Here is a 115,343-nt window from a genome sequence, read left to right on the forward strand (position 1 = left end):
CGACAGTGGCCGGAACGCCTGCTCGGCGTCGGCCAGCACCACCTCGACCAGCCGCTTGACCAGCTCGGTCTCGATCGTGGTGTAGGGCCGGCCCTCGATGCGCAACTGGCTGGTGCCGCGACGGCCGCCGAGCAGCACGTCGATCATCGAGTAGATCAGATTGGAATCGACCGTCGCCATGCCGAAGTTTTCCCACTCCTCGGCCTTGAACACCGAGAGCACGGCCGGTAGCGGGATCGAGTTCATGTAGTCGCCGAAGCGCACCGAGGTGATGCGGTCGAGCGAGACTTCGACGTTGTCGGAGGTGAAATTGCGCAAGGATGTCGTCAGCAACCGCACCAGGCGGTCGAAGACGATTTCGAGCATCGGCAGACGCTCGTAGGAGACCATCGCCGAATCGATGATCGCGCGGATGCCGGAATGGTCGTCGAGTGTGACGTCACCGACGGTGAAGCCGAGGAGATTGTCGATCTCCTCCTGCGACAGCACCCGCTCGCCGGAATTCTTGCCGCTGCCAAGATCGCGGCTGCCGTCCTCGACCATAGCCGCCCATTGCAGGGCCATGGTCTCCGATAGTTCGTTTTCGGCAGCAGCCTTCGCGGCCTCCGCGGGATCCTCGGAATCGAGCGACGCCTCCCATTGGGCGGCAATCGCATCCTGGTCCATCTGCTCGTTGCCGGCCATGAAGCTAGCCCATTACCTTCCGCAGCATCCTCACTGGACCACGACTTCCTTGAACAGCACCGCGCTGACCTGGGTCGGCGCGACCGCCGCGTTGACGCGCTTGGTCAGCTCTTCCTTGAGGCGGAAGATGCCGGCGGAGCCGTTGAGGTCGGAGGGGCGCAGTTCGCGCACATAGGTCTGGAAGATGTCGGTGACGCGCGGCATCGTCGGCTTGATCGCCTCGATCTGCTTCTCTTCCTTCAGCTCCAGCACGATCTTGAGCCGCAGATATTGCACGCGCTCTCCCGGAGCGCCGGCGAGATTGACCATCATGTCGGGGACGTCGACGAAGGCCGGGGGCTTGGGCGGCGGCGCCGCCTCGGCGTGATGCTCGTCCTCGCCATGCCGGAAGAAGAAGAACCAGGTCGCAGCCCCGCCACCGAGGACGGCGAGCAGGCCGACGGCCATGATGATGAGCTTCAGCTTGTTCTTCGGCGGTGCGGCTTCTGCGCCCTCAGTGGCTGCGCCGCCTTCCGCTTCATTCTCTGCCATGGTCGCCCGGCTCATCTCTCAAAGGAATCGAAAGAGCGAAGCCTCCTGGCAGACAGTGACGCGATACAAATGCCCCAGCGCGATGCGCTCCTCTTACGCGCAAACGCTACGGTAATAATGGTTAACGGAATCTTTCGATTGGGCCTCTGCTAGGAAAAATCTGCCGGGCAAACATGGCTAACAGAACCTTTCTGCCGCCCGGCGGCGCGCCTGAAAAACCTGCAAATCATTGTAATATATAATGTTCCTGAATTGGCACGGCTTTCGCTGAGAGAGGGCCGGGACCGGAAGGTTTGGGAGAACCTGACAGTCTCGTTCACGGGTCCGCCAAGGCGCTTGGGAGAGCGAGATGGCAGGCCCCCTCAGGGGAGATTTCCGATGCAGAACGCGCTTCTGATCGGCCTGTCGCGGCAGATGACGTTGGAACGGCAGATGGATGTCATCGCCAACAACGTCGCCAATGCCAACACCAACGGCTTCAAGGCCGACCATTCGCTGTTCGAGGAGTACCTCAGCTCCAACGCGCGCGAGGACAATTTCATCGGTTCGGACCGCCGCGTCTCCTATGTGCAGGACCGCGGCACCTTCCGCGACGTCGGCCAGGGGCCGATGGAGCCGACCCAAAATCCGCTCGACATGGCGATCTCTGGCAACGCGTTCTTCGCGGTGCAGGCCAACGGCGCCGAGCGCTACACCCGCGACGGCAAGTTCACGCTCAGCAGCACCGGCCAGCTCGTCACCTCCGACGGCAACCTCGTGCTCGGCACCGGCGGCCCGATCACGTTCCAGCCGACCGACCACGACATCAACATCGCGCCCGACGGCACCATCACCGTGCTCGAGGGCACCGCCAAGACCGACTCGATCCGCGGCAAGATCCGCATGGTGTCGTTCGACGATCCGGCCAAGCTGAGCAAGCTCGGCGCCAACCTCTACAGCGCGGGATCGGCGACCCAGCAGGCCGACACCAAGTCCACCGTGCAGCAGGGCTACATCGAGAAGTCGAACGTGAATGCGGTCGGCGAGATGAGCCGCATGGTCGAGGTCATGCGCAGCTACACCGCCATCGCCAACCTGCTCCAGCAGCAGAGCGACCTCCACAAATCGGCGATCGAGAAGCTCGCCGACGTTCCGGCCTGATTAGGAGAGTACTGGCATGCAGGCGCTTCACACCGCAGCGACCGGAATGGCGGCACAGGAACTCAATGTTCAGGTGATCTCCAACAACATCGCCAACCTCCGCACCACCGGCTTCAAGAAGCAGACCGCGGCGTTTCAGGATCTGATCTACGAGCACGTTCGCCGCGTCGGCGCGCAGGCCTCGGACCAGGGCACCATCCTGCCGGTCGGCGTCGACATCGGTGGCGGCGTCAAGACCGTCGGCACGCCGCGCAGCATGACGCAAGGAACGCTGTCGCAGACCGGCAACGACCTCGACCTCGCGATCTCGGGCGAAGGCTTCTTCAAGATCCTGATGCCCGACGGCACCTATCAGTACACCCGCGACGGCACCTTCCAGATGGACAATCAGGGCCGCGTCGTCACCGCGCAAGGCAACCCGGTGCAGCCGACCATCACCATCCCGCAAAACGCCTCGGGCATCACGGTGAGCGAGCAGGGCCAGGTCTCGGTGACGCTGCCGGGCTCGTCGACCTCCTCGATCGTCGGCACGATCAACGTGACCCGCTTCATCAACAAGGCGGGGCTGCAGCCGGTCGGCAGCAATCAGTTCACCGAGACGCCCTCCTCCGGTCCGCCGCAGGACGGCACTGCGAATGCCGAGGGTTACGGCAAGATCACCCAAGGCAGCCTCGAACAGGCCAATGTCGATGTCGTCTCGGAGATGAGCGACCTGATCGCCGCGCAGCGCGCCTACGAGATGAACGCGAAGGTCATCAGCGCCGCAGACCAGATGATGCAATCGACCACGGCGCTGTTCCGCTGAGGTGATGACGATGATCCGCACCACAATCGCCACCATCTCCACCCTGCTGATGCTGGCGCTGCCGGCGCAGGCCGCCGACGACGCCATCGCGGCGCCGACGCTGCGCGCCAGCGTCACCGTCACCTCGGACGTGGTGCGGATCGGCGATCTCATCGACAATGCCGGCTCTGCCGCATTCATCCCGGTCTACCGCTCGCCCGATCTCGGCACTACGGGCGCCCTGCCGGTCGCCCAAGTGCTGAGCGTGCTCCGCGCCAAGCAGGTGATTGGCGTGATGACCGGCGACATCAGGGAGGTCCAGGTCACCCGCCTCGCGCGCACGCTCGCGAGCAAGGATCTCGAGATCGCGGTCGCCTCGGCGCTCGAGCGCCGCTTTGGCCTTGGCGAGGCCGCCAACATCACCGTGACCTTCGACCGGGGCGTCTCCGACATGCGGCTGGATGCCTCGAGCACCGGCGCGCTCCAGCCGGTGGCGACCCGCTACGACGCCCGCAGCGGCCGTTTCGACGTCGCGTTCGAGGTCAGCAACGACAGCAATTCCACGCCGACCAAGCTGCGCTTCACCGGCACCGCGGTCGAGACGGTGGAAGTGGCCGTGCTGACGCGCGACATCGACCGCGCCGACCTGCTAAAATCCTCCGACATCTCGCTGGAGCGCCGGCCCAAGGCGGAAGTCACCGGCGAGCCCGCCTCGCGCGAGCGCACCATCGGCATGCAGCTGCGCCGGCCGATGCGCGCGGGCACGCCGATCCGCGTCGCCGACATCGTCAAGCCCGACTTCGTGCAGCGCGACCAGAGCGTCACCGTCATCTACCAGGTCCCCGGCATCTATCTCACCACCCGCGGCAAGGCGATCGAGAGCGGCGCCGAGGGCGACACCGTGACCGTCCTCAATCTCCAGACCAAGCGCACCCTGACCGGTGTGGTCACCGGCCGCGGCCAGGTGACGGTCCAGGGCGCGAGCCAATCCGCGCCGATGGCGCCTGCGGTCGAGCAGACCTCCTCGCTGAAGCGGGATGAAGCGCCCGCACCCGTCGACACCGCGGCTCTCGTCCGGAACCTGGTCCAGGCCCCTGCAGCACAGGCTCAAGTCGCCCAAGTCCAGATCCCGCAAGTCCAGATCCCGCAAGTCCAGATCCCGCAAGCCCGCATCTCGCAAGCTCCAGCCAAGTCAGAGTAAGTCATGTCCTCGTTCAGTTCGGCTTCCCGTCTTCGTCGCATCGCGGTCTCTGCCCTGCTGCTGGCAGCTAGCGCGCTGGGCGGCTGCTCCTCGATCGACCGTCTGTCGCAGATCGGCGAGCAGCCGAAATTGTCGGCGATCGACAATCCGACGACGCAGCCCGGCTACAAGCCGGTGCAGATGCCGATGCCGAAGCCGGAAGTCGCCTCCTACAATCCGAACTCGCTGTGGCGCAACGGCAGCCGCGCCTTCTTCAAGGATCAACGCGCCCATCAGATCGGCGACCTGCTCACCGTGACCGTGAACATCACCGACAAGGCCAACATCGCCAACGAGACCCAGCGCAGCCGCACCAACTCGGAAAATTCGGGCATTAGCGACTTCATCGGCGCGCAGACCATCACGCAGGCGCACAAGATTCTGCCCGGCCGCATCCTCACCGCCGACTCCACCGCCTCCAGCGACGGCAAGGGTTCGGTCAACCGAACGGAAGCATTGCAGACCAACGTCGCCGCGGTGGTGACCCAGGTGCTGCCGAACGGCAACCTCGTGGTCGAAGGCAAGCAGGAGATCCGCGTCAATTACGAGATCCGCGAGCTCGTGGTCGGCGGCATCGTCCGCCCCGAGGACATCCAGAGCGACAACACCATCGATTCCACCAAGATCGCGCAGGCCCGCATCGCCTATGGCGGCCGCGGCCAGATCACGGACGTGCAGCAGCCGCGCTACGGCCAGCAAGTCATGGACGTGCTGCTGCCCTTCTAAGTCTCTCCCGAGCTCCCACATCGTGTTCGCGAACCTAGGCGCGAACGACGGTGTACGACGCGGCCCTCGCTAGCTCCCCTGGCGAGGGCCGCATCTGTTTTGCGGTGGCTGTATCAGCGCATCAGGTCCGCGCAATCGTGCCGACGCCGCAGGCCCTGCACTCCGTCATTGCGAGCCAACGGTCCGCGCGAAGCGCGGCCCGATGACAGGCTCCGCGAAGCGATCCAGACTGCGACCGCGGAAAGATTCTGGATTGCTTCGCTGCGCTCGCAATGACGACGCGGAGAGCTCACGTGAACTCCGCTTCCACGGTCCCCAGCCCGTCCAGCTCCATCCGCACCTTATCGCCGGCTTTCAGCCACAGCGTCTTCACAAGACTTCCGGTGAGCACGAGCTGTCCCGCATGCAAACCCTTGCCTTCCGCGGCGAGGTGGTTGGCGAGCCAGGCAAGTGCGTTGTGGGGATGGCCGAGCACGTCGGCGCCGGTGCCGTGGCTGACCTCCTCGCCGTTGACGATGGCGCGGCCCTTGACCGCTTTCAGGTCCGGCACCGACGAGCGCGGCACCGCCTCGCCGAGCACGCAGCCGGCGGCGAAGAAATCGTCGGCGATCAGCGTCGGCGCGCCCATCGTCTCCCACTTCACATAGCGGTCGTCGACGATCTCGATCGCGGGATGATAGGCCTCGACCGCCTCGCCGACCCATTCGGCCGTGAACGGCGCCTCGCCGGCGGCGAGGTCGCGCTGCAGCCGCACCGCGATCTCGCATTCGACGCCGACGCGGACATAATCTTTGGCGGCGAGCTTCGCGCCGCTGTCATGCACACCCTTCTGGAATACGCCACCGCCGCAAGGATGCGGGATGCCGATATAGTCCTGCATCACCTGGCTGGTGCAGCCGATCTTGTAGCCGACCAGCGGCCCGACATGCGGCAGCAGCAGATCGTGCAGCGCCCGCTGGACCCGGTAGCCCTCGGCCTCGTCGGCGGGAGGACGCTCCAGCGCCGCGAGCGGCGCATGGTTCCGGCGCGCCAGCGCGATCGCCTTTGCGCCTGCGAGAATCCTGTCCATCGGCGCCGCCCTCCCACGCTACCCAATCGAGGGTAGCACTTCAGCATCCCCGCCGGGGCGTGACAAGCGCGCCCGGGCGGCCTCATCCCTTGACCAGGTCGAGCCGGAGCAGGCTTTCGGCGGTGGAGAGGATCGCCTCGTCATTGGATCGGGGCTGCCAGCCGAGCACGGTCCTCGCCTTGGCGCTGGTGGAATGCCTGACACGTCCGAGCATCGGCACCACGGCGCGCAGCAGCGGCACCCGGTTTGCGGCCAGCCGCACCAGCCAATCGGGGGCTTGGAGGCGCGGAACCCGGCGCGCCCGCGGTCCGAGTTCCCGCCGCAGCACCTTGCCGATATCGAGGATCGACATCGTCTCGCCGGAGACCGCGATGAAGCGCTCGCCTTTCGCGTCGGGCGCCGTCATCGCCCGCAGGTGCAAATCGGCGACATCGCGGACGTCGACCACGCCGAAATAAACCCGCGGCACCGCCGGCATGGCACCGTCGAGCAGCGATTTGACGATCTCGATCGAGCCGGAGAAGTCCGGCCCGAGCACGGGACCGAAAATGGCGGCGGGATTGACCACCGTCAGTTCGAGCCCACCGCCTTCGCGCGCGACGAAATCCCAGGCCGCACGCTCGGCCAGGGTCTTGGACTTGATGTAGGGCTGCACGTCGGCGCCCTCGAGATTGGTCCAGTCGGTCTCGTCGAACGGCTTTTCACGGGGAGGATGGCCATAACCGATCGCCCCCAGCGACGAGGTGATGACGACCCGCCTGACGCCGGCCTCGCGCGCGGCGCGCAGCACCCGCAGCGTGCCGTCGCGGGCCGGGATGATCATCTCGTTCTCATCCTTGGGAACGCGGGTCGACAGGGGCGAGGCGACATGGAGCACATAATCGCAGCCGGCGACCGCCTCGCGCCAACCATCATCCGCGGTCAGGTCGGCCGTGAAGAAAGACAGGCTCTCCGGCGCTGCCGCCCCGCCCTCGCGGAGCATCGCCAGCACGTCGTCCCGCCGGTCCGGCCGGCGCACCGTGGTCCGCACCGTTTGGCCGGCGGCCATCAATTGCAGGACGACATGGACGCCGACGAAGCCCGAACCGCCGGTGACCAGAACAGTGCTCATTGCCACATTCCCTTCGCTGCACAGGCCGGCGACTTGGTTCGGCATGGCCCTGCTCAAGGCCGCATCTGGTCACCATCTCAGCAGGGAACAAGTAGAATGGATTTCGAGACCGGTATGGAAAACCTGACCAGCATTTGCGACGGCGACCGCGATTGCAGCCCGGGCCCTGCTTTGCTCGCCGACTTCAAGCGCGCCATCCACGCCCTCGGCGGCAAGTGGAAGCTGGAGATCCTGTTCGCGCTGGTGAACGGCGCGGTTCGCTTCGGTGCGTTGCGGCGATCGATCGGCGGCATCACCCAGCACATGCTGACGACGCAACTGCGCCAGCTCGAGCAGGACGGGTTGGTGTCCCGCACCGTCATTACGGAAAAACCCTTAAGCGTCGAGTACGAGCTGACGGATGCGGCTTATGGCCTATTGCCGGCGTTTAAGGAAATATTGAGCTGGTCCAGGCTCTATGGCGACGCGCGTCTCGCCGCGTCGCGACAGGACTGATTGCAGATGCTTGAGGCAGCTCGATCCGCGCCGCATGCTTTGAGTCGATCTCGTTGATGCGACTCGCGAAATCTTCCCCCACCTGAAGTGAAGGCTGTTTCTCATCCGAACTCACGTGAGCTCGGAGGAAGTGACTCTAGCGCATTGATCGCGATTCACTTTTCGCGATTGCGCTCGCACGCTGACGTGCGTGGCCGCAGGCGATAGGCAAAAGCTAGTCCCGGCGCGAAACGACGCCTTGTCTCCCAAAAACAAAGAGCCGCAACTCTGCGGCTCGGGCTCTATTCGTCGCGGTAGACCTTCTCGCGTTTCTCGTGGCGCTCCTGCGCTTCCACCGAGAGCGTCGCGATGGGCCGAGCCTCGAGCCGCTTCAAAGAGATCGGCTCGCCGGTGTCCTCGCAATAGCCGTAGGTGTTGTCCTCGATGCGCTGGAGCGCGGCGTCGATCTTGGCGATCAACTTGCGCTGGCGGTCGCGGGCGCGGAGTTCGATGGCGCGGTCGGTTTCGGACGATGCCCGATCGGCGAGATCGGGGTGGTTCACGTTCTCCTCCTGCAAGGCTTGCAGGGTGAGCTTGGACTCTTTGAGTATCTCATCCTTCCAGGCGAGGAGCTTCAAACGGAAGTACTCCTTCTGCCGGTCGTTCATGAAAGGCTCTTTTTCGGTCGGTCGGTAGTTTTTCAACTTTTCCAAGGGCGGCCTATCTGTCTAAGCAACGACTCGCAACGGAAACGGGTCCGTTGAGCCGGGCCTTATATAGTGGCCTCCTGTGACAGACAATATTGTCCTGATCGCCCAGGCGCCGCTCCCAAGCCCTTGCACAGGAAGGTTTATCCTGCAGGGCCTGGAAGCGGCCCAAAGCCTAGTAGCCGACCGTGAAGCGCTGCCTCAGATGAGCGGGGCGCTCGATCTCGTCCGCGAGGGCAATGGCGTAGTCAGCGAAGGTGATCCAGCTTTTCCCGTTCGCATCTGCGAGAAGCTGATCGGTCCCGAGCCGGAACTTGCCCGTGCGCTCCCCTTCGACGAACAGCGCCGACGGCGAGATGAAGGTCCAGTTCAGGTCTTTCTCCTGCCGCAGCAGGTCGAGGAAATCGGAACCCTTTTCGGCCTCGGCCTTGTACTGGGCGGGAAAACCGGGGGTTGTGACCAGCTTAACGCCGGGAGCGACCTCAAGGCTGCCGGCGCCACCGACGACGAGGTAGCGGCCTACGCCCGACTGCTTCGCCGCGCCGATCAGCTTGAGCGGGTCGCTGGCGAGGAAGTGCACGGAACTCACGGCGACATCGTGCCCTGCCCACAGCTTGGCGAGGCCGGCCTGGTCGAGCACGTCGCCCTTGGTCGGCGTGACATTCGGCAGAACCGCGATCTTACCGGGATTGCGGGCGATGGCCGTGACCGCGTGACCGCGGCGGGACAGTTCCTTGGTGATCTCCGACCCGGCCCGGCCCGAGGCGCCGGCGACTGCGATTTTCATGGAAGGCTCCTTTGCTTCTGTGGTAACTAGAGGTGACTAGATATCGCAAAGAATGCTGGTGTTAAGAGAGCACTTTGTGCTTACCTGATTACGCCGGAGTAACCCGCCTCAGCGCGGACAATCAAACGGATCCGAGGACTCGACGATGAAGCCCGATGTCTATGCAGCGAACTGCCCCACGCGCCAGATCCTCGATCGTGTCGGCGACAAATGGGCTGTGCTGATCCTGCTGCTGCTGCGCGAGGAACCAATGCGCTTCAATCAGTTGCGGCGCACGATTGAAGGCATTTCGCAGAAGATGCTGAGCCAGGTTCTCAAATCACTCGAACGCGACGGGCTGATCAAGCGCCGCGCCATCGCAACCGTGCCTGTCACCGTGGAATATTCGATCACGCAGCTCGGCATAACGCTCGCTGCAGCCGTCGATCCGCTGCGCGATTGGGCCGAGCAGAACCTGAAAGACGTCCTCGCCGCCCAGCGCCGCTACGACGCGCAGCTGAAGGATGAAGCCGCTTAGGCGCGTGCGAAGCGACGCTCGGCTTCGCTCCAACCTCCGCCGTCATGCCCCGGCTTGACCGGGGCATCCCGTACGCCGCGGCCTATCGCTTCAATAACGACTTTCTCTGGAATATTGGGTCGCCCGGTCAAGCCGGGTGACGACAGCCTACCTGACTACGCCTGCCCGGCCTTGGCCAGCTCGACCTCGACGCGCAGCTCGATCTCGGCAAGCACGGCATCGAGACCGGCGTCCCCCGAGGACGATTTCAAATTCGCCGCCGCATCGCGCAGCCGCATCACGGTGGAGGCGTCGAGATTGCCGGAGAGAAGCCCCATCTTAAGATCGTCGAGCACGTCGAGCGCGGTCTTGCCGCGCGCGACCGAGCGCTTGCGGCGCTCGGCGGGATCCTCCTCGATGCCTTGCAGCGCGATCAGCGCGTCGATATTGGCGGCAGCCTTCGGTGCGGCGGCGCTCCGCGTCTCCTGCGCTGACGAGGTGTCGGGCAGCACGAAGGTGCCCGAGCCCGTTCGCCGGGCCTGGCTGGCCGGCGCTCCAAGCGTGGTGCCGTTCGGTCCGTAGATGCGCATCGGAAGCAATCCGGGTGATCGATCCCTCACCTTCGCTGTTTTATGGTTAACGGGCCGTAAACAGCCCGGCAAAATCTGCCGCCATGCGGCAGTTTCGCGCCTCAGGGACAACGGCCGCTGACACCGGTCGAAACAGATTTATTCAACCTATTCAGCGGCCTAGCCCATAGCCCGGGGTTGGCACAACGCTCGCAAGGAAAGCGTCGGACCAGCTCGTCATGGGAGTGTCGCAGATGGTCCTTCGATTTGAGGAGGCTTTTTGAGGGGCCTTGGGGAGCAGAAAATGCCAGGCGTTCGTTGGGTGAGGATTGTTGGGATGGCCTGCGCCGCGCTCTCGGCGCTGGCGCTGTCGCTCAGTTCGGCGGCTGCGACCTCGCGCATCAAGGACCTCGCCAACATCGAAGGCGTCCGCCAGAACCAGCTCATCGGCTACGGCCTCGTCGTCGGCCTCAACGGCACCGGCGACACGCTCAACAACATCCCCTTCACCAAGCAGTCGCTGCAAGCGATGCTCGAGCGCATGGGCGTCAACATCCGCGGCGCCACCATCCGCACCGGCAACGTCGCCGCGGTGATGGTCACGGGCAATCTGCCCGCCTTTGCCACGCAAGGAACGCGCATGGACGTCACCGTCTCAGCGCTCGGCGATGCCAAGAACCTTCAGGGCGGCACCCTCCTCGTCACCCCCCTGCTCGGCGCCGACGGCAACGTTTACGCCGTGGCACAGGGCTCGCTCGCGATCTCCGGCTTCCAGGCCGAAGGCGAAGCGGCGAAGATCGTGCGCGGCGTGCCGACGGTCGGACGCATCGCCAACGGCGCCATCATCGAGCGCGAGATCGAGTTCGCGCTCAACCGGCTGCCGAACGTGCGCCTGGCCCTGCGCAATGCCGATTTCACCACCGCCAAGCGGATCGCAGCGGCGATCAACGACTATCTCGGCGTCAAGACCGCCGAGCCGATCGATCCTTCAACGGTGCAGCTTTCGATCCCGCCGGAGTTCAAGGGCAACGTCGTCGCCTTCCTCACCGAGATCGAGCAGCTCCAGGTCGATCCTGATCTCGCGGCCAAGATCATCATCGACGAACGCAGCGGCATCATCGTGATGGGCCGCGACGTCCGCGTCGCCACGGTCGCGGTGGCGCAGGGCAACCTCACGGTCACGATCTCGGAGAGCCCGCAGGTCAGCCAGCCCAACCCGCTGTCGCGCGGCCGCACCGTGGTGGCGCCGCGCAGCAGCGTTTCCGTCACCGAGGACGGCAGGAAGCTAGCCCTCGTCAAGGACGGCGTCTCGCTCCAGCAGCTCGTCGACGGCCTCAACGGCCTCGGCATCGGTCCGCGCGATCTGATCAGCATCCTCCAGGCGATCAAGGCCGCCGGCGCGATCGAAGCCGACATCGAGGTGATGTGATGCAGACGAGCACGATCAATACCCCGCACCTCACCCCGTACTCCCCGGCCTTCTCCGTCGAGAGCCGCAACGGTCGCCCCGACTTCGAGCTCGCCGCCGCGTTGCAAAAGGTCTCGCCTCAGCAACAGGTCAAGGCGCAGAAGACCGCCACCGACTTCGAGGCGATGTTCCTCAACAGCATGTTCTCGCAGATGACCTCGGGCCTGAAGGGCGAAGGCCCGTTCGGCGACACGCCGGGCACCGGCGTGTGGCGCTCGATGCTGACCGAGCAATATTCCAAGAATTTCGCCAAGGCCGGCGGCGTCGGCGTCGCCACCGAGGTCTACCGCACCCTGATCATGCAGCAGGCGAAAACGATCCGCACGGCATAAGGTCAAACGAGATGAACCAATTCACCGCCGCACGTCAGCCGATCCAAGCGCAGCGCCCGAACGGCGCGCCCGGCAGCATTGAAGCGCGCAAGCTCGCCGAGAAGCTGATGGATGCGATGAACGCCCTGCTCGGCCTGATCGAACGCGAGACTGAGCTAGTTCGCGCCGGCAAGGTCCGCGAGGCAATGACGCTCGAGAGCAGGAAGCAGGAGCTGTCGCGCAATTATGTCGTCGCTGTCAGCGAGCTGAAGGCCAACCAGGCCCAGCTGGCGAAATCCGCGCCCGAGCTGCTCTCGACGCTGCATCGCCACCACGATGCGTTCCGCGCCATGCTCCAGGTCAATCTCACGGTGCTTGCGACGGCGCACGCGGTCTCAGAGAGCGTCGTGCGCGGCGTCAACGCCGAGATCCAGAAGCGCAACGTGCCGAACACCTATACGGCTGCAGGACGCCGCGCCGCTCCCGGGCCGCGCCACATCACGCCGCTCGCGGTCAGCCGCTCGCTCTGAGCGCGCGCAACAACAATTGACAATTTTACGAAAACCCGCGCGGCGACATCGTCGCGCGGTTAGGCACGTTTGCTTACCCGGTCTTTAATCCTGGTGTTCCATGGTTGCGCATTGAGAGGGGTTGGGATTTGACTCACGTAAGGCAACCAGGAGGCTGCCATGAGTACAGATTTCAGCATCCGGCCGGTGGGGATCCCGGCCCCCGCGCAGATCGTCCCGACGTCGAATTCGGCGGCGAACGAGGCCGTGCAAACTGATTTGCCGGTGAGCCAGACGGTCGCCGCGAGCGATACCAGCGCGGCCGCGCGCAACGATCTCCAGAACAATCAGAACATCTCGCGACAGGTCGTGTTCGACCAGGCGGCCGCCTCGTTCGTTTTTCAGGTAGTCAACGAGAAGACCGACGCAGTGGTCAACCAGTTCCCCGACGAGGCGATGCTACGCCGGCGGGCCTATTTCCATGCGGAGGATCTGAAGGCCCAGCCCTCGCGTCCGCTCAATACGGACCTCAGCGCCTGATTGGCTCAGACTGTCGGCCAAGGCCGACGACCGTCACGTCCTCACGGACGGCCGGACAGACCGGCAGCAATATTGCGGTTGATCTCGATCAGCGGGCGGAAGTGATCGAACTGCGGGCTCATCTGGAGCGCGGCAGTCTGGCTCAGCACGAACACGCTGATGTTGGCGATCTTCTGCCGGACGTCGAGCGGCTGCGGATTGGTGTCGCGCATCGCCTCGCTGAGGAAGATCGTCCAGAGCTTGCGATTGAACATCAGCGCCTGCATGGTCTGCTCGCTGAGGGGATCGGCGCTGTTGACGGCATCCTGAAGCTTGTTGGCGGCCTTCAGCAGGGTCTGCGCTTCGATGTCGCGGGGGGAGGCGGTGGTCGTTGCGACACGCGCGTAGGCCGAGGCAGCGGAATTCGACATCAATCACACCTTGGAGGTTTACCTAGCCCGTTGAACGCGCTTAAGGATTTCTTTCCCAACCCTAGGCAGCACCGCTTAAGATTTGCTTACGTGTCTGCTTGGAAGCCCTCCGGACTATTACGGTCACGGAGTCCTTCGTCATCGCGAAGCTAGATGTACACATGCGCGCTGTAAACACGCTTCGCACGATGCGCATCGATCTCGGCTAATCCTGCCTTAGCGATCTCCATAAAAACGGCGGAGCATAAGGCCCGCCGCGACGTTACGATTCAATTTCCTGCGCCACGAAACTAAAGCATGATCCGGAAAAGTGCGAAGCGGTTTTCCGGAAAGATCATGCGTAAACTACAACCTAAAGCGCGATGACGATTCATCCAAATCTCATCGGGCTTTAGCGGAGCAGCTGCAGCACGCTCTGCTGCGACTGGTTGGCCAGCGACAGCGCGGACACCGCGATCGACTGGCGGGTCGACAGCGCCTGGCTGTTGGCGGCTTCCTCGTTGGTATCGGCGAGCGTCAGGTTGGACGAGCCGGTTTGCAGCACGTTGATCAGGTTCTTCGAGAAGTCCTGACGCACCTGCACGATCGAGAGGTTCGAGCCAAGCGCGGAGCCTTCCGAGCGCAGCGTGCTCGAGGCCGCATTGAGGCTCGCCAGCACCTTGTTGGTCGCACCGTTGTCGATGAAGTCGACGCCGTTGACGAGATTGCTGAGACCGAGGCCGGCCGCGTTGAACACCACGCCGTTGATGCTGAGCGTCGAAGAGCCGGTCTCGTTGAAGACGAGCTTCAGAGTGTCGCCGTTGAGCAGGTTGACGCCGTTGAACGAAGCGTCCTGCGAGGTGGTGTCGATCTGCGCCAGGATGTTGTTGAACTGGTTGACAAGATTGGAGCGCGCCGTCTGCGCCACGGGATCCTGGATCGGCGGCTGCGCGGTGGTGAAGGCAACCGTACTGGTGATCGTGCCGCCGACGACGCCGCCGGCGGTGACCGAGCCGAGCGTCGAGGAGGCGTATTCGTTGACCGTGGTGATCGTGAGCACGCCGTTGGCGTCGATCGTCGCCGTCAGGTGGTTGGCCTGAAGCTGGTTGTTGAGCTGGTCGAGCGTCTTGACCGTCCCGTTGGTGCCGTCACCGAAGGTGACGTTCACGGGCTTGCCGCCGTTGAAGGAGGTGAAGGTCAGCGTCTTGCCGGAAATGCTGCCCGGACCCGGCGCGCGGCCCGCGGTAAAGGCGGTGCCCGTGCCGGTCGGACCGGTCAGTCCGAACGCGGACAGCGCGTTGCCCGTTCCAGTGATCGACAGATCGGCGGTCGTGCCGGTGCTGAGCTTGAGCGCACCATTGACGACCGAGGACAGCGATGAACCGCTCGCCGCGACCACGGCGCCGGCGCTGACCATGCCGGCGCCCGAGGCCAGGTCGACCGCGTTGAGCGAATCCTGGACGGTTGCGCCCTGGAGATAGACTATGGAATTGCCATTGTTGTCGGTGACGATGTTGCCGATCTTGGTCGACCCCGTCGGCGCGGCGGCAGGGACGGCCGCGTTCTTGAACGTGACCGTCTTGCCGTCGACGTTGAGCGTGGAGCCGTCCTGAACCAGCGTGCCCAGCGTCGACGGGTTGGTCAGACGCGCCTTGGTCACGTTGACATTGCCGGAGCCGGTCGCGGTGGTCAGGCCCAGCGCCTTGAGGAAGTCGGCCTTGCCGGTGATGCTGAGATCGGCGCCGGTGCCGGTGGTGAGGGTGAGCTGGCCACCGGCGATGGCGGCGTTGGTGCCCGAAGAGTTCGACAGCGTTGCGGTGCCGCCCGCGATTGCTGCGGTTTGCACACCGCTTGCAAGATCGATCGCGTCCATCACGTCCTGGACGGATGCAGCCGGGGCGGCGTTCGTTCCAAGATAAACCGTGGAATTGCCGTTGCCATCGGTGACAACGTTGTTGTTCTTGCCGGAGCCGGCGGGCACGTTGGCGATCGCAGGCGCAGCCCCGGCCCTGAAGGTGATGGTCTTGCCGTCGACAATCAGCACATCGCCGTCGGATGGCGCGCCGTTCGCCGCGATGGTGGTGGCGCTCGGCGTACCGAGCAACTTGAGATTCGGCGCAAGGCTTGCCGCGGTGCCAGCACCGTCGGGGGCGGCGTTACCGGTCAGCGCTTGCGAAATGCCACCGAGCGTGGTGCCAGTGGTGATCGGAGTCGTACCGCCGGCCGTGCCGTTGGTGACGACGTTGCCGGTCGCCGTCGCATAAGTGTAGCTCGTGGTGCCGCGCAGATCCGCCGGCGTCGCGCCGGGGATCGTGGTCGAGATGTTCGACTTGGTGGAGTAGCCGACCGTGGTCTGGAGGGCCTGGTTGGCGATGGACTTAGCGCTGTCGATCAGCTTCTGCAGCGAGGTGATGCCGGTGTTGGCCGCCTGCAGAACCTGCACACCGTTGTTGATGCCGTCGAGCAGGTTGCTGATGTCGCTCGCCCGGTTGTCCAACCCCTGCGCGGTGAAGAAGTTGGTCGGATTGTCGAGCGCCGTGTTGACCTTCTTGCCGGTCGATAGGCGCGACTGGGTGGTTGCGAGCAGGTCGGCCGTTGATTGCAGCGACAACAGGTTCTGGCGAACTGACGCCGAGAGAACGATGTTGGACATTGGCGGTCTTCCTTTTGAACCGGATACGAATCGGGCTCGCCGATCTGGAAAGCGGGCTTTTGTCGAGTTTTAGGGGCTGTCCTTTAAAGTATGGTTAACGGCGACTTAAGGGTTAGGGTTAATGCCCGGTTAGCGCCCTCCCCGCCTCGGAACGTCGGCTCCATCGAGCCCTTTCACGAACAAAAAACGGCGGGGCCGAAGCCCCGCCGCCGGTTTTAGTTCCGTGATTTCAGACGCTTATTAGCGGAGCAGCTGGAGCACGCTCTGCTGCGACTGGTTGGCCAGCGACAGCGCCGAGACCGCGATCGACTGGCGGGTCGACAGCGCCTGGCTGTTGGCCGCTTCCTCGTTGGTGTCGGCCAGCGTCAGGTTGGACGAGCCGGTCTGAAGCACGTTGATCAGGTTCTTGTTGAAGTCCTGGCGAACCTGCACGACCGAGAGGTTCGAACCGAGCGTCGAGGCTTCCGAACGCAGCGTGCTCGAGGCTGCGTTCAGCTTGGCCAGCACCCTGTTGGTCGCGGAGTTGTCGATGAAGTCGGTGCCCTGCACCAGACCAGCCAGACCCAGACCCTTCGAATTGAAGGTCACGCCGGTGATGTTCAGGCTCGACTTGCCGGTCTCGTCGAATACCAGCTTGAGCTGGTCGCCGTTCAAGAGGTTCACCCCGTTGAAGGACGAGTCGACCGAGGTCGTGTCGATCTGCGACATAATGTTGTTGTACTGGGACACCAGGTTGGAACGGGTGGCCTGGGCAACCGGGTCGACAGTCGGCGTCGTCGCGTTGCTCCAGGTCAGTGAGGTCGTGATCGTGCCCCCGATCGTGCCACCAGCGATCACAGATCCGATCGTCGAGGATGCATAGTCGTTAGTGGCCGAGATCGTGAGCAGGCCGTTGGCATCGATCGTGGCCGACAGGTTGTTGGCCTGCAGCTGCGTGTTGAGCTGATCGAGTGTCTTGACCGTGCCGCCCGTGCCGTCGCCGAAGGTGACGTTGACCGCTGTGCCGCCATTGAAGGAGGAGAAGGTCAAGGTCTTGCCCGAGACGCCGCCGGCCGAGGCGGCACGGCTCGCGGTGAAGGCGGTGCCGGTGCCGGTGGAGCCGGTCAGGCCGAGCGCGGACAATGCGTTGCCCGAACCTGTGATCGACAGGTCCACGTTCGCACCGGTCGAGAGGTTGAGCGCGCCGGCCACGATCGACGAGTTCTTGGCGCCTGCGGTCGTCTGCAGGGCACCGGAAGCACCCGCCGTCTTGACGGTCTGCACACCGGTCGCAAGATCGATGGCGTTCAGAACGTCGTTGACGGTGCCGGCCTGAAGGTAAACGGTCGAGTTGCCGTTTCCATCCGTGACCAAATTGCCGACCAGGGTGGAACCCGTTGCGACTGTGGTGGGCGTCGCCGCGTTCTTGAACGTGATCGTCTTGCCGTCCACGTTCAGCGTCGAGCCGTCCTGGATCAAAGTGCCGAGTGTGCCTGCGGCGGTTGAGCGCGCCTGGGTCACAGTGACGGTACCGCTGCCCGCCGCCCCGGTCAGGCCTAGGGCCTTCAGAAGGTCGGCCCGGCCAGTGACGCTGAGATCAGCACCGGTACCGGTCGTGAGGGTAAGAACACCACCTGCGCTAACGGAAGCCAAAGTGCCCGAGCCGGCGACGACGGCAGTACCACCGGCGTTAAGTTTCCCAGCTCCGGTCGCCAGATCGATCGCATTGAGCAGGTCCTGCACCGAGCCGGTCGGAGCCGTGGCACCCGTGTAGACGGTAGAGTTTCCGTTGCCGTCCGTAACGATGTTGCCAACCTTGCTGGAGCCTGAGGGCGCCGCGGTCGGAACGTCGGCGGACTTGAAGGTGATCGTGTGCCCATCGACCGTCAACGTCTCGCCGTCCGAAGGCGCGCCCTTGGCGGCAATGGTTGTCGCTGAGGGGGTGCCGGCGAGCGTCAGGGTCGTAGCCAGTTTGGCCGCAGTTCCTGCGCCGTCAGGCGCCGCGGATCCGACCAGCGAAGCGGACCCGCCGCCGAGCGTGGTTGTTCCGGTCGCAACGGTGGTACCGCCCGCACTACCATCGAACACCACGTTCGAGAGAGCGGTCGTGCTGGTGTAGGTCGTGGTGCCGCGCAGGTCGGAGGCTGTCGCGCCCGCAATCGTGGTCGAGACGTTCGACTTGGTCGAATAACCGACCGTGGTCTGGAGCGCCTGGTTGGCGATCGACTTGGCGGAGTCGAGCAGCTTCGACAGCGAGGTGATGCCAGTGTTGGCGGCCTGGAGCACCTGCACGCCGTTGGCGATGCCATCGAGCAAATTGTTGATGTCGCTGGCGCGGTTGTCGAGCGACTGGGCCGTAAAGAAGTTGGTGGGGTTATCCAGCGCCGTATTCACCTTCTTGCCAGTCGACAGACGCGACTGGGTGGTGGCGAGGAGGTCGGCGGTGGACTGGAGAGAGAGCAGGTTCTGGCGAACCGACGCAGAGAGAACAATACCGGACATAACTCTTACCCTTCTGGTTTACGCGTCTTCGTTCGATCGCTTCGGATCGAGTGACGGGCACAGCCTGCGCGGACATGGCTAACAAAGGGTGAAACCTGCTCGCGAGCCGTAAGCGCCGGTTCACCATAAGGCTCAGAAAGCGGGTCAAGATCGGTGACGATCAAGCTGAAACTCCTCACGTTTTTCCCGCGTTTACTCCCTGTTAACCATAACCGACAGTTACTTTTAGAGCTTTAGAGCCGCCAGAGCACCTCTCGATGCAAAAAGAAAGCGGCGGAGCCGAAGCCCCGCCGCCATGACTTGATCGCGATGTCAGCCGCTATCAGCGGAGCAGCTGCAGCACGCTCTGCTGCGACTGGTTGGCCAGCGACAGCGCGGAGACCGCGATGGACTGGCGGGTCGACAGCGCCTGGCTGTTGGCCGCTTCCTCGTTGGTGTCGGCGAGCGTCAGGTTGGACGAGCCGGTCTGCAGCACGTTGATCAGGTTCTTGTTGAAGTCCTGGCGAACCTGCACGACCGACAGGTTCGAACCGAGCGTCGAGGCTTCCGAACGCAACGTGCTCGAGGCCGTGTTCAGCTTGGTCAGCACCTTGTTGGTCGCGGCGTTGTCGATAAAGTCGGTGCCCTGCACCAGACCAGCCAGACCCAGACCCTTCGAGTTGAAGGTCACGCCGGTGATGTTCAGGCTCGACTTGCCGGTCTCGTCGAACACCAGCTTGAGCTGGTCGCCATTGAGCAGGTTGACACCGTTGAACGAGGCGTCCAGCGACGTGGTGTCGATCTGCGTCATGATGTTGTTGTACTGGTTCACCAGGTTGGAACGGGTGGCCTGGGCAACCGCATCAGCAACCGGCGCGGTCGCGTTCGACCAGGTCAGGGCCGACGTGATCGTACCACCGATCGTACCACCGGCGGTGGCAGATCCGATCGTCGAGGACGCGTAGTCGTTGGTCGCCGCGACTGTGAGCAGGCCGTTGGCGTCGATCGTGGCCGTCAGGTTGTTGGCCTGCAGCTGCGTGTTGAGCTGATCGAGCGTCTTGACCGTGCCGCCGGTGCCGTCGCCGAAGGTGACGTTGACCGCCGTGCCGCCATTGAAGGAGGAGAAGGTCAAGGTCTTGCCCGAGATGCCGCCGGCCGAGGCGGCACGGCTCGCGGTGAAGGCGGTGCCGGTGCCGGTGGAGCCGGTCAGGCCGAGCGCGGACAGCGCATTCTTGGTGCCCGTGATCGACAGATCCGCGTTCGCACCAGTCGAGAGGTTGAGCGCGCCGGCCACGATCGACGAGTTCTTGGCGCCTGCGGTCGTCTGCAGGGCACCGGAAGCACCCGCCGTCTTGACGGTCTGCACACCGGTCGCAAGATCGATGGCGTTCAGAACGTCGTTGACGGTGCCGGCCTGAAGGTAAACGGTCGAGTTGCCGTTTCCATCCGTGACCAAATTGCCGACCAGGGTGGAACCCGTTGCGACTGTGGTGGGCGTCGCCGCGTTCGAGAACGTGATCGTCTTGCCGTCCACGTTCAGCGTCGAGCCGTCCTGGATCAAAGTGCCGAGTGTGCCTGCGGCGGTTGAGCGCGCCTGGGTCACAGTGACGGTACCGCTGCCCGCCGCCCCGGTCAGGCCCAGGGCCTTCAGAAGGTCGGCCCGGCCAGTGACGCTGAGATCAGCACCGGTACCGGTCGTGAGGGTAAGAACACCACCTGCGCTAACGGAAGCCAAAGTGCCCGAGCCGGCGACGACGGCAGTACCACCGGCGTTAAGTTTCCCAGCTCCGGTCGCCAGATCGATCGCATTGAGCAGGTCCTGCACCGAGCCGGTCGGAGCCGTGGCACCCGTGTAGACGGTAGAGTTTCCGTTGCCGTCCGTAACGATGTTGCCAACCTTGCTGGAGCCTGAGGGCGCCGCGGTCGGAACGTCGGCGGACTTGAAGGTGATCGTGTGCCCATCGACCGTCAACGTCTCGCCGTCCGAAGGCGCGCCCTTGGCGGCAATGGTTGTCGCTGAGGGGGTGCCGGCGAGCGTCAGGGTCGTAGCCAGTTTGGCCGCAGTTCCTGCGCCGTCAGGCGCCGCGGATCCGACCAGCGAAGCGGACCCGCCGCCGAGCGTGGTTGTTCCGGTCGCAACGGTGGTACCGCCCGCACTACCGTCGAACACCACGTTCGAGAGAGCGGTCGTGCTGGTGTAGGTCGTGGTGCCGCGCAGGTCGGAGGCTGTCGCGCCCGCAATCGTGGTCGAGACGTTCGACTTGGTCGAATAACCGACCGTGGTCTGGAGCGCCTGGTTGGCGATCGACTTGGCGGAGTCGAGCAGCTTCTGCAGCGAGGTGATGCCGGTGTTGGCGGCCTGGAGCACCTGCACGCCGTTGGCGATGCCATCGAGCAAATTGTTGATGTCGCTGGCGCGGTTGTCGAGCGACTGGGCCGTAAAGAAGTTGGTGGGGTTATCCAGCGCCGAGTTCACCTTCTTGCCGGTCGACAGACGCGACTGGGTGGTGGCGAGGAGGTCGGCGGTGGACTGGAGGGAGAGCAGGTTCTGACGAACCGATGCGGAGAGAACGATACCGGACATACTGTTACCTTTCTGGTAGCTACGCGTCCTGCTTGACCGAGATTGATCAAACGACGGCCGGACGGTGCCTTCGAGCCTCTAACAATCCGTGAAATGAAGCCGCCGGTTTGTCCGCGTCGGGCCCCAAGCGTCGTCCCGCACGCTTGCAGCGCAGCTCTTTGCAACCACCCAAGCCATTGACATCGCTACGTTCTTCAACGCGGGCGCGAATCTTTACGACCCGTTAACCACATTCAGCAAGGATTGGACCCAAATCAGGGCCGGCAGTTGTCGTTCACTGGGACGCGCGCCGCTCGTTACAAAAGGGTTGATGGAGAACAGGCATGGCTCTCAAGGTCGAGCTCAAACCGCACGAACGCATCATCGTCGGTAACTCCGTGATCACCAACACGGACCAGCGCGCGCGTCTTCTGATCGATGGCGAGAACGTGCCGATCCTGCGCGAGCGCGACATCCTCACGCCGGAGACCGCCGACACCCCCGCCAAGCTCGTCTATCTGGCGGTCCAGCTGATGTACATCTCGCCGGATCCGCAGACCCAGCACGGCACCTATTTCAACCTCGTGCGTGACATCGTCACCGCGGTGCCGAGCTCCTGGCCGATCATCGAGGGCATCAACAACAACATCATGAGCGGCGATCTCTACCGGGCCCTCAAGGAGGCCCGCAAGCTGATCGCCTATGAAGACAAGCTGCGCGACCAGTACGAGGCCACGCATCCCAAGAACGATATCAAGAGCGACGTCAGCTCGGCCGCCTGAGCGCTTCGCGCATCTGAAAGCAAAACGCCCCGGACCAGGTCCGGGGCGTTTTGTCTTGAGCGATCTTGATGTCACTGCGACGCGAGCGGTGGTGCCTCGACCTCGATCACGCCGCCGCGCTGCGCGCCGAACTTGAGCACGGCCGCAACCAGCGCATCGATGTCGGTCTCCTCGGTGCGATGATTGACGATCGCCGCGCGGATCGCGAACCTGCCGTTCACCGTCGTGCTCGACGGTGCCGCGGCGCCGGACTCCTGGATGTCGGCGACGATGTCGCGGTTGACTGCGTCGCCTGCGCGATAGCGGAAACAGACGATGGTGAGGTTCACCGGCGCCAGCAATTCCAGCCGCGGCTCGGCCAGAATGCGCGCCTCCAGATATTTTGCCAGCGCGCAGCTTCGCGCGATCACCGCGCCGAGGCGATCGGTGCCGAACGTCTTCAGCGTGAACCAGGTCTTCAGCGCGCGGAAGCCGCGCGACAGATCGGGGCCGAGATCGCAGGGCCAGACCGTGCCGGCCGCAAGCCCCCTCGCTTCGCGGCTGAGATAGGCCGCCGGTTGCGCAAAGGCCTGCCGATGCTGCTCGCCGTCGCGCACCAGCAGGAAGCCGGCATCGTAGGGCACCTGCCCCCATTTGTGGAAATCGAGCGCGATGGAATCGGCGAGCTCGATGCCGCAGAGCAGTGGCGCGAGCTCGGGCGAGAGGATCGCGAGCGCGCCGAAGGCCCCGTCGACGTGAAACCAGATGCCTTCATCGCGGCATAGCTGCGCAACCGCCCTGAGGTCGTCGATCGCGCCGATATCGACCGTGCCGGCGGAGGCGACGACGAGGAACGGCTTGAAGCCAATTTCGCGGTCGGCGGCGATCTGCGCGCGCAGCGCGGCGACGCCGATGCGATGATCGGCGTCGACATCAATCTTGCGCAGCGCATCGGTGCCGAGCCCGGCGATGTCCATCGCCCGCGAGACGCAGCCATGCGCGGCCCGCGAAGTGTAGGCGGTGAGTAGCGCGCCGTCATTGCCGATGCCGTGCTGCCGCGCCAGCGTACCGAGCACTGCCGTGCGCGCCACCAGCACCGCCATGAGATTGGCCATCGACGTGCCCGTGACGAAGATGCCGCTCGCGCTGTCAGGAAAGGCGAACAGGCTACGCATCCAGCCGACGATCTGGCGCTCGACCTCGATCGGCATGTGGTCGCGCCCGCCGAGATTGGCGTTGAGGCCGGCCGCGAGCATCTCCGCTAGCATGCCAACTGCGGTGCCGCCGCCATGCACCCAGCCCATGAAGCCGGGATGGACGTTGCCGGTCGTATAGGGCGCGACATGCGCCGCGAATTCGCGATAGACCTCGGCGAGCTCCCTCGCCCCGCGTGGCACGTCGCTCTTCAAGGCCGCGCGGACCTCGTCGGGAATCGGCTGCCACACCGGGCGCGAGCGAATGTTGGCGATGCCGTCGATGGTCTCGTCCAGCATGCGATGAGCGAGCGCGCGGAATTCGCTCCAGTCCTGCGGATCGAGCGAGCCGTTCGTGACGGATCTCTGCGTGTTGCGGATGATCTCGTTCATGCTGCACGCTCTGCGCCGGCCTTGGCGTGCCGCGACAGCATCGCGGTGAACGCGGCAAAGATCTTGCGCATCTGCGGCGGCTTGTAGGGAAACACGGCCGGCGGATCCATGTTGTGCACGACGGCGGTGTTGTCGGCTTCGAAGACCAGCAGCTCGCCATCGCGATTCTCGGCGCAATCGACGATGAAATAGTCGAGGCCGACGCGCTTGCACATCTCGTCGAGCGCGCCGCGATGACGCGCAGCGAAAGCGTTGTCGAAGTCGAGCATGAAGGCGGCTTCTTCAGCCCGCTTCTCTTCGCTGAACGCCATGTAGGCGTTGAGATACCAGATGTCCCAGCGGTCGGCGATCGCCATGTGGCAGGCGTAAGGCTTGCCGTCGACCATGGCGAGACGATATTTGCGATAGAGCCCGTCGGGGTTCGCATAATCGACGAAACGCGCGACGAAGAAGTCCTGCTCCTGCCGCTCGGCGAGATAGGCCTTGAGCGCCGCTGCATCGTCGACCTTCACGAGCCCGACGCCGGCATGCGTGCCGCGTGGCCGCACGATCATCGGAAAGCGCAGCTCGCCCGTGATGTCCGCGCAAGCGATCTTGCCTTCGAGTAGGTCCGACAATTGCGCGCGCGTCGTGTGGACGGTAACGGGAATTTCGAGACCGGGGATATCTGCCAGCAGCCGGTACAGCTTGTCACGATCGAGATTGCCGATGAGCTCGGGGCGATTGAGCAGCGGCCGCGGCCAGCGCGGCGCCGCCTGCTCGATCACCGCGAGTGTCTCGCGGCATTCCTCGGAATCGGAAGCGACCACGATGGCGACGTCGTGATCGGGCAACGTCTCGGGCAGACCGACGCCCTTGACCACATAAAGCGTGAGCAGCTCGATGTCGGAGCCTTCGAGCAGGAATTCGATTGGGGTGTTGCCGCCCATGTCGATATCGGCCGCGAGCGCGAGCACGCGCAGGCGCGGCTTGGCGACCGCGCACGGCGTGCGAAACAATTGGTGGAAGGCGAGCACCTCGGTCTGGATCACGAGCCCGGCCTCCTTCTCGCCGAGAAGCTGGGCAATCAGCGACAGATCGAGGCCCTCGCCCGCCTCCGCCGTTCCCTCTGCGATCCTCGCCAGCAGATGCTCGCGCAAAGGATGCAGATCGCCGCCCTCGAAGGCCCGTCGCGTCAACTGCGCAAAGCCGATGCGGTCGGAATAGTTCGGCGTGGTCACGCTATCAGGCGCGGAAACAGGATGCAGCATCTTCAACCCTCGAGCACAAACTTCCCCGGCGCAGCCGTGGCGCGGTCAAGCAGCAGCTCGATCTTCACCAGAACGTGCGCGATGCGATCGAGCACATGCTGCAAATTACGTTGCGCCTGCACGGCATCCGCCGACCAGGTTTCGGTGATGAGCCGCGCGCCGACGCAGAGCCGCAACGTGGCCTGCGGCGCCTCGCCCTGCCGCTCCAGCCGGACCGGCTGGCCGATCAGGCAGCGTTGTGCGGCGACCTGCCGGTCCGCCGCGCTGCCGCTCAGTTCCTCGCCCATGTCGCGCGCCAGCGCCCGATGAACGGCACTGGTCTCGGCAAGCGGGACAGGTTTGTCGTCGCGCAGCAGCGTGAACGGAAAGATCGTGGCGTGGGCGAATTCCTCGTCATCCGCGCCGATGTTCTCGGTTGCCGCCGGAATGGCACGCAGCGACGGCGACAGCGCGAGCATGCTGTCGATGCCGATCGCAAGCTCGGCCAGCGCCCTGGCGCGGAATGCGCCGGGCACGGCGTAGTACCTGCAGATTTCGGCGAGCGCTGCTTCCCAACGCAACCACTGACCGAAATTCGGCCGGCGCTCGAAGCGAGAGCGCAGTGCCGTCCAGGCCGTCGGCCAGTCGCAACGGGCGGCATAGTCGAAAATGCCCGGCGCGATTGCGCCGATCCGGTCGATCGACCGCGACAGGCCTTTCGGCACCAGCAGCGCGCCGCTGAAGGCGGGTCCGCCGAAGAACTTCGAGCCGGTCATCAGCACCATGTAGCCGCGCTCGAGGTAGCAGCGTAGCCGGCGGCGGCCGAGCCGCGCCTGACAGGCATCGACGACCACCTGAACCTTGCGCGGCCAGCGCCGCGCGATGTCATCGAGGCAGGCAGCACTCGGCGCGCGCCAGCCGAGTTTTGACGAATCCATGATGTGCAGAAGAACGCAGCGGTCTTGCGCGAGGCTGGTCTCGATGGCGCGCATGACCGCAGCATCCGCATCCGGGCGCATCGCGACGCCGGAAGCGGCATCCAGCAGCGGCACCGCGATGCTGTCGCCGGCAAGACCGGCGACCGCAGCATCCTTGCGCACCGCAACGCCGCTCGCCGTCATCGCGCTGAAATGGTGTCCACGCGCGGTATGAAGCGTGCCGCTGCCGGTTTGATCCGCGCCGACCACGATCGTCACCGGCGAGGCGCCGAGCACCGCGTGAGCCAGGAACAGCGCGTGGAGTTGGGAGTCGGTGCCGGACGGCGAGAACACGATGTCGACGCGCGGCGAGAGCTGGAGATGGCCGCGCAGCTCCTCGCGCATGCTCTCGCAGCGCGCATCGAAGGCGATTTCGACCTCGTCGAACAGGCACCTGTGCATCAGCTCTTCGCGCGCGAGCGCCGCACGGTCATAGGCCGCTTGCGAGATCGTCGACGCGGTCGAGGACGCGAAATTCCAGATCTCCGGCTCGGGCGAGGCCGCACAGCCATAGGCGTTGAGGCGATCCCCGGGATCGAGCGCAAGGCGCGGGTCTCCGCCGGAGGACAGCAGCGTGTCCAACGACGTGAAGAGATCGCGCAAGCGATAGCGCGAGCCGCCATCGGGCGCGCGTTCCGAAGCTGACAGGCGGGATGCGCCGGTGCTCATCCCGCAGGGCTCATGCCGCGTCGGCCGCCGCCGCTGGCGCGGCTGCGAATTGCGAGGCGATGTCGCCGTGGAACACCGATGGCCCGACATGGTCGAGCGAGCTCTGGATGTCGGCCCAGATTTCCCCGCCGATGTCGGTCCAGCGCTTGCAGAAGGCAAAGTCCTCAGAGAGATACGTGCCGGTCGCGGGATCAATCATGCATTCGAACAGCGCAAACCGGTTTTGGCTCGCCGCCAGCGCATCGTGGGAATGCTCGCGGAAGAATTGCAGATTTGCGTAGGCCGGATGACGGCACATCGCCTCCAGCACGTGGCGGCGGATCATCAGGAAGCCGGTGCCGGCGTAGCGCACGCGGGTAAAGCCGTTGACGACCACGATGCGGTCGGGGTCCTCGACCTCGAGCACGTAGTCGAGGGCGGCGGCCGGCACGTCGGTGCGGCCGGCCTCGATCGCCCGCTTCGCCTTGTCCCAGTTCACCCGCTTGATCGGATAGCAGCCGGCAACGACGTCCGCCCCGCACTCGATCAGCCGGAACACCTGCTCCGGCCTGAAGCCGATGTCGGCGTCGATGAACAGGAAATGCGTCGCCTTGGGATCGTCCAGGAACATCGCGACCAGATTGGCGCGCGCGCGTGTGATCAGCGCATCGCCGTCTCGCAGGTGCACCTTGAGATCGAGATTGGACATGCCGTGCACGGCGCGCTGGAGCGCGAAGATCGAGCTGGCATAGATGCTCGAGACCTGGCCGCCGAAGCACGGCGTCGCCACCACCAGCTGCATCCTCCCCGACATCGGCCGCTCCGCCCCGCTCCAAGTCACCAAGAGGTAAAGAGGCATGGTTAACGACGCCTTAACGCTTCCTTACAGGAACTTGACGAGCGAGAGCTGAGCGAGGTTCGAGGTCACCTGGTAGGATGCCTGCAGCGCATTCTGGAGCGCCAGGATCTCGCTCGCCACCTGATCCTGCGGGGCCGATTCGGCCTGGTCGATAATGGACTGCAGCTGCGCCTTGGCCTGGGTCTGGCGCGTGGTCGCGTCCTTCATCGTGTTCTGGGCCATCGCGATGTCGGTCTGGATGTCCTCGATGCGCTGCTGCCCCGGCTGCTGGGTCAACGCCTGGGTCGTGCGCAGGCTCAGCGCTGCGACCTGCCCGCCGGAATACTGCCCGCCCGGGGTCGTCGAAAACGTGCCGAACACGGCAATCGCCTGCAACTGCCGGCGGATCGCGTCCTCGTTCGCCTGCGCGCCATACTGCACCGTGACGGAATCGTCGACCCGCGCGACCGCAGTCGAGCGCGGCGAACCCGGCCCGTCATTGCCTTGGTACCATTTGATAGTGTTGGCCGAGCCGTTCACCAGAGTGGTGGCCGAGCTCGCCGGCGAGGAGCCGACGCGCAGCGGCGGCTGCGTGGCCGTGATCGGTGACGAGGGGAAGCCGAGCGAAGTCAGCGCTGCCGCATTTGGGCTCGAGATGTTCAACGTGGCGGCGTCGTCGGTGTTGATCGTGATCACGCCGCCATGAATCGTCGACGGCTTGGAGGTGCCCGTGATCTGGTCGATCTTGCTCATCAGCGTCTGGATGCTGTCGGTCACGTTGAGCTGGTTGCCGGTCGCCCCCGAATTGACGAAGGTCAGCGTGGTGCCGTTGACGGTGATGGTGTCGCCGGCGGAAAAGCCCGGCGTGATCGAGTCCGATCCACTTGCGCCGGACAGCGCCGTCGCGCCAGTGGCGATGTTCGAAGCGGGCGGGACCACCTGATTGGTGACCGCCGCCGTTCCGGTCACCGAGCTTGCCGTGTTGAAGAAGTTGTCACCCGCGGTGACAGCGGAGGCCGCCACAAGCGAGGTGTTGGCAAGCTTTTTGATCGCCGTGTTCAGCGCCGTGTTGAGATTCGCCGCGGTATTGTTCGGGTTGACCGGGACGCTCGCATCGATGGCGAAGCTGCCGAGCGGCGTCGGCGTCGCCGACGACGCAGTCAGGTCGATCTGCTCGGTCGTGCCGTCCGGCAGCGTGAACTGGACGCTCAGCTTGTCGCCGTTGTTCGGATTGACGCCGTTGAGATCGACCGAGAACGACACCGGCGAGCCGCTCGGGCCGGTGACGGTCGCCCCAGTCAGCGTCGAGGACACCGCCTTGATCTTGAGCCCGAACGGCGACCCGGCGGCGTCCTCCGCCACCTTCACCGAGCTCGGCGTCGGCTGCGTCTGCACCAGGCGCCCCATGCCGTTGGCGCCGAGATCGGCGGCCTGGCGCTCGGCCATGACGGTCTTGAAGCCCGCCTGCGTCGTGGTGCCGTTGATGATGTCCCCGGCGTTGGCGACCGGCTGGGTGTTGTACGCGGTCCCGGAAAACAGATAGCGGTTGCCCGACTGCGTGTTCAGCACGCCGACCATCGAGCCGAACTGGGCTGCGGCCGTGTTCTGCGCCACCGTCTGTCCGTTGACGTTGAGATCCTGCGCGGTGCTGGCCGAACCCGTCTGGGTGTTGGTGCGAATGGTCGTCAGCGACTGCAGCGCGGTATTGGCGAGGTTGATGTTGACGTTCACGTTGGTGATCGTGTCGGTATAGGCGGCGATGTTGGAGAGCTGCGAGCGCCCGGCGATCGCAAATCCCTCGTTGGTGCCCATGCCGGAATAGTTCTGCGACAGCTTGCCGGTCGAGAGCTGCGTCGACAGATCGGTGAGCTGCTGGTTGATGTTGCGGATCTGCGCGCCGAGGACCGACGAGGAGTAGTTGATGCTGCTGATCGACATCTTTCAGAGCCCTGTTACTTGCTACGCTTGAGCCTGGATCAACGTATTTATCATGCTCTGCACCACCGACATGACGTGGGCGTTGGCGGCATAGGCATTCTGAAGCTGGATCAGGTTCGACATTTCCGAGTCGAGGTTGACGCTGGAGGTCGAGTTGAACTTGGCCTGGAGCGTCGAGACCACGACGCTCTGGCCCTGCTGGAGCTGGGTCGCCTGCGTCGCGGCGTTGCTCTGGATGCTCAGGAATTGCTGCAGGTAGTTCGAGACGCTGCCGGTGAAAGGCTGGTTCGCGGAGCCGAGGCCGGTCGTCGGCGAATAGGAGAACACCGCATTGGTGAGCTGCGAGTAGAGATAGTCCGAGCGCGTGGTGTCGCCAGCGGGCGTCACCGGCGAGGTGTTGTAGACCGACAGCTTGGTCGGATCGGCCACCAGCTGCGTGTTCACGGCGATGCGCCCGGCAAGGCCGGTCATCTGCGAGCCCGATGCCGTGATCGCGCCGGTGTAGAGCGCCTGCCCGCCGTCGGTGAACAGCGCCAGTTGCGGATTTCCCGAGGCCAGCGCCGACATCGTCTTGGAGGTCGAGGCCGAATTGACCTTGGCAAGGCCGGTATTGTCATCGGTGACCCGCAGCGTCGTCGCGGTCGCCGGCGGCGGCGCGGCGGAGAACGACAGATGCGAGCCTGACAGCGCGGTGTTGAGCGCGGAGGCGATCGCACCCATGCCGCCAGAGAAATTGACGCCGACCCGCACCGGGTTGGCATTGGTGGCGTTCTGGAGCGGCAGCGCCGCCGGATCGATCACGTTGACGAGCGTGATCTGGCGCTGGGTGTTGGTCGCCGTGTCCGTGTAGGTGATGTTGACCGTGTTGCCGGCTTGCGCGCCGGCAAGGTCCAGGTCGAAGCCGGCCGGCGGACCGGAGACCGCACTGCCGGCGGTGGTCTTGTCGGACAGCGCGCTCGACATCGTGGCAGCGAGCTGGTCGATCTGGGTCTGCGCCTGCACCAGCGTCTGGTCGCGCAGCTTCAGATCGGCCGCGATCTGGCCGGAGGAAACCACGTTGTTGGCGACGACGTCGAGCTGCGAGCCGTTCGGCAGCTTGATGTTGAATGCGCCGACCCCGGACTTGGCGGGATCGGTGTTGTAGAGCGAGGTCGCCGACAGCGCACCGGCGGAAGCAAAGGAGAATTGCGAGGCGAGCCCGGCCCCGACGAGCTGGATGCCGGTGGTGGTGTAGATGTTGGCCTGGTTGGAGCCGTCGGTGGTGACGCGCACGTCGACATATTTCGACAGCGTGTTGATGGCTTGGTCGCGCTGATCCATCAGCGTCGCGGCGGAGGGATCGTTGGCCGAAAGGCCCTGGAGCTTGGTGTTGATGTCGGCGACCTTCTGCATCGCCGCGTTGGCCGCCTGCGCCGAATTGCCGAGATCCTGCTCGACATTGGAGCGCAGTGACTGAATGCCCTTGGTGGTGACGTTGAGCTGCTGCGCCAGCGCCTGGGCGGCGCTCAGCGCGACGGTCTGCGCCGAGGACGCGCCCGAGCTCGTCGACAGCGCCTGGAGCGAGGAGGTGAACTTGTTGAGCGCGCTTTCGAGCGTGCCGTCGTTGCCGGGCGTACCGTAGACATTCTGAAGCTGCTTCAGAATGTTCGCCATCTGGTCGGCATAGCCGCTGCCGCCGGTCTCGGTGCGCAGCTGGTTCAGCACATAGGTGTCGAGCTCCCGGCTGACGCCGGTCGTCATCGCCGTCGAACCGAAATCGCCGGTGGTGACCTCGATCTGGTTCGGGGTCTGGACGACGTAACCCGGCGTCTGCGAGTTGGCGACGTTCGAGGAGACGATCGAGAGCGCGGCCTGGTTGGCACGCAGACCGCTCATCGCACTGGCGAGGGCTGAACTCAAACCCATGTGTACTTACCGCCTTTGGTTACGTCACGCGCCGATCAGCGCAACACGTTCAGGAGGTCCTGCACCATCGAATTGGCCGTCGTGATCACCTTGGTGTTGGCCGAATAGGCCTGCTGGGTCACGATCAGCTTGGTGAACTCGTCGGCGATGTCGGTGTTCGAGCCTTCCAGCGACGAGCCGCTGATGGTGCCCGAAGCGCCGTCGATCGCAGGCCCCGACTGCTCGGTCGCCGCATAGGCGCCGCCGTCGAGAGCCTTGAGATAGTTGGTGCCGTTGAAGTGCGACAACGAGACCTGGGCAAGGTCGAGGTTCTGGCCGTTGGAGAAGGTGCCGACCACGAGGCCGTTGTTGTTGACGGCGACCGAGCGGAGCTGACCGGCGGCGTAGCCGTTCTGGGTGATGGTGTTGATGGTCACTGCGCCGCTGGTCGAGGCATATTGCGTCAGGCCGCCCGAGGAGATGTTGAAGGCGAGCGAGCCGAGCGACTGGCCGCCGACGCTGACATTGTTGATGGTGACGCCCGAGCCGCTCGGCGAGGTCAGCGAGCCGTCGGCGGCGAAGGTGAAGGCCTGCCCGGTATTGACCCAGCCGACCGTCGTGCCGGTCGCGTTCGGATCGGTCTGGTAGAACAGGTTCCAGGTGTCGGAATGGCCGGTGCCCAGCGAGGCGCTGTCGGTCTTGGCCCAGCGCAGCTGCAGGTTCACCGGCGTGCCCGCGGCGTTGTAGGCGGTGACCGCACCGCCGCTGATCGATTCCTTGGTGAAGGTCGCGATGTCGTTGCCGATCACGCCGCCGGTGCCGGCCGTGCCGCCACCGCCGCGGTTCTTGGAGATGGACGACGTGAAGCCGAGCGCCGCGAAGGCGCTGCTGTTGTTGCTGGTCACCGTCAAGGTGGGATTGGCGATGCCGGTATTCAGGGTGATCACGCCGTTGCTGATCGAAGAACCGCTCGCACCGCTGAGCGCGTCAATCTTCTGGAGCAGGGTCGCGATGTCGTCAGTAACGTTGATCAGGTTCGGGGTCGAACTGGTGGCGCCGGAGTTCACGAAGGTGATCGTATTGGGGCCTGCCGTGCCGTTGACCTGGATCGTGTTGCCGGCCACGAAGGGCGTCGAGAGGACTTCCGGCCCGCCAGGCGTCGCGCTACCGCCGAGCACTGTAGCGCCCGTAATCGCGGGGGTGGACAGCACGTTACCACCGCGCGTCACGCTGCTGACGCCGAGCAAGCTTGCCGCGGTGCCGCTGATCGTGACGTCGGCCGTGGTGCTGGTTGTGATCTGGATGTTACCGCTGGAGTTGATACTCACGTTCGCGGCGGGAACGCCGGCTCCAGACGCGATCGCGTTGAGGACATCCGACATCAGCGAGGTGGTGGGCGACTTCAGACCAATTGTGGTGACTACAGGAGGGCCTGCAGCCGTCGAAGTGCCCGAGACGGTGTTGTCGAAGTCGATTCTCTGGCCGTTGACCGTCAGCGACTTGCCGGCCAGATTGGTGAGAAGGCTGGTGTTGAGATGCGGGGACACGGCGGAATCGAGCGACGTGCTGCCAGTTGCCGCAGCCGAAGCGCTGTCCTGCAGCGCCACGGTGCCGGTCGCAGTCGTCGCCGTATAGGCTGAGCGCAGATTGCCGGTCGCCGCTGCGCCGGAGATGGTCGCATTCGTATACGGCGGCGGCGGCGTGCCGACGATCAGCGGGCTGGCGGCGAAATCAGACGGGTTCAGCCCGCCGGCTGCCAGCAGCGTACCGCTCGCGGCAGTCGAGCTCGCCGCCGTGTTCGGCACGCTCGGCAGGTTCGCGGCGTATTGGATCGAGGTGGTCGCCTGCGCCGGGATGAAGTTGTTCTGGAATTTCAGGACGGTGGCGACGTTGCCAGTGGGGTTGCCGGTCTTGGGGTCGACCGTGGTGCCCATCAGGTAATAGCCGGCGCCGTTGACCAGATTGCCGTTGGCATTGAGCTGGAAGTCGCCGCGGCGGGTGTAGTAGGTGACGCCGCTGAACACCGGAACGTTGTCGACGACGCCGGTTGCCTTCTGGATCGAGAAGAAGCCATCGCCGGTGATCGCCATGTTGGTGGCGACGGAGGAGGACGAGATCGTGCCCTGCGTGGTGATGGTCGCTTTCGCGTTGGCCGTCACGCCGCCCGCGACCTGCTTACTCGGAACCGAGGCGTCGGGAATGAGATCGACGAAGCTGGTGCCGATGCCTTTGTAACCGGTGGTGGATGAGTTCGCGATGTTGCCTGAAATGTTCTGCAGCGCGTAGGACTGCGCCTGCAGGCCACCCACCGAGGTGTTCATTGCATCGAAGATACCCATACCTTTGTCTCCAAATCCGATCCCGGCGGCCGGTCGACCATGGCCGCAGTCGGAAGAGACAGTCGCAAGGGCTATGCCAATGCGGGTATTTTCATGAAATCAACGACTTAACGAAAAAGCCCCGATCCGATGACCGGGGCACAATTGCCGGGACCGGCAACAATTGCCGGGAGATGGGGTCATTCCGGAGCCGGTCCGCAGGACCGAATCCGGAACCTCGAGATTTCGATGCTGGCGCATCGGTCCGGAATGACTGCGCCGAGAGCTACGTCGCCGACGCCGCGGCCGGGTGGAAAACCAGCCCGAAACCGTCGATGCAGTAGCGTAGTCCCGTCGGCTTCGGACCGTCGTCGAAGACGTGACCGAGATGGCCGCCGCAACGCCGGCAGTGCACCTCGGTGCGCACCATGCCGTAGGTGCGGTCCTCGGTCTTGCCGACATTGCCTTCGATCGGCTGGTAGAAGCTCGGCCAACCCGTGCCGCTCTCGAATTTGGTGTCGGACGCGAATAGCGGCAGGTCACATCCGGCACAGGCGAAAATGCCCTTGCGGTGCTCCTTCAGCAGTGGGCTGGAGCCGGGCCGCTCGGTGCCGTGATTGCGCAGGATTTCATATTGCTGCGGCGTCAACTGCGCGCGCCATTCGGCCTCCGTCTTCTCGATCTCGAACTTTTCGGCGGCCTTCTCGCCTGCCTCGGCCGGAGATCCTCTCAGCCAGCGGAAGGCGGAAAGGCCGAACAGGCCGGCGGCAGTCGTTAGCAGGATGCGGCGGTCAAACATCTCATTCTCCGTGCGCGGGAGTCCACGCCCTGAGATACGGGCTCTCCCGACCGACGTTACACGTCCGAGCGGAATTTTTCGCGTGGCTTATTGCGAGACGCTGGTGTCCTCCGGAACCGGTTCCACGGCTTCCGGCGCAGGTTTCGGTGCCGGGGCCGGCCGAGGCCGCACGCCCGGCGACAGACGGCGTGGACCGGTGCCGGCGGCGCGGTTGGCTTCGGCCAGCCGTGCCTCGCGTTCCCGGTCCTTGACGCTGGCACGCTCGCGATAGCGCGCGAGCGACCCCGCGACGGCGGAACTCGCCCTGCCCCAGAGCCCGACCAGTTGGCCGGCGACACGACCGGTCACGCCGCCCGCCCAGACCAGCTCGAACGGCGAGAACAGCTTCCAGCGTTCATCGCCCCACAGGATGCTGCGCGCGATCAGCTGCCCGGCCATGGCCGAGGTGTTCATGCCCTGGCGGCCGAACCCGCTCGCCACCCACAGTCCCTTGCGCAACTGGCCGATCTGCGGCATGCCGTGCACGGTCTGGCCGGTGGCGCCGCCGAACATCTCGGTGATCTCGACATCGCCCAGCGCGGGGAAGATGCTGCGGATGCGCCGCCTGACGCTGCCTGCAAAGCGCTGCGGGCGCGCGGCCCAGGTGGTCTCCGGGCTCTCCCACATCAGCCGGTCGCCGTCGATGATGCGGAAATGGTCGACGCCGTCGGAATCCATCACCGCCCCCTTGAACGCGATGATCTCGTGCACGCGCTCGCCGAGCGGCGCAGTAATGCCGGCATAGCGCCAGACCGGCAGCAGCGTCTCCGACAGCCGCCGCAAGGGCGCGCCGAGATGGATGTTGCCGGCGAGCACAATGTGGGTCGCGCGCAGCCGCGCCGAAGGCGTGACGATGCGCTTGCGGAGGCCGGAATGATCGATGCTGACCACCGGCGTCTCCTCGAAGATGCGTGCCCCTGCCCGCCGCGCCAATGCCGCAAGGCCGTGCACATATTTGCGTCCATCGACCTGGAACGCCCTCGGATAGTACACGCCGTGGAAGTAACGATCGGTCTTGAGCGTCTCGCGGACGCGATCGACCAGCCAGCCCTCGACCTCGGTCTCGAAATCCTCGCTCAGCATCTGCAGCCGGCTGATCAGCCGGTCGCCGGCATCGACGTTGGAGACCTCCAGCACGCCTTCGCTGAGGCCCATGCCCGCGATATTCGCCTCGCTGGCGTTGGCGCGGACGAACTCGGCGCCCTCCTTCGACAGTGTCCACAGTTCGCGCGCGTCCTCGAAGCCGATCCGCTCGATCAAGTCGGTGAGCGGCAGGGCGAAGCCCGGCGTCACGGTGCCGAGCTGGTTGCCGGAGGCGTTCCAGCCGACATGGCGGCCCTCGAGCACCGCGACGCTGGCTCCGAGCCGGGCCGCCTCCAGCGCGATCGACAGTCCGGCCAGCCCGGCCCCGATCACGCAGATGTCGGCGTCGAGATCGAACGACAGCCGCACGCGGTCGCGAAAGCCGGCTTCCTGCTGGGACACGCTTGTGAAAGTCTCGCTCATGCAGTTTTCTTAGAGCATGATCCGGAAAAGTGTGCAGCGGTTTTCCGAAAAGATCACGTTCAAAACAACAACTTAAATCGCGATGACGATTTGTTCTATTCCTCGTCGCGCTTTAAAGACCGATCGGGCGCCTGTCACCTTGTCCTTAACGGGCGCCTGTAGATTATTCTGGACGTGGAACGATTCGGGAATGCCATGCGCCGTTTGATGCTGCTGCGTCACGCCAAAACCGAGACTGACGCGCCGAGCGGCCGTGACCAGGACCGCCGGCTCGACGACCGCGGCCACAAGGACGCCGCCCAGATAGGCGACTGGATCGCCGCGCATCCCCCCTTCCCCGAGAGCGTGCTGGTGTCGCATGCCGTCCGTGCCAGGCAGACCTGGGACATCGCCTGGGAGGCGATGAAGGACCGCGTCGCGGCGCCTGAGGTCGAGGTCCTGCCGGAACTCTACGGCGCCGATCCCGCGCAGATCCTGGAATCCATTCGCACTGCAACCGCCCCCGCCGACCCCAGGCGTTTGCTGCTGGTCGGACACAATCCCGGCATGCATGAGATCGCCCTGATGCTGACGGGCGGCGGCGATCCCGCCGGCGCCAAGGCGCTCGCGGACAATCTGCCCACCGCGGGACTTGCGATATTCGACTTTGACGTCAAGGATTGGAGCGACGTGGCGTACCGCCGCGGCAAACTGGTGCTGTTCGTCAGCCCCAAGCTGCTTCGATCGGGTTAGAGACGCGCGGGCGCCGTCTCGACCGGTCGATCCGGCTTGGTTCAAATGGAGGCGCAGATGTTCAAGTCCATCCTCGTGCCCATCGACCTCGCCGACACCGACCTTGCGAAGCCGGCGATCGCGACCGCCGCAACGCTGTCGCAGACCTGGAACGGCACGGTGCGCCTGCTCAACGTCCTGCCGATGACGCCGGTGATGTTGGCCGAATACGTGCCGGCGGATTTCGACGAGCAGCAGCGCCAGACTTCGGAGGAAGCCCTCGCCATCGTCGCGCGCGAGTCCGGCATCGAGCCGGAGCGCATCTCCAGCGTGGTACGCCAGGGCGGCATCTATCACGAGATCCTAGAGGAAGCCGTGCACATGAAGGCCGATCTGATCGTGATGACCTCGCACCGGCCGGCGATGCGCACTTATTTCCTCGGCTCCAATGCCGGGCACGTCGTGCGTTACGCGAAGTGCTCGGTTCTGGTGGTCAGGCACTGAACGCGGAGCAATGCCGTGAAGAACTGGTGGCGCAAGTGGAGCTATGAAATCCCGCTCGCGATCGGCGATGCGCTGTGGGAAATCCTGGTCGTGCAATTTGCGGCACTGCTGGACCGGCGGACCTGGCGAAAGGTGGCGGCCCTCGTCCCGGTAGCCATCCTTCTGCTGGCCTATTACCACAGCGTGCCGCTGCCTCCCGCCCTGATGCTGGTCGGGGACCTCGTCGCCTATATTGACGTCTTCTCGGTGGTGCTGATGCTCAGCGTCCTGAGCCGGGCCACCACGATCGCGTTTCTCGTGAAGCGGGCCGCTGTCCGCGCGGAGGCACTGCTTGCCCGCCTTCGCACCGGCATGCGGCGGATCGACGCCAGGCAGCGGCGCGGCGCGGGTTCGGCGCCGGCGCTTCGCCGCAAGCCCGACCAGTGCGAAGACGATCGAGCATTCGGCGGAACGTGGGACCAGGCCGCCTTCGCCTGATCCCTCTGCACCGGGCTACAAGACCTTGCGCTGCCCGCGGGCAAAACACCCAAGCGTTCGGTCAAGCCACCATCTCCAAAATATTCCGCTTCACCGAAATTCGGAAATCGCGCATATGTCGCCGCAAACCCGGCCCAAGGAAGAGGGGCGGATCGCGATCGTCACGAACGCGGGCCGGGCGGCGGTGGACGCGGGCCACATCGGCGCGACAAGTTTCGCAGGGCGGGCAGCCGTGAGCGAGAGCGTCGCGCCAACGACAGGTGTGGTTCGCGTACGGCCAAATCGTGTGGTCCTGGCGCCCGGGGTCTGTGCGCCAAGTCTTGCGGTGATGTGTGCAGTCCAACCGGACACGCGCATCAGCCATCCGCACGGCGACGGGGGCAATCGTACATCGCTCCCGGGGGAGAGCACGACGTATGCCGTTCCAACCACTGCGCAGGGAAGGCCGGTTGCTCGGCTCCACCTGTATGCCGCTGTGCAGCTTCTTGTTGCCACCTTTCGCGCAGTGGACCGGCACCCGGTCTTGCCTCGGTCTTGCCTGCGCCCTCTTCTCAATTGAGGGTGGAGTGACGAGGCAAAGCTCGGGCGAAATGCGCCGCGGGGATGCGAAGGTGTGTCTGCAGTTCAGCAACAGTCCCCGTGCCCCGGACGCAGCGCAGCGCTTTTTCAGCGGTGCGTTGCAGAGCCGGGGCCTATGCAGCAGCGCGTACGTGGCCTTTTGGGTCCGGCTCTGCGCAGCAGCGTAAGAACGCTGCAGCGCGTCCGGGACACGCGGCCTCACAGATACCGCGACAGCTCGGCCTTGAACTGCCCGTAGACGGCGTCCTCGATCTGGCTGCGGTTGATCCCGATGTCGCGCAGGGCGCGGTCGTCGAGCTCGTTCAGCGTCTTGACGGCGGAGCGGCGCTCCAAGCGGTCGAACAGCGCATAGGCGGCGTTGACGAGCGTGCCCAAAAATCCGCTCGACGAGGATGGGCGTAAACTCCGCCCGGCAGTTTGCGAGATCGTGGTCATTCTTCTTCTCCGGCCTGTTGTCCCGCGCGGCGAAGCAGGTGCCGTTGGCGCAGACGCGGTCAGCGCCTGCACCTCATTTGCCATCGGATTGCTCTCGCTTTCCTCGGCTCAATCGCGGAACTTGATGGAACTTAAATGCTCCAGTACATTCCTCGGAGCAAGTAAAACATTGCTCTCGGTGCAATAATGTCCAAGTTCGAATACGTGAAGCTTGCCGATGCCATTGCGGCCGATATCACTAACGGCACGTTAAGGCCCGGCGACCGGCTGCCGCCGCAGCGCAATTTTGCTTATGACCGTGGCATCGCCGTCTCGACCGCGAGCCGGGTTTACACGGAGCTGCTCCGCCGCGGCCTCGTGGTCGGCGAGGTCGGCCGCGGCACCTTCATCTCCGGCGACGTCAGGCGCGAGGTCGAGACCATAAGCGAGCCGCGCGATGCGCGGATCGACTTCGAGGTCAATTATCCCCTGTTGCCGCAGCAATGGGCGATGATCGCCAAGAGCCTTGCAGGGCTGGAGCGCGTCGATGCGCTCGAATCCGCGCTGCGCGTCTCGACCAGCACCGGCACCAAGAGCGCACGCAATGCCGCCGCGGCCTATCTCGCGCGCAAGGATTTTGCGCCGCAGGCCGAGCAGATCGTGTTCACCGCCAACGGCAAGCAATCGCTCGCGGCAGCGCTCGCCGCGCTCGTGCCCACCGGCGGCCGCTGCGGCGTCGAGGCGCTGACCTATCCTTACGTCAAGAGCATCGCCGCGCGGCTCGGCATCACGCTGGTCCCGATCCCGATGGACGAGCATGGCGCGCGGCCCGACGCGATCCAGAAGGCGCATCGCGAGGCGCATCTGTCGGCGCTATACCTCCAGCCCATCATCCAGAACCCGCTCGGCGTCACCATGAACGCGACGCGGCGCGCCGACATCATGCGCGTCACCGAGAAGCTCGATCTCACCATCATCGAGGACACCGTCTACGGCTTCCTCGCCGACGACACGCCGCTGGCGGCGCTCGGGCCGGACCGCTGCATCGTCATCGACAGCCTGTCCAAGAAGGTCGCGCCGGGCCTCGCGCTCGGTATCCTCGTCGCGCCGCCGCACTTGCGCGAGAGCGTGATGAGCGCGGTGCGCACCGGCGGCTGGACCGCCTCCGGTCATGCGCTGGCGGCCGGGCAGCGGCTGATGGCCGACGGCACGGTCGCCGAGCTGACGCGGCTGAAGCGCATCGACGCCACGCGCCGCCAACAGACCGCGGCAAGGCTGCTCGCCGGCTACCAGCACGCCGCCGACCCGCGCTCCTATCATCTCTGGCTGACGCTGCCGCCGCACTGGCGCTCGCAGACGTTCGTCGCCGCCGCAGCCCGGCGCGGCATCGCGCTGACGCCGTCCTCCACCTTTGCGATCGCGCATGGCCATGCGCCGAATGCGGTACGACTCGCCCTCGCCCCACCCAGCTTCGAGCAGCTCGATTCGGGCCTGCGCACGATCGTGTCGCTGCTCGGCACCAAGGAAGAGGATTTTGATTCGACGGAGTAGCGCGTTGGGGGACTAAGGTAGCAGTGCCTTCGGCACGTGATCAAAACTGTAGCTCTGCGGCTGGTTGCGGCGCACGAAGCCGCCGACCTGCCAGGCGAACAGCGCGGCAAAGCCGAGGATGAACAGCACCCCTGCGAACTCGCCGATCATGAGCGCGCGGATCAGGAGCCCCGCCATCGCGACCGTCAGCACCGCCAGAAACGCCAGCACCGCGGCATAGGTCTTGCGACCGAGTCCTGCAGTCAATTCGGCGCGGCTGCCCGCCTTCGCCATCCGCGCATGCAATTCGAGGATGAAGTCGCGAAAGCCATTGTCCTGCGGCGCCATCAGCGCGGCGGTCTGCCAGCTCGTCGAGAGGATTGCGATGCGGCCACCGCCGCGGTGGCTGACATCGGCGCGGAAGCGGTGCTGCTGCATCGAGACCGGCCGGAACGACAGGCGGATTGCACTGATCTCGTCATAGCGCCACAGGCCCGAGCGGCCGGCGATGTGCCAGGACAGGCCCTCCTGCGTCAGCTCGAAGCGATGCGCCGAGCCGATTAGCGACGCCTTGTAGGCGTAGCTCGTGGCCGCAGCCGCCTCAGCTCCCGAAACCTGCATCCCTCACTCAATCCCGTCTGCGATATGCTTGCGCGACCGCCCTCGCCCATCCTACAAGCGAGCCATGGCTGAGACGACCTTCTTTCCGCGCCGCCTGATTCTCGGCGCCGCCGTGATCTCCGGCGTGCTGCTCGCGCTCGCCGTGCACATGCTGGGCGCGCGTTACGGGCTCGACCTCGGCGGTCTTTGGCGTTCCGACACCCACGAGTTCATGCCTGCGGGCGCGGCGATCGCGTGGTGGCTGATCGCAACCGTCGGCTTCTCCGGCGGCTATTTCACGGCGAGCCTGATGCAGAGCGCCGTCGATGGCCAGATCCCGCAGCGGATGCGGCAGTTCCTGATCGCGGTCGGCGTGCTCCTGCTCGCAGGCGCAGGCCAGGCCGCCTCGGCACCGAGCCCGATCCCGACCGTCTCGGTCGTGCTCGCCGGGCTCGCCGCTCTGTGCCTCGGTGCCGTGATGGCGTTCTGCGGCGCGCATTTCTCGTTGCGCCGCAGTTGATCGTTCAGGCGGTCGCCCGCAAACGCGGACGCTCCAGCATCAACGCTACGTCCGAGGCAGGCCGCGGCTTGCTGAACAGATAACCCTGCGCCTGGGTGCAGCCTTCGCGCCGCAGGAGCTCGAGCTGGGCATCGTTCTCGACGCCCTCCGCGGTGGTGACGATGCCGAGGCTGCGGCCGAGGCCGGTCACGGCGCGGATGATCGCCATGGAATCCTGGCGCGTCGCCAGCTCCGACACGAATGAGCGGTCGATCTTGATCTTGTCGAACGGGAAGCTGCGTAAGTAGCTCAGCGACGAATAGCCCGTGCCGAAATCGTCGAGCGAGATCCGCACGCCCATGGCGCGCAGCTCGTGCAGCGTGGTCAGCGTCGCCTCGCTGTTCTGGAGCAGCACGGATTCGGTGATCTCGAGCTCGAGACGGCGCGCGCTCAGTCCCGAGGCGGCGAGCGCCGCAGTCACCGACGCGATCAGGTTCGGGTTCTTGAACTGTACCGGCGACAGGTTGACGGCGACGTCGATATCGGCGGGCCAGGCGGCCGCATCGGCGCAGGCGCCGCGCAGCACGAACTCGCCGAGCTGGACGATGAGGCCGGTCTCCTCGGCCAGCGGAATGAAGTTGACGGGCGAGATCAGTCCGCGCTGCGGATGGTTCCAGCGCAGCAGCGCCTCGAAGACGACGACGCGATCGCTGGCGACGTCGCGGATCGGCTGATAGTGCACCTCGAATTCATCGCGTTGCAGCGCCGCGCGCAGATCCATTTCCAATAGCCGCCGCGCCTGCGCACGCGCGTCCATGCCGGTCTCGAAGAAGCGATAGGTGCCGCGGCCATCGGCCTTGGCGCGGTACAGAGCGAGATCGGCGTTCTTCAAGAGCTCGTCCGGATTGTCGCTGTCCTGCGGCGACAGCGAGATGCCGATCGAGACGCCGATCACGATCTGGTGGTCGTCGATCTCGTAAGGCGCCGAGATCACCTCGACGAGGCGGCCAGCGAGCGATCTGGCCGCGGTTTCGTCGGAGCGTCCGATCTGGACCACTGCGAACTCGTCGCCACCGAGCCGCGCCACGGTGTCGTTTTCGCCGACGGTGGCCTTCAGCCTGCGGCCGACCTCCTTGAGCAGCGCGTCGCCGATGGGATGGCCGAGCGAGTCGTTGATGTCCTTGAAATGATCGAGATCGAGACAGAGCACCGCGAGCTGGTCGCCAGATTTGGTGCGCCGCAGTCCCTGCTCGAGCTGCTCGTGGAACAGCACGCGGTTGGGCAAACTGGTCAGCGCGTCATGGCGTGCCATGTGCGAGATCTTGGCCTGCGCCTCCAGCCATTCGGTGATGTCCTCGAAGGTCGCGACCCAGCCGCCGCCCTGCATCGGCTGGTTGACGACGCGGATGGAGCGGCCGAGCCGGTTGACGATCTGGCTGGTCGTGCGGCCCTCGCGCGCATCGGCGACGAGGCGCGCGAAGAACTCCTCCGCATCGCCCTGCCACTGGCCTTTGGCCTGCTCCTCCCGCAGCACGTCGACGAGGAGCCGGCCGGCGAGCGGAATGCCGGTGCGGCCGAGCATGGCGGCGTAGCGTTCGTTGAAGAGCTGGATTTTGCCGTCCGCATCGAACATGCACAAGCCCTGCGACATGTTCTCGAGCGCCGTATCCAGCACAACCTGCTGGCGTCCGAGTTCGCCCTTGGCACGACGGTCGAGCACGGCGGCCGCGAGCGCGATCGCGATGATGGCAGCCGCCGCGCTGGCGGTCAGGATCGACAAAGACGCCGGCGGGATCGAAAGACCGCTGACCGTGAGCGTCGGATCGGGCGTCAGCTCCAGCGCGCCCATGGCGGTGAAATGATGTGAGACGATGGCGACCGTCAGCAGGACCGTCGCGCCTAGGGCACCGGACACGCCGTCGCGCCGTCCCGCGACAAACAGGGCGAGCGAGCCGAAGAGGATGCCGAGCAGGATCGAGACGGTCACGGCGCCGGTTGCCCAGCCGACATGGGCTGGGATCTCGAACGCCATCATGCCGGTATAATGCATGGCCGCAACGCCACCGCCGACGACAGCTCCGCCGAGCGCAACCAGGGATCCTCGCGTTGTCGACACCGAGATGCTGAGACCGATGAAGGTGACTGCGATCGCAAAGATCAGCGACAGCACCGTCACGGGAATGTTGTAGGCGCCGCCGGCGCCGGGGCCGTAGGCCTGCATCGCGATGAAATGGGTCGCCCAGATGCCGCAGCCGGCAACGGCAGCATCGAGCGCGATCCACGCCACGCGAGCGCTCCCACGCGCCGCGCGCGCCCGGTGAAACAAGCTGATCGCCGCAGCGCTCGCGAGCAGACACACCGCGCCGCCGAGCGCAACAAGTCGCAAATCATGCTCGTCGGTAAGACAGTAAAGAACTTGATACATTGCCAGCCTCTATCGCGCTGCACTTGAAACGACAGAGGTGGACGATCGGTAACTGGCTATGTGCCTGTTTCGGGATTGGTGAACGGAAGATGTGTGGGTTCGCTCACATTGTTCATCCCCGCGCGGGCGCACCGACACCGATCAGCGCGGCGGCCAGCAGCAGGACGGCCGCGGAGATGACCAGCGCAAGGTGCAGCCCCGTCATGAATGCCCCTTCGGAGGCCACCAGCGAGCCGAACAGGGCGACGCCGAGCACGCTGCCGGTCTGCCGCGTCGCGTTCAGCACGCCCGCCGCTATTCCGGAGCGCGCCTTCTCGACGCTGCCCAGCAAGGTCGAGGTCAGCGGCGGCACCAGCAGGCCGAGCCCGCCGCTGATCGCGATCATCTGCGCAAAGATCGCGGAGTAGCTCGTCCCGGCTTCGATCCAGATCAGACCGAGGCAGCCGAACGCCGAGATGCAGGCGCCGACGACGATGGTGGGGCACGGGCCGATCCGTTCGGCAAGACGCGGCGCCAGCAGGTTGACCGGCAGCACCGCCCCCATCATCGGCACGAAGGCCAGACCCGTCCACCACGCCGACAGCCCGTTGATCCTCTGAAAGTACAGGCTGAGCACGAAGATCAGGCCATAGATCGCGACATTGACGAGCAGGCCGACGATCGTGGTCAGGGTAAACAGGCGGTGACCAAACAGCGACAGCGGCAGCATCGGCTGCGCTGCGCGGGCCTCGCGCCAGATGAAGAGCACGGCGAGAACGGCGGCTCCGACGAAAGCCGCGATCACCGCTGGATGGTTCCAGCCGAGCGCACCGCCTTCGATGATCGCCCCGGCAAGCGCCCCGAGTGCCCCGATCGCGGCAAACTGGCCGGGCAGATCGATCTCGCGCGAGGGCGCCCGCGTGGTCTCGGTCGCGTAGCGCCAGCTCAGATACAGGCCGGCGAGGCCGATCGGCAGGTTGACCAGGAAGATCGCGCGCCAGCCGACCAGTGTGATCAGCGCGCCGCCGACGAACGGGCCGGCGGTGAGCGCGAGACTTGCGCCGGCGGCCCAGACCGCGACGGCGCGGCCACGCGCGCGGTCATCCGCATAGGCATGGTTGAGCAGCGCGAGAGAATTCGGCACCAGGATCGCCGCCGCCAACCCCTGGACCAGCCGCGCGGCGATCAGGACGATGGCGTTGGGCGACAGCGCGCAGGCGAGCGAGGCCGCGGTGAAGATCGCGAACCCCGCCATGAAGATGCGCTTGGCGCCGATGCGGTCGCCAAGCGCGCCGGCTGTCAAAATGAAGGCGGCGAACGCAATGGTGTAGGCGCTGACCACCCATTGCAGCTCGGCAACGCCGCCCCCGAGCGTCCTGCCCATCGCATCGAGCGCGGTGTTGACGATGGTGACGTCGAGCTGCACCACACCATAGCCGAGGCTCATCGCCGCCAGCGTGAGCGAGGTCGCAAGATGCGCGCCGGCACGCGGCGCGCCGGCTCCGTCGTTGAAGGTTTCGTATTTGATGGTGTTAGCTCGCATGCTGCCACCTCGGTTTGCAGCCCCATGCGAAGCATACGCGTCCACCGCGTCATCATGATTCGATCATGATCGAAACATGACCTGGACTGAAATAGCGGGATGGGCAGGCGCCGCAACACGAAGGAGACGCCGCGCGGCTGCACGGCGTCTCCAGACCAAGACTAGATCGCTAGCTCGCTGCGCGCAGATTGACCTTGCTCTCGGCGAGCGTCGTCAGTTTCTTGTCGGTCGCCTTCTCCTCCTCCAGCGTCTTGGCGAGAACGCTGGCGCAGTCGTTGCGGCCAAGCTGCTTGGCCCAGGCGATCAGGCTGCCGTAGCGGACGATCTCGTAATGCTCCGCGGCCTGCGCCGCATTGATCAGCGCGGCGTCCAGCACCGCCTTGTCGGCCACTTCGCCGGCAGTCTCGTCGGCTTCCTCGATGATGCCGTCGATCGCCGGGCAGTCGATCGCCTTGACGGTGATGCCGTGCATCTTGAACACTTCCTCGAGCCGCGTGACGTGCTGCTTGGTCTCCTGGAGGTGCGTCAAAAAGCCCTGCTTCAACTGCGGATCGGTAGCCTTATCTGCCATTTTCGGCAGCGCCTTGGTGAGCTGCTGCTCGGCGTAATAGATGTCCTGGAGCTGGTGCACGAACAGGTCGTTCATGGTCTTGATGTCTTTTGTGAACAGTCCCATCGTTCCGATCCTCTCAAGGTTTTGGGAACACAGCGGCATCGGCTTGCACGAAAAAGCCGCTTATTCCGCTATGTTCGATTGCTGATGGGCCGCTAACGGGCACCCAGCATCGACGTTCCAAAAAAAGCCCGCATTGCTTGCGGTGGAACAAGGAAACGGGCGCCAAGATTTGAAACCGTGGCAAAATCCGGACGCGCGATCCAAGCCGCGCATCCGACTCATCATGCTTAACGCGCGCCGGATGTGAACCGTGTATGACAAAGGTCGCAGGTCCAAAGCAGAACCTACCTTTGTCAAGGGCTGCACAAGTCGCCGTTTTTGCCTTAAATGAGCTACATCATGCTTAGCGATCGACGCCCACAGGCCGTGATCGCGGCCGACCGGCCAATGCCTGGCCCTGTCGATCTTGCCCCCTGCCGGGAGGATGAATGCACGGACTGCTGACCGCGCTGAAACGCGGCTTCAAACGATGGATCGGCTGGCGACGGCTCGGAATTGCCGCGAGCGTCTTCATCATCGCCTTCGCGGTCACCACGCTTGTGCGTACCCTCAAAGGCATCGATACCAGCGTCATCCTGACCGCGCTGACCGAGATTCCCCGGGAAAATATCGGGCTCGCGGCGATCTGCGTCGTCTTCGCGTTCTGTACGCTGACCTTCTACGACTTTTTTGCGTTGCGAACGATCGGCAAGAAGCACGTGCCCTATCGCATCGCAGCACTCTCCAGCTTCACGTCCTATTCGATCGGCCACAACATCGGCGCCACCATGTTTACCGGCGGCGCGATCCGCTTCCGAATCTATTCGGATTACGGGCTGAATGCGATCGACGTTGCGAAAATCTGTTTCCTGTCGGGCCTGACCTTCTGGCTCGGTAACATCTTCGTGCTCTCGATCGGCATGGCGATCCATCCCGACGCCGCCTCGTACATGGATCAGCTGCCGTCCTCCATCAACCGCCTGATCGCGTTCGGCGGCCTCGCCTCGATCGGCGCCTATCTAGTCTGGCTCTGCATGGGCGAGAAGCGCCGCGAACTCGGACAGAAGGGCTGGAAGGTGGTGCTGCCGTCGGCGCCGCTGACCTTGGTGCAGATCCTGATCGGCGTGATCGATCTCGGCTTCTGCGCGCTGGCGATGTACCTCCTGGTGCCAGCCAATCCGCCGATCGACTTCCTCTCGCTTGCCGTCGTGTTCATCCTGGCGACGCTGCTGGGCTTTGCCAGCCATGCCCCCGGCTCGATCGGCGTGTTCGACGCCGCCATGCTGGTGGCGCTGCCCGAATTCGGTCGCGAACAGCTTCTGGCGACGCTGCTGGTGTTCCGCATTCTCTATTTCGTGATCCCGTTCGGCCTCGCCATCTCCATCATGGGCACCCGCGAGCTCTGGATGAACGTGGTGGAGCCCTGGCAGGAGCGGCGGCGGCTGGCGGAAGCCTGCGCGCAGGCCAATCTGCCGAAGCAAGTGACGCCGATGGAGCGCGAGCGTCTGGTGCGGCAAGCCAGCAAGCGCTGAGCCGCGCCCGCCCCCCAAAACCGGCAGACAAAGGTTGCGGGCGGGGGAGCTATGCTCTCTTATTTCCGCCTCAACTTTGCCGTTGAAGACGCGGGCCATGATCCAACCTTCCCTTCGCACCCTCTCTGCCTGCGCGCTGCTGCTTGCCGGGATTTTGACCGTTTTGCCGTCCGGGCGCGCTGCCGCGCAGGGGGCCGGCGCGATGCAAATCAATTGGGAGGTGCGCAACCGCTTCCGCCTGTTCCGCGAGGAGCGCGACTTCCTGCTCCATGTCGAGAACGCGCGTAACCGCAGCATCCTCGCCGCCGAACAATCGCTGGAGCTCCAGAGCGAGGGCCGCGGCTGGGCCCGCAACATGGTGAACCGGCTCTGCATCGACTTGCAGGGCCGGGTCAACCAGCCCTGCACCCGCGACAATGTCAAAGAGAACTACATCACCCCGATCGACCACCCCGTCACCGTGCGCCTGACCGGCGCGGTGCCGGTCGGTGCCACCTGCGCCTGGAGCTTCGACGACGGCGACGGGCCGCAACAATCGACCTTCGATTGCGCCGAGCCGGTCAATTTGCGCGTCCGCTACGGCAAACAGACGGTCGCCACCGTCGACGTCTCCTCCGGCTCCGATCCGACCCAGCGCGTCCAGACCGAGATCGCGGTCCGCGATATCTTCGTCGCCGGGCTCGGGGACAGCATCGCCTCGGGCGAAGGCAATCCGGACCGGCCGCTGGCGCTGTCGGACGAAGGCTTCTGCTTCCGCTCCTATCTCGGCACCGCCGGTGCGCAGTACTACCGGCCGAGCCGCGCCGGCTACAAAGGCGGGCGCGCCTGCGAGGCACCGGATGCGCTCGCCAACTGGCAGCACTACAGCGCGCTGTGGTTCAACGCGCCGTGCCACCGCTCGCTCTACAGCTACCAGGCCCGCACCGCGCTCGCGCTCGCGGTGCGCTACACTCACATTGCGGTGACCTTCCTGCCGCTCGCCTGCACCGGCGCCAGCATCGGCGACGGGCTCTTGGGCTCGCAGCGCGCCCGCGAATGCCCGCCAGGCAAGACCGGCGTCTGCAACACCAGCGTGAACGCGCAGGTCGCCGAATTGCGCGAAGCGCTCACCGCGGCCAAGAAGCGCCAGCCCGATCGCACGCTCGATCTCGTGCTGCTGTCGGTCGGCGCCAACGACGTCTATTTCTCCGGCCTCGTCGCCGACGTCATCGTCGACACCGCGACCGAGCGCGCGCTGTTCCGCCGCTCCGGCGTAATGGCGAGCGTCGATGATTCCCGCGACGCGCTGGCGCGCGAGCTGCCGCAGAACTTCGTTCGCCTGCGTGAGGCCTTGAAGCCGCTCGTCGGCGGCGACCTCTCGCACGTGGTCTATGTCTCCTACGCCAATCCGGCACTTGCCGATGGCGGTGTGCCCTGCCGCGGCGGTCGCGCCGGTTTCGACATCCACCCGTCCTTCAATGCCGACCCGCAGCGCCTCGCGCGCGTCTCGACCTTCGTCGACACCGAGTTCCTGCCGCAGCTGAAAGGGCTCGCCACCTGCACCCGCGGCGCGCTGTGCCGCGATCCCGAATCCGACCGCATGACCTTCGTCGATGCGCATCAGGCCGCGTTCGCCGATCACGGCTTTTGCGCGCATTCGGGCAACGATCCCGAATTCGACCGCAGCTGCTTTGCCGAGAACGGCCAGAGCTTCAACCCTGACATCGTGAGCGCAGCAAGCCAGCCGATGCTATGCGGCCGCGGCGCCTCGGAATACCGCGCCTACCTGCCCCGCGCGCGCTGGATCCGCGACGCCAACGACAGCTATTTCGCCGCGATGACCTATCCGCAAGGGTTGCCGGCGGCGAGCCAGCCGACTGACATCCACGACGCCACCTGGGGCGTCCTCTCCGCGGTCTATGGCGGCGCCGTGCATCCGAGCGCGGAAGGCCATGCAGCGATGGCGGATGCGGCACTGCCGGCGGCAAGCGCGGTGCTTGGCCTCGATGCGGTGCCGCCCAGCGTGACGAGCGGTTTCCTGCCGCTGCTGCTGCCAAGCGCACGGCAATAGCCCGCGCTGCCTCCACACCTGCGCCGTCATCGCCCGCCTTGTGCGCAATCGCGCACTGGAGCGGGCGATCCCGTACCTCCGTGACCGCAGTGATTGGATCCTTGGCGTAGCCGGGTCGCGGGGAATGACAGCGGTGGGTGTGGCACCCGCCGTTCCATCAATCCAAAAAGGGCATCGATCGATACCCCCTTCAAGTTGGACACTTTGGCGCGCGCGCCTCTAGGAGTCGCCTTGAGGAAACGTTTCGAGTTGTAAAGGAGGCGCCTGATGAGCGCAGTGGTGTCCGCAGCGGACGTGAGGAGGTCTCGCGTCAGGCTGTTCATCGTGACCATGTTGTTCCTGGTCACCACCATCAACTACGCCGACCGCGCCACGTTGTCGATCGCCGGCCCCGCGCTTTCCAAGGAGCTGCATCTCGATCCCGTCGCCATGGGCTGGATCTTCTCGGCCTTCGGCTGGTCCTATGTCATTGCCCAAGTGCCGGGCGGCTGGCTGCTCGACCGTTACGGCTCACGCCTCGTCTATGCCTTCAGCATCATCGTCTGGTCGCTGTTCACGCTGATGCAGGGCTGGGTTGGTTTCCTCAGTGCCGGCGCCGCCATCGCCGTGCTGTTCGCGCTGCGCCTGCTGGTCGGCGTCGCGGAGGCGCCATCCTTTCCCGCCAACGCCCGCATCGTCGCGGCGTGGTTTCCCGGCAACGAGCGCGGCACCGCGTCGGCGTTCTTCAACTCGGGACAATATTTCGCCACCGTGATCTTCGCGCCGCTGATGGGCTGGATCGCCCACGACTACGGCTGGCGCTACGTGTTCTTCGTGATGGGCGCGCTCGGCGTCGTCATGGGCCTCGTCTGGCTCAAGACCATCTACGGCCCGAAAGAACATCCCTCGATCAACGAGGCAGAGTTCGAGTACATCAGGGAAGGCGGCGCGCTGGTCGACCTCGATGCGCCCAAGGACGATCTGCTGCGCGGGCGTGCGCCCGAGGCCGGCTCCGGCTGGGACCATATCCGCCAGCTGCTCTCCAACCGCATGATGCTCGGCGTCTATCTCGGCCAGTATTGCATCAACACGCTGACCTATTTCTTCCTGACCTGGTTTCCGGTCTACCTCGTCAAGGAGCGCGGCCTGTCGATCCTGCAAGCCGGCTTCGTCGCGACGCTGCCCGCGTTGTGCGGCTTCATCGGCGGCGTGCTCGGCGGCATCATCTCGGATGCGATCCTGCGCAGGACCGGCTCGCTGACCATGGCGCGCAAGATCCCGATCGTCGGTGGCATGCTGCTGTCGATGTCGATCATCGCCTGCAACTATGTCGACGGACAGGCGCTGGTGGTCGGCTTCATGGCGCTCGCCTTCTTCGGCAAGGGCATCGGCGCGCTCGGCTGGGCGGTGGTCTCCGACACCTCGCCGAAGGAAGCCGGCGGCGTCTCCGGCGGCCTGTTCAACACCTTCGGCAATCTCTCCTCAATCACCACCCCGATCGTGATCGGCTACATCCTGGCCGCGACCGGCTCGTTCAACGGCGCGCTGGTGTTCGTCGGCCTCAACGCGCTGGTGGCCGCCTTCGCGTATCTGGTGATCGTCGGCAAGATCGAGCGGGTGGTGCTCAAACGTTCCTCCTGAGGGCTCCCATGGGAGCTTGACCAGGCAACTCAACGGCGGCCCTCAAAAGCCGCCGTCTTTGTTTTGGGGGTGATCGATGCTAGAAGTGCCGGAGAAACGCCTTATCCATCTAAGGCATGTATCGATGTTCGACCTTAACCAGCTCCGCTGTTTCGTCACGGTGGCGGAGGAATTGCATTTCGGCCGCGCCGCGGCGCGGCTGAACATGACCCAGCCGCCACTGTCCCGGCAGATCCAGGTGCTCGAGCACATCATCGATGCGCCGCTGCTCGAGCGTACCAGCCGCTCGGTGCGGCTGACTCCGGCGGGCCGCAGCTTCCTGCCGGAAGCGCGCCGCATCCTCAAGCTTGCCGAAAGCGCATCCCAGGTCGCCCGCCGCATCGCGCTTGGCAAGACCGGCTCGCTCAAGATTGGCTTCACCGCGGCCGCCGCTTACGGATTCCTGCCCGAGCTGGTCGCGGCCTGCCGCGCAAAACTGCCCGAAGTGGACTTCTCGCTGAAGGAGATGGTGTCGGGCGATCAATTCGAGGCGCTGACCTCGGGCCAGATCGACGCCGGCCTGCTCCGGCCGCCGATCGCGCGGCCCGAGCTCGCCAGCCGCCGCGTCGTCGCCGAGCCGCTGCTGGCTGCCATCCCGAAGAAGCATCCGCTGGCGAACGCCGACGGCATCACCATCAAGGACTTCGACGACCAGCCCTTCGTGATGTACTCGCCCTATGAGAGCCGCTACTTCCACGATCTCCTGGTGGCGCTGTTCACTCGCGCGGACGTGCTGCCGCGCTACGTCCAGCATCTCAGCCAGATTCACTCGATCCTTGCCATGGTGCGGGCCGGCCTCGGCCTTGCGATCGTGCCGGCGGCGGCCGCGAGCCTGAAGATCTCCGACGTGCGGCTGCGGCCGCTCAAGTTGCGCACCCGTGTCCCTGTCGAGCTGTTCATGGTCTGGCGCCGCGACGACGAGAATCCGCTGCTCTCGGCCCTGGTCAAAATCGCCGGCGAATTGTCCTCCGCGGAGGTGATGGAAGATTGATGCTCAATCCGCATCGGTCGATATAGGCTTTGGCTTGGACGCGCATCGAACGGTCTCCTAAACCACGGCGCATGGACGCGCGGCCTTCTGCTTGCGTCCTCCACAACACGATGCAAGGGAGCAGCGCCCATGAGCAAGATGACCCCGCAGGAGATGGCCCGGAAGATCGGATCGGGCCTCCTGTCCTTCCCCGTCACGCCGTTTAAGGCGGACTACTCCTTCGACGAGGCGACCTACCGTGCCAACATGGACTGGCTGTGCGGCTATGACGTTGCAGGCCTGTTTGCCGCCGGCGGCACCGGCGAATTCTTCTCGCTGACCCCGACCGAGGTTCCGCAAGTCGTCAAGGTCGCCGTCGACGAGACCAAGGGCCGCGTGCCCGTGCTCGCCGGAACCGGCTATGGCACTGCGATCGCCCGCGAGATCGCGATTGGCGCCGAGAAGGCTGGCGCCGACGGCCTGTTGCTGCTGCCGCCCTACCTCACCCATTCCGAGCAGGAAGGCCTTGCCGCCCATGTCGAGGCCGTCTGCGCCTCCGTGAAGATCGGCGTCATCGTCTACAACCGCGACAATGCCATCCTTCAGCCCGACACGCTCGCGCGTCTTGCCGAGCGCTGCCCGAACCTCGTCGGCTACAAGGACGGCATCGGCGATATCGAGCTGATGACGCGCGTCTACACCAAGCTTGGCGATCGCCTGACCTATGTCGGCGGCCTGCCGACCGCCGAGACCTTCGCCCTGCCCTATCTCGACATGGGCGTGACGACCTATTCCTCGGCCGTGTTCAACTTCGTGCCGGAGTTCGCCACCAATTTCTACGCCGCCGTGCGCAAGCGCGATCATGCGGCGATCCACGCCGGGCTCAAGGATTTCATCCTGCCGCTGATCGCGATCCGCAACCGCAAGAAGGGCTATGCGGTCTCGATCATCAAGGCCGGCATGAAGGTGATCGGCCGCGATTCCGGCCCGGTCCGCCCGCCGCTGACCGACCTCACCGAGCAGGAGATCGCGGAGCTGGCCGCGCTGGTGAAGAAGCTGCCCGCCGCACGATCGTCACAACAGGCTGCAGAATAACAGGCGACAACAGGGAGGAGCCTGCGATGGCCCACACGGAAATCTCCGGCGCACCGATCGTCACGGCGATGCAGGTGATCCCGGTCGCGGGCCGCGACAGCATGCTCCTCAATTTGAGCGGCGCGCATGCGCCGTTCTTCACCCGCAACATCGTCATTCTCACCGACAATGCCGGCCACACCGGCGTCGGCGAGGCGCCGGGCGGGCAGAAGATCTGGCAGACTCTCCAGGACGCCCGCGATCTCGTGATCGGCAAGACCGTCGGCGCGATGAACAACATCCTGGCCGACATCCGCACCGCCTTCGCCGATCGCGATGCCGGCGGTCGCGGCAAGCAGACCTTCGACCTCCGCGTCATGATCCACGCGGTCACGGCGGTCGAATCCGCACTGCTCGACCTGCTCGGCCAGCATCTCGGCCTGCCAGTCGCCGCCCTGCTCGGCGAAGGCCAGCAGCGCACCAGCGTCGAGACGCTCGGCTATCTCTTCTTCGTCGGCGACCGGCGCAAGAGCAAGCTCGACTATGTCACGGGCGAGACCGGCAAGGCGGAATGGTTCAACCTCCGCCACCAGGAAGCGATGACGCCCGAGGCCGTGGTTCGGCTCGCCGAAGCCACCCACGACCATTACGGCTTCGCCGATTTCAAGCTCAAGGGCGGCGTGCTTCGCGGCGAGCAGGAGATCGAGGCCGTCACCGCGATCGCAAAGCGCTTCCCCAACGCGCGCGTCACGCTGGACCCCAACGGCGCTTGGTCGCTGGACGAAGCGATCAGCCTCTGCAAGGACATGCACGCCATCCTCGCCTATGCCGAGGATCCGTGCGGCGCCGAGGCCGGCTTCTCCGGCCGCGAGATCATGGCCGAGTTCCGCCGCGCCACGGGACTGCCGACCGCAACCAACATGATCGCCACGGACTGGCGGCAGCTCTCCCATGCGCTGCGGCTTGGGGCGGTGGACATCCCGCTGGCCGATCCCCATTTCTGGACCATGCAAGGCTCGGTGCGCGTGGCCCAGACCTGCCGTGACAACGGCATGACCTGGGGCTCGCACTCCAACAATCACTTTGACATCTCGCTCGCCATGTTCACCCATGTCGGCGCCGCCGCCCCCGGCAAGGTCACCGCGATCGACACCCACTGGATCTGGCAGGACGGCCAGGCGCTCACCAGGGAGCCCCTCCAGATCAGGGGCGGCAGGATCGCGGTCCCGGACCGTCCGGGTCTCGGCATCGAGATCGACCGCACCGCCATCGAGGCCGCGCATGAACTCTACAAGAAGCATGGACTTGGCGCACGCGATGACGCTATGGCCATGCAGGATCTGATCCCCGGCTGGACCTTCGACGACAAGCGTCCCTGCCTCGTGCGTTAAAAATTATCTCGGAGGACAACATGACTGCGATCCTTAAGAACTTCATCGGCGGCGAATGGGTCGACGGGTCCGGCGTCACCAAGAACATCAACCCCTCCAACACCAACGATCTCGTCGGCGAGTACGCCAAGGCCGACAAGGCGCAGACCGAGAAGGCGATCGCCGCCGCCAAGGCCGCCTTCCCCGCCTGGGCGCAGTCGACCCCGCAGGTGCGCTACGACGCGCTGAACAAGATCTCGACCGAAATCCTCGCCCGCAAGGAAGAGCTCGGCCGCCTGCTCGCCCGCGAGGAAGGCAAGACGCTGCCCGAAGGCATCGGCGAGGTCGCGCGCGCCGGTCAGATCTTTGCGTTCTTCGCCGGCGAGGCGCTGCGCCTGATCGGCGAAAAGGGCGCCTCGGTGCGCCCCGGCCTCGACGTCGAGCTCACCCGTGAGCCGGTTGGCGTCGTCGGCATGATCACGCCCTGGAATTTCCCGATCGCGATTCCCGCCTGGAAGATCGCGCCCGCGCTCTGCTACGGCAACACGGTGGTGTTCAAGCCGGCCGAGCTGGTGCCGGGCTCGGCGCATGCGCTGTCCGAGATCATCACCCGCTCCGGCATTCCCGCCGGCGTGTTCAACCTCGTGGTCGGCTCCGGCTCGGTGGTCGGCCAGACGCTGCTCGATCATCCTGACGTCGCTGCGATCTCCTTCACCGGCTCGGTGCAGACCGGCCGCAAGATCGCGCAGGCTTGCGTGCTGTCGAACCCGATGAAGAAATTCCAGCTCGAGATGGGCGGCAAGAACCCGCTCGTCGTGCTCGACGATGCCGACCTCAAGACCGCCGTCGAAGTCGCCGTCAACGGCGCCTATTTCTCGACCGGTCAGCGCTGCACCGCCTCCTCCCGCCTGATCGTCACCGAAGGCATCCACGACCGCTTCGTCGCGGCGATGGCCGAGCGGCTGAACAGCCTCTCGGTGGACGACGCGCTCAAGGCCGGCGTGCATATCGGCCCCGTGGTCGATCAGAGCCAGCTCGACCAGGATCTGCGCTATATCAAGATCGGCCAGGACGAGGGCGCCAAGCTCGCCTTCGGCGGCGAGCTGCTCAAGCGCGAGAACCCCGGCCATTACCTCCAGCCGGCGCTGTTCACCGAAGCCAACAACAACATGCGTATCGCACGCGAAGAGATCTTCGGCCCCGTCGCCGCCGTCATTCGCGCCAAGAATTACGAGGAGGCGCTCGCCATCTCCAACGACACCGAGTTCGGCCTCGCTTCCGGCATCTGCACCACCAGCCTGAAATACGCCTCGCACTACAAGCGCAACAGCGAGTCCGGCATGGTGATGGTCAACCTGCCGACCGCCGGCGTCGACTATCACGTGCCGTTCGGCGGCCGGAAGGGCTCGAGCTACGGCGCCCGCGAGCAGGGCTCCTATGCCCGCGAGTTCTACACGACGGTGAAGACGGCTTATACCTATCCGGGTTGACGGGCTGACTTCGTAGGGTGGGTTAGCCGCTTCGTAGGGTGGGTTAGCCGCGGCTGCGCGAAGCGCGGTCCGCTGGCGTAACCCACCTCTTCTGCTTCCGCGGATTGAGACCTTGGTGGGTTACGCTACGCTAACACCCTACACTTCGGAGTCCTCATGGACCAGGACGTCGCGGCGAAAGAACAGCCCCGTTACATCAAGCTCAACGAGCGCGACAATGTCGCGATCGTGGTCAATGATTTCGGGCTCCCCGCCGGCTCCCGCTTTGCCAGCGGGCTGACGCTGCGCGCCTTCGTGCCGCAGGGGCACAAGACCGCGCTGGTCGATATCGCGCAAGACGCCCCGATCATCCGCTACGGCGAGATCATCGGCTACGCGCTCTCCCCGATCCTCGCCGGCGAATGGGTGGACGAGGCGCGCATCCGCATGCCGGAGGCCCCTGCCCTCGACAAGCTCGAGATCTCCACCGCCGTTCCCGCACCGCTGCCGCCGCTCGAAGGTTTTACCTTCGAAGGCTATCGCAATCCGGACGGCTCGGTCGGCACGAAAAACATCCTCGGCATCTCCTCTTCCGTGCAATGCGTCAAGGGCACGATGGAATATGCGGTCAAGCGCATCCGCGCCGAGCTCTTGCCGAAATATCCGAACGTCGACGACGTCGTCCCGCTGACGCATGCCTATGGCTGCGGCGTCGCCATCACCGCGCCCGACGCGGTGGTGCCGATCCGCACACTGCAGAACCTCGCGCTCAACCCGAATTTCGGCGGCGAGATTCTGGTCGTCGGCCTCGGCTGCGAGAAGCTCGCGCCCGAGCGGCTGGTGCCGGAAGGCGTCAACGACGCCATCGTGCGCATGCAGGACGAGGCCTTTGACGGCTTTGGCGCGATCGTCGATGCGATCATGACCCAGGCCGAAGCGCGCCTGAAGGTGCTCAACACCCGCAAGCGCGAGACCTGCCCGGCCTCGGACCTCGTCATCGGCCTACAATGCGGCGGCAGCGACGCCTTCTCCGGCGTCACTGCGAACCCCGCCGTCGGCTTTGCCGCGGACCTCTTGGTGCGCGCCGGCGCCACCGTGATGTTCTCGGAAGTCACCGAAGTGCGCGACGCCATCCAGCTGCTGACGCGCCGCGCCATCAACGAGGATGTCGGCCGCGCGCTGGTGCGCGAGATGGCCTGGTACGACTCCTATCTCGCCCGCGGCGGCGCCGACCGCAGCGCCAACACCACGCCCGGCAACAAGAAGGGCGGCCTCGCCAACATCGTCGAGAAGTCGCTCGGCTCGATCGTGAAGTCCGGATCAAGCGCCATCACCGGCGTGCTCTCGCCCGGCGAGAAGGCGACGCAGAAGGGCATGCTGTTCGCGGCCACGCCGGCCTCCGACTTCATCTGCGGCACGCTCCAGCTCGCCTCCGGCATGACGCTGCAAGTCTTCACCACCGGCCGCGGCACGCCCTACGGCCTTGCGGCTGCGCCCGTGATCAAGGTCGCGACCCGCAGCGAGCTCGCTCGGCGCTGGAAGGACCTGATCGATTTCGATGCGGGCAGCATCGCCACCGGCGAGAAGACCATCGAGGAATGCGGCTGGGACCTGTTCCGCCTGATCCTCGACGTCGCCTCCGGCCGCACCAAGCCGTGGTCGGACCGCTGGGGCATCCACAACGATCTCACGTTGTTCAATCCGGCGCCGGTGACCTGAGGGTCACTGGCTGCCGAGCTGATGCATGTCGCCGAACGTGACCGGCAGGCTCCGTGTGATGAGGTCCGCAATCGCCGCGCGCAGCCGTTCGCTGGAAGCCGGACCGTCGAACGTCGCGTCAACTGCGGCGCGACATCGCTGCGAACCAGCTCCTTGAACGGATCGCTGCGCAGCAGGTTGACCGGTGCAACCGCTGAATCCCGGATGGCCGCAAACGCCGCGCGGCGGTAAGTCACCGGCTGCACGCGAAAGCAACCGCTGAGCAGCTCTTGCTCCGGCACGAAGCGTGTGGATGCCCAGGATGACCCGACCTTGCGGCTCTACGTCATGCTGCCCGGCATGAAGCACCGCACGCGCGGATGGCCGTCGACATAGTGCTTCCACACCATGGTGCGGCCGATCTTGTTCGGCACGGTGATCACGGCGCCGTCGGGCACCACGACCCATTCGTCGTCGAGATGCACGCGGTAACGCCCCTTGTCGGATTCCCAATCGACATCGGCCACGACGTAGCCGTCGGCATCCGAGCAGCACTGCCCGTATTCGCTGTGCAGGCTCTCGAACCAGGGTTTCAGCGGCGAGTTGGCGTAGCGGCCGTCGTCGCGCGCCAGCGCCGGGCTCGTCAGCAGCGTGAGCAGCGTCGCGGCACATATTGTTGCAAATCGCATGTCGTCTTCCCGCGGATCATAATGGCGCCGCGAGGGACAGACGACGTCGCCCGCCGGCCACGCCTTCAGGCAGGCATGGACATTGCGACTCGTTCCCCCAGCAGCTTTGCGAGAGCTATGCAAATCCGGCGCCAACGCGCATTCCGGGGAACTACGGCCGAAAGGCGCAACGGAATGCGCCGTTCGGCGAATCTGGCCGTCGGGACAAGATCGCCGGGGCGACGCCTCTCGGGGGATGCGAAGATAGCTTACTGCTTGGGCGCCGGCGCCATCATCGCGCCACCCTTCTTCGCCGCAGGCGTGGGCGCCGGCTTGGTCGCGGCGGCCTGCGCAGGCAGATACTTCGCGACGATGGCGGGATCGACCTGGGCCAAATTGGCGTCCGGCAGGCGCTGCCAGGTCTCGTCCTTGCCGAACAGGGAAATGCCGAGGAAGCCGCGCATGGTCAGGGTCTGGCCATCGGGGCTCACCGTCATCTTGGCCTTCCAGATGTTGCCGTCGCGCGGATTGACCACGTTGCCGCCTTCATACTTCAGACCGTCGCGCTTCATGTCGCGGATGAAGGAAAGCCCGAGCACCGGCTGGTTTTTGCGATCATCGGTGCACTTGGTGCAGACCTCGTTCGGATCGTCGCCGGGCCGCGGGAAGGTTTTTGCGATCACGCCTTCGAAAATGCCGTTGTGGTCGATGAAGAGAAACCATCCCACCGGCCTGCCGTCTTCCACCTTCTGCCACAGACCCGCGGCGGTCGGCTGCTGCGCCTGCGCCGCAGCCGGGCTCGCCGCGCCGATCGACAGCGCGATCGCGAGCAGCGGGAGCAGCCGAAAGCTGGAAAAGAGATTCCGCATTATGATCACCTTGCTAAGCGGCAACTGGAATGGCCGCAGACTACGGCGATTTCGCGAACGGTTCCAGCACCAGAAACATGGGGCATGGCGTTCCTGCCCCTCGCTGTCAGTTGACACCGAGCTTCTTTTGCAGGCTGGAGGACGAGGTCGTGTACTGGAACACGAGCCGTTTCTCCGGATAGACGTAGCGATGGGCTTTTTGCGACATCAGCGCGCCCTCGTGGAAGCCGCACAGGATCAGCTTGATCTTGCCGGGATAGGTGTTGATATCGCCGATGGCGAAGATGCCGGGAACGTTGGTCTCGAACGCGGATGTCTCGACCGGCACCAGGTTATTCTCCAGTGCAATGCCCCAGTTCGCGACCGGGCCGAGCTTCATGGTCAGGCCGAAGAACGGCAGCATGGTGTCGCAGACGACCTCGGTGATGCTGTTGTCGTTGCCCTTGACGGTGGCGCCGGCGAGCTTGCCGTCCGCGCCTGAGAGCGCAGTGACCTGGCCGAGCTTCAGATCCATCTTGCCGCCGGCCACCAGCGCGCGCATCTGCTCGACGCTGTGCGGGGCGGCGCGAAACTCGTCGCGCCGGTGCAAGAGCGTGATGCGCTTTGCCAGCGGATGCAGGTTGAGCGTCCAGTCGAGCGCGGAATCGCCACCGCCGACGATCAACACGTTCTTGTCGCGGAACGTCTCCATCTTGCGCACGGCGTAGTGCACCGAGGTGCCTTCATAGGCTTCGATCCCCGGCACCGGCGGACGCTTCGGCTGGAACGAGCCGCCGCCGGCCGCGATCACCACCACCTTGCATTCGAACACCTTGCCGGCATCGGTCGTGCAGCGAAACATGGGATCGCCGATCTTCTCCACCGTCTCGACCATCTCGCCGAGATGGAAAGTCGGATGGAACGGCTTGATCTGCTCCATCAGCGCATCGGTGAGGCCCTGCCCCGAAACCTGCGGAATGCCGGGAATGTCGTAGATCGGTTTTTCCGGATAGAGCTCGGCGCACTGGCCGCCGACCTTGTCCAGGATGTCGACGAAATGCGCCTTCATGTCGAGAAGGCCGAGCTCGAAGGCGGCGAACAGACCGCACGGGCCGGCGCCAATAATCAGCACATCGGTTTTGATCACGTCGCTCATGTCGTCTCTTTATCGGTCGTTATCGGTTGGACGGCGCCCGTTGGGCAGAGGTGACCCTGCCTGTCTAGCCAACGGGGATGGATCAGGGAAGGCATAAAAGCGGGAGCGCCCCGCAGCCGCGCCCACTTGCCGGGTCAGGATAACTGGGCTGTAACGGGCTGCGATATGACGGAGATCAACCGGTGAACGCACCAAGCCGCCTCGACACGACGCCGCGCCTCGAGAACTACCCCTACCGCCTCAGTGACAATGTCCGCTTCGGCGATCTCGATCCCAACCAGCACGTCAACAACGCGGTCTACGCCACCTATTTCGAGACCGGCCGCGTCACGCTGATGAAGCTTCCCGAATACGGTCTGACCCCGCCGGGCCTCGCCTGGATCATGGTGCGGCTCGACATTCATTTCCGCGCCGAGCTGCACTGGCCGAACACGATCGAGCTCGGCCTCGGCGTGGTCAAGCTCGGGCGCACCTCAGTGACCTTCGAGCAGGTCGTGTTCTCGAACGGGAAGTGCATTGCCTCGGCGACGTCGGTCGGCGTCCTGCTCGACGAGGCGACGCGGCGGCCGGTGCCGCTGAGCGCAGAGGTGATCGAGAGGCTCAGGCCCTGGCACAAGCGCGGCATCGAGGTCGCGCCGCCGCGCGCTTGATCTGGCGAGAGACGATCAGGCTTGACGCTCCGGCGTCGCAACGACCAGCCCGTCGAGATCGTCGGAGACCTTGATCTGGCAGGACAGGCGCGAGTTTGGGCGCACGTCGAAGCCGAAGTCGAGCATGTCCTCTTCCATCGGCGTCGGGCTGCCGACCTTCTCGCGCCAGGCTTCGTCGACATAGACATGGCAGGTCGCGCAGGCACAGGCGCCGCCGCACTCGGCTTCGATGCCGGGAATGCTGTTGCGGATCGCAGCTTCCATCACGGTTGCGCCGTTCTCGATTTCCACCGTGCGGGTTTCGCCCTTGTGGTCGATAAAGTGAATCTTGGCCATGTGTGCTCGTGCTGCCGCGATGTTGGGGAAAAAGGAGTATCCGGGCTGTCCTATAACGGGTCGATCAGGGCCGCGCTATAGCGTTTTCAAGCGAAGTGGATCCCAGCTCGCGTGGAGGAAAATGCGTCCGAACAGAAGGCCAATGCGCACGGCCCCCGCAATGATGGAGGTGGAGCCTAGTGCCTGAGGATCGCCGCGATCGCGGCGCGGACCTCGGCCACAGCCTCTTTCAGCGCGGCGAAGGCGTGCGGCCGGTCGTGCCCGGTCCGGATAGCCATCTCGAGGCTGGCGGCGGCGTCAGCGACCGCAAAGGCGCCGATCCCCCTCGCCGAGCCCTTGAGCTTGTGCGCGAGCGCGCCGGTCTCAGCCGGCAACGCGGTCATCGCCGCGAGCAGGCGGACTGACTGCTCGGCGAACATCGCGAGCACTTCCTGTTCCAGCTCGGCGTCGCCGAGCGTCATCCGGGAGAGGTGGTCGAGGTCGAGCGGGCTGTCGACGGGCGCAAGCGGGGGCGAGGGCATCCAGTCCATCCGTTGCAGTTCAGGCGTCATGGCGCAGGCCCCGGCATCGCGCGATGGTTCCGCCGGTCCGGCGGTGACTTCACCTCCACCCAAGCATGAGAATGGTTAACGAAACGTTTGGGCCGTTTTGCGCAAATCCGCCCGTTTATTGACGAAAAGTTGCCGCAATTGGCCGGGTTTCGGTGGAGAATTGCATTTATTGCTAAGGCGTTACGGCGCGATCCTGTTAACGATGATTAAGATTGTCTTAATCGCGGGCATTTCATTCGCGACGCTCTGCCAATAGGATGTTGCGGAAATTAGCGGACAAGCCGTCCGGGTGGGGGACGGCTCGGGGATCCGCGCAAGCGGCATGATCCGGTCTGTGGGCTTGCGTTGCGCGCAGGGCTCGCGGGGGGCGTGTACAAGTAACGAGGGCTCGGACTGAACATGGCGAACACTCCCAAGAAGGTCAAAGACCCAACAGAAGTTGCGCTTTCTGCGATCCAGGAAGCCCTCAACATCAGCGATACTGCCGCGGACACCAGCCGCAACGCCGCGCTGCGCAACGAGACCGCGCCTCCGGTGACGCCGCCGGCGACTCCGGCGTTCGACGAGCCGGCGTTCGAGCCGCGCCCGGCCGCCAACGAGCGCGCCACCGTGTTCGATTCGATCGAGGAGCCGCGCGCCGCGCGCCGCGCCGCCAATGACGACCGCGAGACCATCGGCCAGCTGCTCCAGGCGCTTCAGAAGGGCCGCCCTGCCCGCAGCGTCTACACCTTCGCCACCATCTTCGCCGGCGTCTGGCTCGCGGCTTGCGCGGCGCTGACGGTCGGCTTCCTGCCCTCGATCCAGGCCGCCATGGGCCAGAGCGGCGGCGTGCTGGTGATCGCCGGCCTGATCGCGATGTTCTTCGCTCCGATCATGCTGTTCTATTTCCTGGCGAGCCTCGTCTGGCGCGGCCAGGAAATGCGCATGATCGCGCAGGCGATGGCGCAGGTCGCGATCCGCTTCTCCGAGCCGGAAGGCTCGGCCTCCGATTCCATGGTCACGGTCGGCCAGGCCATCCGCCGCGAGGTCGCGGCGATGGGCGACGGCATCGAGCGCGCGATCGCGCGCGCCGGCGAGCTCGAGACGCTGGTCGCCAACGAGGTCGCCGCGCTCGAGCGCGCCTACAGCGACAACGAGGTGCGCATTCGTGCCCTGCTCCAGGACATCGCGCATCAACGCGACAATCTGGTCGGCCAGGCCGAGCAGGTCCGCAGCGCCATCTCGGGCGTCCAGATCGATCTGCGCCACGACATCGCGCTGATCTCGGACGCGATTGCCTCGCGCGTCGACGAGGTCGCGAAATCCATCACCGGCGCGCTGGAAGAGCGCGGCGCCCACATCACCAGCGCCTTGAGCAATGCCGGCGACAACATGATCCTGGCGCTCGGCGAGCGCGGCGGCGACCTGCTCGACCGCCTCGAGGAAGCCAGCAACGAGACCACGCGCGCCGTGCTCGATGCCAGCGAGCGGCTGACCACCAGCCTCAACTTCAAGACCGGCCACGTCCACGACGAGTTCGTCGACCTCGCCGACCGCGTCCACGAGATGCTGAACGAACGCATCGACCGCATCACCGGCGAGTTCGAGCAGCGCTCCGCCGCGATCGTCGACGGCATCTCCGAGCGTACCGAGCAGGTGCACGACAGCCTCAAGAACTCGTCGGACTCCCTGCTGCTCGAGCTCGAGCTGCGCTCCAACGACCTCTCCGCCAAGATCGACGACGCCGGCAACCGCCTCGCCGGCCACATCATGACGAGCGGCGACAAGGCGAGCGAGGCGCTCGACGCCACAGTCAACGCCCTCGTCGCCAAGGTCGTCAGCCAGACCGAGACTGCGCACGACTCGCTGTCGCTCCAGATGAGCGCCTTCGACGAGCTGGTGAAGAACCAGGGCACCGAGCTGGTCGAGAAGTTCGCCCGCGACTCCGGCACGCTGGGCGCGCTGATCACCCGCCACATCTCCGAGTTCGACCGCACCGTGAAGACGTTCGGCGGCGAGATCGTCGAGCGCATGGGCCAGCGCACCCAGGAGATCCATGACTCGCTGAAGACCTATGTCGACAATTTCGACAGCCGCTTCACCGCCAACGGCGGCGAGATCACAGCCCTGCTCGATCAGCGGCTGATGCAGTTCGAGACCACGATCGGCGAACGCGTCAGCAATTTCGACGCCTCGCTGAACAACAAGATCGCCAGCCTCGACGGCACCATCGAAGGCCACATCAAGACCTTCGACGAGCAGCTCGGCGGCCGCGTCAGCGCGCTCGAGCAGTCGTTCGATACCCGTGCGCGGTCCGTCACCGAGAGCATCGACGGCCGTCTCAACACGCTCGCGAGTTCGCTGACCGACGGTGCCGCGCAGGCGATCCAGTCGATCGACTCGCGCCTCACCCACCTCACGACGTCGCTGACCGACGGCGCATCGCAGACCATCCAGACCATCGATACGCGCCTGACGCATCTGACGACCACCCTCACCGGCGGCGCCTCGCAGGCGCTCGAGTCCATCGACACCCGCCTCACCTATCTGACGACGGCGCTGACCAACGGCGCCTCGCAGGCCATGCAGTCGATTGACACGCGCCTCGGCCTGTTGACCTCGACGCTGACCGACGGCACCGCGCAGGCGATCGAGGCGGTCGACCGCCGCATCACCGGCGTCGCCGACCTCATCGACGACCGCAGCACGCATCTGACCGACACGGTCACCGCGCGCTTCCAGGACATCCAGCAGGCCATCGAGACCAAGGTCGGCTCGGTCTCCAACGACATCGACGTGCGCGTGGCGCAGTTCGAGGACCTGCTCGGCTCGCGCGTCGAAGCCGTCGCCGGCCGCATCGAGAGCAGCGGCCGCCAGGCCAGCGAGGACATGATCTCCCGCGCCGAGATGATCTCGACCGCGATCCGCTCGCATGTCGAGGACGCCGAACGCTCGCTCACCAACCTCGTCGTCAACACCAGCGAGACGATCCAGACCGGTGCGCGCGCCGCCCAGCAGTCGCTGCTGACGGTCTCCTCCGACGTCAACGCCCAGCTCAAGATGACCTCCGCCGAGGTCGAGCGCGCGCTGACCGCGGTCGGCACCGGAGCAGCGAACTCGATCCTGACCAGCGCCCGTGAAGCGCAGTCCTCGCTGGTCGCGGCATCCGGCGATGCGTCGAACCAGATCAAGGGGCTCGCAGCCGACGTCGAGCGCACGCTGTCGGCGGCCGGTTCCGCCACCGCAGCCTCGATCCTGGCCGGCGCTCGCGAGGTGCAGACCACTCTCGTCACGGCGTCTTCGGACGCGGCCAACCACGTCAAGACGCTCACCGCGGACGTGCAGCGCTCGCTGTCGCTGGCCGGCACCACCACGGCGGAATCGATCACGGCCGGCGCCCGCGATGCGCAGACCGCGCTGATTGCAGCCTCCACCGAGACTGCCAACCAGATCAAGGCGCTGTCCTCCGACGTGCAGCGTTCGCTTACGATGGCCGGCACCTCGACGGCCGAGATCCTCACGACCGGCGCTCGCGAGGCCCAGAACACCCTCATTGCCGGATCCTCGGATGCGGCAAATCAGGTCAAATCGCTCACAGCCGAAGTGCAGCGCTCGCTCTCGATGGCCGGCACGACCACCGCCGAAACCATCACCGCAGGCGCTCGCGAAGCGCAGAACATGCTGGTGACCGCTTCCTCCGAGGCTGCGAGCCAGGTCAAGTCGCTCGCGGCCGAAGTGCATCGTTCGCTCTCGCAGGTCGGCCAGACCACCGCCGAGACGATCACCACCAGCGCCCGCGACGCCCAGAGCACCTTGCTCGCGGTCTCCGCCGAGCAGACCAGCCAGGTCCGCTCGCTCGCGGCCGAGATGCAGCGTGCGCTGGCGACCGCCGGCGGCGCCACCATCGAAGCGCTCACCAGCGGCGTGCGCGAGGCGCAGGGCACGCTGATCTCCGCATCGACGGATGCGGCGAGCCAGATCAAGTCGCTCACCACGGACATCGAGCGCACGCTGACCGCGGTCGGCGCCGACACCGCCTCGACCATCCTCAACAGCGCGCGGGAGGCGCAGACCTCGCTGACCTCGACGTCGGCGGATGCCGCGAGCCAGATCCGCACGATCTCGACCGAGATCGAGCGGACGCTGAGCGCGGCCACCGCGAATGCGACCAACGACATCCAGACCAGCGCCCTCAACGCCCAGAACGCGCTGATCTCCGCCTCCAACGAGGCGAGCTCGCGGGTCAAGTCGAGCTCGGCGGATATCGAGCGCTCGGTGCTCGCCGCCTCGAGCAGCTTCGGCCAGGCCATGACCGGCAAGACCGACGAGATCGTCACATATGTGCAGCAGCAGGCCGACCGTTTGTCGAACATGATCGACGGCAAGCGCGGCGCGCTGGTCGAGGCGATCGGCTCGAAGGCCAGCCAGCTCACGCTCGACATCGACCGCGTCACCTCCGACGCGCTGAAGTCGATCGAGACGCGCGGCCACGCCTTCTCGCAGACCATGATGGGCAACGGCTCGGAAGTCGCCCGCACCATCAATGCGGCGAGCGAGATCGCCACCGGCGCGGTCGGCAAGTCGCTCAAGGACCTCGAACAGGCCTCACGCGCGGCGATCGACCAGTCGCGCCAGGTCTCGATCGCGGCCGTCACCGAGATGCAGGAGACCAGCAAGATCCTGCGCACCGACACGGTCGCCTTGTTCGAGCGCCTGCGCGAAGGCAACATCCTGCTCCAGGAGGTGCTGACCGGGGCGCACGACAACCTCAACTCGCTCGAGCGGGCGCTGGTGACGCGCGTCGCCGACTTCGTGTCGGCGATGAACGACGTCACCTCGCGCAATGGGGCTGCGACGCAGAACCTGGAAGAACAGCTCAACGTCTTCAACAGCAAGACGACGAAGGCGCTCCAGGATCTCGGCGAACTGTCGACCCAGTTCGACGCCCACGGCAAGGCGCTCGTCGATGCCGCGCAGGTCGTCGAGCAGAGCAACAAGAACACCACCGCCTCGCTCGCCGAGCGCAAGCAGGCGCTGGAATCGCTCGTCACCACGATCGACCTGCGCACGGCCGATCTCGACCAGCGGCTGTCGCGCTTCACCGGGCTGCTCGATGAATCGCTGGCCGCCGCCGAGGAGCGTGCCCGCGACATCGCCCGCGTCGTGGCCGAGACCGCCGGCGCAGGCTCGGCCGCGATCACCCGCCAGTTTGAGGCGGTGCGCGCGGCCTCGGAAGAGGAGCACCGGCAGACCATCGAGGCCATGCATGACATCTACCGCCAGACCACGGACGAGGCGGATGCGATGTTCAAGCAGTCGACCGAGAAGTTCACCAACCTCGTGTCCAGCATGAAGCAGATGGCGCTCGAGATGCACAACGAGCTCGAAGCCACCCGCAACGAGCTGCGCCGCGGCGTGCTGGAGATGCCGCAGGAGGCCGCCGAGAGCACTGCGCAGATGCGCAAGGTGATTGTCGACCAGATCGAGGCCCTCGCCGAGCTCAACCGCATCGTGGCCCAGCACGGCCGTGGTCTCGACGTCTCCACGGCCGGCCGCGGCTCCGTCGCGGTCCAGCGCCAGGACGAGCCAATCATGGCCGCTGCGGGCGGTCGCGGCACCGAGACGCGGATGGGCGGTACCGGCAGCGCCTCGACGCTGCCGCCGCCGGACCTCGGCATGCCCGCGCCCTCGCGCCGCACCGAAGCGTCGCCGGTCGCGCCTTCCGGCAACGACCAGGGCCGTGACGGCTGGCTGTCGGACCTCTTAAACCGCACCGACGCCAATCAGGGCGCGCCGAACGGCCGAGAGGCTTCCCGTGGTCGCGCCGCACCGGCGCCGCAGCCCCAGGCCCCGCAGAGCAGCAGCAATCCGCTGGAATCGCTCTCGCTCGACATCGGCCGGCTGATGGACCGCAACCTCGCCGCCGAGATGTGGGACCGCTACCAGCGCGGCGAGAACAAGGCCTTCACCAAGCGCCTGTACACGCCCGCCGGCCAGAAGGCCTTCGACGAGGTCGCCCGCAAGTATCGCGCCGACCGCAACTTCAAGGGCACGGTCGACCGCTACGTCGCCGAGTTCGAGCGCCTGCTCGACGAAGTCGCCCGCGACGGCCGCGGCCCACAGGAGCTGCGCAGCCACCTGACCTCGGAGACGGGCCTTGTGTACACGCTGCTCGCACATGCGGCGGGCCGGCTGGGGTAAGACGCGGATCGCAACACGAATAGAAAACGGAGGCCTCACGGCCTCCGTTTTTGTTCGGGGGTGCCGTTGCGATCATGGTGTTGAGAGCTCGGGCATCAGCCTCGCTCTCGCGCCCCGGACGCAGCGCAGCGCTACTTCAGCCATGTCACGGCAACGCACCGTGTTGCCTTCTGGGTGCTGGCTCTGCGCAGCGGCGCTACACGCTGCAGCGCGTCCGGGACACGAGGCCTGCGAACGCGGGCTACTGCCGCCGGCGCTCCGGCGCCGCTGCCGGCTTCGGCGGCTCGGGCGGCGGGGCGGCTTGCGATGAGTTGCTGGCGCCGAACAGCACGCGGGTGGGGTTGCGGTCAAAGTTGTTCACGGCGCGGCTGATGTCGCCGAGGGTGCGGCGGCCGTCCGTCATCAGCGCGCCCGAGCGCTTGTCGAAATCCTCGGCGAGCTCGCGGATCGACTTCACCGCCTGGAACAGCTCGCCGCCGTCCTTGCCGCCGGCCAGCGTGTTGAGGCCGAGCATGAGATTGTCGGCCTTGAGCATCACACCGTCGACCTTGGCCATGACGCCGTCGATCTTCTCGGAGTTGCGCGCGAGCGAGTTGGTGAAGGTCTCCAGGTTCTTCAGCGAGTTCTTCACCGTCTCCTGGTTGTCGGCGACGATCTTGTTGATGTTCTGGAGCGTGGCCCGGATCGCCTCGGTGACGTCCTGCAGCTTGTTGGGATCGGCCGTCAGCGTCGGGATGCCGTCCTCGTCGAGCGGGGGCGGCGGTGCCGCCTCGTCGCCGCCCTTGAGCGAGATCGCGGCAACGCCGGTGAGGCCCTGGAATTCGAGGCCGACCAGCGTGTCCTTGCGGATCGGCGCGTTGTTCTCGACCATGGCGAGTGCGACAACCCGCCGCGGATTGTCGAGCTTCACCGAGACAACCTCACCCACCCTGATACCGTTGAAGTTGACGCTACCGCCGTTGCGCAGGCCCGCGGCGGGGCCCTCGAACACGACGCGCAGCGGGCTGCGCTGCTTGGTGGTGTGCAGCGACTGGAACCAGAGCACGAAGCCGATCGCCGCGGCGATCACCGCCAGCGTGAACGATCCGATCAACACGTAATTCGCCCGCGTTTCCATCAGGTGCTCCGGCTACTGGACCCAGCTACTCAACCCATGACCGCGCGGGCACGCTTGCCATGGAAATACTGCCTCAGCCACGGATGCTGCGAGGCCTGCATGTCGGCCATCGACCCTGCCGCAATGATCTTACCGTTCCCTAAAACGGCGATGCGGTCACAGGCTGTGTAAAGGCTGTCGAGGTCGTGCGTTACCATGAAAACCGTCAGCCCCAAAGTGCGCTGGAGCGTCCTCACCAGCTCGTCGAAATCGCCGGCGCCGATCGGATCGAGGCCCGAGGTCGGCTCGTCCAGGAACACGAGGTCCGGGTCGAGCGACAGCGCGCGGGCGAGCGCCACGCGCTTGATCATGCCGCCCGACAATTCCGACGGAAAGCGCTCGGCGACTTCGGGCTTGAGGCCGACCATTGTGAGCTTGGCCATGGTGATCTCGTCCATCAGCCGCTGCGAGACGCGAAGATATTCGCGCATCGGAAACTGGATGTTCTGCCGCACCGTCAGCGAGGAGAACAGCGCGCCCTGCTGGAACAGCACGCCCCAGCGCCGCTCGACATTGCGCCGCTGCGAGGTGGTCGAGGAATCGAGATCGACGCCGAACACCTCGATGGAGCCTGCGACCTTCGGCACGAGGCCGATGATGGTGCGCGTCAGCACCGACTTGCCGGCGCCGGAGGGGCCGACGAAGCCCAAAATCTCGCCGCGCTTGACGTCGAGATTGAGGCCGTCGAGCACGCGGGTCGAGCCGAACTGCACCGTGATGTCGCGGACGCGGATGATGGGATTTTGAACAGCGTTTTGGATTTCTTGCGCCATCGTCACATCCCGATCGAGGCGAAGAAGATGGCGAACACGCCGTCCATGACGATGACGAAGAAGATGCCCTTCACCACCGAGGCGGTCGTGTGCTGTCCGAGCGATTCCGCGCTGCCCTGCACGGCGAGCCCTTCGACACAGGCGACGATGCCGATCACGGCGGCCATGACAGGCGCTTTCACCATGCCGACGATGAAATGATCGATCGAAATGGCGTCGCGCAACCGCAACAGGAAGGCCTCGGGATCGACGCCGCCATAGAGCCAGGCGACGAGGCCGCCGCCATAGAGCGCAGCCATGGCACCGAGGAAGGCGAGGATCGGCAATGCCAGCACCAAGGCCAGCATCCGCGGCAGCACCAAAACGTCGATCGGGTCGAAGCCCATGGTGCGCAGCGCGTCGATCTCCTCGCGCATCTTCATCGAGCCGAGCTCGGCGGTGTAGGCGCTGCCCGAGCGGCCCGCGACCATGATCGCGACCAGCAGCACGCCGATCTCACGCAGGACCAGCACGCCGAGCATATCGACGACAAAGATGTCGGCGCCGAAGCGGCGGAAATGGAAGATGCCCTGCTGGGCGATGATGCAGCCGATCAGGAAGGTGATCAGCACGATGATCGGCACCGCGCGCCAGCACACCTGCTCCATGTGATGCACGGTCGAGGTCAGGCGAAACGAGCGCGGATGGATCAGCACGCGAAAGCCTGCGGCGAGCACCGCGCCGAGCATGTCGATGAGGCCGGTCACCGTGCCAGCGAGACCGGACACTGCGCGGCCGATCTGCTCGAGCATGCCGGTGATGGTGATCGCTGAGGTCTCGATCAGTGGCGTCGCCCTGACTCGCCGGACCTCATCGACGAGGCTGGAATAATTGGCCGAAAGGCCGGCGATCTGCGCCTCGACCGGCCCTTGCGTCAGGCTGCGGCGCAGCCGCTCGATCAGCCAGGCGCCGAACGTGTCGAGCTTGGCGACCTCGGAGACGTCGATGAAGATGCTTTGCGGGCCGCCGGCGAGCTTCTCGGCGTCGGCCACGATCCGCTCCAGGACCGGCGCGAAGCTCGCCGTCCAGGTTCCGGTGGCGCAGAGGGCCAGCGCGTTGCCTTTGGCAATCCGCTCCAGCTTGGGATCGCCGTTCAAGATGTCCGCTCCCGTGCCGAGGCGGAGGAAATCAGATGGTTGCGCACGCGCCCTTACCTAGAGAAGGTATCCCCAACTGGCCATTGTTAGTTGCTAGAGGTAATTAGCAGGTTCAGATTTCGCCAGAGTTCAAAATGACTTCCAGCAAAGTTCCGGCACTTCGCGCGCGAATCGAGCGCTTTCCCATCGCCGGGAGTTTTACCATCAGCCGGGGCGCCAAGACCGAGGCCATCACCGTCGTGGCCGAGCTGAGCCGGGATGGCCTGACCGGCCGCGGCGAATGCGTGCCCTATCCCCGCTATGGCGAGACCCCCGAGGCGACGCTGGCCGCAATCCAGGCCATGGAGGACGCGGTCCGGGGCGGTCTCGACCGGCAGGCCCTCCAGGCGGCCATGAAGCCTGGCGCGGCCCGCAACGCCCTCGACTGCGCCTTCATCGATCTGGAAGCCAAGACGGCGGGCCTGCGGGCCTGGAGCCTGCTCGGCCGGCCCTCGCCGGGCGAGCGCACCACCGCCTTCACGATTTCGTTGGGCACCCCCGAGGCGATGGCGGCGGCTGCGGCCAAGGCCGCGCACCGGCCCCTGCTCAAGATCAAGCTCGGCGACGACGGCGATGGCGCGCGGATCGCGGCCATCCGCAAGGCCGCCCCGCAGTCTGAGCTGATCGTCGATGCCAACGAGGCGTGGGCCGAGGGCAATCTGGAGCACAACCTCGCCGCCTGCGCCGCCGCCGGCGTCACGCTCGTGGAGCAGCCGCTGCCAGCCGGCAAGGACGACGCGCTGGCGCGGATCAAGCGCCCGCTCGCGGTCTGCGCCGACGAGAGCGTGCACACGCGCAAAACCCTCGCTGCGCTCCGCGACCGCTACGACGCCGTGAACATCAAGCTCGACAAGACCGGCGGCCTCACCGAGGCACTCGCGATAGCCGATGACGCGCAAGCGCTCGGCTTCGAGATCATGATCGGCTGCATGGTCGCAACCTCGCTATCGATGGCCCCCGCGATGCTGGTGACGCCGCAGGCGCGCTTCGTAGATCTCGACGGTCCACTGCTGCTGGCGCGCGACCGCGACCATGGGCTGCGTTACGACGGCAGCCTGGTCTATCCGCCGGAGTCCTCGCTCTGGGGATGAGCGATCAGCCGGTGACGCGCCGACCAGATCACAAGCGCGCCGGCCGCAGCCATCGCAGCCATCACGTAGTAGAGGCCGTCTCCGATCCGGGCATAGATCGCGCCTGAGGCGATCGAGGTCGCAGCGCCCAGCAATCCGTTGCAGGCGGCATAGTAGCCCTGCCCCCGCGCGAGCTGATGCGGGGGCACGCGCTGCACCAGCAGGCTCATGGTGCCGAGGATGGTCATGCCGAAGGTGAATCCATGGCCGAGCTGCGCGAGCGCAAGCAGCGCGAGCGGCGGCTCGCTGGCAGTGACGATCCAGCGCAAGACGGCGCTCAAGCCCCCGATCGCGATCATCGTGGACGGATGCAGCGAGAAGCGCGGCGACAGCGCGAACACGACGATCTCGGCGATCACGCCCAGCGTCCACAGTCCCGCGATCGTCAGCCCGCCGAGACCATGGAGCTGCCAGTTGATGGCCGAGAACGTGTAATAGGCGACGTGGCTGCCCTGGATCAGCGCAGCCGAGGCGATGACGGCCCAGAAGCCGAGATCGCGCAATAGCGCCGTGTCGGCACGCACTTCGGCAGTCTTGCGCCTGACATCGTCGAGCGGCTGAAGCAGCAGGCTGACAAGGATGGCAACGACGGCCCACGCGACGATCACCCAGATCAGGTCGCGCGCCGCGATGACGTCGACGAGATAGCCGCAGGCGAGCGAGCCCGCGGCAAAGGCCGCCGAGCCCCACAGCCGTAACGGGCCGTAGTCGAGCCCGTAGCGCGCGACGCCGCGCAGCGCATAGGCATCGGTCAGCGGCATCGTCGGCGTCCACATCATGCAGGTCAGCGCATAGATCAGGAACAGCGCCAGCGGCTGCTGCTGCAAGCCGACCGCCGCAAAGCCGATCGCGGTGGCCAGCACCGACAGCATCATGCCGGCGCGGATCGCGTGCCGCTTTTCGGCAAAGGCGGTCACCTGCGGCAGCGTGGTGAAGCGCGTGATCGCCGGCAGCGCGTTGATGAGGCCGATCCAACCGGCATCGATGCCGATCGCCTTCAGCCAGACCGGAAAGAACGGCAGATGCGTTCCGGACACCGCGAACACCGCCGAATAGAACAGCCCGAGGCTGACGGCGAATCGCCGCTTCACGGCGGCTGGCGTGGGGATTTGTGATTCGGACTGCATCAAACCAATTGCGATTCGGTCGATATCGTGGTGATCGTTAGTGTAACGCGCGGTGATTTGCGCGACGAGATTGTCATGGCCAACGAAGCATTCGCCCTTTCGCCCATGTCTGCCCGCGCGGCCGAGCCGAACGAGCAGGATTACGACGCGATCCGCGAAGCCTTCATGGAGACCGCGCGCGGCCGCTGGTTCCTCGGCGAATATGCCAAGCGCAACCGCAATGCGGACACCCGCATGGTGCTGGATGCGGTCGCGAAAATCGAAGAAACCCTTGCGGCGCAGCGACAACCCGTCGTCGAGGACCGGTTGCCCGAGGCGCTGGTCGAGATCCGCCGCGCCATCCGCGAGGCCGAGACCATCGCGATCGCGGCATGCGATCCCGCCGCGATCGAGGCCAGCCTTGCCCCGATTCCGCGCGGGGTGCGCATCATCAAGGAGATCTCCTGGCGTTGGCGCGAGATCGGCGCCGACGGGCGAATCTGCGACCTCATTGATTCGCAGCTCGCCTCGATCGAGGCCGCCTGCGGGCAGATTTCCACCATCGATCCCCGCGTCGAGCTCAAGGCCGCATTCGATCTGCTCAGGGAACGGATCGAGCAGGCCGAGGGCGGCGCGATGCCGCAGGCCGCGGATCCCTCGCCGGCGCCCGCGCAGGACGCACCGCCTGCTGTCGAAGAGGCCCAGGCTGTCGAGCCTGCACCAGCCGCGACGGCGAGCGAAGCGCCCGTCGCTTTTGCGGAGACACAGCCGGACATTGCGGCGGCTGCCGAGCGCGAAGCTGCAGCGGAGATGGCCGGCACGCCTGAGCAGTCCGTGATCGCCGAGCAGGCCATCGATGCTGCCGGCGCGCCGGAGATTGCGGCCGGGAGCGAGATCGCGCCCGAGGAAGTTTCGGTCGTAGACATCGCTGTTGAAGAGCCGGTCGCCGAGCCCGCCGTTGCTGCGGAGGTGACCGACGAGTTCTCGCTCGACGCCGCCGCGAATGCCGAGGACGAAGCCATACTCGAGGCCATCGCGCTGGAGATGGCCGCGCCCGATCCGGAGTTCGACGAGATCATCGAGCCGGTCGAGATCGCAGCGGCTGCTCCGGAGCCGATGGCCGCAGACGGCGCAGCGCCTGTTGCCGTTGCGGCCGAGGTGCCGACTGTTGCTACGCCGGCCGCACCGGTCGCGGAGGACCCCGCCGAAGACGCGCCGATCGCGATGGAGTCGCTGACGCGCCTCACCAACGCGATCGCTGAGGCCGCCGCCGAGGTGATGGAGCAGCCGGCACCCGCCATGGCCGCCGCCGCAAATTTCGGCACCGCGCCGGCCGCGACGCTGCCGATGCCCTCGCCCTTGTCGGCGTCCTTGCCCGAGCCGTCGCTCGGCGCCACCATCCTCGCCAGCGGCATGCTGCAAAAGCCCCGCGCCGCCGCCAACGATCCCCTCGCCCCGATCCGCCGCATGACCCAGGCCGAGAAGATCGCGTTCTTTTCGTGAGAGCCCGGCACCCACGTCCCGGACAAGCTGCAACGCGCCAGCGGTGCAGCGCAGAGCCGGGACCCAGAGGCCACGCACCCCTCAGCAACATGGGCCCCGCCTCAGCAGCGCACCGCTGAAGGAGCGCTGCGCTGCGTCCGGGGCACGAGAGTCGGATTCGATGCGAGCTCTCTCCACACCGTAGTCGCCGTCAACGCGTCATCACCCGCAATTCCACACCGCCCCGATCGGCGTCCGCGTCCAGCACGGACCGAAACTGCCGCCATTGTAGCGGCCGCCGCCAAAACCGGGCCGGCCGAAATAGTGCCACTCGCCGTCCCAGCGATAATACTCCGGCACCGGGTCAATGTACCAATGACGGCGTTCAGTCCGCGCGAGCCGCCGCATCGCGTCCTTCTGCTTGTACAGCGGAATGCTGTTGCTCAGCGGCTGACGATAGCCGGGCAGGAAGCCGTAGCCATGCCAGACCGGCTTCGGCTGTTTCCTGGTGGATTCTGCTGGTGCAGCGGCGGGCAGCAGCGACAGGATGGCAGCAACGAAGAGACACATGAGGCGGGACATGGATCGACGATAGAGAATCGCTTGCAGGAAGGCCATTCAAATCCGGGTGCGGAGCTGCAACAAAATGGTCGCGACCTCGCAAAGCCGATCGAGCCCTGCGCATCGCCTGTCGATCTCCAAGGCACACCGTTTACGACAAGAGCGCCGATCCGGCGACACGGGGCGAGCGCGGCTATCGCGCCATAATTGATCCGACTCATAGGGGCTTTGTTGCTGTACTGTCGGGGTCGCTAGTCATGGTGCCCTGACAGAAGGCGCGCGCATGTCCACGGCGATCTCGACGCTTGGCGGGGTAGGTCTCTTCCTGCTCGGCATGACCGTGATGACGGAGGGCCTGAAGACGCTGGCCGGTTCTGCGTTGCGCGTGGTGCTCGCCAAGGCGGCCTCGACGCCCCTGCTCGGCTCGTTCTGGGGGGCGATTGTCACGCTGCTGGTGCAGTCCTCCAGCGCAACGACCATGACGACGATCGGCCTCGTCAGCGCCGGCCTGCTGACGTTCCAGCAAGGGTTGAGCCTCGTCTTCGGCGCCAATATCGGCACCACGGGAACCGGCTGGCTGGTCGCACTCATCGGCGTCCGCGTTTCGCTCACGGCCGCCGCGCTGCCGATGATCTTCGTCGGCGCTCTGACCAGGCTTCTCGCCAGGGGGCGGGTCTCCGGCGTTGGCGCCGCGCTCGCCGGCTTTGGACTTGTGCTGTTCGGGTTGACGACCCTGCAACAGGGCATGGGCGGGTTGGCAGAACGATTGCACCCGGCGGACCTGCCCGCGGTTCTCGGCAGTCCAGGCGTGTCATGGTGGTCGGGATTGTTCGGCATATTGGCGCTGGTGGTGATCGGGTTGGTCATGACCGCGCTGATGCAATCGTCAACGGCCGCCATCGCGGTGACCTTGTCCGGCTATTTCGCGGGCGCGATCGGGTTGGACCAGGCCTGCGCGCTGATCATCGGCCAGAACATCGGAACCGCGACGAGCTCCGCGCTCGCCGCGATCGGCGCAAGCGCTACTGCAAAACGTCTGGCCATCGCCTACGTCCTGTTCAAGCTGATCGCTGCGCTCATCGCGCTCGCAGTGTTCCCCGTCGTGACCCCCTTGCTGCTGCTCGCCTCGGACACGATCGACGGGGTCACGCTGCTGGCCGGATATCATACAGCGTTCAACATCGTCGGCGTCGCGGTCCTGCTGCCGTTGATCAACCCGTTCACACGATTGGTCGAACGGATTCTGCCCGACCCTGGCTCTCCGCTGACGCGATGCCTCGATCCGTCGGCGCTCGAGACCCCGATCGTGGCGGTGGAGGTGGTACGACGCGCGATCGCGCGTGTGCTCCTGACTGTGTGCGGTTCGGTCGAGGCGCAACTGGCTGGCCGCGCTGGACCGATACGCCTTGGGAAGGACGTCGTCTCCACGCGGGAAGCGGCCGATGCCGTGAGCCGGGCGCAAATATTCCTGTCGGATGTGGCCGGACCTCCTGATACCGACGATGAGCAACGTCGTCTCACGAACACGCTGCACGCACTCGACCACGCATCTCGACTGACGGAGCTCGCCAACGGACGAGACAATCCTGGCCCGGTGGCCGGCGAACCTGAGGACATCCGCGCCCGAGAGCTATGTGCAGAAATCATGCGAAGCGCAGCCGCAATTGCACGCGGTGTGGCAGTGTCAACCGGCATCGATGGAGCGCCGCAGCCCGTGCCCGCCGCGCGTGCCGGCGATGCGATGGCCGGTCCGCGCGCGAATCCGCCCGACGAGGCGATCGCCGAGCTCGAGCGTTGCATGGCACAGCTCGGTGAAATGCTGCCGGCGCACCGTCGTGAGACGCTCGGCGCAGTTGCCAATGGAAGCCTGACCGCCGACGCTGCCCTGCAGCGTGTCGAGGCGGTTCGTAACCTCCAAGCGCTGTCGCAGCACGCCTGGCGCTCGGCGGCTCATCTGGTCGGTCGCGGCTAAAGCATGATCCGGAAAAGTGCGAAGCGGTTTTCCGAAAAGATCATGCGCAAACGACAACCTAAAGTGCGATGACGATTCATCCCAATCTCATCGCGCTTTAGATCACGCCCTTCCTGATCAGGAAGCAGCCATAGCCCCTGCTGTCACCGACCTGCACCACGCCAAAGCCGGCCGCCGCCGCGCGGTAAAAATCCTGACGCGCGAGCTTGCCGGGCGTCACGTTGCGGCCGGCCGCGCGCTCGATCTCCGCCAGCACCGCGCGCTGCACGTCGGGGACGCGATCGGGATCGTCGACGGGCGCCATCACACGCACCGGATCAGGATCGAAATCGTCAAGCGGGTAGACCGACATGATGGCGCGGATCGCCGTCTCCATGCTGATGCCCGGCAGCTGGATCAGGCGCTGCGACGTCGTGCTCTGCGCGATGCGGGTGGCCGCATGGTTGGCATCGACGAAGACGAGGTCGTCGCCATGGCCCATCGAGGCCAGCAGCCAGAGCAGGTCAGGTGTCAGGATTGGATCGATCGATTTCAGCATGTGACAGACGCTCCCCTCAAGCGATTGTTCACCATAGCAGGTTCCAAGCGTGATTCAGATCACGCAGCCTATCATGGTGACGGCGGTCACGGTCGCCGGGCTCGAACGCGGCCAAGCTGCCCCGCAACCAATCTCGCATCGAGATCAGTGCCAGAGGAGCACGCCATGTTCCGCCTAAAGCCTTTCCTGATGACGGCTAGCCTCGTGGGAAGCCTGTTCGGCTTCCTCTGCGGCCCTGTTTCCGCGCAACTCGCTCCCGTGGAGGCCGCCCCCACCGCGCTGCAAGGCCCGGAGCAGCGGGTCGCGCTGGTGATCGGCAATTCGAACTACCAGAACGCGCCGCAGCTGCAAAACCCCGACAATGACGCACAGTCGATGGCGCAGTTCCTGAACTCGGCCGGTTTCGAGGTGGTTGCCGCGACCGACCTGACCCAGAACGACATGCTTCGCGTGGTCCAGGACTTCTCCGCCAAGGTGTCCGCGCGCGGCCCGAACACGGTGGCGATGGTCTATTACGCCGGCCACGGCGTGCAGCTCGCCGGCGAGAACTATCTCGTGCCCGTCGATGCCAAGGTCTCCAGCCCCACCGAGCTCATGAACAATTCGGTGCGTCTGGTCGACGTGATGTCGACGCTGGAGTCGATCCCGAGCCGCATGCGCATCGTCATCCTCGATGCCTGCCGCAACAACCCCTTCCCCTCTGTGAACGACGCCGGCCGGGGGCTTGCCATCGTCGATGCACCGAACGGATCGATCGTCGGCTATTCGACCGCGCCGGGCGCCGAAGCGCTCGACGGGACCAATGGCCACAGCCCCTATACGCAGGCCTTCCTGAACATCGCCCGCGAGCCCAACGTGCCGATCGAGCAACTGTTCAAGCGCGTGCGCCTGCAGGTGAACCAGACCACCAGTGGCGCTCAGATCCCCTGGGAGAGCTCCTCGCTGACGTCTGACTTCACCTTCTTCGGCGACACCGCTGTTGCCGCCAACCGCGCGCCGGTGAATGCGCCTGTGGTGCAGATGGCCTCCAACCTGCCGAGCCGCTCGACGCGCCAGGCCTATGACTATGTCGTGTCCGAGGGACGGCCGGAGTACTATCAGGAGTTCATCCAGATGTATCCGCACGACCCGCTGTGCGACCACATCCGCTGGCTGCTCTCGAACCTCCTGCTCTCGCAGGCCTGGCACAAGGCGGTGCTGGCGAACTCGCCGCTCGGCTACCAGAGTTTCTATGACAGCTACGGCAATAGCCCCTATGGCTCGTCCGCATTGAAGCTCGCAGCGCAGCCGAAGCAGATCCCGCTGATGCAGGCGACCAAGTTCCTCGCGCCGCAGAACATTGCCCCGACATTCAAGGTCGGCAATCTGGGCCAGCCCAAGTACATGCCGCTGATGCAGGGCAATGGCGGTGCGCAAGCGAACGGCAATTTGCCGGTCGTGCAGAAGCCGGTCGACAGCAATGTGATCGGCAAGCTCGGCAATGGCGGCCAGATCGTCAACCTGCCCGCCGGCAGCAACCAGCCGAACGGCGCGCCGTCACAGAACCCGGGCAAGATCGTCACCCTGCCTGCGCCGACCAACACGACCGGCAATAGTGGCGGTACCAGCAAGATCGTCACCCTGCCCGCGACCAACAACCAAAATGGCAGCACTAATGCCGGCACCAACAATGCCAACCCCGGCAAGATCGGGAGCATGCCGGTCAATGTCGGCAAGGGCGGCTCGACGATCGAGACGAAGCCGGTCGTAAAGACGCGGACCAACCCGATCCACATCAACAACGGCAACACCGCGATCGTGAAGCTCAACAACAATCCGGTGAACAAGGTGCAGGCGCAGAACAACCAGCAGAACAGCAACCGTCCGCAATTCAACACGACCAACCTCATGATCAACAATGGCGGCAACAACTTCCGCCAGTCGATGAATCAGGCGCCAAGCATGAGCAATGTCGGCAACAATCGCCGCGGCGGCTTCATGCACTGATCGCACGGATAGCGCACACACGACAAAGGGGCAGAGCGGCAACGCTTCTTCATGTCGGGGAACACGGGTTCTCGCAGCCCTTGCAGACTTGGAAGAGGTCGTCATGACCGGGCTTGTCCCGGGCATCCACGTTCTTCGTGCCGTCAGGAAAGGCGTGGATGGCCGGGTCAAGCCTGGTCAAGCCCGGCCATGACGCCGTGGACGCATCAGCGCGCCCAACACTCATCTCATATGCGATTGCTTCCCGCCGGGAAGAGGTGGATCACGTCGAATAGAGGATCAAGCCACCAGCTCGGCGAACAGATCCGCATCGACATTGCCGCCGGAGAGAACGATGACGACGTTCTTGCCGGCGACATCGAGGCGACCCGCCAGCAGCGCGGCAAGACCCACCGCGCCGCCCGGCTCGACCACGAGCTTCAGCTCGCGATAGGCAAAGCCGACGGCCGCGCCGACTTCCTTGTCCGACGCAGTGACGCCGCGCGCGAGCAGCTTGCTATTGATCGCGAAGGTCATCTCGCCCGGCATCAGCGCCATCAGCGCGTCGCAGATGGTACGGCCCGCGGGTGGATGCGGCTCGCGATGGCCGGCGGTGAGCGAGATGCCGTGATCGTCGAAGGCCTCGGGCTCGGCCACCACGATCTCGGCCTGCGGATAGCGCGCCTTCACGGCGGTTGCGACGCCTGCGATGAGGCCGCCGCCGGAGGCCGGCGCGACCACGATGTCGGGGGCAACGCCGAGCGCCGCCATGTCCTCCGCGATCTCGCGGCCGGCGGTGCCCTGACCTGCGATCACGAAGGGATCGTCATAGGGTTTGACCAAGGTCGCGCCGCGCTTCTCGGCGATGCCGCGCGAGATGGCCTCGCGGTCGTCCTTGTCGCGGTCGTACAGCACGACCTCGGCGCCGTAGGACTTGGTGCGCTCGCGCTTCGACAGCGGGGCGTCCGCCGGCATCACGATGGTCGCCTGCATGTCGAGGATTTTTGCCGCCGCCGCCACGCCCTGGGCATGGTTGCCGGAGGAGAACGCGACCACGCCGCCGGCGCGCTTGTCCTGCGGGATCGAGAACACCTTGTTGAAGGCGCCGCGGAACTTGAAAGAGCCGGTGCGCTGGAGCATCTCCGGCTTCAGGAACACCTTGGCACCGACGCGCTCGTTGAGCACGGGAAAGGACAACAGCGGGGTGCGGATGGCGAAGGGCGCGATCACGCGCGCTGCGGCATCGATGTCGGCAGGGCCGATCGGGAGGAGCTGTTCGGTCATGTCGGAACTTTATCGCGGCCAATGAGCCCCGGGCAAGACACCTCCGCGCGAGGGACCCGCACTCTCAGGCAACGAAGCGTGCCGTCTCCGTCCCGTTCCGGTCTGATAGCACCGCGCCGACCGCCTGAATGCTGTCGATGAAGACCCGGGCCGAGGCCTCCCAGGTGTAGTTGGCGGCGAACTCGACGCAGTCCTGCCGGGAGATGCTGAGCGCTGCAAAACAGGCGCTGCGCAGGTCGTGATCGAGCGCGCCGACCGGCGCATCGCCGATCACGTCGCGCGGGCCCTTCACCGGAAAGGCCGCAACCGGAAGGCCGCTTGCGAGCGCCTCCAGCAGGACAAGACCGAACGTGTCGGTCTTGCTCGGAAACACGAACACGTCGGCCGCGGCATAGATCTCCGCCAGTGCCTCGCCGTGCTTCTCCCCGAGGAAAATCGCATCGGGATAGGCGTCTTCCAGCGAGGCGCGCGCCGGGCCGTCGCCGACGACGACCTTGGTGCCGGGAAGGTCGAGCTCCAGGAAGGCTTCGAGATTCTTCTCCACCGCGACGCGGCCGACCGAGAGGAACACCGGCGCGGGCAGGCAGAGGTCGATGGCGCGGGGATGGAACAAGTGCGTGTCGACGCCGCGCGGCCACAGCACGACATTGTCGAAACCGCGCTCGGTCAATTCGCAGGCGAGCGCCGGCGTGGCCGCCATCACGGCGCGGCTCGGCGCATGAAAGCGGCGCAGCGCCCGCCAGATCAGCGAGCCCGGCACCGGCACGCGGGCGCGGACATATTCGGGAAAACGGGTGTGGAAGCTGGTCGTGAACGGCAGTTTGCGCTGGCGACAATAGCGGCGGACCATCAAGCCGATCGGCCCTTCAGTCGCGATATGGATGCTGTCGGGGCGTGCCTCCTCGATCAGCTTGGCGATCCGCGCCGGCCGCGGCATCGCGAGCCGCACGTCGCGATAGCTCGGCATTGCGAAGGTGCGGAACGATTGCGGCGTCAGGAATGTAAACTCGACGCCAAGACCTTTGACGCAAAGACCTTCGGCGCCAAGACCTTCGACGCTAAGCCCTTTGGCGGCCTCTGCGAGCTTGGTCAGCGTCCGAACCACACCGTTGACTTGCGGGTGCCAGGCGTCGGTCGCGATCAGGATGCGCATCAAGCCGCCTCTGTTACGCAGCTCTGGCTGCCACCTGCGGAACGGGCGCCGGCTTCCGCAGCTGGTCGGCCCAGGTGATGATCTCGAAATGGCCGTCGTCGTGCTCGACCAGCGCGGTGCAGCTCTCGACCCAGTCGCCGCAATTCATATAGCGGATGCCGGCCTCGTCGCGGATCACGGCGTAGTGGATATGGCCGCAGATCACGCCGTCGGCGTCATGGCGCCGTGCTTCGGCGGAGAGCGCCTGCTCGAACGCGCCGATATAGTTCACCGCGTTCTTAACCTTCTGCTTGGCCCATTGCGACAGCGACCAATAGGGCACGCCGAACATGCGGCGGAAGAAGTTGACGAAGCGATTCATCTGGATCGCGAAGTCGTAGGCCTTGTCGCCGAGATGGGCGAGCCAGCGCGCGTTCTGCACCACGAGGTCGAAGATGTCGCCGTGGATGACGAGGTAACGCTTGCCGTCCACGCCGGTGTGGACGGTGTTCTCGACGACGTCGATGCCGCCGAAATGCGTGCCGTAATAGTTGCGCAGGAACTCGTCGTGATTGCCGGGCACGTAGATGATCTTGGCGCCCTTGCGCGCCTTGCGCAGCAGCTTCTGGACGAGATCGTTATGCGATTGCGGCCAGTGCCAGCTCGATTTCAGCGCCCAACCATCGACGATGTCGCCCACGAGATAGATCGTATCGGCATCGTGGTAGCGCAGGAAGTCGAGCAGAAGATCGGCTTGCGAACCGCGGGCTCCGAGATGAACGTCGGAGATGAACAACGTGCGAAAGCGCCGCTCCGGGCTCTCGTCACTCACATCGTAACTTCCCATGCGACCGCCCGTAACAATTTCCCGTGACAGGGGGATGACGACTGAACCTTTGAGGCGCCCTCAGATACGAATCAAACCATGCCTCGCCCTCCCCGCGAATATCAGTCGCATGCGACAATCAGGCGACATGAAGCGGTGGAGATCGCCCGCAAAGCTACGGAACCCCAAAGGCGCTATTGATTAACGCCGGGAGCCGCCGCGCCGCACGAGGGCGGCGTCAATAGATCTTGTGGAAATGGTGGATCGGCCCGTGGCCGTGGCCGACGCTGAAGCGGTCGGCGGCGGCGATCGCCGCGCTGATCCAGGCCTTGGCGCTCTGCACGGCACGCTCGATAGCCTCGCCCTTGGCAAGCCCGGCCGCAATCGCCGACGACAGCGAGCAGCCAGTGCCATGGGTATTGCGTGTGACAACGCGCGGCGCGGCAAGTGCGACCGTTTTCCTGGAATCGACGAGATAGTCGATGCTCTCGCTGCCCTCGCCGTGCCCGCCCTTGATCAGCACCGCGCGGCAGCCGAGTGCCAGCAGGCGGCGGCCCTGGCGCTCGATCTCGGCCTTGCTCGCCGCGACCGGCTCTTCGAGCAGCGCGGCGGCTTCCGGCAGGTTGGGCGTGATCAGCGAGGCGAGCGGCATCAGTTTCGTGCGCAGCGCGTCCACGGCTTCGGACGCCAGCAGGCGGTCGCCGGAAGTCGCGACCATCACGGGATCGAGCACGATATGGCCGGGCTTCCACCGCGTCAACGCGGCCGCGATCGCAGCGATGCTGGCCGCCTGGGCGACCATGCCGATCTTCACCGCGCCGACCTCGAGATCGGAGAACACCGCGTCGATCTGAGCCGTGACGAAATCGGCCGGCACCGCGTGAATGCCGGTGACGCCGCGCGTGTTCTGCGCCGTCAGCGCCGTGATGGCGGAGGCGCCGTAGACGCCGAGCGCAGCAAAGGTCTTCAGGTCCGCCTGGATGCCGGCGCCGCCGCTCGAATCGGAGCCGGCGATGGTGAGCGCAACCGGCGTCGTCATCGCGGGAGACATCTTCTTGATACGGACAGCGCCATGGCCTGTCCTAGCGCGGCCGGAGAACGCCAGCAAGCGTTGCGGGCCGCGGGCAGTCGTGATTCGCTGTGCCGACGGCCCCCCCGAATCAGGTGGAGCCGATCCTGCGCGGCCCGGCGCCCCGCAATCGTGCGGGCTTGCAAAATGCAACCGCGCCGTCCCCTTGGTATGGTCTCGCGTTCGGCGTGTGCGTCCATGCGTGAGAGGTTGGGCGGCGGGACCCGTCCAACGGCGCCAGTGAAGCGGGCCGCCTCGGCCCGCGAGGCCTTGAATGCCAGCTTGGGGGTGGAACCGTGTGGGCCTTTCTCGAACGCATCCTCGACTCCTCGATGTTCTCGCCGCACGGCATCTGCCTGCTGTGGGAACCCGAACTGATCTGGCTCCATGTCCTCTCCGACGCGATCATCGCGGCGGCCTATTTCTCGATCCCGTTTGCCCTTGCCATTCTCGTCACCAAGCGGCGCGACCTCAAATTCGGCTGGGTCTATTGGGCGTTCGCGATCTTCATCATGGCCTGCGGCCTGACGCACGTGCTGGCGATCTACACGCTCTGGGTCCCGGTCTACGGCATCGAGGGCCTCGTCAAGGCGGTCACGGCCGCGGCCTCCATCTTCACTGCCGGCGCGCTCTGGCCGCTGCTGCCGAAGATCCTGACGATCCCCTCTCCGTTCGAGCTGCGGCAGGTCCAGGCCGCGCTCGAGGAGGAGGAGATCAGGACCCGGGACGCAACGCTGCTGCTCAAGCAGGTCAGCGAGGCCCAGCGCGCGATGCGCGAGAGCGTGGTGCGCCTCACCGCGATCGTCGAGACCGCGGTGGACGGTGTCATCCTGTTCGATTCCCAAGACCGCATCCTGCTGTTCAACCCGGCCTGCGAGCGCCTGTTCGGCTATCAGGCCGGCGAGGTGATGAACCGGAATGTCAGCATGCTGATTTCAGGCGCGGACGCCGCGCCCGACCGCCGCGCGAGGCAGTTTGCGACCGGCGGCGAGGCCGTCGGCCTGCGCAAGGATGGCTCGACCTTCCCGATGAACCTGTCGGTCAGCCAGGCCCGGCAGGATGGCGAGTTGATCTTCGTCGGCATCGTCCACGACCTCACCGCGCGCAAGCTGACCGAGCAGCAGCTCCAGCAGGCGCAGAAGATGGAGACGGTCGGTCAGCTCTCCGGCGGCATCGCGCACGACTTCAATAATCTGCTCACCGTCATGATCGGCAACGCCGAGCATCTGAGCGAGCAGCTCAAGGCAAGGCCCGACCTGCGGCGATTTGCCGACGACATCTGCCTGTCGGGCGAACGCGGCGCCGAGCTGACGCAGCGGCTGCTCGCGTTCAGCCGCCGCCAGCTGCTCCAGCCGCAGACGATCGATTGCCGCAACCTGCTCGAGTCCATGTTCAAGCTGCTCAAGCGTACCTTGCGCGAGGACATCGAGATCAGGACCGCCTCCGGGCCCGGCAAGATCCTGGCCTTTGCGGACCGCGCCCAGCTCGAATCCGCCGTGCTGAACCTTGCGCTCAACGCGCAGGATGCCATGCCGTCGGGAGGACATCTGACGCTGAGCACGGAGCTTGCTGCGATCGACGATGACTATCGTGCCCTTCATCCCGAAGTCGCATCCGGCAGCTACGCCATGATCGCGGTCACCGATGATGGCGAAGGCATGACGCCTGACATCATCGAACGCGCCTTCGAGCCGTTCTTCACCACCAAGGAGGTCGGCAAGGGTTCTGGCCTCGGGCTGAGCATGGTCTACGGCTTCGCCAAACAATCCGACGGCCATGTCTCGATCTACAGCGAGGTGGGCCTGGGAACGACGGTTCGGATCTATTTGCCGCGCGGACGCGGGACAATCGCAGGCTGATGTCGCGGATGGCGAGGACGCGGCGCCACGCGGATATGAGACGATCCTGATCGCGGAGGACGATCCGTTCGTCCGCTCCTCCGCCATTCGCCGGGTGGAAGCGCTCGGCTACAGCGTCGTTGCCGCGGTCAACGGCAAGGAGGCGTTGCAGCGGCTGCGCACCGATCCTGGCATCGACTTGCTGTTCACGGACATCGTGATGCCCGGCGGCATGAGCGGCTGGGAGCTCGCCGATCAGGCGCGGCGGATTCGCCCAGGTCTTCCGGTCCTGTTCACCTCCGGCTACGCGCTGGAGACCCTGATCGAGCAGGGCCGCGCGCATACGCAGGCGATCGTGCTGACCAAGCCCTACCGGAAGGCCGAGCTCGCGCAGCGGCTCAGGGACGCATTCGCCGCGGCGTCCGTGATCACGTAGACCCGTCGATCGGAGGCTGCCGAACGAACTCGGGGCCTGTGTGGTTCGAGACGCCCGCTTTGGCGGGCTCTTCACCATGAGGGTCTGATATCTCGCCGCGAAACAGGACCTCATCCTGAGGGCCCCGCCGCAGGCGGGCGTCTCGAAGGATTGCCGCGGGCGGCATGTCCCCGCGGCCGACAAGCCCGCTTGCTAATCCCGGCCGCTTTTGGCCTATTAGCCGGAACACTATGCCTTCGGAGTGACTGCAATGGTTCCCTTCTTCGTCCAGATCAAATGCAAGCTCGGCCAGTCCTACACGGTCGCCAACGCGCTTGCCGAAGCCGAGATCGCCTCCGAGATCTATTCCACCGCCGGCCATTACGATTTGCTGGTGAAGTTCTACGTCGACAAGGACACCGATATCGGCCACTTCATCAACGAGAAGGTGCAGGTGCTGCCGGGCATCCAGGACACCCTCACCATCATCACCTTCAAGGCGTTCGGCACGGGCTAGCACGGCGGCGCCAGAGCACGGATGCAATTGGGTTCGGCGGGCTGTCCGTAGACCTCTCCCCGTCCGAGGTCGGATTGCTATGGCGCGCAATCGCCCCTGAGCAATCCGGGTGAGGGGCCGCGGCGCTCAGTCCTGAGCCCGCATCGATACAACCAAAACTCATCCCACTTTAGCTTGCTGCCTTGCGCTTGGGCGGCGTCGGGCCGTCCACCGGCGGCAGCGATTTGATGTACTCCGCCATCGCCGCGAGATCCTCGTCGGGCAATTGCGAGGTGTTCTTGATCACGCGCGTCATGGCGCCGCCGACGCTGTCGCCGTCGGGCAGTTCGCCGGTCTTGAGGAAATAGGCGATATCCTTCGCGCTCCATTCACCGAGGCGTTTCTGCGTGATGTTGGGCACCCAGCCCTCGCCTTCCGGATTGGGCCCGCCGGCGAAGCGCTCGCCCGAGATGATGCCGCCGAGCGCGTTGCGCAGGCTGTGGCACTCGGCGCAATGGCCAAAGCTGTTGACGAGATAGGCGCCGCGATTCCACTGCGGCGATTTGCTGGGGTCGGCGGCGAACGGCTTGCCGTCCATGAACAGGAATTTCCAGATGCCGATGTTGCGGCGGATGTCGAAGGGAAAGCGCACGTCATGGTCGCGCACCCTGCCTGCAACTGGCGGCAGCGTTTTCAGATAGGCGAAGAGATCGAGCACGTCCTCGCGCCTGGCATGCTGATAGGAGGTGTAGGGAAACGCCGGAAAGTAATGCTGCCCGCTGGGCGAGACCCCGTGCATCACCGCGTTGACGAAATCGGCCTCTCGCCATTTGCCGATGCCATCGGTCGGATCGGGCGAGATGTTCGGCGCGTAGAACGTTCCGAACGGCGACTTGATCGCGACGCCACCGCCGAGCTTGAGGCGATCGTCCTGGCCGGGAACGGCATGGCAGGACGCGCAGCCGCCGGCGTTGAACATCACCTCGCCATTGGCAAGGTTCGCCACATGGGTCGGCGCGGGGCCCACGGCCGCCACCACCGGCGCGCTGAGCCACCAATAGACGCCACCCGCTGCGATTGCTGCGAGCAGCGCCGCGATCATTGTTCGTTGCAACATCAGGTCCATCCACGCGGTTGCGGCAAGCCTAAGACCTCTCTCCGCGCGACTAAAGCCACGAAGAATTTAGTCCGTCCCGCGCGCCAACGGGAATAAACTGAAACGGCGGCTGTTGAAAGTTTGGCAATCCAACGAGATCACCAGGGAGAATGTCATGAACAAGATCGTGATCGCCGTGTTCGCGCTCGGCACTTTGGCTTTTGCAGGCTCGGCCAGCGCCGAAAAGCTGAAAGCAACGCTCGACGGCAAGTCCGAGGTGCCGGCAACGACCAGCAGCGGCACGGGGACGGCGGATCTCGACTATGACGCCGCCAGCAAGAAGCTGTCCTGGAAGCTCACTTATTCCGGCCTGTCCGGTCCCGCCACCGCCGCGCATTTCCATGGGCCGGCCGAGGCCGGCAAGAACGCCGGCGTCATGGTGCCGATCCCGAATGCAGCCTCGAGCCCGGTCGAGGGCTCGGCGACGCTGACCGACGCCCAGGCCGCCGATCTCCTCGCCGGCAAGCTCTACGTCAACATCCACACCGCGGCCAATCCGGGCGGCGAGATCCGCGGACAGGTGACGAAGTAAGCCAAGCTTGCTTCGTAGGCCAAGTCTCCTTCATCGGCAAAGGCCGGGCGCGCGGCAGGCGCGTCCGGCTTTTCGATTCGAGCGGCATGTCGCAGTCCGGCAATTCCGGCACTCCTGCCTTGTCTGCCTCGTGCGGCAGCTCTCCGGTGGCGCAGAGCAACGAGGCGGCCGCAGCGATCATGTCGGCTTGCCGCGCGTCCAATCCGCTTTGAGCATGATCCGGAAAATTGCGAAGCGGTTTTCCCTCGCGACATACGCGGAACGCCTTTGCGCGCAGATCAGGCGGCGTTCAGCGCCTGTCCGAGATCGGCGATCAGGTCGGTGGGATTCTCGATCCCGATCGACAGCCGGATCGTGCAATCGAGCACGCCGATTTTCTGACGGATGTCGGCGGGAACGCCGGAGTGAGTCATCGTCGCCGGCAGGCTGGCGAGCGACTCCGTTCCGCCGAGGCTCACCGCGAGCTTGAAGATCTGCAGCGCGTTGAGGAATTTCACCGCTGCGTCCTTGCCGCCGACGATGTCGAACGAGAAGGTCGATCCCGCCCCCAGGCACTGCCGCGCGAACACGCGCCCCGCGGGCGAGGCCTCCTCGTGATGGCCAAGGTAATGCACCTTCGCCACCTTGGCATGGTCGCGCAAGAAGTCCGCGACGAGCCGAGCATTCGCATCGGCCTTCTCCATGCGCAGACTGAGCGTCTCCAGCGAGCGGTTGATCATCCAGCAGGAATGCGGGTCGAGCTGGGTGCCGATGGCGCCGCGCAGCGCCTTGATGCCCTTCATGGTCGCCTTGCTGCCGAGCGCGGCGCCCGCGATCAGGTCGGAGTGACCGCCGACATACTTGGTCAGCGAGTACAGCGAAATATCCGCGCCATGCTCGATCGGCCGCTGAAACACCGGCCCGAGCAGCGTGTTGTCGCAGGCGATGACCGGCGTGTGCCCTTGCGCTTTTCCGATCGCCTCGGCGACGCGCCGGATCATCGCGATGTCGACGAGGCCGTTGGTCGGGTTGGCCGGCGTCTCGATCAGGATCATCGTGACACGGCCCTTGCCCATCGCCTCCTCCGAGGCCTGCCTGACCGCCGTCTCGTCGACACCGTCCGCAAAGCCCACGGCGCCGATCGACAGGCGCGCCAGCGTGTTCGTCAGCAGCGTTTCGGTGCCGCCATAGAGCGGCTGGGAGTGCAGGATGACGTCGCCCGGCCGGACGAAAGCGAGGATCGTGGTTGCGATCGCCGACATGCCGGATGAGAACAGGGCGCAGCTCTCGGTGCGCTCATAGACCGCGAGCTTGTCCTCGACGATCTCGCTGTTGGGATGATTGAAGCGCGAATAGACGAGACCCGCGCCCATCCCCTCCGGCGGCTCGCGCCGGCCCGAGACGAAATCGAAGAAGTCCTGCCCGTCCTCGGCGGTCTTGAACACGAAGGTCGAGGTCAGGAACACCGGAGGCTTGATGGCGCCTTCGGAGAGCTGCGGATCATAGCCATAGGTCAGCATCAGCGTTTCCGGATGCAGCATATGGTTGGCGATGTGGGTCTTCGACGGGAACGGTTTTGCCATGGCTTGCCTCGCTGGTCCTGATCGAGATGCGCGCCGCGCCTGAGCTTTTCGCGATGCTGAAGCAATCGGAATCGGACGCGCCGGTTCCGACGGCTCGCGTCAAACCCGACGCCATCCGTCACTCATCGCACGCAATGTACGCCTCCGGATCACGCAAACACGACGTCTCGGACGCGCCGGTCCAGTCTTCAATGCGCCGACAGCGGCTTCAACCCGGCGTTCGTGATGGCGGCTGCTGCGTCCGTCGAAGAGAGGAAATTCAGCAGGGCGATTGCGGCCTCGGCATGCTGCGAATTCTTCGGCAACGCGCCGACGTAATAGGTCGGCGGTTGGATCTCCGACGGCACCGTGCCTGCAAGATCGACGCCCGGAACATGCATGAGTTCGGCGACCTGCTGGAATCCGATCTCCGCCTCGCCGCGGGCCACGACCGCAGCCACCGGCTCGCCCGAGGGCGGACCCGGCACCTTGCGGCTCTTGCCGGCGATCTCGTCGGCAACGCCGAGCTTTCTAAAGCCGACCGTCGACAGATAGGTGCCGCTCGAACTGTCCGAATAGGCGATGGATTTGGCCGCAAGCAATGTCTTGCGCAGCGCATCCATCGTGCTGATGTCGGGCTTGGGCTGTCCGGCGCGGACCACCATGCCGATGAACGACTGCGCGAGCTGAATCCGGCTGCCGGGGCGCGTCAGCTCGCGCTTGTCCAGGAGATCGACACCGACGCCGTCCATGATCACGACATCGGCATCCTCGCCGCGCGCGAGCCGCGTCGGGATCGCCTCCGGCGAATCGCCGATCGAAGGTCCGCGCGTGGTGACGAGCTTGTGCCCCGTCGACGCCTCGAACGCGGGGCCGAGCTCCTTGTACACGTTGAAGAAGCCGGCCGAGATCATCACCTTGAGATCGGCCGCTCTCGCGCCGGGCGCAGACAGGACAGCAATCAGAACGGCGAACAGGCAGACGACGTGGCGCGGCACGTTAAGGACCTCGAGAGGCATTTGGCTTGCAGTGTCCTACGAAAGTCAGGCTGCGTCCAGCCGCGACATGCGAGGCAGCGAAAAAGGGCGGCTGCTTGCGCAACTGCCCTTTTGTTGATGGTTGGTAGCCCGGCTGGCGCGGGTTGTCCGCGGAGCGCGAAGAGCGAAGGCGGAGGCGCCTTAGCTGTTCTTGACGCGGAACGTCTCGTGGCAGCCGCCGCATTCCTTGCCGACCGCGGGGAAATTCGCCTTGAGCGAATCCAAATCCTTGATCTTGCCCTTGGCCTCGTCGACGGTTTTGGCGAAGCTTGCGATCCTGGCCTCGAAGCCGGCCTTGTCCTCCCAGACCTTCGGAGAGGTCGAGTAATCGCCGTCGAGCTTCACGCCCTTGGCGCTGGCCGGAAACAGCTTCGGCAGCTTCTTGGCGGTGTCCGCGAACTGCGCCAGCGCCGCGTCGACCGTGGCCTGATCGTAGGGCTTCTCGCCCTTGACCATCGCCGCGACCGCGCCGGCGTTCTTGCCATTGCCCTTCATGAGCGCCTGGACCTCCTTGATGGACTCCTGCTGCGCCCCGACGGCGCCCATCCCGAGCAGCAGCGCGCCCGCAACAACCAACACTCGCTTCATTCGCAAAATCCCTTTCCTGAGACAGGATCGTGCTGACCCCACAATGGGGCCAACACCGATTGACAGATTTCATTCCATCCCAAGCGCGGCGATCAATCGTCGCATTTGGGATGATTTGGTTCAGCTTGAACTTACAGGCTGTGGCGGCGGCGGTGCTCGCTGATCGCGATCCACACCCGCTCGGGCGTCGCCGGCATGTCGATGTGGTCGATCTTGTATTCGCGCCAGAGCGCATCGATGATGGCGTTGACCACGGCTGGACAAGAGCCGATCGCGCCGGCCTCGCCCGCGCCCTTCACTCCCATCGGATTGGTCTTGCAGGGAACGTTGTGGGTCTCGAACACGAAGGCGGGACCATCCGCCGCGCGCGGCAGCGCGTAGTCCATGAAGGTCGCGGTGATGAGCTGGCCGTCGCTGGCCCCATAGACCACCTGCTCCATCAAGGCCTGGCCGATGCCCTGCATGGCGCCGCCATGCACCTGCCCCGCAAGCAGCAGCGGATTGAGCGTCTTGCCGAAATCGTCGACGATGACGTAGTTGACGATCTTGATGATGCCGGTGGCGGGGTCGATCTCGACCTCGGCCAGATGCGTGCCATTCGGGTAAGTGCCGTCGGCGCTGGCAAAGGTCGCACTGCCATTCAGCTTCGACGGATCGACGCCGGGCCGCTTGGCGAGATCGGCGAACGAGATCGAGCGGTCGGTGCCGGCGATGCGCACCACGCCTTCCGAGATCTCGAGGTCGCCGGCGCTGGCTTCCAGCGCCTGCGCCGCGATCTCCTTGAGCCTCGAGCCGAGCTCGCGCGTGGCACGCTCGACGCTGACGCCGCCTGACGGGATCGATGCCGAGCCCCCGGTGCCGAGGCCGGTCGCGATCTCGTCGGTATCGCCTTGACGGACGTGCACGCGCTCCGGCGCCAGGCCGAATTGTTCAGCGACGATTTGCGCATAGGCGGTCTGGTGCCCCTGCCCGCTCGACTGCGTGCCGATCAGGACGGTGACGTCGCCATTGGGATCGAGCCGCACATTGGCCGTCTCCTCACCCATCACACCGCAGATCTCGACATAGCTGGCGAGCCCGATGCCGCGGATCAGGCCGCCCTTCTTGGCCGCCTTGGCGCGCTTTGGAAATTCCTTCCAGTCGGCGATCTCCATGGCGCGCTTGAGATGCGCGGCGAAGTCGCCGGAATCATAGACCTTGCCCGTGGCCGTCTTGTAGGGCAGCGCCTTAGGTGGGATGAAATTCTTGCGGCGGATCGCGTCCGGCGTCATGTCGAGCTTTCGCGCGCACGCGTCCACAAGACGCTCGATGACATAAGCCGCCTCGGGCCGGCCCGCGCCGCGATAGGCGTCCACCGGCACGCTGTTGGTGAAGATGGTGCGCACCCGGCAGTGGAAGGCCTGGATGTCGTAGAGGCCCGGCAGCATGCCGGCGCCGCCATGCGGGATGTAAGGCCCGAAGGTCGACAGATACGCGCCCATGTCACCCATCAGGTCGCAATCCATTGCGAGGAATTTGCCGTCCTCGGCGAGCGCCATCTTCGCGGTGGTGACGTTGTCGCGCCCCTGCGCATCGCCCATGAAATGCTCGGAGCGATCGGCCGCCCACTTCACCGCCCTCTTCAGCTTGCGCGCCGCGACCGCCATCAGGGCGTATTCGCGGTATGGAAACAGTTTTGTGCCAAAGCCGCCGCCGACGTCGGGGCAGATCACCCGCATCTTGTCCGTGGGGATATTGAGCACGTTCTGGCACAGGATGTCGCGCAGGCGGTGGCTGCCCTGGCTGCCGACCGTCAGCGTCAGATGGTCGCGCTTGGCGTCGTATTCGCAGACAGCCGCGCGCGTCTCCATGAAGCTCGCGACCACGCGCGGATTGACGATCGAGATTTCGGCGACTGCATGTGCCTTGGCAAAGGCGGCCTCGGTTGCGGCCTTGTCGCCGATCGAGACGTCGAACAGCACGTTGCCCGGCTTGTCCGGCCAGACCTGCGGCGCGCCCTTCTTGACGGCATTGACGACGCCGGTCACCGCCGGCAGCGGGCTCCATTTGACATCGATCGCCTCGATCGCGTCGCGGGCCTGGTCGATGGTCTCGGCGACCACGAAGGCGATGGAATCGCCGACATGGCGCACCTCGCCCGCAGCGAGGATCGGGTAAGGCGGGCCGGTGAACGGATCGGTCTCGAGGTTGAACAGGCACGGCAGATTGCCGAGATCCTTGACATCATCGGCGGTCAGGATCAGCGCGACGCCCGGCAGCGTACGGGCGCGGCTCACATCGATGGTGTATTTGGCATGCGCATGCGGCGAGCGCAGCACCAGGCAGCGCAGCGCGGCCTGCGGCGTGTAATCGTCGGTATAGCGGCCCTTGCCGCGGATGAGCGCGTCATCCTCCTTGCGCAGCACGCTTTGGCCAACGCCGAACTTGATGGGAGCCGCCATTGTCTTTTCCCGTTCTCATGGTTGTTTTGCGAACCATATTGCCGTGGAAAAAATGGCAAAGCAAATGGGTTTAGCAATTTGCCAAGGGCGCTCCTCTCGCCGGCGCGGGGATGCTTCCTCTCAGGCCAGGCTCATGAGCTCCGAGCCCCGATGTTCTGGTAGACCTAATCAAGGACGGGACGGTTGAGCAGCGCCTTCATCAGGGTACCGGGTCGTGAAGTTGGCCGCGCACCTCCGGTCCGGATTGCGCGAGCAATGTCCTGAACGGCGCCCGCTCCAGATCGGTTGCCGCTTCCGTACCGTGCGGCAGACGACCGCGGCGGTGGATCTGCGAGATCAAGAACAGTGGACGGTTCTTCGACTGGATATAGATGCGGCCGATATATTCGCCCATCAGCCCGAGCACGAGGAGCTGAACAGAGGAAATCATGACGACCAGGAGCGTCAAACTGGTCCAGCCGGGCACCGTGCCGGAGAACAGCCAGCCTACCACCGCCACGATGCCGACAAAGGTCAGTAAGGTCGTCAACAGCGCGCCGACATAGGTTGCGATCCGCAACGGCACCATCGAAAAGCTGATCAGCGCGTCGGCAGCAAAGCCGATCATCTTCACCAGGGGATATTTGGTGACACCTGCGAATCGTGGGTGGCGATCGTATTCGTACGCGACCTGCTTGTAGCCGAGCCATGCCACCATGCCGCGGATGAAGCGGTCATGCTCCGGCATCTGCACGAGTTGGTCGGAGATCCGCCGGCTCATCAGGCGGAAATCGCCGGTGTCGACGGGAATATGGACGCGGGTGACTTTGGCAAGCAGGCGGTAGAATGCTTCCGCCGATTTCTTTTTGAAGCGGGTTTCGCCGGCGCGGCTGCGTCGCATGCCGTAGACGACGTCGGCGCCTTCGCGCACCATCATCTCGTACATCGGCGTCAGGAGTTCCGGCGGGTCCTGCAGGTCAGCATCGATGACAAGCACGATATCGCCGCGCACGGTCGAAAGTCCGGCCGTGAGCGCGAGTTGATGGCCATGATTGCGTGCGAGCCGGACCGCGACGACGTTGCGGTCCTCCGCCAGAAGTTCGTTGATGATCTTCCAGGTGCTGTCAGTCGATCCGTCATCGACCAGGATCAGCTCGAACTTCGCGCCGCACAGCGCGCGCGCCGCCGAAACCATCTGGCGATGGAATTCGCGCAGCCCCTCTTCCTCGTTGTAGCAGGGCACAACGATCGACAGAAACATCTTTCCAGGTCGGGGCATCTCGTCCTGAAGGTCCATCTATCCGCCAGTCTCTGTCCGAGGGTGGGTCGGTCCAAATTCCCGCCTCCGATCTTCGGCCAAGTCCGGTTAATTGTTCATCAATTTTTAGACCCGTTGATGCATGATTCGGGCGGACGGATACCGATATCCAATTAAACGCTCGATAGCTGGATCGCCGTATGGACAACGCCGAATTCGATCGCTTCGCCGACGCATATGACGACCAGCATCGCGAGAACATCGCCGTTACCGGCGAGGGCCCGGAATATTTCGCGGAATACAAGATCAAGTCGCTCCGCGAGATCGTCAATCGCGCCGGCATCGAAGTGAAGCGGATTTGCGATTTTGGTTCCGGGATCGGCAATTCGATTCCGTATTTTCGGCGCTATTTTCCTGAAACGGCGCTGACGTCCTCCGATGTTAGCGAGCGAAGCCTCGCATTGGGCCGGCAGCGATACCCCGAAGCCAGCAACTGCGTGCTGATCGAGAACGACCGGATTCCAGCCGAGGCCGACAGCTTCGACGTGGTGTTTTCAGCCTGTGTGTTTCATCACATCCCGCACGAGGAGCACCTGCGGTGGTTGCAAGAACTGCATCGCATCACGCGGCTGGGCGGCTTGATCGCCATCTTCGAGCATAATCCGCTGAATCCGCTGACGGTGCATGCGGTGAACACTTGTCCGTTCGACGAGAACGCCAGGCTGATTTACGCTCGCGATCTTGCGAAGCGGCTGCAAGCCTCCGGCTGGGCCGCATCGCGCATCCAGTACAACCTCTTTTTTCCTCGCGCCCTCGCGAGGCTGCGGCCGTTTGAGAACAAGCTGGGTTGGTTGCCCTTGGGGGCCCAATACGTCGCCACAGCGCGCAAGGTTTAATCCTGCGGCAATAGGATGAACCACCGCATGTGGGAAGCAGCCATGCAGATCGCTTGCTATCGAGCACGCGTCCGTGTCTGGCGGTGAATCCTCTACATCCCTCGACGGCCCCAGAGATCCGTCGCGCTGTCGCTTAACGCGTCGATCGCGCGTTCAGGCGTGAAGCAGTCGATCTCACTGCGCGTCAAGCCAATATCCATTAGTTCCCTGTCACTGAGGTCCTGCAAGGTGACCCGTGGGATCCGGCGCCAGTCCTGAAACGCACGCCAATATCGCTTGAGCGGGCTCAAGACAATGGAGAGGTCAAGGCCGAGCCTCACGGCATCGCCTTCCGTCTCGCATGTACTGTCCGTCAGTTGAGCTGGCATCGCACGCTCCTGCTGTTGTGCCGGCAGAGAGCGTGGCCAATGAAAAGGCCCCGTCCGATGCCGGCGGGGCCCTGGTGGAAAGATGTCGTCGTCGAATTCCTAGCGCGCGACTCCTCCCACGGCCCAACCGAAGCGGGTCATGTTCATCGAGTTCAGTTTGCGCACGGATTTGATCATGAGGCGTTAGTACCACGCCAACCGCCTAAAATCAAGGGCTGTGCGCAGGCCAATTGCATCCTTGAGGCGAGCGCGCCGCGCTCCGGCGCCTAAAGCATGATCCGGAAAAGTGCGAAGCGGTTTTCCGAAAAGATCATGCGCAAACAACATCCTAAAGCGCGATGACGATTCATCCCAATCTCATGGCGCTTTAGCCGCGCACCAGTGAGACCAGCCAGCCGCGGCCAAACAGGGCGAGGATCGCGAGCGCGTAAACGATCGTACCTCCGAGGGCCAACAGGACCAGCGTTAATTCATCGTGGAAGTGCATCGAGCCCAGCCAAGCACCGCTGAAGCGCGCGATCAGCCAGAAGGCAGCGGCGACGACGATGCCGATCAGCAGGAATTTGGCGAGCGACATCAGCCAGGCGCGGTCCAGCACGAGAAAGCCGCGCCGCACGGCGAATAAGAGCACCAGCAGCAAATTGGTCCAGATCCCGACGGCGGTCGCGAGCGCAAGGCCGATCTGGGCGAGCGTGCCCATCAACGCGAATTTCAGCGCGACGTTCACGGCGATGCCCGTCAGCGAAGCGCGCACCGGCGTTGCCGTATCTTTGCGCGCATAGAAGGTCGCGACCGCACTGCGGATCAGCACCGCGGGGATCAATGCGATCGCGTAGGCCGCGAGCGTCGCGCCGGCGGCGGCCGCGTCCGCCCTCGAGAACGCGCCGTGGGCGAACAGCGCGCGCATGATCTCTTGGGGCACAGTGAGGAAGGCGGCGACGAATGGAACCGAGAACAGCAGCGTGAAATCGAAGGCGCGGCGCTGCGACTTCATCGCACCGTCATGGTCGTTCGCCGTGATCCGCCGCGACATCTCCGGCAGCAGCACCGTGCCGATGGCAATGCCGATGACCCCGATCGGCAGCTGATACAGCCGGTCGGCATAGTACAGCGCCGACAGCGCGCCGGCCGGCAGGAAGGTCGCGATGATCGTGTCGGCGAACATCGCGACCTGCGTGCCCATCGAGCCCAGCGTCGCCGGGCCAAGCGCCTTGAAAAATCCGCGCACATCCTCGTCGAGCTTGACCGGCGCAAAGCGCGGCAGGCCGCCATGGCGGGCGAGATCGCCGGCGAGCAGGAAGTATTGGAGGAAGCCCGAGATCAGCACGCCCCAGGCCGCGGCGTGACCCGCGGTCGGAAACCAGGCGGCCAGCGCCAGCGTCATCATCATCGCGACATTGAGGAAGATCGACGCAGCGGCGGCGCTGGCAAAGCGCTGCATCACGTTGAGCATGCCGCCATAGAGCGTCACCAGCGTGATCAGCAGCAGGTAGGGAAAGGTGATCCGCGTCAGCTCGATCGCAAGCTTGCGCTGCTCGGCATCCTCGGAAAAGCCGGGCGCAAGCAAGCTCATGGCCTGAGGCATGAACAGCCAGGCCAGGATCAGCAGCACCACCTGCGAAGCCAGCAGCAGCGTGAAGATGCGGTCGGCAAACAGTTTTGCCGCCCCTTCCCCGCGCTCGCCATGGACATGGGCATAGGCCGGCACCCAGGCGGCGTTGAAGGCGCCTTCGGCGAAGATCGCGCGGAAATGATTGGGCAGCCGCAGCGCCACGAAAAAGGCGTCCGCCACCGGGCCGGCGCCGAGGATCGCCGCCAGCATGATGTCGCGGGCAAACCCCGTCAGCCGCGAGAGCAGCGTGTAACCACCGACAGTGAAGATACGTCCGAGCATGCATCTGTTTTAGAGCATGGCACGATTAGGTCTAGGTGGTAGGCGCGAGGGAAGTGTGCGCTTGGAGCGCCGACGGTCTCCACAACGTCATGGCCGGCTTGTCCCGGCCATCCACGCCTTGCCGCACCCTCAAAGAACGTGGATGCCCGGGACAAGCCCCCGGGCATGACGACCAGCGCAGCAAGAACGACGAAATCAGCCCGCGAGCGCGCCTTGCACGGCGGCGATGATTCGCTCCTGGTCGGCTTCGGTCAAATAGGCGTGCATCGGCAGGCTGATGACGTCCTGCGACAGGCTTTCGCAAGCAGGCAGGCCGCCCTCGGCGACCGGATACTGCTTGTAGGCGGTCTGCTGGTGCATCGACTTGCCGTAATAGATCGCGGTCGGCACGCCCTGGGCCTTGAGCGCGGCGGCAAACCCGTCGCGGTCGGTACCCTCAGGCAGGCGGATGGTGTACTGCGCCCAGACCGAGGTGTTGCCCGGCGCCAGACGCGGCACGGTGACCACGTTGGACAGCCCCCGCGCATAACGCTCCGCGACCTTGTTGCGGGCGGCGATCTCATCGTCGAAGATCTTCAGCTTCTCGATCAGCACCGCAGCTTGCATGGTGTCGATCCGGCCGGTGATCCCGAGGCGGACGTTGTCGTATTTATCGACGCCCTGCCCGTGCACGCGGATGCTGCGCAGCGTGGCAGCGAGTTCATCGTCATCGGTGAAGATCGCGCCGCCGTCGCCGAAGCAGCCGAGCGGCTTTGCCGGGAAGAAGCTGGTCGTGGTCGCGAGCCCGAAGGTGCCGAGCTTGCGGCCCTTGTAACTTGCGCCAAACCCCTGCGCGGCGTCGTCGATCACGAACAGGCCCTCGGCCCTGGCGATCTCGGCGATGGCGTCGTGGTCGGCGGCCTGGCCGAACAGGTCGACCGGGATGACCGCAACGGGCTTCAGGCCTGCCTTGCGGGCGCTCGCGATGCCGCGCTTCAGCGATTCCGGACTCATGTTGAAGGTCGTCTCGTCGACGTCGACGTAGACCGGGGTCGCGCCCATCCGTGCCGCGGGCGAAGCGGTCGCGATGAAGGTGAAGGACGGGCACAGCACGGCATCGCCGGGCCCGACATTCTTCGCCATCATCACCATCAAGATCGCATCGGTGCCGCTGGCGCAGCCGATCACATGCTTGGCGCCCGCATAGGCCGCGAGCTGCTTCTCGAGCTCGGCGACTTCGGGGCCATTGACGAACTGGCAATGGTCCATCACGCGCTTGACGGCCGCATCGAGCGAGGCGCCGAGCCGCCGGCGCTGCGAGGCGACGTCGATGAAGGGAATGGGTTCGGAACGTAGGTGCTGGTTCATGGTCTGGTTCTTGACCTGATTCTTGGCGCCTTCTTGCGCGGTCGATATGGAAAGCGTTTCAGCCGGCGACCCGGCGCGGGGCCTTGCGGGCAGCCGACGAGGCCGCCGGCCGAGATGGCGTTTCGAGGCAGCGCGTTGCGATCTCGAGGCTGGCAACGCCCTCGTCGCCGGTGACCGCCGGCGTCTCGCCGTGGCGGACAGCCTTGAGGAACGCGATCAGTTCGGCCCGGAGCGGCTCGTCATGGCCGACCGGCAGATGCCGCATCGAATAGCTTCCGTCAGGCTTGAAGCCGAAGCATTCGGTGACCTGGCGCGTGAGCAGATCGCCCATCACATATTTGCCGCGGGTGGCGACCGTGACGCTGCGCGCCTTGAACGGCGTCAGCCAGTTGGTGTTGATGTGGGCGAGCACGCCGCTGGCGGTGCGGAACTGCAACAGCGCGATGTCCTCGCGCTCGGCGACCGCACTCGACAATTGCGGCTGCACCTCGACGATATCGGATTCGGTGAACCAGCGGATCAGGTCGATGTCGTGCACGGCGAGGTCGATGACGACGCCGACATTAGACATGCGCGGCGGAAACGGACCGACGCGGGTGATCGCGATGGAGAGAATGTCCTCGCCCGCGATCGCCTGCTTGACGGCGGCAACCGCCGGATTGAAGCGCTCGACATGGCCGATCATCAGCGTCACGCCCGCCTTCTGCGCGGCGGCGACGATCTCGTGGCCCTCTTCCACCGTGGAGGCGATCGGCTTCTCGACCAGCACGTGGATGTTCTTGGCGATGCAGGCGAGCGCGACCTCGTGATGCAGATGGGTCGGCGCCGCGATGGTGACGGCATCGACGCCCGCGGCGAGGAGCTGGTCGAGCGTCTCGAAACCCTGGCAGCCCGCAAGCTCGGTGGTGCGGGTCAGGTGCGTCGGCGACGGATCGACCACGCCGACCAGGCTGACGCCGGGAAGACCGCTCAGCACGCGCGCATGGTTGCTGCCCATCACACCGGCGCCAATCACGCCGACGCGCAAGCCGGCCTTTGCCGGTTGAGACCCTTTGGAACTCATCTGATCGAACCCCGATTCAACGCAAATCCCCGGGCCGCTTCTAGCACGGACGTCACATTTGTGGCGAATGCCGGGTAAGTCACCCGGACACGATTTGATTCAAAAAATTACACGTTTCCCGGGCCTTAGGCCGCCGGAAGAGACCGCCTTCGGGCCGGGTCGCGTGATTCGGAGTTTGCTGGTTACGACCTTTGATAGTCGTCTTCAATCCGGATGATGTCGTCTTCCCCGAGATAGGAGCCGGTCTGGACCTCGATCAGTTCCAGCATGATCTTGCCGGGATTTTCGAGCCGATGGACGGCGCCCATCGGAATGTAGATCGACTCGTTCTCGTGCACGGTCTTCACCGTCTCGTTGACGGTGACCTGGGCCGCGCCGCGGACCACGATCCAGTGCTCGGCTCGGTGGTGATGCTTCTGGAGCGACAGCCGCCCACCCGGCTTCACGACGATGCGCTTGACCTGATGGCGCGCGCCGTTGTCGACGGACTGATAGCTGCCCCAGGGACGATGCACCTTGAGGTGCTCCTCGGTCACCTTCGGGGCGACCTCTTTCAGTTTGGTCACAAGCCGCTTCAGGCCATTGGCATCCTGTTGGCGCGATACCAGCACCGCATCCGCGGTGGCGACCACGACGAGATCGTCGACGCCTTCAAGCGCGACCAGGGCGTGATCGCTGCTGACGTTGCAGTTGCGGGAATCCTCGAACACCACGGTGCCATGCGCAGCATTGCCTTGCGCGTCCTTGTCCGACAACTCCCACACCGCGCGCCAGGAGCCGACGTCCGACCAGCCGCAGGACACCCGCACGACGGCGGCGCGCGAGGTCTTCTCCATCACCGCATAGTCGATCGAGATCGCCTTGGCCGCGCCGAACGCCTTCGGCTCCAGCGTGACGAAGCCGAGATCGCGGCCGGCCTTGGTGACCGCACTGGACACCGCCTCGACGCTTGCCGCGTCGACCTTGCGGTATTCGTCGAGCAGCACGCTCGCCGGGAACATGAAGTTGCCGCTATTCCAGAGATAGCCCGAATTGACGTAGTCGGCCGCCTTCACCGCGTCCGGCTTCTCGACGAAGCGCGCGACCGCGTGCACCGTGCCGGCGATCACCTCACCCGGGCTGATATAGCCGTATTCGGTCGCCGGCCGCTCCGGCTTGACGCCGAAGGTGACGATGCGCCCGGTGCTCGCGGCGACAAGGCCCTCGCGGCAGGCGGCGACGAAAGCGGCATTGTCCTGCACCACGTGATCGGCGGCGAGCGCGAGCACGATCGCCTCCTTGGCGCGCGCTTGCGCGAACACCGCGCCCGCGGCGATCGCGGGACCGGAGTCGCGCCGCATCGGCTCGAGGATTACGTCGGCCTCGATGCCGATCTCGGCGAGTTGCTCCAGCACCATGAAGCGGTAGGAGGCGTTGGTGATGACGATCGGTCGATCGAACAGCGCGGCATCGGAGACACGCAGCAGCGTGTCCTGGAAGGTCGAGCGCGTGCCGAACAGCGGCAGGAACTGTTTTGGCCGCACCTCGCGCGAGGCGGGCCACAGCCGTGTGCCGGCACCGCCGCACATGATCAGGGGGATAATGCGTTTGTCCATCGTCATCTCAAACCTTGTGGTAGTCTCGGTACCAGGCGACAAAATTTCGGACCCCCTGCTCGATCGGCGTTGACGGCGCAAAGCCGGTGTCGCGCATCAGGTCCTCGACATCCGCGAACGTTTCCAAAACATCTCCCGGCTGCATCGGCAGCAATTCTTTGATCGCCGTCCGGCCCAGCTCCCGCTCCAGAAGCGCGACGACATGCATCAGCTCCTCCGGGTGGTGATTTCCGACATTGTAGACCTTGGACGGCGCATTTGCGGCGGCCGGGTCAGCCGCAGGCACCAAATCGATCAGCTTGGATAATACGCGGGTGACGTCGTCGATATAGGTGAAGTCGCGACGCATTTTACCATGGTTAAAGAGCCGGATCGGCTTGCCCTGCATGATGGCGTTCGCAAACAGAAACATGGCCATATCGGGGCGGCCCCACGGGCCGTAAATGGTGAAGAAGCGCAAGGCGGTGACCGGCAGCCGGTAGAGGTGGCTGTAGGACTGCGCCATCACCTCGTTCGCCTTCTTGGTCGCAGCGTAAAAGCTCACGGGATGATCGGTCCGGTCCTGCACGGAGAATGGCAGTTTAGTGTTGGCGCCATAAACGGAGGATGACGAGGCGTAGACGAGATGACGACAGCCGTTACGGCGGCAGCCCTCGAGCACGTTGAGAAAACCTGCCAGATTGGAATCGGCATAAGCATGCGGCTGCTCGATCGAGTAGCGCACGCCGGCCTGAGCCGCGAGATGCACCACCTGCGCAAATCCGTGCCGCGCAAACAGCGCCGCGATGGTGTCGCGGTCGGCAAGATCGGCCTCGACGAAGGAGAAGCCGGCCTCGTTCCGCAACAGCGCGAGGCGCGCCTGTTTCAGTCCCGGATCGTAATAGCTGTTGAGATTGTCGAGCCCGACGACGGCCCGGCCTTCGCCCAGCAGCTGCCGGGCGAGGTGAAATCCGATGAAGCCGGCGGCTCCTGTGACCAAAATCGCCTGATCCGTCATCCTGTTCCCGCGGCGTTCCCAGCTCACGGCGCCTCTTTAGCCGCGGTCGCGAGGGGGTCGCAAGAGCCCGTTGCCTTCGTGGCCGCTCCAAATCACCGCTCTTGCAAGATCGGCGCCAAAACCATACCAAAGCGGCCAAATTCGGCGCCTGGCGTCGGGTAAGCTAACCCTGTTCATGCGGGCGAGATGCGCCGAATCCTGCTTTCTGCGACTAAGATCCTGATTTCCGCAGCGCTGCTCTACCTGGCGCTGCGCAAAGTCGACCTGTCCGAACTTCTGTCGCGCTTCAATGCGAGCAGCCTGTTCTGGATCGCCGCGGCGATCGCGGTCACGTTCCTGCAAATCTTCGTCGGTGTGCTGCGCTGGCGCGAGATCAGCGCCGAATGCGGCGCGCCGCTCGAGCTCGGCCGGGCCATGCGCTACAATGTGATCGGCGCGTTCTTCAACCAGACCCTGCCGTCCGCGATCGGCGGCGACGCGGTCCGGCTGTGGCTGGTCGCGCGCGCCGGCGCCGGATGGCGTGCGGCGACCTACTCGATCTTCGTCGACCGCGCGATCGGCCTCATTGCGCTCGCGATCCTCATCGTCGCGAGCCTGCCCTGGAGCTACAGCCTCATCACCGATCCGCATGGGCGCTCGGCACTGCTGCTGCTCGACCTCGCCGCGCTCGCGGGCGGGCTCGGCTTCCTGGTCTTCGGCGCGCTGAAATGGCGCTGGCTGAAGACCTGGTGGGCCACCCATCACATCCACGCTTGCGCCGTGATCGCCAACCGCGTGATCTTCAACGCCAGGCGCGGACCGATCATCGCGATCCTGTCCCTGTTCATTCACGTGCTCGCCATCGTTATCGCCTGGTGCGTCGTGCAATCGATCGCAGCACCGGTCAGCTTCGGCCAGACCTTCCTGCTCATCCCGCCCGTGATGCTGATCACCTTGATGCCGATCTCGATCGCCGGCTGGGGCGTGCGCGAAGCGACCATGAGCCTCGCCTTCGGCTTCGCCGGCCTCGCCACCAGCGAAGGCGTCAACGTCTCGCTGCTGTTCGGCGCGGTCTCGTTCATCGTCGGTGCGATCGGCGGCCTCGTCTGGATCTTCAGCGCCGAGAAGGCCGCGCAGGGATCGGCGCCGATTGGGGTGCCCGAGTGAACCCGGCCGCCGAAGCCGTTGCCGTCGTGCCCGCGCTGCTTGCTCTTGCGATTGCCGCGCTGATATCGGCCGTCATCACCTGGACGAGCCGTCCGCTGCTGCAGCGCTACGCATTGGCGCGGCCGAACGCACGCTCCTCGCATCGCATTCCGACGCCGCAGGGCGCGGGCATCGCGGTCATCGCCGCGACGCTGCTGGTCGCATTGGCATGGGCCGCCTGGGCCAACCTGGCGATTCCGCCGGCGCTCGTCGTTGCAACGGTCGTGATCGCAATCGTCGGGTTCGCCGACGACATCAAGTCGCTGCCGGTGCTGGTGCGGCTCGCGCTGCAGGCCGCCTGCGTCGGCGCAGTGGTGTTCACCGCGCCCGAGACCGCGCGCATCGTGCCGGCGCTGCCGCTCGCGCTGGAACGGGGGCTCATCCTGCTCGCCGGCGTCTGGTTCGTGAACCTCGTCAACTTCATGGACGGGCTCGACCTGATGACGGTGGCCGAGGTGGTGCCGGTCACCGCGGCGCTGCTGCTGCTGGGATGGCTTGGTGAACTGACCTGGCCGGCCGCAATGATTGCGGCAACTCTATGCGGCGCCATGCTCGGCTTCGCGCCGTTCAACAAGCCGGTGGCAAAGGTCTTCCTTGGCGATGTCGGCAGCCTTCCGATCGGCCTGCTGCTCGGCTGGTGCCTGCTGGAGCTTGCCTGGCACGGACAGGTCGCCGCAGCGCTGCTGCTGCCAGGCTATTACCTTGCGGATGCCACCATCACACTGTTTCGCCGCATCGCGCGCCGCGAGCAGTTCTGGTCGGCGCACCGCTCGCACTTCTACCAGCGCGCAACCGAAAACGGCCTCACGGTGCGCCGCGTCGTCGGCGAGGTCTTCGCGCTGAATTGCATGCTGGGATTGCTTGCGCTCAGTACTGCCGGCGCCGGGGCGGCAGGGGCCATTCCCCTTGCACTGATCGCTGCCGTGTTCGCGGTCGGCTTTATCCTTTGGCGATTCACCCAGTCTCAGGGCTGTTGAGCCACCAGTGCGAGCCGCAAGCCTTCGTCCAATGACACCTGCGGCTGCCAGCCGGTGGCGATCGCCTTGGAGATGTCGAGCTCGAGCGAGCCTAGCAAACTGTCGTAGATTTCCTGCCTGCCCGTCATGCTGAGAAGCGAGCTTAGCAAGCCTGGCGGCACGCGGAAGAGCCTCGGACGCGTGCCGGATGCTTTGGCAAGACGCGAGATGAACTCCGGAGTCGAGACCTGCTCTTTGTCGGCAACCAGGAAGGTCTCGAAGTTGCTGACGGGATCTGGATGTGCAAGTCGATAAAGAATGAACGAGGACAGGTTTTGTACCGCGACAAACGCGCGCTGATTGCGGATTGCGGCTAAGGGAAGTGGCAGGCCCAGGCTGACCGCACGTGTCAGCAAAGCGAAATTGCCTTTCGCCCCGGCACCGTAGACGAGCGGCGGTCTAATCGTCGAAATTTTCATGTCGGTCTCGGAGGCCAACGCCTGCAGGCCTGCCTCTGCCTCGGCCTTCGACACGCCGTAGACGCCACGGGGCGTCAGAACGTCTTCCTCGCTGAACGGCGCGCGACCTGCATTGGTGCGACCATGAACGAGAACCGTGCTGATGAAGATGAACTGACGTACACCAGCCTCCGCCGCACTGCGCGCCAGTTGCAACGTGCCCACGCTGTTCGTCATCCTATAGAGGTCAGCGGCGTGCTCCTCACGCTTGTGATGAACGCGTGCGGCAAGATGAACGACGGCGTCCACATCGGCAAGCGCCGGCCCCCACACGGTTCCGGGCCCGATCGATGGGATGACAACCTCTCCGTCGAGGCCGCTAGGTCTACGGACCGCGCGGCGCACGGTCCATCCCTCACGCGCCAACATCGGAACTACGTGGCGGCCGACGAAGCCGCTCGCGCCGGTCACCAGCACGACTGGTTTTCGCACAATCATCGTTGCTCCGAGAGGCTGGGTCGCAGCAGCAATTCTCTAATGAGGGCCGCATAGGCGTCCATCGCGGCGGCGCGATTGAACCGCGAAGCCACCGTCACTGCGCGCTGCGTCATGGCTGCCGCGTCCGAACTGGAGGCCACGCGAACGGCGCTTGCGAGCTCATCGGCACGGCCCGGCGTCACGACCCACCCTAGTCCGTTCTCAACCACCGTCAACGCCGCTTCGGCGTCGGGCTCGGAGACCAACACGACTGGGCGGCCGACTGCGAGCAGATTATAGAAGCGGCTTGGAACCGATACGCCGGCTACATTCTTCCGGTAGGGGATGATCCAGATGTCGGCCGCGGCGAGGAAGGCCTCGAGCTCGGTATCCTGGACCCGCCCAACGAAGGAGACATTGGCGAGGTTCGCCTCAGCCTGCAACTGCTTCAGCCGCTCGAAGCCGATACCCCAGCCCGACAGCAGGAAGTGAATGTCCTTCCGGTCCTTCAGGAGCCGCGCTGCTTCGAACACGATCTCGGGATCGTGGGTGAAGCCCAGATTGCCTGAGAGGCCGACGATGAAGCGCGCGGAAATCGGCTTACGGAACGGATTGTCCGGCATGATCGGACGCAGCGCGGGTGTCAGTGTCGCCCAGTTCGGGATGAAGCGGATCTTGTTCCGCCTCATCCCGGGATAGCTGAGCAGCGGCCGCTCCGCGTCGCGGCCGATGGTGATGACCGCATTGAGCGCGCGGAACATCAGGCTGTTGGCGGCGCGCATGAGGCGCGTGACGATCGCGCCGGGCTTGAGCATGCCCGCCATCACCAGCACATCCGGAAAGAGGTCGTGCATGATCAGGGCCGAGCGCGCGCTCTTGAGCCTTGCTGCCGCGGCAACGGCGTAGGGCAGCATGAAGGGTGCGGTGACGGTGAGAACGACGTCGCCCGGTCTCAACTTCCGAATCAGCGCGAAGAAGATGCGGGCCGTGAACAGCAGCTCGGAGGCGCCGCGCCGGACCAGCGCCGCCTTGCCCGCGATCCGGTTCTTGATAGCGACGACACGCGGCTTGCCGGGGCCGGTTTGCGAAGCCGGCAAAACACCGGGCGAGCCCGATAACACCACCACCTCGTGATCCTCTGCGATGCGACAGGCGATTTCAGCCATGATCGCCGCGGTCGTGCTCGGATCCGGCGGATAGTGCTGGCTTGCAACGACGACCTTGCCTTGACGCTGCATGGTTAGGCCGCAGTCGACCCGAACTCGGGGACCGCATCTTTCAAGATGGTTTTGATGGTCGCCGGGTCGTCGCGGGTGATGGCCTGATCGAGCGCTGCGATCCATTTGCGCAGCATCTGCATCGGCGGCTCGTTCGGCTGCGCGGCCATGATGCCCGCGATGCCGATCTCTCGGGTCGGCTCTGCGGACGCGAACAGAATTTCGTGCAGGCGCTCGCCCGGCCGCATTCCCGTGAAGACGATCTCGATGTCGTAGCCGGGCTGTAGCCCCGAGAGACGGATCATGCGTTCGGCGAGATCGACGATCTTCACCGGCTGGCCCATGTTGAGCACGTAGACCGAGACATCCGAGCGCTGCGTTCCGAGCGCATGCGTCGCCGCCGTGATGACGAGATCGCAGGCCTCACGGATGGTCATGAAGTAGCGGACCATGTCGGGATGCGTCACCGTCACCGGGCCGCCGGCTTCGATCTGGGCCTTGAACTTCGGTACCACCGAGCCGTTCGAGGCCAGCACATTGCCGAACCGGACCGAGATCAGCCGCATCGGCCGTTTGGCGCCGCTGCTTGCCGCAGCAAGATCATGATCGAGCGCCTGGCAATACATCTCGGCAAAGCGCTTGGTGAGGCCGAGCATCGACACCGGCTCGATCGCCTTGTCGGTCGAGATCATCACCATGGCCTCGGCGCCGGCGGCAAGCGCTGCGTCCGCCACGTTGATCGAGCCGAAGATATTGGTCTTGACGCCCTCGCTCCAATCGCGTTCGAGGATCGGCACGTGCTTGAGCGCTGCGGCGTGGAACACGATGTCAGGATTGAACTCGGCCATCAGACGCATGATGCGCTCGCGGTCGCGGATATCGGCGATCCGCCCTTCGATCGCGGCCACAGCGCTGCGCGCGGCGAGCGCCTCCGTCACCGCGTACAGCGCCGGCTCGGAATTCTCCACGATCAGCAGCCGCGCGGCCCCGAAGGCCACGACGCGCTCGCAGATCTCCGAACCGATCGAGCCGCCGCCGCCGGTGACGATGACAGCCTTGTCCCTGATCAGTGCCTCCAGGCGCGCATAGTCGATCTTCTCGCTCGGCCGCAGCAGGAGGTCCTCGACCGCGACCGCGGTGAGGCGCGGCGTATCGCCGCTCTCCAGCGAAGGCATGCGGTTGACGATCACACCCAGCTTGCGCGCCCGCATCAGGATCGACTCCGGGTGCGCCTCGGGCTCGAACGCCGACGGCGTCATGACCACGCGCGCAATCGCCTTGTTGCGTTTGGCGAAATCGGCGAAGACGTCCTCGATGTCATCGATGCCGCCCAGCACCGGGACGTTGCGGATGAGCTGACCGAGGTCTGATCTCGACGGCGACAGGATGCCGACCGGCCAGATACGCTTGATCGCCCCGCTCTCGATGCCGCGGAGCAGCACCTCGGCATCGGCGGTACGGCCGATCAGCAGGGTCGGCGCGGCATCCTCCTCGCGCGCGTGACGCCGTACCCGCGTATAGCGGAAGTACCGGTAGGCCATGCGCGGCGCGCTGAGGAAGGCGATCTCGAGGAACCAGTAAAGGACGATCGTCACCTTGCCGAGGAAGAAGGCGCCGCGGACATTGGGCGCGACGAAGATGTAGTCGAGCGCAAGCAGGGCGACCGTCAGCACGGTCGCGACGCGAGTGATGTTCAGCGCGTCAGGCAGGGAAATGAAGCGCCATTTCGTCGTGGTCAGGTTGGAAACGAAGAACACGACCACGCTGAAGGCGAGAAAATAGGGCAGTATCTGGAACAGCAGCGGCAGGCGATCGTAAAAAAAGTCGCCGCCCTCGAAGCGCAGATAGAAGGCGGCGAACAGCGCCGCTGTCGTCGCCAGCAGGTCGTGGAGCGCGATCAGGAAATTGCGCAAGGTGAGATGCGAAAGACGCGTCATCCGACGACCGATGAAAATCCAGCTAGGTGCAACCTGATCCGCGCTGATAACCCATCTCCGCAGGACTTGCCAGCCGCGCGGCCGTTCAGGAACCCCCTTCCCCAAGCTTCGCCTCGGCCCGTTGTGCGCGGATCACCATGCCGCCGGCGACGCCGACGCCGATCACGTACATCCAGCCCTCGTGATAGTCGAACAGATGGGAGTTGAACAGCGAGGTGAAGACGTTCTGGACCACGACCAGAAGGCCGACCCAGTTGGCGATCCCGTCGCCGCGGAACAGGCGCAGATGCAGGATCCAGATCGCGTAGAGAATGGCGATGCCGATGACGCCCCATTGCACCGCGACGTTCAGCGTCTGGTTATGCGGATTGCCGATCACCTCGGCGGACGCCAGGTACCCGCCACCGGGCGTGGCGACCTGCTCGAACAGCCGGCGCGTCGAACCGGTGCCGTGCCCCATGATCGGCGCTTCAGCGAAGAAGCCGAGGGATTTCCGCCAAAATTCGAGCCGCAGGCCCGCCGAAGTCGGCTCACCCTTTTCCTTGTAGCGCGCGTAGTCGCTGGCAAAGGTGTCGACGGTCTTGCGCAATTGCGTCGAGGTCTGCCAGGCGACAACGGCGCCGACGAGCAGCGCCGCAACGATGATCGCGATGCTGCGCCATCGCAGGTGCAGCAGCGCGAACACGCCGAACATGATCGGAATGGTGACGAGCGCGGTGCGCGACACCACCACGAAAGCCATGTTGACGAAGAAGCTCAGCGCGAGCGCAGTCAGCAAGCCTGCGAACCAATAGCGCTTCTGGCGCAGCAGCATCACGGTCGGATAAGCCAGCCCGACCGCGCACAGCGCGAATTCCTGGCTCTGGTTGATGTAGTTCTTGACGAAGATGCCGCGTTCGGAGTGGTCGGGCTTGAGCGTCAGGTCGGGATAGAAGGCGACCAGCCAGGACATCACCGACAAGAGCGCACAGGACACCAGGAAGGCGATGAAGATCCGGTGTCCGCGCGGCGAGCGCTCGAAATGATAGAGCAGCGCCGGCAGCACGAGCAGCTTGGCGGTCGGACTGAGCGCATAGAGTCGCGCGCCCCAGTCCGCTTCCGACCACAGCGTGCCCGCCAGCGCGAGCAGCACCAGCGCGATCGGCGCCGCGCAAATCGGACGCGTCAGCGATTGCAGGAATGCCCTGACGTCGAGGAACGGCACCATGCAGATGAGGAACGCGACGTTGAAGATCGCGGTCAGCGAGGTCGACCAGGGCAGCGCGACCACGGTCAGGATCGCGAACAGGTCGGCCGTCTCGCACCAGGCTGCCGGGCTGCGCAAGCGCCGCGACAGCATCTGGGCGGTCGTCTCGCCGGCCGGCGCCGTTGTCCGGGCGGTCGTTTGAGCGGTCACTTGGCCCCTCCCCGCGCGCGGTGGACCAGCGCCGTCGTGCTGAAACCCTGGAGGATGTCGACCAGCACGACCACTCCGCCCGTGGCTTCGACGACCTCATGGCCGACCACCTGCTCGCGGGTGTAGTCGCCGCCTTTCACCAGCGCGCTCGGCTTGATGCGGGTGATCAGGTCGATCGGCGTGTCTTCCTCGAAGATGACGACGAGATCGACGGCTTCGAGCGCGGCCAGCACCTCCGCGCGCGCGCGTTCGTCCTGCACCGGGCGATCGGCGCCCTTCAGCCGCCGCACCGAGGCGTCGCTGTTGAGGCCGACGATCAGGCGATCGCAGGCCGCGCGCGCCGCGGTCAGCACCTTGACGTGGCCGGGATGCAGGATGTCGAAGCAGCCATTGGTGAAGCCGACGCGCTGCCCCTGCCGCCGCCATTCGGCGAGCTGCGCATCGAGCGCGCCTGGCTCGAGCACGATCTTCTCCTCGGCCGCAAGATAGGCATGCGGCAGGATCTTGCGCCGCAGCTCGGCGGCGCTGACGCTGGCGGTGCCCTGCTTGCCGACGGCAACGGCCGCAGCCGCATTGGCCATGCGCAGCGCCGTATCCCAATCCGCACCCGCGGCAAGCGACACCGCAAGCGCCGCGGCGACGGTGTCGCCGGCCCCGGAGACGTCGCGCACCTTCACCGGGAAAGCCGGAACATGAACCGCCTCGCCGTTGCGCGGCACCAGCGTCATGCCGTGCTCGCCTTGCGTGACCAGGATCGCCTCGCAATCGGCGAGCCGCATCACGTCCTCGCTGGCGCCGACGATGTCTTGCGGCGTGTCGGCTCGGCTTCGCGTCGCCTCCGCAAATTCCTTGCGATTGGGCGTGAGCAGCGTCGCGCCGCGATAGATCGCCCAGTTCAGGCTCTTCGGATCGACGATCACCGGCTTGCCGGCTTGTCGCGCCGCATCGATGGTGTGGCGGATCACGCGTGCGGTCAGCACGCCCTTGGCGTAGTCCGAGAGCAGCACGATGTCGGCGCGTACGATCAGTGGCAGGATCGTTTCGATCAGCCTGGCCTCGACATCGTCCGAGGCAGTTAGCGCCTGCTCCCAATCCGCACGCAGCATATGGGTGGAGAAATGCTCGGAGACGAAGCGGACTTTTCGCGTCGTCGGCCGCGAGGAGTCGCACACCAGTACGCTCTCGATCCCGGCATGCTCCGCGAGCGCGGAAGCGAGCCGCTTGCCCGCATCGTCCTCGCCGACCAGGCCGACGAAGACGCAGCGCGCGCCGAGCGAGGCGACATTGCGCGCGACGTTGCCGGCGCCGCCGATATGGATCTCGCTGCGCTGTGCCGCGATGACGGGCGTCGGCGCTTCCGGAGAAATCCGCGACACCTCGCCATAGACGAACTCGTCCAGCATGATGTCGCCGATGCACAGCACCGTGCGGCCTGAGATGGCTTGCGCGAGGGCATCGAAATCGAGAATGGGCGTCGCCATGGGTCCTGAGATCTCAGCGGAAGCGGTCGGGCCGGTCGAGATAATTCACGACATAGGCTTTCACCGCATCCTCGAGCGGCGTGAAGCCGCCGTTATAGCCGGCGCGGTGCAGGCGATCGACCTTGCTCTGGGTGAAGTACTGGTAAGCGTTGCGGATGCTCTCGGGCATGTCGACATATTCGATATTGGGCTCGGTGCCGAGCGCGGCATAGGCGGCCAGCATCAGGTCCTTGAAGCTGCGCGCCTTGCCGGTTCCGACGTTGAAGAGGCCGGACACCGATGGCGTCGCGAGCAGCCACATCACGACGCGCACGACGTCGTCGACATAGATGAAATCGCGACGCTGATCGCCGTCGGCGATGCCCTCGCGGTGCGACTTGAACAGCTGCACGACGCGGCCGGCCTTGACCTCGTCGAAGCGGCGCGCCAGCACGCTCATCATCGAGCCCTTGTGGTACTCGTTCGGGCCGAACACGTTGAAGAATTTCAGCCCTGCCCATTGCGGCGGGAGCGGATCGCCGTTCGCTACGCGCCCGGCGACCGCGAGATCGAACATGTGCTTGCTCCAGCCGTAGAGGTTCATCGGCCGTAGCTTTTTCAGTGCCGGCAACGAGTCGTCGTCGTCAAAGCCGGCCTCGCCATCGCCATAAGTCGCCGCCGAGGACGCGTAGATGAACGGCACGCCGCCGGCCGTGCACCAGTCCAGAAGACGCATCGACATGCGGAAGTTGGTCTCGAAGACGAGATCACCGTCGCTCGCGGTGGTGGCGGAAATGGCCCCGAGATGAATCATGGCGTCGAGCTTGCGGCCCTTCAGCCAGCCGAGCAGCTCGGCCGGCGGGACGATATCCACAAGCTGGCGCTTGGCCAGGTTCCGCCACTTGCCCTCATTGCCGAGCAGATCGCAGACCGCGACGTCGCTGCGCCCGGCGTCATTGAGCGCGGCCACGACATTCGATCCGATAAAACCGGCCCCGCCGGTCACCAGCAACATTCCACCTACCTGCCCGATTTTTTACGGCCCGGTCCTGCCCTAGCGCATGATCCGCCAAAGTGTAAGCGGTTTTGGACCAGCACTGTCCCGGCTTTACCTGCCGGCCCGGAGCGGCTAACCGAACCACCGTACCAAGCTCATCCCGGCCCCATCAACGAATGAACATTGATTCGCAACTTAGCGGAGATGCAGATCGGGACGACACACGCCCGATCCTGATCATTCCCTATATGTGGATCGGCGATTTCGTTCGGAATCACACCGTGGTCCGGGTTCTTAGGGAGCGCTGGCCGAACCGGCCGGTCGATCTTCTGACCACGACCCTGTGCGCCCCGCTGGTGGATTACATGCCCGGGGTGCGCCGGGGCATCGTCTGGGACCTGCCCCGCAGCCGGCTCGCACTGCGCCGCCAGTTCGGCCTGGCAAAGCTGCTGCGGGCGGAAAACTACGGCACGGCCCTGGTGCTGCCCCGAACCTGGAAGGCAGCCATTGCGCCGACCCTGGCCGGCATCCCCGAACGGGTGGGCTGGGTCGGCGAGTTCCGGTTCGGATTGATCAACCACTGGCGCTGGGGTGAGAGAAAGCTGCCCCGCTTCATCGACGAGAATGCCGCCCTGGCCCAGCCCGACGGCGCGCCCCTGCCCCCGGAATGGCCGGTGCCGCAATTGCGGGTTCCGGCCGAGGAGATCGCCCGCTGGCGCGAGGCCAATGGGCTGAGCGCCGGTGCCGCCGTGGCGCTGGCCCCCGGCTCGGTTGGCGTGTCCAAGCGCTGGACCTACTATCCGGAAGCCGCGCGGCTGCTGGTTGAGCGCGGACTCGAGGTCTGGGTGGTCGGCGGCCCCGCCGAAAAGGGCCTCGCCCAGGAGATCGTCGCGGCGGGCGGGCCTGATGTCCGCGACCTCACTGGCAACGATCTGCGCAACGGCGTCCTCGCCATGGCGGCCGCCGGCGTCGCCATCAGCAACGATTCCGGCCTGATGCATATTGCCGCCGCCCTGGGCACGCCCACCATGGGCATCTTCGGCCCGACCAGCCCCTATCTCTGGGCCCCCCTCAATGGCCTTGCCGCAACCGTGGTGCAGGACAAGAGCGTGCTGTCCTGCCAGCCCTGCCAGCGCACGATTTGCAAGATGAACGACCACCGCTGCATGCGGGACATCGCGGCGTCGGAGGTGGTCGAGATCGCACGAGACGTGCTTGCCAGGACGCAAGGACTTGCAAATGCCTGAGGGCCGCGCGGCGAAGCCCGCCGCATTCCTCGACCGCGACGGCGTCATCAACCATGACGACAGCTATATCGGCACGCGAGACCGCATCCGCTGGATGCCGAACGTCGCCAACGCCATTCGCCGTCTCAATGAGGCCGGCTACCTGGTCTTTGTCTTCACCAATCAGTCCGGCGTCGCGCGTGGCCTGTTCACTGAAGACGACGTGCACGCGCTACACAACTGGATGCGCGACGAGCTCGCCGGCGCAGGCGCGCGGATCGATGACATCCGATTCTGTCCGCATCACCCGCAAGGAACGGTCGCCGGCTACATCCAGGAGCACGATTGGCGCAAGCCGGCGCCCGGCATGTTGCGCGATCTCATCCAGCACTGGCCGGTGCAGCTCGAGGGCAGCTTCGTGATCGGAGATCAGGCTCGCGACATCGAGGCCGGCAAGGCGCTCGGACTGCCCGGCTTTCTCTTTCCGGGCGGCGACCTCGACGCGTTCGTGACCGAGGTCCTTGCGCAGATCAAGCGGCGGTAAACGGTCGGCGCGCAGTAGT

General features: G+C 65.2%; 97 protein-coding genes (1 of these 97 only partly in view). 39 read left to right on the forward strand and 58 right to left on the reverse strand.

Annotation, left to right across the window (positions count from 1 at the left end):
* A protein-coding gene (fliM, locus tag AC5V87_RS26960) for a flagellar motor switch protein FliM (protein ID WP_495368226.1) crosses the window boundary here: on the reverse strand, positions 1-684 show its 5' portion. Its footprint begins 519 nt before the window's first position; the window shows 684 of its 1,203 coding nt (coding positions 1-684); its start codon is at positions 682-684; its stop codon lies off the left edge, out of view.
* A gap of 30 nt (positions 685-714) precedes the next feature.
* On the reverse strand, positions 715-1,215 hold the full coding sequence (gene fliL, locus AC5V87_RS26965) for a flagellar basal body-associated protein FliL (RefSeq protein ID WP_495368228.1): 501 nt from the start codon (positions 1,213-1,215) through the stop codon (positions 715-717).
* Between the two features lie 378 nt (positions 1,216-1,593).
* Between fliL and flgF the strand changes: the two genes are divergently transcribed.
* The 4 genes from flgF to flgH are packed head-to-tail and all read left to right on the forward strand — an operon-like array spanning position 1,594 to position 5,105.
* A complete protein-coding gene (flgF, locus tag AC5V87_RS26970) occupies positions 1,594-2,355 on the forward strand; it encodes a flagellar basal-body rod protein FlgF (RefSeq protein WP_495368229.1) in 762 nt (253 codons plus the stop codon).
* Positions 2,356-2,371: 16 nt separating this feature from the next.
* On the forward strand, positions 2,372-3,160 hold the full coding sequence (gene flgG / locus AC5V87_RS26975) for a flagellar basal-body rod protein FlgG (RefSeq protein ID WP_456837346.1): 789 nt from the start codon (positions 2,372-2,374) through the stop codon (positions 3,158-3,160).
* A 10-nt stretch (positions 3,161-3,170) separates the two neighbouring features.
* Positions 3,171-4,340 carry a flagellar basal body P-ring formation chaperone FlgA gene (gene flgA / locus AC5V87_RS26980; protein ID WP_456837345.1) on the forward strand — a complete coding sequence of 390 codons (1,170 nt, stop codon included), beginning with the start codon at positions 3,171-3,173 and terminating at the stop codon, positions 4,338-4,340.
* A gap of 3 nt (positions 4,341-4,343) precedes the next feature.
* Complete coding sequence (flgH, locus tag AC5V87_RS26985) at positions 4,344-5,105, forward strand: flagellar basal body L-ring protein FlgH (protein ID WP_456837344.1); 762 nt, start codon at positions 4,344-4,346, stop codon at positions 5,103-5,105.
* Positions 5,106-5,394: 289 nt separating this feature from the next.
* Here flgH and AC5V87_RS26990 read toward each other — a convergent pair whose 3' ends face one another.
* Positions 5,395-6,174 carry a 2-keto-4-pentenoate hydratase gene (locus AC5V87_RS26990; RefSeq protein ID WP_456837343.1) on the reverse strand — a complete coding sequence of 260 codons (780 nt, stop codon included), beginning with the start codon at positions 6,172-6,174 and terminating at the stop codon, positions 5,395-5,397.
* Positions 6,175-6,256: 82 nt separating this feature from the next.
* Positions 6,257-7,285, reverse strand: coding sequence for an SDR family oxidoreductase (locus AC5V87_RS26995; protein WP_495368231.1), 1,029 nt, complete (start codon positions 7,283-7,285; stop codon positions 6,257-6,259).
* A 96-nt stretch (positions 7,286-7,381) separates the two neighbouring features.
* On the opposite strand from AC5V87_RS26995, the gene AC5V87_RS27000 reads away from it, so the two are divergent.
* A complete protein-coding gene (locus AC5V87_RS27000; protein WP_495368233.1) occupies positions 7,382-7,780 on the forward strand; it encodes a winged helix-turn-helix transcriptional regulator in 399 nt (132 codons plus the stop codon).
* 281 nt (positions 7,781-8,061) lie between these two features.
* Here AC5V87_RS27000 and dksA read toward each other — a convergent pair whose 3' ends face one another.
* Entirely contained in the window at positions 8,062-8,427 is a 366-nt protein-coding gene (gene dksA, locus AC5V87_RS27005; protein ID WP_008554760.1) for an RNA polymerase-binding protein DksA, read from the reverse strand.
* A 214-nt stretch (positions 8,428-8,641) separates the two neighbouring features.
* On the reverse strand, positions 8,642-9,253 hold the full coding sequence (locus tag AC5V87_RS27010; protein ID WP_456837341.1) for an NAD(P)-dependent oxidoreductase: 612 nt from the start codon (positions 9,251-9,253) through the stop codon (positions 8,642-8,644).
* A gap of 145 nt (positions 9,254-9,398) precedes the next feature.
* Here AC5V87_RS27010 and AC5V87_RS27015 point away from each other — a divergent pair, with 145 nt between their 5' ends.
* Positions 9,399-9,770: a winged helix-turn-helix transcriptional regulator gene (locus AC5V87_RS27015; RefSeq protein ID WP_092213791.1), complete on the forward strand. Its 372-nt coding sequence runs from the start codon at positions 9,399-9,401 to the stop codon at positions 9,768-9,770.
* Positions 9,771-9,925: 155 nt separating this feature from the next.
* On the opposite strand, the gene AC5V87_RS27020 is transcribed toward AC5V87_RS27015, so the two are convergent.
* A complete protein-coding gene (locus AC5V87_RS27020; RefSeq protein WP_456837340.1) occupies positions 9,926-10,339 on the reverse strand; it encodes a flagellar assembly protein FliX in 414 nt (137 codons plus the stop codon).
* A 283-nt stretch (positions 10,340-10,622) separates the two neighbouring features.
* On the opposite strand from AC5V87_RS27020, the gene AC5V87_RS27025 reads away from it, so the two are divergent.
* From AC5V87_RS27025 to AC5V87_RS27040, 4 genes are all read left to right on the forward strand, one after another.
* A complete protein-coding gene (locus AC5V87_RS27025) occupies positions 10,623-11,747 on the forward strand; it encodes a flagellar basal body P-ring protein FlgI (protein WP_456837339.1) in 1,125 nt (374 codons plus the stop codon).
* On the forward strand, positions 11,747-12,118 hold the full coding sequence (flgJ, locus tag AC5V87_RS27030; RefSeq protein WP_456837338.1) for a flagellar assembly peptidoglycan hydrolase FlgJ: 372 nt from the start codon (positions 11,747-11,749) through the stop codon (positions 12,116-12,118). The genes AC5V87_RS27025 and flgJ overlap by 1 nt, the downstream gene beginning before the upstream one ends.
* Before the next feature lie 11 nt (positions 12,119-12,129).
* Complete coding sequence (locus tag AC5V87_RS27035) at positions 12,130-12,627, forward strand: hypothetical protein (protein WP_456837337.1); 498 nt, start codon at positions 12,130-12,132, stop codon at positions 12,625-12,627.
* A 159-nt stretch (positions 12,628-12,786) separates the two neighbouring features.
* Positions 12,787-13,146 carry a hypothetical protein gene (locus AC5V87_RS27040; RefSeq protein ID WP_456837336.1) on the forward strand — a complete coding sequence of 120 codons (360 nt, stop codon included), beginning with the start codon at positions 12,787-12,789 and terminating at the stop codon, positions 13,144-13,146.
* Between the two features lie 41 nt (positions 13,147-13,187).
* On the opposite strand, the gene flaF is transcribed toward AC5V87_RS27040, so the two are convergent.
* The 4 genes from flaF to AC5V87_RS27060 all read right to left on the reverse strand — a co-directional run bounded on the left by flaF (position 13,188) and on the right by AC5V87_RS27060 (position 21,232).
* Positions 13,188-13,556: a flagellar biosynthesis regulator FlaF gene (gene flaF / locus AC5V87_RS27045; protein WP_027560338.1), complete on the reverse strand. Its 369-nt coding sequence runs from the start codon at positions 13,554-13,556 to the stop codon at positions 13,188-13,190.
* 391 nt (positions 13,557-13,947) lie between these two features.
* Positions 13,948-16,188, reverse strand: coding sequence for a DUF1522 domain-containing protein (locus AC5V87_RS27050; RefSeq protein WP_456837335.1), 2,241 nt, complete (start codon positions 16,186-16,188; stop codon positions 13,948-13,950).
* Between the two features lie 240 nt (positions 16,189-16,428).
* A complete protein-coding gene (locus AC5V87_RS27055; RefSeq protein ID WP_456837334.1) occupies positions 16,429-18,669 on the reverse strand; it encodes a DUF1522 domain-containing protein in 2,241 nt (746 codons plus the stop codon).
* A gap of 322 nt (positions 18,670-18,991) precedes the next feature.
* Entirely contained in the window at positions 18,992-21,232 is a 2,241-nt protein-coding gene (locus AC5V87_RS27060; RefSeq protein WP_456837333.1) for a DUF1522 domain-containing protein, read from the reverse strand.
* Between the two features lie 323 nt (positions 21,233-21,555).
* Here AC5V87_RS27060 and flbT point away from each other — a divergent pair, with 323 nt between their 5' ends.
* The gene (gene flbT, locus AC5V87_RS27065) at positions 21,556-21,993 is read left to right on the forward strand and encodes a flagellar biosynthesis repressor FlbT (protein WP_407118440.1); all 438 of its coding nucleotides are present in this window, start codon (positions 21,556-21,558) and stop codon (positions 21,991-21,993) included.
* 71 nt (positions 21,994-22,064) lie between these two features.
* On the opposite strand, the gene AC5V87_RS27070 is transcribed toward flbT, so the two are convergent.
* From AC5V87_RS27070 to AC5V87_RS27110, 9 genes are all read right to left on the reverse strand, one after another.
* Entirely contained in the window at positions 22,065-23,558 is a 1,494-nt protein-coding gene (locus AC5V87_RS27070) for a pyridoxal phosphate-dependent decarboxylase family protein (protein ID WP_495368234.1), read from the reverse strand.
* On the reverse strand, positions 23,555-24,808 hold the full coding sequence (locus AC5V87_RS27075) for an ATP-grasp domain-containing protein (protein WP_456837331.1): 1,254 nt from the start codon (positions 24,806-24,808) through the stop codon (positions 23,555-23,557). Before AC5V87_RS27075 ends, AC5V87_RS27070 begins: the two co-directional genes overlap by 4 nt.
* Positions 24,809-24,810: 2 nt before the next feature.
* Positions 24,811-26,433, reverse strand: coding sequence for a hypothetical protein (locus tag AC5V87_RS27080; protein WP_456837330.1), 1,623 nt, complete (start codon positions 26,431-26,433; stop codon positions 24,811-24,813).
* A gap of 10 nt (positions 26,434-26,443) precedes the next feature.
* Positions 26,444-27,226, reverse strand: coding sequence for a hypothetical protein (locus tag AC5V87_RS27085; RefSeq protein ID WP_495368236.1), 783 nt, complete (start codon positions 27,224-27,226; stop codon positions 26,444-26,446).
* A gap of 69 nt (positions 27,227-27,295) precedes the next feature.
* Complete coding sequence (locus AC5V87_RS27090; protein WP_495368237.1) at positions 27,296-29,188, reverse strand: flagellar protein; 1,893 nt, start codon at positions 29,186-29,188, stop codon at positions 27,296-27,298.
* Between the two features lie 21 nt (positions 29,189-29,209).
* Positions 29,210-31,093 (reverse strand): flagellar hook-associated protein FlgK, encoded by a 1,884-nt coding sequence (gene flgK / locus AC5V87_RS27095; protein ID WP_495368238.1) that lies wholly within the window; start codon positions 31,091-31,093, stop codon positions 29,210-29,212.
* Between the two features lie 35 nt (positions 31,094-31,128).
* The gene (locus AC5V87_RS27100; protein WP_456837326.1) at positions 31,129-33,411 is read right to left on the reverse strand and encodes a flagellar hook-basal body complex protein; all 2,283 of its coding nucleotides are present in this window, start codon (positions 33,409-33,411) and stop codon (positions 31,129-31,131) included.
* A 265-nt stretch (positions 33,412-33,676) separates the two neighbouring features.
* Complete coding sequence (gene msrB, locus AC5V87_RS27105) at positions 33,677-34,189, reverse strand: peptide-methionine (R)-S-oxide reductase MsrB (RefSeq protein ID WP_456837325.1); 513 nt, start codon at positions 34,187-34,189, stop codon at positions 33,677-33,679.
* An 87-nt stretch (positions 34,190-34,276) separates the two neighbouring features.
* Positions 34,277-35,734, reverse strand: coding sequence for an NAD(P)/FAD-dependent oxidoreductase (locus AC5V87_RS27110; RefSeq protein WP_456837324.1), 1,458 nt, complete (start codon positions 35,732-35,734; stop codon positions 34,277-34,279).
* 195 nt (positions 35,735-35,929) lie between these two features.
* Here AC5V87_RS27110 and AC5V87_RS27115 point away from each other — a divergent pair, with 195 nt between their 5' ends.
* Genes AC5V87_RS27115 through AC5V87_RS27125 form a run of 3 tightly spaced genes read left to right on the forward strand, consistent with a single transcriptional unit; the run spans position 35,930 to position 37,426 of the window.
* Positions 35,930-36,466 (forward strand): SixA phosphatase family protein, encoded by a 537-nt coding sequence (locus AC5V87_RS27115; protein ID WP_456837323.1) that lies wholly within the window; start codon positions 35,930-35,932, stop codon positions 36,464-36,466.
* A 57-nt stretch (positions 36,467-36,523) separates the two neighbouring features.
* Positions 36,524-36,949, forward strand: a complete 426-nt coding sequence (locus AC5V87_RS27120) for a universal stress protein (RefSeq protein ID WP_456837322.1) — start codon at positions 36,524-36,526, stop codon at positions 36,947-36,949.
* Positions 36,950-36,964: 15 nt separating this feature from the next.
* The gene (locus AC5V87_RS27125; protein ID WP_495368239.1) at positions 36,965-37,426 is read left to right on the forward strand and encodes a hypothetical protein; all 462 of its coding nucleotides are present in this window, start codon (positions 36,965-36,967) and stop codon (positions 37,424-37,426) included.
* A 777-nt stretch (positions 37,427-38,203) separates the two neighbouring features.
* Here AC5V87_RS27125 and AC5V87_RS27130 read toward each other — a convergent pair.
* A complete protein-coding gene (locus AC5V87_RS27130) occupies positions 38,204-38,440 on the reverse strand; it encodes a DUF1127 domain-containing protein (protein ID WP_456837320.1) in 237 nt (78 codons plus the stop codon).
* Between the two features lie 186 nt (positions 38,441-38,626).
* Here AC5V87_RS27130 and AC5V87_RS27135 point away from each other — a divergent pair, with 186 nt between their 5' ends.
* Complete coding sequence (locus tag AC5V87_RS27135; RefSeq protein ID WP_456837319.1) at positions 38,627-39,970, forward strand: aminotransferase-like domain-containing protein; 1,344 nt, start codon at positions 38,627-38,629, stop codon at positions 39,968-39,970.
* Positions 39,971-39,982: 12 nt separating this feature from the next.
* Here AC5V87_RS27135 and AC5V87_RS27140 read toward each other — a convergent pair whose 3' ends face one another.
* A complete protein-coding gene (locus tag AC5V87_RS27140; protein ID WP_456837318.1) occupies positions 39,983-40,570 on the reverse strand; it encodes a hypothetical protein in 588 nt (195 codons plus the stop codon).
* 64 nt (positions 40,571-40,634) lie between these two features.
* Here AC5V87_RS27140 and AC5V87_RS27145 point away from each other — a divergent pair, with 64 nt between their 5' ends.
* Complete coding sequence (locus AC5V87_RS27145) at positions 40,635-41,069, forward strand: hypothetical protein (protein ID WP_456837317.1); 435 nt, start codon at positions 40,635-40,637, stop codon at positions 41,067-41,069.
* Between the two features lie 4 nt (positions 41,070-41,073).
* Here AC5V87_RS27145 and AC5V87_RS27150 read toward each other — a convergent pair whose 3' ends face one another.
* The 3 genes from AC5V87_RS27150 to AC5V87_RS27160 form a co-directional block, all read right to left on the reverse strand.
* Complete coding sequence (locus AC5V87_RS27150) at positions 41,074-43,473, reverse strand: bifunctional diguanylate cyclase/phosphodiesterase (RefSeq protein ID WP_495368240.1); 2,400 nt, start codon at positions 43,471-43,473, stop codon at positions 41,074-41,076.
* 112 nt (positions 43,474-43,585) lie between these two features.
* Positions 43,586-44,995 carry an MFS transporter gene (locus tag AC5V87_RS27155; RefSeq protein ID WP_456837315.1) on the reverse strand — a complete coding sequence of 470 codons (1,410 nt, stop codon included), beginning with the start codon at positions 44,993-44,995 and terminating at the stop codon, positions 43,586-43,588.
* 169 nt (positions 44,996-45,164) lie between these two features.
* A complete protein-coding gene (locus AC5V87_RS27160; RefSeq protein ID WP_495368241.1) occupies positions 45,165-45,671 on the reverse strand; it encodes a YciE/YciF ferroxidase family protein in 507 nt (168 codons plus the stop codon).
* 428 nt (positions 45,672-46,099) lie between these two features.
* Between AC5V87_RS27160 and AC5V87_RS27165 the strand changes: the two genes are divergently transcribed.
* From AC5V87_RS27165 to garD, 8 genes are all read left to right on the forward strand, one after another.
* Positions 46,100-47,182: a lysylphosphatidylglycerol synthase transmembrane domain-containing protein gene (locus AC5V87_RS27165; RefSeq protein WP_456837313.1), complete on the forward strand. Its 1,083-nt coding sequence runs from the start codon at positions 46,100-46,102 to the stop codon at positions 47,180-47,182.
* A 97-nt stretch (positions 47,183-47,279) separates the two neighbouring features.
* A complete protein-coding gene (locus AC5V87_RS27170) occupies positions 47,280-49,232 on the forward strand; it encodes an SGNH/GDSL hydrolase family protein (protein WP_456837312.1) in 1,953 nt (650 codons plus the stop codon).
* Positions 49,233-49,499: 267 nt separating this feature from the next.
* Positions 49,500-50,852 (forward strand): MFS transporter, encoded by a 1,353-nt coding sequence (locus AC5V87_RS27175; protein WP_456837311.1) that lies wholly within the window; start codon positions 49,500-49,502, stop codon positions 50,850-50,852.
* A 124-nt stretch (positions 50,853-50,976) separates the two neighbouring features.
* The gene (locus AC5V87_RS27180) at positions 50,977-51,882 is read left to right on the forward strand and encodes a LysR family transcriptional regulator (RefSeq protein WP_456837310.1); all 906 of its coding nucleotides are present in this window, start codon (positions 50,977-50,979) and stop codon (positions 51,880-51,882) included.
* 129 nt (positions 51,883-52,011) lie between these two features.
* Positions 52,012-52,956, forward strand: coding sequence for a 5-dehydro-4-deoxyglucarate dehydratase (gene kdgD / locus AC5V87_RS27185; protein ID WP_456837309.1), 945 nt, complete (start codon positions 52,012-52,014; stop codon positions 52,954-52,956).
* 26 nt (positions 52,957-52,982) lie between these two features.
* Entirely contained in the window at positions 52,983-54,326 is a 1,344-nt protein-coding gene (gene gudD, locus AC5V87_RS27190; protein ID WP_495368242.1) for a glucarate dehydratase, read from the forward strand.
* Between the two features lie 20 nt (positions 54,327-54,346).
* On the forward strand, positions 54,347-55,795 hold the full coding sequence (locus tag AC5V87_RS27195) for an aldehyde dehydrogenase family protein (protein WP_456837307.1): 1,449 nt from the start codon (positions 54,347-54,349) through the stop codon (positions 55,793-55,795).
* Positions 55,796-55,951: 156 nt separating this feature from the next.
* Positions 55,952-57,493, forward strand: a complete 1,542-nt coding sequence (gene garD / locus AC5V87_RS27200; protein ID WP_456837306.1) for a galactarate dehydratase — start codon at positions 55,952-55,954, stop codon at positions 57,491-57,493.
* Between the two features lie 320 nt (positions 57,494-57,813).
* Here the strand turns inward: garD and AC5V87_RS27205 are convergent, their stop codons facing one another.
* The 3 genes from AC5V87_RS27205 to AC5V87_RS27215 all read right to left on the reverse strand — a co-directional run bounded on the left by AC5V87_RS27205 (position 57,814) and on the right by AC5V87_RS27215 (position 60,144).
* Entirely contained in the window at positions 57,814-58,161 is a 348-nt protein-coding gene (locus AC5V87_RS27205; RefSeq protein ID WP_456837305.1) for a hypothetical protein, read from the reverse strand.
* Positions 58,162-58,409: 248 nt separating this feature from the next.
* On the reverse strand, positions 58,410-59,009 hold the full coding sequence (locus AC5V87_RS27210; protein ID WP_495368243.1) for a DUF2147 domain-containing protein: 600 nt from the start codon (positions 59,007-59,009) through the stop codon (positions 58,410-58,412).
* 106 nt (positions 59,010-59,115) lie between these two features.
* On the reverse strand, positions 59,116-60,144 hold the full coding sequence (locus AC5V87_RS27215) for an NAD(P)/FAD-dependent oxidoreductase (protein ID WP_495368244.1): 1,029 nt from the start codon (positions 60,142-60,144) through the stop codon (positions 59,116-59,118).
* A gap of 182 nt (positions 60,145-60,326) precedes the next feature.
* Between AC5V87_RS27215 and AC5V87_RS27220 the strand changes: the two genes are divergently transcribed.
* The gene (locus tag AC5V87_RS27220) at positions 60,327-60,794 is read left to right on the forward strand and encodes an acyl-CoA thioesterase (protein WP_456837302.1); all 468 of its coding nucleotides are present in this window, start codon (positions 60,327-60,329) and stop codon (positions 60,792-60,794) included.
* 15 nt (positions 60,795-60,809) lie between these two features.
* Here AC5V87_RS27220 and AC5V87_RS27225 read toward each other — a convergent pair whose 3' ends face one another.
* Both AC5V87_RS27225 and AC5V87_RS27230 read right to left on the reverse strand, forming a co-directional pair.
* Positions 60,810-61,130 (reverse strand): 2Fe-2S iron-sulfur cluster-binding protein, encoded by a 321-nt coding sequence (locus AC5V87_RS27225; RefSeq protein WP_456837301.1) that lies wholly within the window; start codon positions 61,128-61,130, stop codon positions 60,810-60,812.
* Between the two features lie 176 nt (positions 61,131-61,306).
* Positions 61,307-61,681, reverse strand: coding sequence for an Hpt domain-containing protein (locus AC5V87_RS27230; protein ID WP_456837300.1), 375 nt, complete (start codon positions 61,679-61,681; stop codon positions 61,307-61,309).
* Positions 61,682-62,080: 399 nt separating this feature from the next.
* Here AC5V87_RS27230 and AC5V87_RS27235 point away from each other — a divergent pair, with 399 nt between their 5' ends.
* The gene (locus AC5V87_RS27235) at positions 62,081-67,861 is read left to right on the forward strand and encodes an apolipoprotein A-IV repeat region-like domain-containing protein (RefSeq protein ID WP_495368245.1); all 5,781 of its coding nucleotides are present in this window, start codon (positions 62,081-62,083) and stop codon (positions 67,859-67,861) included.
* 241 nt (positions 67,862-68,102) lie between these two features.
* Here the strand turns inward: AC5V87_RS27235 and AC5V87_RS27240 are convergent, their stop codons facing one another.
* Genes AC5V87_RS27240 through AC5V87_RS27250 form a run of 3 tightly spaced genes read right to left on the reverse strand, consistent with a single transcriptional unit; the run spans position 68,103 to position 70,926 of the window.
* The gene (locus AC5V87_RS27240) at positions 68,103-68,978 is read right to left on the reverse strand and encodes an MlaD family protein (protein ID WP_495368246.1); all 876 of its coding nucleotides are present in this window, start codon (positions 68,976-68,978) and stop codon (positions 68,103-68,105) included.
* 29 nt (positions 68,979-69,007) lie between these two features.
* Complete coding sequence (locus AC5V87_RS27245) at positions 69,008-69,790, reverse strand: ABC transporter ATP-binding protein (protein ID WP_495368247.1); 783 nt, start codon at positions 69,788-69,790, stop codon at positions 69,008-69,010.
* Positions 69,791-69,792: 2 nt separating this feature from the next.
* Positions 69,793-70,926: an MlaE family ABC transporter permease gene (locus AC5V87_RS27250; RefSeq protein ID WP_495368248.1), complete on the reverse strand. Its 1,134-nt coding sequence runs from the start codon at positions 70,924-70,926 to the stop codon at positions 69,793-69,795.
* Positions 70,927-71,060: 134 nt separating this feature from the next.
* On the opposite strand from AC5V87_RS27250, the gene dgcA reads away from it, so the two are divergent.
* Complete coding sequence (gene dgcA, locus AC5V87_RS27255) at positions 71,061-72,056, forward strand: N-acetyl-D-Glu racemase DgcA (RefSeq protein WP_495368249.1); 996 nt, start codon at positions 71,061-71,063, stop codon at positions 72,054-72,056.
* On the opposite strand, the gene AC5V87_RS27260 is transcribed toward dgcA, so the two are convergent.
* On the reverse strand, positions 72,026-73,222 hold the full coding sequence (locus AC5V87_RS27260; protein ID WP_495368250.1) for an MFS transporter: 1,197 nt from the start codon (positions 73,220-73,222) through the stop codon (positions 72,026-72,028). The two genes, dgcA and AC5V87_RS27260, sit on opposite strands and share 31 nt — an antisense overlap.
* Positions 73,223-73,297: 75 nt before the next feature.
* Here AC5V87_RS27260 and AC5V87_RS27265 point away from each other — a divergent pair, with 75 nt between their 5' ends.
* The gene (locus AC5V87_RS27265; RefSeq protein WP_495368251.1) at positions 73,298-74,704 is read left to right on the forward strand and encodes a hypothetical protein; all 1,407 of its coding nucleotides are present in this window, start codon (positions 73,298-73,300) and stop codon (positions 74,702-74,704) included.
* Positions 74,705-74,905: 201 nt separating this feature from the next.
* Here AC5V87_RS27265 and AC5V87_RS27270 read toward each other — a convergent pair whose 3' ends face one another.
* A complete protein-coding gene (locus AC5V87_RS27270) occupies positions 74,906-75,265 on the reverse strand; it encodes a hypothetical protein (protein WP_456837293.1) in 360 nt (119 codons plus the stop codon).
* 262 nt (positions 75,266-75,527) lie between these two features.
* Here AC5V87_RS27270 and AC5V87_RS27275 point away from each other — a divergent pair, with 262 nt between their 5' ends.
* The gene (locus AC5V87_RS27275; protein WP_495368252.1) at positions 75,528-77,216 is read left to right on the forward strand and encodes a Na/Pi cotransporter family protein; all 1,689 of its coding nucleotides are present in this window, start codon (positions 75,528-75,530) and stop codon (positions 77,214-77,216) included.
* A gap of 97 nt (positions 77,217-77,313) precedes the next feature.
* On the opposite strand, the gene AC5V87_RS27280 is transcribed toward AC5V87_RS27275, so the two are convergent.
* Complete coding sequence (locus AC5V87_RS27280) at positions 77,314-77,754, reverse strand: RbsD/FucU family protein (RefSeq protein ID WP_495368253.1); 441 nt, start codon at positions 77,752-77,754, stop codon at positions 77,314-77,316.
* A gap of 165 nt (positions 77,755-77,919) precedes the next feature.
* Between AC5V87_RS27280 and AC5V87_RS27285 the strand changes: the two genes are divergently transcribed.
* On the forward strand, positions 77,920-79,740 hold the full coding sequence (locus tag AC5V87_RS27285) for a caspase family protein (protein WP_495368254.1): 1,821 nt from the start codon (positions 77,920-77,922) through the stop codon (positions 79,738-79,740).
* A 279-nt stretch (positions 79,741-80,019) separates the two neighbouring features.
* Here AC5V87_RS27285 and AC5V87_RS27290 read toward each other — a convergent pair whose 3' ends face one another.
* From AC5V87_RS27290 to thiD, 4 genes are all read right to left on the reverse strand, one after another.
* Positions 80,020-81,003 (reverse strand): threonine/serine dehydratase family protein, encoded by a 984-nt coding sequence (locus AC5V87_RS27290; RefSeq protein ID WP_456837289.1) that lies wholly within the window; start codon positions 81,001-81,003, stop codon positions 80,020-80,022.
* A gap of 64 nt (positions 81,004-81,067) precedes the next feature.
* Positions 81,068-82,156, reverse strand: coding sequence for a glycosyltransferase family 4 protein (locus tag AC5V87_RS27295; RefSeq protein WP_495368255.1), 1,089 nt, complete (start codon positions 82,154-82,156; stop codon positions 81,068-81,070).
* A 13-nt stretch (positions 82,157-82,169) separates the two neighbouring features.
* Entirely contained in the window at positions 82,170-82,982 is an 813-nt protein-coding gene (locus AC5V87_RS27300; RefSeq protein WP_495368256.1) for a UDP-2,3-diacylglucosamine diphosphatase, read from the reverse strand.
* Positions 82,983-83,199: 217 nt separating this feature from the next.
* Positions 83,200-84,000, reverse strand: a complete 801-nt coding sequence (thiD, locus tag AC5V87_RS27305) for a bifunctional hydroxymethylpyrimidine kinase/phosphomethylpyrimidine kinase (RefSeq protein ID WP_495368257.1) — start codon at positions 83,998-84,000, stop codon at positions 83,200-83,202.
* A 326-nt stretch (positions 84,001-84,326) separates the two neighbouring features.
* Here thiD and AC5V87_RS27310 point away from each other — a divergent pair, with 326 nt between their 5' ends.
* The 3 genes from AC5V87_RS27310 to AC5V87_RS27320 all read left to right on the forward strand — a co-directional run bounded on the left by AC5V87_RS27310 (position 84,327) and on the right by AC5V87_RS27320 (position 86,800).
* On the forward strand, positions 84,327-85,889 hold the full coding sequence (locus tag AC5V87_RS27310; RefSeq protein WP_495368258.1) for a PAS domain S-box protein: 1,563 nt from the start codon (positions 84,327-84,329) through the stop codon (positions 85,887-85,889).
* Positions 85,807-86,304, forward strand: a complete 498-nt coding sequence (locus AC5V87_RS27315; protein WP_495368259.1) for a response regulator — start codon at positions 85,807-85,809, stop codon at positions 86,302-86,304. Before AC5V87_RS27310 ends, AC5V87_RS27315 begins: the two co-directional genes overlap by 83 nt.
* Positions 86,305-86,554: 250 nt before the next feature.
* The gene (locus AC5V87_RS27320) at positions 86,555-86,800 is read left to right on the forward strand and encodes an Lrp/AsnC family transcriptional regulator (RefSeq protein ID WP_280710233.1); all 246 of its coding nucleotides are present in this window, start codon (positions 86,555-86,557) and stop codon (positions 86,798-86,800) included.
* A gap of 169 nt (positions 86,801-86,969) precedes the next feature.
* Here the strand turns inward: AC5V87_RS27320 and AC5V87_RS27325 are convergent, their stop codons facing one another.
* Positions 86,970-87,896: a c-type cytochrome gene (locus AC5V87_RS27325; RefSeq protein ID WP_495368260.1), complete on the reverse strand. Its 927-nt coding sequence runs from the start codon at positions 87,894-87,896 to the stop codon at positions 86,970-86,972.
* A gap of 154 nt (positions 87,897-88,050) precedes the next feature.
* Between AC5V87_RS27325 and AC5V87_RS27330 the strand changes: the two genes are divergently transcribed.
* A complete protein-coding gene (locus AC5V87_RS27330; protein ID WP_495368261.1) occupies positions 88,051-88,467 on the forward strand; it encodes a CHRD domain-containing protein in 417 nt (138 codons plus the stop codon).
* A gap of 278 nt (positions 88,468-88,745) precedes the next feature.
* Here the strand turns inward: AC5V87_RS27330 and AC5V87_RS27335 are convergent, their stop codons facing one another.
* From AC5V87_RS27335 to AC5V87_RS27355, 5 genes are all read right to left on the reverse strand, one after another.
* Positions 88,746-90,029, reverse strand: coding sequence for a cystathionine gamma-synthase family protein (locus tag AC5V87_RS27335; protein WP_495368262.1), 1,284 nt, complete (start codon positions 90,027-90,029; stop codon positions 88,746-88,748).
* Between the two features lie 188 nt (positions 90,030-90,217).
* Positions 90,218-91,027, reverse strand: a complete 810-nt coding sequence (locus tag AC5V87_RS27340; RefSeq protein WP_495368263.1) for a substrate-binding domain-containing protein — start codon at positions 91,025-91,027, stop codon at positions 90,218-90,220.
* A gap of 159 nt (positions 91,028-91,186) precedes the next feature.
* Complete coding sequence (locus AC5V87_RS27345) at positions 91,187-91,633, reverse strand: c-type cytochrome (RefSeq protein WP_495368264.1); 447 nt, start codon at positions 91,631-91,633, stop codon at positions 91,187-91,189.
* Positions 91,634-91,764: 131 nt separating this feature from the next.
* Positions 91,765-94,074 carry a xanthine dehydrogenase family protein molybdopterin-binding subunit gene (locus AC5V87_RS27350; protein WP_495368265.1) on the reverse strand — a complete coding sequence of 770 codons (2,310 nt, stop codon included), beginning with the start codon at positions 94,072-94,074 and terminating at the stop codon, positions 91,765-91,767.
* Positions 94,075-94,273: 199 nt separating this feature from the next.
* Positions 94,274-95,314 carry a glycosyltransferase family 2 protein gene (locus AC5V87_RS27355; RefSeq protein WP_495371947.1) on the reverse strand — a complete coding sequence of 347 codons (1,041 nt, stop codon included), beginning with the start codon at positions 95,312-95,314 and terminating at the stop codon, positions 94,274-94,276.
* 197 nt (positions 95,315-95,511) lie between these two features.
* Between AC5V87_RS27355 and AC5V87_RS27360 the strand changes: the two genes are divergently transcribed.
* Positions 95,512-96,207 (forward strand): class I SAM-dependent methyltransferase, encoded by a 696-nt coding sequence (locus tag AC5V87_RS27360; protein WP_495368266.1) that lies wholly within the window; start codon positions 95,512-95,514, stop codon positions 96,205-96,207.
* A gap of 92 nt (positions 96,208-96,299) precedes the next feature.
* Here AC5V87_RS27360 and AC5V87_RS27365 read toward each other — a convergent pair whose 3' ends face one another.
* The 6 genes from AC5V87_RS27365 to AC5V87_RS27390 form a co-directional block, all read right to left on the reverse strand.
* A complete protein-coding gene (locus AC5V87_RS27365; protein ID WP_495368267.1) occupies positions 96,300-96,575 on the reverse strand; it encodes a DUF1127 domain-containing protein in 276 nt (91 codons plus the stop codon).
* A gap of 367 nt (positions 96,576-96,942) precedes the next feature.
* On the reverse strand, positions 96,943-98,469 hold the full coding sequence (murJ, locus tag AC5V87_RS27370; protein WP_495368268.1) for a murein biosynthesis integral membrane protein MurJ: 1,527 nt from the start codon (positions 98,467-98,469) through the stop codon (positions 96,943-96,945).
* Positions 98,470-98,664: 195 nt separating this feature from the next.
* Positions 98,665-99,816, reverse strand: a complete 1,152-nt coding sequence (locus AC5V87_RS27375) for a DegT/DnrJ/EryC1/StrS family aminotransferase (RefSeq protein WP_495368269.1) — start codon at positions 99,814-99,816, stop codon at positions 98,665-98,667.
* A gap of 58 nt (positions 99,817-99,874) precedes the next feature.
* Complete coding sequence (locus AC5V87_RS27380) at positions 99,875-100,879, reverse strand: Gfo/Idh/MocA family protein (RefSeq protein ID WP_495368270.1); 1,005 nt, start codon at positions 100,877-100,879, stop codon at positions 99,875-99,877.
* Between the two features lie 182 nt (positions 100,880-101,061).
* Complete coding sequence (locus AC5V87_RS27385; protein WP_495368271.1) at positions 101,062-102,474, reverse strand: mannose-1-phosphate guanylyltransferase/mannose-6-phosphate isomerase; 1,413 nt, start codon at positions 102,472-102,474, stop codon at positions 101,062-101,064.
* 7 nt (positions 102,475-102,481) lie between these two features.
* Complete coding sequence (locus AC5V87_RS27390; RefSeq protein ID WP_495368272.1) at positions 102,482-103,471, reverse strand: SDR family NAD(P)-dependent oxidoreductase; 990 nt, start codon at positions 103,469-103,471, stop codon at positions 102,482-102,484.
* 186 nt (positions 103,472-103,657) lie between these two features.
* Between AC5V87_RS27390 and AC5V87_RS27395 the strand changes: the two genes are divergently transcribed.
* Both AC5V87_RS27395 and AC5V87_RS27400 read left to right on the forward strand, forming a co-directional pair.
* Positions 103,658-104,617, forward strand: coding sequence for a lysylphosphatidylglycerol synthase transmembrane domain-containing protein (locus AC5V87_RS27395; RefSeq protein ID WP_495368273.1), 960 nt, complete (start codon positions 103,658-103,660; stop codon positions 104,615-104,617).
* Positions 104,614-105,633 carry an MraY family glycosyltransferase gene (locus tag AC5V87_RS27400; RefSeq protein WP_495368274.1) on the forward strand — a complete coding sequence of 340 codons (1,020 nt, stop codon included), beginning with the start codon at positions 104,614-104,616 and terminating at the stop codon, positions 105,631-105,633. Before AC5V87_RS27395 ends, AC5V87_RS27400 begins: the two co-directional genes overlap by 4 nt.
* Here AC5V87_RS27400 and AC5V87_RS27405 read toward each other — a convergent pair.
* From AC5V87_RS27405 to rfaD, 6 genes are all read right to left on the reverse strand, one after another.
* Positions 105,621-106,568, reverse strand: coding sequence for an NAD-dependent epimerase/dehydratase family protein (locus AC5V87_RS27405; RefSeq protein WP_495368275.1), 948 nt, complete (start codon positions 106,566-106,568; stop codon positions 105,621-105,623). The two genes, AC5V87_RS27400 and AC5V87_RS27405, sit on opposite strands and share 13 nt — an antisense overlap.
* On the reverse strand, positions 106,565-107,785 hold the full coding sequence (locus AC5V87_RS27410; protein ID WP_495368276.1) for a glycosyltransferase family 4 protein: 1,221 nt from the start codon (positions 107,783-107,785) through the stop codon (positions 106,565-106,567). The genes AC5V87_RS27405 and AC5V87_RS27410 overlap by 4 nt, the downstream gene beginning before the upstream one ends.
* A 2-nt stretch (positions 107,786-107,787) precedes the next feature.
* A complete protein-coding gene (locus AC5V87_RS27415; RefSeq protein ID WP_495368277.1) occupies positions 107,788-109,701 on the reverse strand; it encodes an SDR family NAD(P)-dependent oxidoreductase in 1,914 nt (637 codons plus the stop codon).
* Between the two features lie 85 nt (positions 109,702-109,786).
* Complete coding sequence (locus AC5V87_RS27420) at positions 109,787-111,040, reverse strand: O-antigen ligase family protein (RefSeq protein ID WP_495371948.1); 1,254 nt, start codon at positions 111,038-111,040, stop codon at positions 109,787-109,789.
* A 53-nt stretch (positions 111,041-111,093) separates the two neighbouring features.
* Positions 111,094-112,578 (reverse strand): D-glycero-beta-D-manno-heptose-7-phosphate kinase, encoded by a 1,485-nt coding sequence (gene rfaE1, locus AC5V87_RS27425; protein ID WP_495368278.1) that lies wholly within the window; start codon positions 112,576-112,578, stop codon positions 111,094-111,096.
* A gap of 13 nt (positions 112,579-112,591) precedes the next feature.
* Positions 112,592-113,572, reverse strand: coding sequence for an ADP-glyceromanno-heptose 6-epimerase (gene rfaD, locus AC5V87_RS27430; protein ID WP_495368279.1), 981 nt, complete (start codon positions 113,570-113,572; stop codon positions 112,592-112,594).
* Positions 113,573-113,730: 158 nt separating this feature from the next.
* Between rfaD and waaF the strand changes: the two genes are divergently transcribed.
* Both waaF and AC5V87_RS27440 read left to right on the forward strand, forming a co-directional pair.
* Positions 113,731-114,801 (forward strand): lipopolysaccharide heptosyltransferase II, encoded by a 1,071-nt coding sequence (waaF, locus tag AC5V87_RS27435; protein WP_495368280.1) that lies wholly within the window; start codon positions 113,731-113,733, stop codon positions 114,799-114,801.
* The gene (locus AC5V87_RS27440) at positions 114,794-115,324 is read left to right on the forward strand and encodes a D-glycero-alpha-D-manno-heptose-1,7-bisphosphate 7-phosphatase (protein ID WP_495368281.1); all 531 of its coding nucleotides are present in this window, start codon (positions 114,794-114,796) and stop codon (positions 115,322-115,324) included. Before waaF ends, AC5V87_RS27440 begins: the two co-directional genes overlap by 8 nt.
* The last annotated feature ends 19 nt before the right edge of the window (positions 115,325-115,343 follow it).

The sequence above is a fragment of the Bradyrhizobium sp. SOJA106 genome (assembly GCF_059448745.1).

Coding starts and splice junctions, on each gene's coding strand:
- AC5V87_RS27345 (WP_495368264.1), bottom strand. CDS start 91,633: ATGAAGCGAGTGTTGGTTGTTGCGGGCGCGCTGCTGCTCGGGATGGGC.
- waaF (WP_495368280.1), top strand. CDS start 113,731: ATGAACATTGATTCGCAACTTAGCGGAGATGCAGATCGGGACGACACA.
- AC5V87_RS27360 (WP_495368266.1), top strand. CDS start 95,512: ATGGACAACGCCGAATTCGATCGCTTCGCCGACGCATATGACGACCAG.
- AC5V87_RS27380 (WP_495368270.1), bottom strand. CDS start 100,879: ATGAGTTCCAAAGGGTCTCAACCGGCAAAGGCCGGCTTGCGCGTCGGC.
- gudD (WP_495368242.1), top strand. CDS start 52,983: ATGGCCCACACGGAAATCTCCGGCGCACCGATCGTCACGGCGATGCAG.
- AC5V87_RS27215 (WP_495368244.1), bottom strand. CDS start 60,144: ATGAGCGACGTGATCAAAACCGATGTGCTGATTATTGGCGCCGGCCCG.
- AC5V87_RS27245 (WP_495368247.1), bottom strand. CDS start 69,790: ATGGCGCAAGAAATCCAAAACGCTGTTCAAAATCCCATCATCCGCGTC.
- AC5V87_RS27405 (WP_495368275.1), bottom strand. CDS start 106,568: ATGATTGTGCGAAAACCAGTCGTGCTGGTGACCGGCGCGAGCGGCTTC.
- AC5V87_RS27420 (WP_495371948.1), bottom strand. CDS start 111,040: ATGCTGTCGCGGCGCTTGCGCAGCCCGGCAGCCTGGTGCGAGACGGCC.
- AC5V87_RS27440 (WP_495368281.1), top strand. CDS start 114,794: ATGCCTGAGGGCCGCGCGGCGAAGCCCGCCGCATTCCTCGACCGCGAC.
- AC5V87_RS27230 (WP_456837300.1), bottom strand. CDS start 61,681: ATGACGCCTGAACTGCAACGGATGGACTGGATGCCCTCGCCCCCGCTT.
- AC5V87_RS27085 (WP_495368236.1), bottom strand. CDS start 27,226: ATGTCGGGGAGGATGCAGCTGGTGGTGGCGACGCCGTGCTTCGGCGGC.
- AC5V87_RS27365 (WP_495368267.1), bottom strand. CDS start 96,575: ATGCCAGCTCAACTGACGGACAGTACATGCGAGACGGAAGGCGATGCC.
- AC5V87_RS27170 (WP_456837312.1), top strand. CDS start 47,280: ATGATCCAACCTTCCCTTCGCACCCTCTCTGCCTGCGCGCTGCTGCTT.
- AC5V87_RS27160 (WP_495368241.1), bottom strand. CDS start 45,671: ATGGGACTGTTCACAAAAGACATCAAGACCATGAACGACCTGTTCGTG.
- flgK (WP_495368238.1), bottom strand. CDS start 31,093: ATGGGTTTGAGTTCAGCCCTCGCCAGTGCGATGAGCGGTCTGCGTGCC.
- AC5V87_RS27300 (WP_495368256.1), bottom strand. CDS start 82,982: ATGGGAAGTTACGATGTGAGTGACGAGAGCCCGGAGCGGCGCTTTCGC.
- AC5V87_RS27130 (WP_456837320.1), bottom strand. CDS start 38,440: ATGACCACGATCTCGCAAACTGCCGGGCGGAGTTTACGCCCATCCTCG.
- dksA (WP_008554760.1), bottom strand. CDS start 8,427: ATGAACGACCGGCAGAAGGAGTACTTCCGTTTGAAGCTCCTCGCCTGG.
- AC5V87_RS27155 (WP_456837315.1), bottom strand. CDS start 44,995: ATGCGAGCTAACACCATCAAATACGAAACCTTCAACGACGGAGCCGGC.
- AC5V87_RS27090 (WP_495368237.1), bottom strand. CDS start 29,188: ATGTCGATCAGCAGCATCAACTACTCCTCGTCGGTCCTCGGCGCGCAG.
- AC5V87_RS27235 (WP_495368245.1), top strand. CDS start 62,081: ATGGCGAACACTCCCAAGAAGGTCAAAGACCCAACAGAAGTTGCGCTT.
- rfaD (WP_495368279.1), bottom strand. CDS start 113,572: ATGTTGCTGGTGACCGGCGGGGCCGGTTTTATCGGATCGAATGTCGTG.
- AC5V87_RS27035 (WP_456837337.1), top strand. CDS start 12,130: ATGAACCAATTCACCGCCGCACGTCAGCCGATCCAAGCGCAGCGCCCG.
- AC5V87_RS27080 (WP_456837330.1), bottom strand. CDS start 26,433: ATGAGCACCGGCGCATCCCGCCTGTCAGCTTCGGAACGCGCGCCCGAT.
- thiD (WP_495368257.1), bottom strand. CDS start 84,000: ATGACGACGCCGGTTGCGCTCACCATCGCCGGCTCCGATTCGAGCGGC.
- AC5V87_RS27290 (WP_456837289.1), bottom strand. CDS start 81,003: ATGACCGAACAGCTCCTCCCGATCGGCCCTGCCGACATCGATGCCGCA.
- AC5V87_RS27260 (WP_495368250.1), bottom strand. CDS start 73,222: ATGCAGTCCGAATCACAAATCCCCACGCCAGCCGCCGTGAAGCGGCGA.
- AC5V87_RS27340 (WP_495368263.1), bottom strand. CDS start 91,027: ATGCCTCTCGAGGTCCTTAACGTGCCGCGCCACGTCGTCTGCCTGTTC.
- AC5V87_RS27015 (WP_092213791.1), top strand. CDS start 9,399: ATGAAGCCCGATGTCTATGCAGCGAACTGCCCCACGCGCCAGATCCTC.
- AC5V87_RS27025 (WP_456837339.1), top strand. CDS start 10,623: ATGCCAGGCGTTCGTTGGGTGAGGATTGTTGGGATGGCCTGCGCCGCG.
- AC5V87_RS27175 (WP_456837311.1), top strand. CDS start 49,500: ATGAGCGCAGTGGTGTCCGCAGCGGACGTGAGGAGGTCTCGCGTCAGG.
- AC5V87_RS27060 (WP_456837333.1), bottom strand. CDS start 21,232: ATGTCCGGTATCGTTCTCTCCGCATCGGTTCGTCAGAACCTGCTCTCC.
- AC5V87_RS27100 (WP_456837326.1), bottom strand. CDS start 33,411: ATGGGTATCTTCGATGCAATGAACACCTCGGTGGGTGGCCTGCAGGCG.
- AC5V87_RS27020 (WP_456837340.1), bottom strand. CDS start 10,339: ATGCGCATCTACGGACCGAACGGCACCACGCTTGGAGCGCCGGCCAGC.
- AC5V87_RS27335 (WP_495368262.1), bottom strand. CDS start 90,029: ATGGCAAAACCGTTCCCGTCGAAGACCCACATCGCCAACCATATGCTG.
- dgcA (WP_495368249.1), top strand. CDS start 71,061: ATGACTTCCAGCAAAGTTCCGGCACTTCGCGCGCGAATCGAGCGCTTT.
- AC5V87_RS27050 (WP_456837335.1), bottom strand. CDS start 16,188: ATGTCCAACATCGTTCTCTCGGCGTCAGTTCGCCAGAACCTGTTGTCG.
- flgH (WP_456837344.1), top strand. CDS start 4,344: ATGTCCTCGTTCAGTTCGGCTTCCCGTCTTCGTCGCATCGCGGTCTCT.
- AC5V87_RS26990 (WP_456837343.1), bottom strand. CDS start 6,174: ATGGACAGGATTCTCGCAGGCGCAAAGGCGATCGCGCTGGCGCGCCGG.
- AC5V87_RS27140 (WP_456837318.1), bottom strand. CDS start 40,570: ATGCAGGTTTCGGGAGCTGAGGCGGCTGCGGCCACGAGCTACGCCTAC.
- AC5V87_RS27390 (WP_495368272.1), bottom strand. CDS start 103,471: ATGACGGATCAGGCGATTTTGGTCACAGGAGCCGCCGGCTTCATCGGA.
- AC5V87_RS27115 (WP_456837323.1), top strand. CDS start 35,930: ATGCGCCGTTTGATGCTGCTGCGTCACGCCAAAACCGAGACTGACGCG.
- AC5V87_RS27120 (WP_456837322.1), top strand. CDS start 36,524: ATGTTCAAGTCCATCCTCGTGCCCATCGACCTCGCCGACACCGACCTT.
- AC5V87_RS26995 (WP_495368231.1), bottom strand. CDS start 7,285: ATGAGCACTGTTCTGGTCACCGGCGGTTCGGGCTTCGTCGGCGTCCAT.
- AC5V87_RS27010 (WP_456837341.1), bottom strand. CDS start 9,253: ATGAAAATCGCAGTCGCCGGCGCCTCGGGCCGGGCCGGGTCGGAGATC.
- AC5V87_RS27110 (WP_456837324.1), bottom strand. CDS start 35,734: ATGAGCGAGACTTTCACAAGCGTGTCCCAGCAGGAAGCCGGCTTTCGC.
- AC5V87_RS27280 (WP_495368253.1), bottom strand. CDS start 77,754: ATGCTGAAATCGATCGATCCAATCCTGACACCTGACCTGCTCTGGCTG.
- flgG (WP_456837346.1), top strand. CDS start 2,372: ATGCAGGCGCTTCACACCGCAGCGACCGGAATGGCGGCACAGGAACTC.
- AC5V87_RS27040 (WP_456837336.1), top strand. CDS start 12,787: ATGAGTACAGATTTCAGCATCCGGCCGGTGGGGATCCCGGCCCCCGCG.
- flbT (WP_407118440.1), top strand. CDS start 21,556: ATGGCTCTCAAGGTCGAGCTCAAACCGCACGAACGCATCATCGTCGGT.
- AC5V87_RS27180 (WP_456837310.1), top strand. CDS start 50,977: ATGTTCGACCTTAACCAGCTCCGCTGTTTCGTCACGGTGGCGGAGGAA.
- AC5V87_RS27395 (WP_495368273.1), top strand. CDS start 103,658: ATGCGCCGAATCCTGCTTTCTGCGACTAAGATCCTGATTTCCGCAGCG.
- rfaE1 (WP_495368278.1), bottom strand. CDS start 112,578: ATGGCGACGCCCATTCTCGATTTCGATGCCCTCGCGCAAGCCATCTCA.
- AC5V87_RS27195 (WP_456837307.1), top strand. CDS start 54,347: ATGACTGCGATCCTTAAGAACTTCATCGGCGGCGAATGGGTCGACGGG.
- AC5V87_RS27295 (WP_495368255.1), bottom strand. CDS start 82,156: ATGCGCATCCTGATCGCGACCGACGCCTGGCACCCGCAAGTCAACGGT.
- AC5V87_RS27320 (WP_280710233.1), top strand. CDS start 86,555: ATGGTTCCCTTCTTCGTCCAGATCAAATGCAAGCTCGGCCAGTCCTAC.
- AC5V87_RS27375 (WP_495368269.1), bottom strand. CDS start 99,816: ATGAACCAGCACCTACGTTCCGAACCCATTCCCTTCATCGACGTCGCC.
- AC5V87_RS27355 (WP_495371947.1), bottom strand. CDS start 95,314: ATGTTTCTGTCGATCGTTGTGCCCTGCTACAACGAGGAAGAGGGGCTG.
- AC5V87_RS27145 (WP_456837317.1), top strand. CDS start 40,635: ATGGCTGAGACGACCTTCTTTCCGCGCCGCCTGATTCTCGGCGCCGCC.
- AC5V87_RS27270 (WP_456837293.1), bottom strand. CDS start 75,265: ATGTCCCGCCTCATGTGTCTCTTCGTTGCTGCCATCCTGTCGCTGCTG.
- AC5V87_RS27240 (WP_495368246.1), bottom strand. CDS start 68,978: ATGGAAACGCGGGCGAATTACGTGTTGATCGGATCGTTCACGCTGGCG.
- kdgD (WP_456837309.1), top strand. CDS start 52,012: ATGAGCAAGATGACCCCGCAGGAGATGGCCCGGAAGATCGGATCGGGC.
- AC5V87_RS27410 (WP_495368276.1), bottom strand. CDS start 107,785: ATGCAGCGTCAAGGCAAGGTCGTCGTTGCAAGCCAGCACTATCCGCCG.
- AC5V87_RS27225 (WP_456837301.1), bottom strand. CDS start 61,130: ATGGCCAAGATTCACTTTATCGACCACAAGGGCGAAACCCGCACGGTG.
- fliL (WP_495368228.1), bottom strand. CDS start 1,215: ATGGCAGAGAATGAAGCGGAAGGCGGCGCAGCCACTGAGGGCGCAGAA.
- AC5V87_RS27135 (WP_456837319.1), top strand. CDS start 38,627: ATGTCCAAGTTCGAATACGTGAAGCTTGCCGATGCCATTGCGGCCGAT.
- AC5V87_RS27315 (WP_495368259.1), top strand. CDS start 85,807: ATGTCTCGATCTACAGCGAGGTGGGCCTGGGAACGACGGTTCGGATCT.
- AC5V87_RS27070 (WP_495368234.1), bottom strand. CDS start 23,558: ATGAACGAGATCATCCGCAACACGCAGAGATCCGTCACGAACGGCTCG.
- garD (WP_456837306.1), top strand. CDS start 55,952: ATGGACCAGGACGTCGCGGCGAAAGAACAGCCCCGTTACATCAAGCTC.
- AC5V87_RS27205 (WP_456837305.1), bottom strand. CDS start 58,161: ATGCGATTTGCAACAATATGTGCCGCGACGCTGCTCACGCTGCTGACG.
- flaF (WP_027560338.1), bottom strand. CDS start 13,556: ATGTCGAATTCCGCTGCCTCGGCCTACGCGCGTGTCGCAACGACCACC.
- flgJ (WP_456837338.1), top strand. CDS start 11,747: ATGCAGACGAGCACGATCAATACCCCGCACCTCACCCCGTACTCCCCG.
- AC5V87_RS27325 (WP_495368260.1), bottom strand. CDS start 87,896: ATGTTGCAACGAACAATGATCGCGGCGCTGCTCGCAGCAATCGCAGCG.
- AC5V87_RS27385 (WP_495368271.1), bottom strand. CDS start 102,474: ATGGACAAACGCATTATCCCCCTGATCATGTGCGGCGGTGCCGGCACA.
- flgA (WP_456837345.1), top strand. CDS start 3,171: ATGATCCGCACCACAATCGCCACCATCTCCACCCTGCTGATGCTGGCG.
- flgF (WP_495368229.1), top strand. CDS start 1,594: ATGCAGAACGCGCTTCTGATCGGCCTGTCGCGGCAGATGACGTTGGAA.
- AC5V87_RS27285 (WP_495368254.1), top strand. CDS start 77,920: ATGTTCCGCCTAAAGCCTTTCCTGATGACGGCTAGCCTCGTGGGAAGC.
- AC5V87_RS27210 (WP_495368243.1), bottom strand. CDS start 59,009: ATGCGGAATCTCTTTTCCAGCTTTCGGCTGCTCCCGCTGCTCGCGATC.
- AC5V87_RS27000 (WP_495368233.1), top strand. CDS start 7,382: ATGGATTTCGAGACCGGTATGGAAAACCTGACCAGCATTTGCGACGGC.
- AC5V87_RS27275 (WP_495368252.1), top strand. CDS start 75,528: ATGTCCACGGCGATCTCGACGCTTGGCGGGGTAGGTCTCTTCCTGCTC.
- AC5V87_RS27055 (WP_456837334.1), bottom strand. CDS start 18,669: ATGTCCGGTATTGTTCTCTCTGCGTCGGTTCGCCAGAACCTGCTCTCT.
- AC5V87_RS27415 (WP_495368277.1), bottom strand. CDS start 109,701: ATGACGCGTCTTTCGCATCTCACCTTGCGCAATTTCCTGATCGCGCTC.
- msrB (WP_456837325.1), bottom strand. CDS start 34,189: ATGTTTGACCGCCGCATCCTGCTAACGACTGCCGCCGGCCTGTTCGGC.
- AC5V87_RS27165 (WP_456837313.1), top strand. CDS start 46,100: ATGCACGGACTGCTGACCGCGCTGAAACGCGGCTTCAAACGATGGATC.
- murJ (WP_495368268.1), bottom strand. CDS start 98,469: ATGCTCGGACGTATCTTCACTGTCGGTGGTTACACGCTGCTCTCGCGG.
- AC5V87_RS27265 (WP_495368251.1), top strand. CDS start 73,298: ATGGCCAACGAAGCATTCGCCCTTTCGCCCATGTCTGCCCGCGCGGCC.
- AC5V87_RS27150 (WP_495368240.1), bottom strand. CDS start 43,473: ATGTATCAAGTTCTTTACTGTCTTACCGACGAGCATGATTTGCGACTT.
- AC5V87_RS27350 (WP_495368265.1), bottom strand. CDS start 94,074: ATGGCGGCTCCCATCAAGTTCGGCGTTGGCCAAAGCGTGCTGCGCAAG.
- AC5V87_RS27330 (WP_495368261.1), top strand. CDS start 88,051: ATGAACAAGATCGTGATCGCCGTGTTCGCGCTCGGCACTTTGGCTTTT.
- AC5V87_RS27075 (WP_456837331.1), bottom strand. CDS start 24,808: ATGCTGCATCCTGTTTCCGCGCCTGATAGCGTGACCACGCCGAACTAT.